This is a genomic window from Micromonospora tulbaghiae (assembly GCF_900091605.1).
Lineage (GTDB): Bacteria > Actinomycetota > Actinomycetes > Mycobacteriales > Micromonosporaceae > Micromonospora > Micromonospora tulbaghiae.
In genome coordinates this window covers 802,012-910,213 of the sequence record NZ_FMCQ01000001.1, presented here as the reverse complement: position 1 = coordinate 910,213, position 108,202 = coordinate 802,012, and the positions used below count along the sequence as shown (strand labels likewise).

The window sequence follows — 108,202 nt, the reverse complement described above, 5'->3', positions numbered from 1 at the left end:
TACCTGAACCGCTACGCCGGCCTGTTCACCGAGGCGAGATAGCGCAGAGTCTCGGCGGCGCGGTGCACGAGTCCCCTCCTGCGGGCTACGAGGGGCCTCCCGTCCCGGGCAGTGAGCGGGCCGACACCTGTCGGGGTGTAGGCAGGCGGGGCGTCGGGTACCTCGCGCCCAACCCCGCACCCCTGCTCAGGAGGACCATATGACCGTCGTACTCGCCGTTGTCTGCAAAGACGGGGTGGTGATCGGCGCCGACTCCCAGATCACCGAGAGCGACCGCGGTCTGAGCTTCCCCGCCCAGAAGCTGCACCCACTGGGCGACTGCGCCGCCTGGGGCGGCAGCGGCGCGCGGGGAGTGCTCAACGACCTGCGCCCCCTTCTCCAGGACTCGGCCACCGCCATCCTCGAAGCACCGGACATCGGCGACGAGCTGCAGGAACGCGTCCTGCCCGTCTTCAAGAAGCACTACGAGAACTACATCCCGGACGTACCGGGCGAGGGCAGCGGCGGCGGGGTGTCGGCTTACCTGCTCGCGGCCGGCTACAGCCAGGGCGGTCCGTGGATCGTGGAGATCAACCCCAACGGGCTCATCGGCCGCTACGAGGACGTGGGTTTCCACGCCATCGGCTCCGGCGCGCCCATGGCCCAGCAGGCCGGCGCGCTGCTGTCCCACTTCCGGATGACCACGCGCACCGTCGAGTTCGGCGTGGTGGGCATGGTACGGGTGCTGGAGGCGCTGGAGCGGACCTCGCCGTCGGTCGGCCGGCCGTTCAGCGTCGCGTGCATCCGGGAGGAGGGCGCGCACCACCTCGACGAGAAGGAGATCGCCAAAGCGCTGAAGGACGCCGAGCGCTGGCGCGACCTTGAACAGAAGGCGCTCGACGGCCTGTTCGACTGACGGCGGCGGGTGATCCGCCGACGACCGGCACGGTGGCGGCCCGTCGGGGTTGTCCACCGTGCCGTAGGGTCGGGTTCGAAAAAGGCCGTCTCCGACTGGCGGAAACGGCCTTTGAACTGGGTGGAGCTGAGGGGATTTGAACCCCTGACCCCCTCGATGCGAACGAGGTGCGCTACCGGTCTGCGCCACAGCCCCTCCGCCGGCGAACCGGCGTCGGTCCCACCCAGCTTTCACCGGGTGGGCCGGCGACAAGGCTAACAGGTCGCGCCCCCACGACGCGAACCGCCCCACCGCCCACGTAGATCTTGGAAGAAAGCGGCCCTCGGAGGGGCCCAATTCTTCCAAGATCGCCGCCGAAAGCGCGCGACGAGCCGGGCGAGGCGGTCAGGCGCCTCGGCCGGACTGGTAGGGGCGTCCGCGCAGGCCGCCCGCACGCCGGTAGGACACCGAGCCGCCGCTCGCCGCCGGCGGCAGGTCCGCGGGACGGTCCAGCCCCATCGCCGTACGCCGGACCGCCTCGCGCTGGGCGGCCAGCCGGCGCTGCGCCTCCCGCCGGGCCGCCGCGCGCCGGGCCTGTTCGCGGCGCACCTCGGCCTGGCGGGCGGCCAGCCAGGCCGCCTCACGGGCGTCCGCGCGCCGCCGCCGGCGCTCGGCCAGGGCGCGCTGCCGCAGGTGTACGACGTACGCCACGAGCAGTGCGCCGGTGACCGAGACGCTGATCCAGAACCCGGGTCCGACGAGCACCACGCCGCCCAGCTCGACGAGGTTGAGCAGCAGCAGCGCGGCCAGTACCCGGCGCCGGCGGTAGATCGCCGGGGTGTGCCGTCGCCGGGGCGGGTGCCGTCGGCGGGACTGGGCCGGCACCGCGGAGACAGGCCGGAGCCGCCCGGAGCGACGCCGCAGCGGTGGCGCGGAGACCGGGCGAGCAAGACTACCCGTGTCGGAGTCTTCACTGAGGGTCACAACGAGGGAGCGCGGGGGGTGCAGTGGTCGCCGCCCGGGCACGGTGCGCCGTCGACGCTGGCGCTGGAGCACCCGCGCCGTCGACTGCGCCCGCTCCGCCACCAGCCGCTCGGTGGCGTCGTACCGGCGGACCAGCGCCGGAGCGAGGGCGAGCAGACCGGCGGCGGCGAGGACGGCGAGGAGCACCGACGTGGGCACCCTCACCCCTCCCGTCACCAAAGTTCGGGGCGAGCGTCACACCGCCGCAACTTCTTCCGTCGACCGTCGTTTACGGCGCACTTCGTGCGGGCGGGCAGCGCTTGCCACAGCTTGCAGTTACTTGAGGTTACGGGCCGCCGACCCGGTTCACAGTGCGCCGCGCCGGGCGTTCGCCTCAGCGGCGGTTGTCACGTACGCGGTGCCAGCGCGCCAGCAGTCCGCCCTCGGCGACCACTTCCTCGCCGGTCATCGCGTATCCGATGTGGTCGCGCCACGCGCCGTCGATGTGCATGTAGCGCACGTGATAGGCCTCCTCGCGGAAGCCGAGCTTCTCCACCACCCGCCGGGACGGCATGTTCTCCGGCCGGATGTTCACCTCGATCCGGTGCAGGCCGCCCGGCCCGAACGCGTGGTCCACGGCGAGCGCGACAGCGGTCGGGATCACGCCGCGACCGGCCACCCTGGAGTCGACCCAGTAGCCCACGTACCCGGAACAGAACGCCCGCCGCACGATGCTGCCGATGTTGACGTGGCCGACCAGCCGCTCCTGCCCGTTCTCGCGCAGGCAGACCGCGAACGGCATGCCCTCACCGGTACGCGCGGACTTGCGCTGGTCGGCGTGCACCAGGCGGAACGCGGCGGGCGAGTTCGTCTCGTACCAGCCGCCGGGCACATGGGACTCCCACGGCGCCAGCCACTCCCGGTTCGCGCGCCGGATCTCCGACCAGGCGGTGGCGTCCGAACGCCGGTACGGCCGCAGCACCACCGGACCGTCCACCAGCACCGCCGGCCACCCCGGCGCCCGCCGGAACCTCACCGAGTCGGCCTTTCGCTCGCGACTGCGGGGCTCGCAAGCTCACTCCTCGCGCTCACCGGCGCCGGTCCAGCAACAACACATCCACGGTAGACCCCGCAGCGGCTGTGGTGACCCGCTCGCCGAGCACCAGCAGGCCGTTCGCCTCGGCCAGGCCGGAGAGCGTGTACGGGCCACCGGCGAGCGGCTGCACCGTGTACCCGCCTCCGCGCCGCTCGGCCACGTGCGCGGGCCGGAACTCGCGCAGCCCCACCGGGGACGAGACCGTCTCCAGCAGGTGCGCGCGGACGCTCGGCCGGAACACCGGCTCGGCCCCGGCCAGCAGCTGGATGGCCGGCCGGGCCAGCACCTCGAAGCCGATCAGCGCCGCACCGGGCTCACCGGGAAGACACACCACCGGCACCTCCTCGGCGCCGACCGTACCGAACCCGAGGGCCGTTCCGGGATAGAGGGCCACCTCTGTGAAGGTGACCGGCCCGGCCCGGCCGCCGTCGCGGCGGGACAGGATGCGGCGGACCATGTCGCCGGGGCCGGTGCCGGTGCCGCCGGTGGTGATGATCAGGTCGGCGCGCAGCGTCTGGTCCTCCAGCAGGCCGCGCAGCGCCTCCGGGTCGTCGTCGCAGATCCCCACCCGGTACGCGAGCGCGCCCGCCTCCGCCGCCGCCGCGGTCAGCGCGTGCGAGTTGGTGTCCACCACCTGCCCCGGCTGGCTCCCCCGGCCCACGTCCACCAGCTCGTCACCGGTGGCCACGATGACCACGCGCGGGCTGGGTCGCACCACCACGTGCCCGATGCCGGTGGCGGCGAACACCGCGACCAGGGCCGGCGACACGTACGCGCCGGCGCGGGCGAGCAGCGTGCCGGCGACCAGTTCGTCCCCGGCGCGGCGCAGGCCGTACCCCCGTTTGGGGGCGCGGAAGATCTCGACGGCGGCCATGCCCTGGTCGGTCCACTCCACCGGGACGACCACGTCCGCGCCGATCGGCAGCGGCGCGCCGGCCGCCACCGAGAAGCAGGAGCCGGGGGTGAGCCGGACCGGTCGCCAGCTCGCCGCGCCGAGGTCACCCACCACGTTGAGGCGGATGCTGCGGCCGCCGGGCATACCGGAGGGGGCCGGGACGTAGCCCGGCCCCCGACTCCCACCGGAGATGTCCTCCCAGCGCGCGGCGTACCCGTCCACCGCCGCCTGGTCGAAGGCGGGGTACGAGTGCGGGGCGACCACGTCCTCGGCGAGCACGTTGCCGTACGCCTGGGTCAGGTCGAGGTCGAGTGGAGGCAGCGCGCGTAACCTGCGCAGCACACTGCCCAGGTAGTCGGCGAGCGGCGTCAACTCGTTCGCGGCCGCCTCGGCGTCGGCCGTCGCGGTCATGTATCGGCACCGCCGGACGCGTCGCGGATGCCGTTGAGGACCGCGGCGGTGACCGTCTCGTCGCCGTTGTTGACGAACTCGGTCAGCCACTTGCGGAACTCGGCGCCCAGGTCCTCCCGCTCGGCGGCGATCTGCACCACGGTCTGGAGGTAGCCGAGCGGCATGCCGGTGTCGTAGCGGGTGCCCCGGTAGACGATGGCGTGCACCGGCACCCCCTCGGTACGCAGCAGCTCCATCGCGTCGGTCAGCTGGATCTCGCCGCCGCTGCCCGGCTGGGTACGACGGATCGCGTCGAAGATCTTCCCGGGGAGCACGTACCGGCCGAGGACGGCGAGGTTGCTGGGGGCGTCCTCCGGGCTGGGCTTCTCCACCATGCCGGTGACCTTGACGACTTCGGCGATGTCGGCGTATTCCGACTCGGCCGGCTCGACCGACGCGATGCCGTAGCGGCTGGTCTCGGCCGGGTCGACCTCGAAGAACGCGAGCACCACACCGCCGGTGCGGGCCTGGAGTTCGAGCATGGCCGGCAGCAGCGGCTCGGAGGGCTTGACGAACTCGTCGCCGAGCAGCACCGCGAAGGGCGCGTCGCCGACGTGCGACTCGGCGTACCCGACGGCGTGACCGAGGCCGAGCTGTTCCGGCTGGCGGACCGTGTAGATCGCGGCCAGTTCCTCGGTGCGCTTGACCTCGGCCAGCAGCTCGGGCTTCTTGGCGAGCCGTTCCTCCAGGTCGGGCCGGCGGTCGAAGTGGTCCACCATCGAGGTCTTGCCGCGACCGGTGATCAGCAGGATGTCGTCGATGCCGGCCTGCGCGGCCTCCTCGACGATGTACTGCAGCACCGGCCGGTCGACGACCGGCAGCAGTTCCTTGGGAACCGCCTTGGTGGCCGGCAGGAACCGGGTGGCCAGGCCGGCGGCCGGGATCACGGCCTTGACCGCGCGGGAGCGACCGTGGGCCGCTGAGGGGTTCGCTGAGTGCTCCGACATGTCGCGAGACTATCGGCCACGGCTCTGCCGCGGCGGGTGAGGACCGGAAGACGCGCCGCCCTGGACGATGCCCGCCGGGTCCGCCGCGCCGGCCCGGGGCAGCCCGTCCGGCGGGCTGACCCCGGCGGCCACCACCGGGATCTCCTGGGTGGGCACCGGATCGGGCGCCGGCGCGAGCCGGTAGCCGTCGCGTCCGGCGGCCTTCGCCGCGTACAACGCGTCGTCGGCGGCGTCGAGCACCTGCTGGCCGTCGGCGGCGTGGTCCGGGTAGACGGCGATGCCGATGGAGACGGTCACCGGCACCCGCACCGGATCGTCGCCGCTCCCCTCCACCGTGACCGGCTGGTCGCGTACCACCGCGCCGAGCCGCTCGGCGACGATCGTGGCGCCCCGGGCGTCGGTCTCCGGCAGCAGCACCACGAACTCCTCGCCGCCCTGCCGGAACGCCAGGTCCACCTCGCGGATCACGCCGCGTACCCGGCGGGCGAACTCGACCAGCACGGCATCCCCGGCGGCGTGCCCCCAGGTGTCGTTGACGTTCTTGAACCGGTCCAGGTCGAGCGCGAGCACGCTGAGCATGCGGCCGAACCGGTTCGCCCGCTCCACCTCGCGGCGGATCGACTCGCGCAGGTAGCGGTAGTTCCACAGGCCGGTGAGCGGGTCGGTGAGGGAGAGCCGCTGCGCCTCCTCGTGCACCCGGACGTTCTCCACCGCGACCGCCGCGTGTCCGGCGAACGTCCGCAGCGTCACCACGTCGTCGTCGTGGAACTCGTGCCCGCCGAGCCGGTCGTAGAGCACGAGCACGCCGAGCGCCGCACAGGCCGAGCCGGGCGGGTCGCCGTCGGCGGGCGGGTGGCCGGGCCGGTCCGGTCCGCGCGGCTCGGCGGCGCCGGGGGTGGCGAACGGCACCGCCACGTACGTCTCGCAGGACGGCTCCCCGGTCGGTGTGTCCGGCGGCGCCCACCGTCCGCGCAGCGGCTCGCCGGTGGCGGCCACCGCGCCGAGCACCCCGGCGCCGACCGGCACCCGCAGCGTCGCCGGGTCGGCCGGGTCGCCCGTCGGCCGGCGCCCGGTCATTCCTTCCACGCACCGCCCGACGAGCACGCCGTCGCCGTCGACGAGCAGCACCGCGCCGGCCCGGGCGCCGGTGGCGGCGATCGCGCTGTCCAGGATCACCCGCAGGATGCGTTGCAGGTCGTGCGTGCTGGCGAGCGTGTCGCCGAGCACCGCCAGGTGGTTGCGGAGCTGGTCGCGGCTGCTGGTCAGCGCCGTCACGTAGGTGCCGGTCTCCCGGGTCATCCGGTTGAACGCGCTGGCCAGCCGCCCGATCTCGTCGCGGCTGCGCACCGGCACCCGGGCGCTCAGGTCACCGCGCGCCACCCGGTCCACCGCGCCGGCAAGCTCACCCAGTGGCCGGGTGGTCACCCGGGCCAGCCGCCAGGCCGCGAGCACTGCGAGCAGGGCGGCGAGCGCGACGGCGGCGATCAGTGCCCCGTACAGGCCGGGCGCGCGTTCCCCCGGTACCGACAGCACAAGCGGCAGCGGCTGACCGGGAGACGGACCGACCCGCCGCACGTACCGGCCGTCGCCGGTGCCGGTCACCCGGTTCCCGTCCGCCTTGCCGGCGGCGGCCAGCACCGCCGCGCGTACCCCCTGGTCCTCGGTCGTGTGGGTGATGCCGCCGGGGTCGTCGAGGAGGGTGACCCCGACGCCGGTCACGGCGGCGAGCCGCGCCACGAAGTCCCGGTCGACGGGCTGGGCGGCGGCGACCGCGCCCAGGTCGGTGCCGGCCGGATCGCGGAGCCCGACCTGGGCGGAGAGCGCCCCGACTCCGGTGGCGGGCGTGCCGGCGCAGTCCTGCCAGCGCCCGGCCGGCCCGCCGGCCGTGGCGTAGGTGGCGCGGCCGGCGGCGTCGGCCAGCCGCACGGCGGCGGCCAGGCCCCGGGCGACCACCTGGTCGGCCGCGCGCGACCGGGCGGCCGGGTCGCCGACCAGCGCGACCGCGTCGGCCGCCGCGCGTAGTTGCTGGCAGAGCGCGTCGATCGAGGTACGGACGCCGGCCGCGGCCAGGCCGAGCCGCTCGGTGGCGCGGCTGTGGTCCACGGCGCTGAGCGTGACCCCGACGAAGAACGCGCCGAGCAGGACGGGGCCGAGGACCACCGCGAGGAAAGCCGCCGTCAACCGCCCGCGTAGCGTCAATCTTCCCCCCGGAAGTTCCGCTCCCTTGGTGCGATGCTGACACAGAGCGACCATTAGGCAAGCGTTGCGTCAGGAGTGTTGCGTGCCGGAATTTTCGGATGAAGCGCACGATGCGAAGCGGGAGATGCGCATCGCGCTACTCGCCGCGCGCCGGTCGCTGTCCGCGGCCGACCGCGCGGTGGCGGCGGCCGCCGTCCAGGCCGAGCTGGTGACGTTGGTACGCCGGCTTCGGCCGGCCAGGATGAGCGCGTACGTGCCGGTCGCCTCCGAGCCCGGCGGGGACGACCTGCCGGACGTGCTGCTCGCCGCGCTGCCGCCCGACGCCGAACTGCTGCTGCCGGTGCTCCGCGACGACCTGGACCTGGACTGGGCCCCGTACACCGGCCCGGGGTCGTTGCGCGCCGCCGGCCGGGGTCTGCGCGAGCCGACCGCGGCGCCCCGGGGGCGTACCGCGGTGGCCGGAGCCGCCCTGGTCGTGGTGCCGGCGGTCGCGGTGGACCGCCGGGGCGTGCGGCTGGGCCGGGGCGGCGGCTCGTACGACCGCGCGCTGGCCCGGGTGCCCGCGACAGTGCCGACCGTGGCGCTGCTGCACGACGGCGAGCTGGTCGAGGCGGTGCCCGCCCTGCCGCACGACCGCCCGGTGCACTGTGTGATCACTCCGGCGGACGGGCTGGTGGCGGTCCCGGGTGTGGGCCCGGGCGCTTCCGCTGGACGAACCCGGGGGTCATGACGCACCATTGGCACTCGGAGACCACGAGTGCCAACAGGCCGTGCCGAAGATCCGGAGGAGAACGTGCCCACGTACCAGTACGCCTGCACCGCGTGCGGCCACCAGCTCGAGGCGGTGCAGTCCTTCTCGGACGACCCGCTGACCGAGTGCCCGGCGTGTGAGGGGCGGCTGCGAAAGCTCTTCAACTCGGTGGGCATCGTGTTCAAGGGCTCCGGCTTCTACCGCACGGACTCCCGTTCGTCCGGCTCCGAGGGCGCCTCGACCACGAGCAAGCCGGCCAAGTCCGAGTCGTCCTCGTCGTCGTCCGACTCGTCGTCCTCTTCGTCCGGGTCGTCCTCTTCCTCCGGGTCGTCTTCTTCGTCCGGGTCCGGGTCGGGGTCGACTGCCGGCAAGGCGCCGGCGGCGTCCAGCACGTCCTGAGGCAGCCTTCTCGCGCGACACGTGGCCGTCCCCGCTCGGGGGCGGCCACGTTTCGCTGCCGCCGCTCGGGCGGCCACTTTCGCTGTCGCCGCCCACTCAAGGACAGCCGCGTTGCTGGTTGCCCGTTGCGGGGCGCAGGTAGCGGGCGGGCGTTCCCGGCTTGCCCGTTCTTCACCGCGACGCCCCCGCACGGATCGGTTGTCCACAGGACGGCGGGTTATCCACAGGCGCGAGCTGCGGGGCGGCGAACGGCGTCAGGGCGGGCCTAGCCTGCGTCGGACGGTCGGCCGGCGGCGGGAGGCAGCGGTGACGGATGGCGAGGCGACGTTGCGTCCGGTCCACTGGCGCGGGCTGCCCCGGCGCCGGACGCTGCTGCGGGTGACGCTCGTCGCGGTGCTGCTGGGCCTGGCCGCGGCGGTGCTCCAGACGCCGCCGTCCTGCCCGCCACCTCGCGCCTTGCCGTCCGCCTCGGCGACGGCGTCGCCGTCCGGCGGCATCCGCGCGCTGCCGGCCGGTGCGGTGGGCGTACCGATCCGGCTGGCCGAGCCGGCCGCCCTCGCGGTGCTGCGCCCGGGTGCCCGCGTCGACCTGCTCGTCGTGCCGGCCGGCGGTTCGCCCGACCCGACGCTGCTGGCTCCGCGAGCGTTGGTGCTCGACGTGGTCGGCGCCACCGGAGCGGTCGACGGTTCCTCGGCGCTCTACCTGGCGCTGCCGCCGGAGCAGGCCCGGCGGGCGGTCGGGTTGCCGGAGGGCAGTCGCTTCGCCGTGGTGGTACGCGGCTGACGTGAGCCCGGCGTCAGCCGCGGGGCGGCGCCGATCAGCCCCAGTGCGGGGGGCGCTCGGCGAGCAGCCAGTCGTCGTTGCCGCCCGGGCGCTCGCCCCAGCCGCGGTCGGTGTCGTCGCTGGTCTGTTCGGGCAGCACCACGAAGTCGTCGCTGAGGTCGACCACGCGGTCGTCGTCGCCGCGCGGTGCCCGGATGGCGGGATCGGTCACGAGCAGCAACGATACCGCCGAACGAGCCACCGGCTGGATCCCCGGGACCGGCCGGATCGTCCCGAGCCCCGGCCGTACCGGGCCGGGAGCCGTCGGAACGCCACCCACCGGGCGCGAGGGCCGGGGTGGCGGTGATCGACGCGTCGGGCGGCCGACCGGCCGGGGCGTTGGTAGCGTCGGACGGCGTGACGACGCCGAGCGGTGGCAGCCCCGACGACGAGACCTGGCGACGCCCGGAGCAACCGGCCACAGCCGGGGAGAACGCCTCCACGGCGGTCCCCAGGGACGGCGCGGGCGCCCGCCCGGCCGGTCCTGGCTTCCGGCTCGGTGCCCCCGGCGGGGGCCATGACCCGGACCGTACCGAGCAGCCGGCCGTGACCGCCGGGCAGCCCGAGCAGAGCATCCCGGCAGCAGACCCAGCCGTCACTGACAGGAGCGACACCGCCGGAGCCGCCGGAACAGCGGAGACGCCGGAGGCGTCCGGAGCGGCGCACACGCCGGAGGCGGCCGGGAACGCCAGCCCGTGGTCACGTGAGGCGGCCACCGAGAGCCCGTGGGCCCGGCCGGAGGCGGCAGGCGGCTGGACGGTGGCCGGTGGCGCGTGGCCGGGCCCGCCCGGAGGTGGGCCGCCCGGAGGTGGCCCACCTCCCTCGGGGTACGCGGGACCGCCGCCGAGCACGCCTCCGCCACCCGGCTGGCGGCCACCGGTACACGTGCAGCCGTCACCGCCCCGCCGGCTGCCGCCGCAGGACATGGCCGCGATGGACCAGGCGGAGCAGCGCGCGCAGCGGCTCACCTACGGCATCGGGGCAGCCGTCGCCGTGGTGCTGGTCCTGCTCACCTGCCTGCTGTGCTCGCGGGTGCTGTTCTGACCCGCGCCGGTCAGACGACGCCGTCCCAGACCATCTTGGCGCCGCTGTCACCGGTCCAGTAGACGTACACGAGCGCGAAGACCGCGAGCACCGCCACCACGACGGTGAGCGCCACGGGGAGCCAGCGGGGCAGGTTCCGGCCGGCGACGAGGCGGCTGGTCGACAGCACGAGCAGCAGCGCGGCGACGCCGAGCCCGAGCGCGAACCAGAACAGCGTGTCGCCGTACTCGGCGTGCTCGCTGATCTGCTGGAGCCGGTCCGGCGGGTAACCCTTCGCGCGCAGGGCCTCCTCCAGCTCCTCGCCTGATTCGGTCGCCACCCAGGCGACGATCGGGGTGACCACGGCGAGCGCCGCGACCGCCCAGTCGAGGCGGTGCCGCCAGCGGGGCAGCAGCCCGTACCCGACGGCGAGCAGTGCCAGCAGCGGTACCAGCACCACCGCCGCGTGGATGACGAGCACATGGACCGGCAGACCGTTGATTTCCCTGAACACCGACACCTCCGGCGAGTGGGTGGTTTGGCGCGCTCAGCGTACGGCGTGACGCCGTCTGTCTCGATACACGCGAGCGCGGCGGCACCGGTTCACCTGTGGCCCCGGCCACGGGTGAACAACGCTCGCTTGTCGGCCCGCCTGCCCCGTGCTGTCATGGATCCATGTCCACAGGTGAGGAGCTGCTCCGGTCGAGGGGCCTACGGGTCACCCGGCCGCGTCTCGCCGTGCTGGACGTGCTCTCCGCCGGCGGTCACCTGGAGGTCGACGAGATCACCCGGCGGGTCCGCCAGCGGATCGACTCGGTCTCCACCCAGGCCGTCTACGACGTGCTCGGCGCCCTGTCCCGGGCCGGGCTGTCCCGCCGGATCGAGCCGGCCGGCAGTCCCGCGCGGTACGAGGCGCGGGTCGGCGACAACCACCACCACGTGGTGTGCCGGGGCTGCGGTGAGATCGCCGACGTGGACTGCGCGGTCGGCAGCGCCCCCTGCCTGGACCCGAACGTGGCGCACGGCTTCGAGCTGGACGAGGCGGAAGTGACCTTCTGGGGCCTCTGCCCGGCCTGCCGGTCCCGGCGCTCCGCCGACGACTGACCGCCGGCCGAGGACGGCCGCACCCACGACTGACGGCCGCACCGAGGACGCCCGGCGACGGCGCGTGGCACTCTTGATCGGTGGACACCGAAGATCTCGGCCTCTTCGGTCCGGGATCGGTCACGTGGAAGGTGCACGAGGAACCGATCCTGATCGTCGCCGGCCTGCGCTCGCTCTACCTCCAGGCGCTGCACCCGCGCGCGATGGCCGGCGTCGCGCAGAACAGCAACTACCGCACCGACGCCTGGGGGCGGCTGGTCCGCACGGCGAACTACGTGGGGACGACGATCTACGGCACCACCGCCGAGGCGGAGGCGGCCGGGCGACGGCTGCGTACGCGGCACGCCCGGATGCGCGCCACCGACCCGTTCACCGGTGAGGAGTTCCGCGTCGACGCTCCGGAGCTGCTGCGCTGGGTGCACGTCACCGAGGTCGAGTCGTTCGTCAGCACCGCCCGGCGTGCCGGTCTGGCGCTCACCGACGACGAGGTGGACGGCTACTACACCGAGCAACGCCGGTCGGCGGCCCTGGTCGGGCTGGACCCGGACGACGTACCGGGCACCGCCGCCGAGGTGGCTGACTACTACCGGGACGTACGCCCGCAGCTGCGGATGACCCGGGAGGCGGCCGAGACCGCGTTGTTCCTGACCGCGCCGCCGATCCCGTGGAAGGTCAGCCTGCCGGCGCGGGTCGGCCTGAACCTGGGGCCGCCGCGCTGGGCGTACCTGGGGATCGCGGCCACCGCGCTGGGGATGCTGCCGCCGTGGGCGTTGCGGCTCTACGGCGGGCTGGGCCTGCCCACCACCGCGCTGTCGGCGGACCTGAGCGCGCGGGCGCTGCGACTGGCGCTGGCGGCGGTGCCCCGGCGCTACCGGGAGGGCCCGTTGCAGCAGGCCGCCAAGGAACGCGCCGCCCGCCTGACCGCGGCGTGACGGCGCCGCGCACTCACTGCGGCTCGGCGAACCGCTCGACGGCGGACCAGGGCTCCTTGCCCGGGGTCTGCGCGCCGGTCGGGCAGGTACGCCGGTAGTCGCACCAGCCGCACCGCGGACCCGGCTCGGTGGGGAACGCCGCGTCGGGGTCGATGCCGTCGGCCACCGCGCGCTCGGCGGCCATGATGTCGCGGGCGGTGTCCTCCGCGCGGGTGAGCTGCCGGTGCAGGGACTCCGGCGTGTGCTCGTGGGCGGCGACAGTGCCGGTGGGCAGGTGGTGCAGCTCGACCCGGCGGCACGGCTTGCGGAACACCCGCTCGGCCGCGTACGCGTAGAGCGCGAGCGCCTGCGAGCCGCGCGCGTCGTCGGCGTCGAGCCCGGTGCGGCCGGTCTTGTAGTCGACGATGACCAGCTCGGGCCGCCCGTCCGGGCCGGGGCGCGAGTCGATCCGGTCGGTGCGGCCGTTGAACGCGAGCACAGCGGTCTTGACCGCGACGACCCGCTCCACGCCGACCGGCTCGTCGGCCGGGTCGAGGCCCGCCACGTAGCTCTCCAGCCAGGTCAGCGCGCGCCGGAACGCGTCACGCTCCTGCTCGTCGTCGCGGTAGCCCTCGCGGACCCAGGTGCCCTTGAGCAGCGTGCCGAGCACCTCGGGGCGGCGGCGGTCGAGGGCCAGCGCGTACCAGTTCTTCAGCGCGGTGTGGACGCTCGCGCCGAGCGAGTTGTGCGCCCACGGCGGGCCCTTCGGCGGCGCGGGCCGGTCCACGTAGGCGTAGCGGTAGCGGCGGGGGCAGTCCGCGTACGCGCCGAGTTTACTCGGGGTGCAGACGAACAGGCGTTCCGGCATGCCCTCGAACCCGAGCTGCTCGGCCTGCTCGGCGCGGGGTCGGGGAGCCCGGGAGCCGGTGGGGCCGGCTGCTGACGGTCGTCGCACCCCTGAGATCCTGCCACCCCGGTACGACAGCGGAGGAAGCGCTCAGGCGTTGTTGAGGTACTGGGTCACGAACGCGGCGATCGCGTCGGCGATGAGCTGCACGGCGATGGCGGCCAGCAGCAGGCCGGCGATCCGGGTCAGCACCTCGATGCCGCCGGGGCGCAGCACCTTGACGATCCCGCCGGAGAAGCGCAGCACCACCCAGACGGTCACCATCACCGCGACGATGGCCAGCCCGATGGCGAGGTAGTCGACGGGACCGCCGGCCTGCTGCACGAACAGCATGGTCGCCACGATGGCGCCCGGCCCGGCCAGCAGCGGGGTGCCGAGCGGCACCAGTGCGATGTTCGAGGTGACCTGCTGGCTCGGGTCGTCCGCCTTGCCGGTCAGCAGCTCCAGCGCGACCAGGATCAGCAGCAGGCCGCCCGCCGCCTGGAGGGCGGGCAGGTCGACGTGCAGGTACGCCAGGATCGTCTGCCCCGCCACCGCGAAGATCACGATGACCCCGAGCGCCAGCGCCACGGCCTGCCAGGCGGCCCGGTTCCGGTCGCGTGCGGGCAGCGGCCCGGTCAGCGCGAGGAAGATGGGCATCATTCCGGGCGGGTCGACGATCACCAGCAGGGTCACGAAGACCTCGCCGAAGAGCTTGAGATCCACGCGCACACGGTAGCCGTGCCGTCGGAGCGCTTCAGCCTGAAGCGACGGGGGTCACCCCGCGGGCCAGCGCGACGATCCGCTCGTACGCCTCGGGCCCGGTGGTGTACGCGCCGAGCCGCACGGTCTTGTGCGTGCCGTGGAAGTCGGACGAGCCGGTGACCAGCAGTCCCAGGTCGGCGGCGAGCCCGCGGACGTGCTCCCGCTCGGCCGGGTCGTGGTCCTCGTGGTCGGCCTCCAGCCCGGCCAGGCCGGCCGCCGCCAGGTCCGCGATCAGCTCGTCCGGCACGATCCGGCCGCGCCGGCTGGCCTTCGGGTGGGCGAAGACGGGCACGCCGCCTGCCGCCCGCACCAGCGCCACCGCCTGGAACACCTCGATGTCGTCCTTCGGCAGCCGGTACCGATCGCCGAGCCAGTCCGGTCCGAACGCCTCGGTGGTGGTGGCGACCAGACCGGCGCGGATCAGCGCCTGCGCGATGTGCGGGCGGCCGACGGTGCCGCCGCCCGCGCCGGTCAGGATCTCCGTCCAGCTCACCGGGATGCCGTCGGCCTGGAGCAGCCGGACGATGCGCTCGCCGCGTTCCTCGCGGGCCCGGCGGACCCGGGCCAGCTCCGCGGCCAGGTGCGGCTCGGCCGGGTCGAACAGGTAGGCGAGCAGGTGCAGCGGGATCGCCGGTTCGGCGCCGAACCAGCGGCACGAGATCTCCGCGCCGCGGATCAGGGTGAGGCCGGGCGGCAGGGCGGCGACGGCCGGCGCCCACCCCGCGGTGGTGTCGTGGTCGGTGAGTGCCACCACGTCGAGCCCCGCGTCGGCGGCGGCCCGGACCAGTTCGGCGGGCGTCAGGGTGCCGTCGCTGGCGGTGGAGTGGGTGTGCAGGTCGATGCGGGCGGGGACGCTCACCCGCCCGACGCTACGCCCCGTCGGGCACCGTGGGGACGTCGGCCACCACCACCGGGTGGTCCTCCGGCGCCAGCCCTTCGACCTTCGAGGCCGTGGGCCGGTCACCGGCCAGCACCCGCTCGGGCTTGACCCGGACCAGCCCGCCGCTCGCGTCCACGTGCAGCGCCACGCCGCCCCGGGTCCAGGCCACGCCGGCGGCCAGCACCGGGCCGGCCGGGTGGGTGACCGGGCTGGCCGGGTCGGCCAGGTCCACCAGGAGGGCGGTGCGCGAGGTGCCGTTCGCGAGCAGCCACCGGCCGTCGGAGGAGACGGCGCCGAGTCCGTCGGTGGCCAGCTTCAGGCCGCACCCGGTACGCACCGGGGCGAGGTCGCGGGCCGGGTCGAGCAGGGCCAGGCAGCGCTGCTGATCCCGGCCGGCGGCGACCAGCGCGACCACCCGGCCGTCGGGGCGGGTGCCGTAGACCGCGCGTACGTCCGGGTTCACCGGGCCCGGCTGCCCGCCCAGCGCGCGGTCCCAGACGCTCATCCCGCCGTCGCCGGAGTGCTGGATCAGCACGGAGTCGCCGGCGAAGCCGACCGGCACGGCGCCGTCCGGCGCGGCGGTCCGGACCGGCGCGATGAGCTGGCCGGCGACCACACCGGCGGCGATCACGTCGGGGCCGTCCCGCCAGGCCACCTGGCGGCCGTCCGCGGAGACCGCGACCGCGTCCGCGGCGGCGAGCATGACCTGCGGCGCGGCGCCACCGACCGGCGCCCACCAGAGGGTACGGCCGGCGACGGTGGCCGCCGAGGTGAGCAGCCAGCCCTCCTGGTCGTGGATCCGCTGGGCCCGTTCGACGCCGCTCACACCGGGCAGCTGTCGCCGTTCGCCGCCGCTGGTGTCCAGCCGGTCACCGACGAGCAGGTCGAGTTCGGTGCGGACCGGCCCGAAACGGGTGATCGAGGACGGCCCGGAGGGCTCCGGGGACGGGAAGAGGACGGGCGGGTCGCCGAGCACCACAGTGGGCGTGCCGCCGTCGACGCCGGACGCGCTGAACTGCGCCACCCCGGTCGTGATGAACACGGTGGCGACCCCGGCCAGGGCCAGGCCGGTGAGCGTACGTCGCCGGCCCCTGCGCCGCGCCCGGCGCAGGATCTCGCCGGCCGGGTCCGCGGGCAGCGGGCGGGACGTCGCGACGCGGCGGGTCAGGGTCTCCCGCAGCGCCCGCTCCAGCTCGTCGTCGCTCACGGGGAATGGACGCTCCGGGCTGCCCGTCCGGTTGTCGCAGTGGTGCCCGGTGCCGCTCATCGGCTCTCCGCCGGGATCGGGACCGCGGGGCGCGCCGGAGTCGTGGGTGGGACCGGTCGGGGCACCCGGGCGGCGGGCCGTCGCACCGGGGTACCCGTCGGCTCGGCGCCCCGGCCCGGCGGGACGGACCGGCGGGCCGCTGCGGGCGCGGTCGGGGCGGACGGGTTCGCCGCGGGCGCGTCGGCCGGCGCGGGCAGGCTCAGGGCCGCTTCGGAGCCGAGCCGGCGGCGCAGCGTGTTCAGCGCCCGGGAGGTCTGGCTCTTGACCGTGCCCGGGGAGATCTCCAGCAGCGCGGCGGTCTGCGCCTCGGACATGTCCTCGTAGAAGCGCAGCACCAGCACCGCCCGCTGCCGGGCCGGCAGCGCCTGGAGGTGCCGCCAGAGCGCGTCCCGGTCGAGTTGCTGCTCGATCTCGTCGACACCGGCGCGCTCCGGCAGCACCTCGGTGGGGCGCTCGCCGTGCCAGCGACGCCGCCACCAGCTGGTGGACGTGTTGACCATGACCCGGCGGGCGTACGGCTCGATGGCGTCGATCCCGCCGAGCCGCTTCCAGGCGAGGTAGGTCTTGGTCAGGGCGGTCTGGAGCAGGTCCTCGGCGGTGGCCCAGTCACCGGCGAGCAGGTACGCGGTGCGCAGCAGTGCGCCGGACCGGGCCGCGACGAATTCGCGGAACTCCTCCTCCAGCGGATCTCTGCTCACCACGCTCATCTCCCCCCGTCCTGCCTGGCAGAATGCCACGGCCGGGCCGGTCGGGTCGATGGCGGAAGGTGTGCAGTTCATCCGATGTTCGGACGAAAAGCTTCAGGCTCCGTCGTCGGCCTTGGCCTCGTCGGCCTCCTTGCCCAGCCGTGCCTCGACCGCCTGCGGCTCGTACATCTCCTCGACCACACGCAGGTAGAGCTCGTTCGGGTTGGGCAGGTTCTTGATCACCCGGAGCGCCTGTTCCTGGCCGGCGGACTCCAGCACGAACGTGCCGTAGTTGAGGGCGCGGCCGGTCGGGCTCTGCTCGTACTTCATGTCGGTGACCCGGGTGAGCGGCATCATCGCGACCTGCCGGGTGATGATGCCGGCGACCACCATCACCCGTTTGTTGGTGAGGATGAACCGGTCGTACCACCAGTCGGCGACCCGCCAGGCGACCCAGCCCATCACGCCGAACCAGAGCAGCACGGCGACAGTGGTCAGCGCGCCGACGTCCCGACCGGCGAGGAAGCCGGAAAGGTAGCCGAGCACGAACGTGGCCGCGACGCCGACGATGATCGGGGTGGTGAGATGGATCCAGTGCCGCTTCCACTCGCCCCGGTAGCGCTCGGTGGGGAATAGGTAGCGCGCGACGAGTGAGCTGGGCTCGTCCTCCAGCGGCAGCACCCGGCGCGGTGCCATGCCGGTGGCGTCGGCCCGCAGCCCGGCCAACTCCTCCTCGGAGATGGGCTGCTCCGGAAAGCCCTCCGGGTCACGCGCCCAGGCGCGGCTGGAGCGCCCCTCGCCGGCGTAGGCGCCGCCGTAGCCGGCGTCGTCCGGATCCCCGCCGTAGGGGCCGGGGCCGTAGGCGCTGGGAGGGTCGTCCGGGTCGATCCGGGGGATCGGCTCGGTGTCGCGCTCCCGGCGGGCCCGGTCGGGGTCGTCCGGGTCGAAGGGTGGACCGGAAGGGCTTCCCATGGGCGGCTAGGCGACGAGGTTGGTGAAGAAGTCGCCGAAGCCCTGCGCGATGTCCATGATGCCGCCGCCGAGAGACTTGAAGACGTCGGCGGCGGAGTTGGGCCGGTACGCAACAAAGAAGATCAAGAATGCGATGCCGGCCCAGGTGAGGACCTTCTTGACCATAGCGGGCCATCCTCTCGCGCGGCGCCGGGTCCGTTTACCGCAGCGGCACCCAGAGTATCAGCATGGTGTCTTACCGTGAATATCTGCGTCCGCTCTCCGACTCGCCGTGGCGAGCCGGTCAGGCCCGCCCGTGCAGGTACGGAGATGGTGCGCCGTACACGAGTTCGGGTGGTGTCCACTCGGTGAGGTCGTGCAGCACGACTTCTTCCGCGAGGAGGTGACCCGCACTCGCCGGCCAGGCTATCGCATGGAGCCACATTCCCCGAGCCTCGCCGGCGTACGCGCTTCGATCTGTTTCGGAGCGGACGAGCCACAGTGGAGTCGGATGACCGTCCACCCGGATCTTCGCGTGCGGCAGCCGCTCGGGATGACCAGGGCCGGGATCGGTCAGCGCCTCCTCCACCTGCGGGCCGGGGTCGGGTCCGGGCAGTCCCGCGTAGCGGGAACCGAGGCCGACGCCGGGTTCCTCGGCGACGAAGATCAGGTCGGCCGGCCCACCGTCCAGGGGGGCCGGTCCGGCGCAGGCGACCAGCGTCGCCCGTACGCCCGCTCGGTCGTCGCCCGCCCACGCCACGCCGGTGAGCGTCCAGCCCGGCGGGAGCGGCCACGGACACCACAGCGGCATCCGGAGCCGGTCGGCCGGGTCGGGGTCGGCGGCCATCCGGTCCACCACGCTGGCCATGATCTCGGCGCTGATGTGCTCCGGCACGTGCAGCGGCGCGACCGGGCCGCAGCGTACGCACCGGTGCTCGGCGTGCATCAGGTCCGGCTCGCGCACCGGGCCCGCACATCTCGGACAACTCACCGCGACAGTCACACCCTCACCGTCGCCCCGGACCCGCGAGGCGTCAAGCGGGGCGGGCCGACGAGCGTGGGATTTCCGTCCGGCGGTGGACCCACGCGGCGTTTCAGTCCGGCGGCGGCCCGGCGTACGACCGGATCCAGGCGTGCATGGCGATGCCGCTGGCCACACCCGCGTTGATGGACCGGGTCGAGCCGTACTGGGCGATGGAGAACAGTGCGTCGCAGGCCGACCGGGCCACCGCCGACAGCCCCGGCCCCTCCTGACCGAACAGGAGCACGCATCGGCGCGGCAGCACGGCCGTCTCCATCGGCCGGGAGCCGGGCAGGTTGTCGATCCCGACCACCGCCAGCCGTTCGTCGCGCGCCCACGCGACGAACTCCTCGATCGTCGGATGGTGCCGGACGTGCTGGTAGCGATCGGTCACCATGGCGCCCCGCCGGTTCCACCGCCGCCGTCCGACGATGTGCACCTCGGCGGCGAGGAAGGCGTTGGCGTTGCGGACCACGGTGCCGATGTTGAAGTCGTGCTGCCAGTTCTCGATCGCCACGTGGAAGTCGTGCCGGCGCCGGTCCAGGTCGGCCACCACGGCCTCGCGCCGCCAGTAGCGGTAGCGGTCCACCACGTTGCGCCGGTCTCCGGCGGCGAGCAGCTCCGGGTCGTAGCGCGGGTCGTCCGGCGGGTCACCGGGCCACGGCCCCACACCCACGTCGAGCTGGTCGTCGGTCACGGTCTGCAGAGGGTACGGCCCGGCGGCGTCCCCGGTCAGCGCAGGTCGAGCGCGCCGCCCAGCCGGTCGAGGAAACGCGTGTCGGCGGGGCTCGGTGTGGTCTCCCCGGCCCGGCACACCCGGGCGGCCACCGACTCCACCCACTGCCGGTACGCCGCCGAGTCGGCCGGGTCGGCCCGGCGGCGCAGCACCCGTACCGCGGCCCGGGCGGCGGCCAGCAGGTCGACCAGGTCGGTCAGGCGCTCGTCCCGCTCGGTGGCGCCGTCGTGGCGGGCGTAGATCGCGGCGACCACGGCGCGGACGAGATCGCTGTCGAAGGCCCGGCCGGCGGCCACCGCGTCCAGGCCGGCCAGACCGGCGGCGACGCCGCGCGGCGGGCGCCCGGGCCCGGGCGAGGCGGCGGCGACGAGGACGCGGCCCGGCAGGTCGGTCAGCAGGTCCCACTCCGCCGCCGAGTAGGCGGCGGTGGTGAGTGGTGCGGCGCGGCGACCGGCGGAAGGCGGCTCTCCGGCTACGGAGTGGCTCATGGGCACCTCCAGCCCGAGCATATGCCCCCGGACGAGGTCCGGGCCCCGTCCCCGCCGAACGGAGAACGAGGCCCGGTGGCCGGAGAGTCTCAGGTCAGCGCGGCTCGGGGAAGCTGGGGCGCTCCGGGTCGACGCCGTCCGGGACGGCGGCGGCCGCGTACTCCTTCTTGGGGACCATGACCTTGCGGCGAAACACGCAGACGAGCGTGCCGTCCTGGTTGTAGCCGCGGGTCTCGACCGCAACCACGCCGCGGTCGGGCTTCGAGGCCGACTCCCGCTTGTCCAGCACCGTCGTCTCGCCGTAGATGGTGTCGCCGTGGAACGTCGGCGCGACGTGCCGCAGCGACTCGATCTCCAGGTTGGCGATCGCCTTGCCGCTGACGTCCGGCACGGACATGCCCAGCAGCAGCGAGTAGATGTAGTTGCCGACCACCACGTTGCGCTTGAACTGCGAGGCGGACTCGGCGTAGTGCGCGTCCATGTGCAGCGGGTGGTGGTTCATGGTGAGCAGGCAGAAGAGGTGGTCGTCGTACTCGGTGACCGTCTTGCCCGGCCAGTGCCGGTAGACCGCGCCGACCTCGAACTCCTCGTAGTAGCGGCCGAACTGCATCCTTGTCCCCTTCACGGGCGGCGATGGAGTTCGGCACAGCATGCCTTATCGCTTGTTAAGGCGAGGGACGGGGCGCTCGCCCGGCGGAAATGTCACACCGGGGGCTACCGAGGTCCGGACGCAATGAGCGGCGGGGCCCTCCCCGGCACCCGCCGCCCACGCTCTGATGCGAAGAATTCTGCCGTACGACCGCCCGGCACCGACAGAGACGGAGGTCACATTTATCTTTTCGTAACACTACTCAAAGTAACCGACACGAGGTCGGTAAGCGATCTCCGCAGGCCGGATAGATGCTCGTCAGGCCCGAAGTTACCGATACGTAGCAGAAACAGAGCGTGATCTCCTTGGAAACGCTCCCATCACATCCCGTCACGCAAGTGCGGCATGCATTTGCGTTCCGCACGGACGGGCCGAACAGATGGTGTTCGATGTGCTCAGGGTCACCGTCCGGGCGCTCAGCGTTTCGTCACCCCCGCGACGGGAATTCGGACGGACTGACCCTGGTTCCACCGGACGTACGACAATCCGCGGTGATCGGAGAGAGCAAATGGCAACGGTTGAGCTGACCACGGCCAACTTTGACGAGGTGACCGGGCGCGACGGGATCGTCCTGCTCGACTTCTGGGCGGACTGGTGCGGCCCGTGCAAGCGCTTCGCCCCGGTCTACGAGCGCTCCTCGGAGAAGCACCCGGAGATCGCCTTCGGCAAGGTCGACACCGAGGCGCAGCAGGAGCTGGCAGCCAAGTTCAACATCAGCTCCATCCCGACGATCATGGCTATCCGTGACGGTGTGATCGTCTTCGCCCAGCCGGGCGCGCTGCCGGAGTCGGCGCTGGAGAACCTCATCGAGCAGGTCGAGGCGCTGGACATGGACGACGTCCGCAAGAAGCTGGCCGAGCACAACCACTGACGCTCCAGACGCCGCCGGCCGGTGCCCCGCTCCGGGCACCGGCCGGCGGCGTTTCTCGTACCGGGCGGCTTGCACTTTGTTCGTACACGTGTTCGAATGAACGCCATGCGCTGGGACAACCTCTCCGCTCCCCCGGACGAGGGGACTCCCGATCGGGCGGCGCCGGCGGCTCCACCCCTGCCGCTGGCGCTGCCCGGCGCCGTCACCCGCACGTTCGACACCCCGGACTTCGCCGGCATGACCTTCTACGAGGTCCAGGCCAAGTCGATCATCAACCGGGTGCCCGGCCAGTCGCGCGTGCCGTTCGAGTGGACGATCAACCCCTACCGGGGCTGCTCGCACGCCTGCGTCTACTGCCTGGGCGGCGACACACCGATCCTGATGGCCGACGGCCGCACCAAGGCGATCAGCGAGCTGGAGCCCGGCGACCGGATCTACGGCACCCGGCGGCGCGGCGCCTACCGCCACTACGTCGTGACGACAGTGCTCGACAAGTGGTCCACTGTGAAGCGCGCCTACCGGGTAACCCTGGCCGACGGCACCACGCTCGTCGCCAGCGGCGACCACCGGTTCCTGACCGAACGCGGCTGGAAGCACGTCACCGGGACCATGCGCGGCGGCGGGCGCCGTCCGCACCTGACCAGCCGCAACCGGCTGCTGGGCACCGGCCGGTTCGCGGTGGCGCCGAAGCGCTCGGCCGACTACCGCCGCGGCTACCTGCACGCCCTGGTTCGTGACGACGACCCCTCCGGTCATCGACGCGACACCCGGTTCCGGCTGGCCACCGCCGAGTCCGAGGCGCTGGACCGGGCAGAGCGTTATCTGACCGACGCGGGGGTCACCGTCGAGCGGGCCACCGTCGCCCGCGTCGGGCGTCGGGCGACGACCACTGTGGTACGCACAGCCGGCCCGGCGGAGGCCGTCACCGGGCTGTGCGAGCCACCCGACGAGCCGACCGACGACTGGGCGCTGGGCTACCTGGCCGGCATGTTCGACGCCGCCGGCACATGCCACCGGGGCGTGTTCCGGATCAGCGTCGCCGACGACGAGAGCCGGGCCCGCGCGGCCGGCGCGCTGAAGCGTTTCGACTTCCGGTGGGCGCTCGACGTGCCGGGCGCCCCGGGTGCGACGCGCCAGCTCCGGCTGACCGGCGGGCTGCCGGAGCGGCTGCGCTTCTTCCACCTCACCGACCCGGCCGTCACCGCCCGGCGCTCGATCGAGGGCATGGCGCTCAAGTGCGCGGCGCGACTCCAGGTGACAGCGGTGGAGGATCTCGGCCTGGAGCTTCCGCTGTGGGACATCACCACCGGCACCGGCGACTTCATCGCCAACGGCGTGGTCAGCCACAACTGCTTCGCCCGCAACACCCACACCTACCTCGACCTGGACGCGGGCGCCGACTTCGACCGCAAGGTGATCGTCAAGGTCAACGCGGGCGAGCTGGTCCGGCGCGAGCTGGCCGCCCCGCGCTGGCGCGGCGCGCACGTCGCCATGGGCACCAACGTGGACTGTTACCAGCGGGCCGAGGGCCGCTACCGCCTGATGCCGCCGATCATCGAGGCGCTGCGGGACTTCGCCAATCCGTTCTCCATCCTGACCAAGGGCACGCTGCTGCTGCGCGACCTGCCCCTGTTGCGACAGGCGGCCGAGGTGACCCGGGTCGGGCTGTCGTACTCGGTGGGGTTCGTCGACGAGGTGCTCTGGCGGGCGGCCGAGCCGGGCACGCCGAGCCCGCGCCGTCGGCTGGACGCGGTCCGCCGGCTCACCGACGCCGGCTTCTCCGTCGGCGTGCTGATGGCGCCGATCCTGCCCGGCCTCAGCGACGACGAGGAGTCGATCGACGCCACCGTCGCGGCCGTCGCCGCCTCCGGCGCGGCGAGCGTGACGCCGCTGCCGCTGCACCTGCGGCCCGGAGCGCGGGAGTGGTACGCCCGCTGGCTGGCCCGGGAGTTCCCCCACCTGGTGCCCCGTTACCGGCAGCTCTACCAGGCCGGCTCGTACGCGCCGCAGGCGTACCAGCGGGAGGTGACCGCCCGGGTGAGGATGGCGGCACGCCGGCACGGGCTGCACCGCGGCGAGACCGGCGACAACAGGCGGCTGCCGGAGACCCCGCCGCCCGCCCCGGCCGCCGAACAGCTCTCCCTGCTCTAGCGACCGGGGGAACCCGCACCGGCGGGGCTAGTCTCGGGGGATGCGTTCCGCTCAGCAGATCCTCGCCGACTCCGCCGTGATCGCCGTCGTGGGCGCCTCCCGTGATCCGGGCAAGGCCGCGCACCGCGTGCCGCTGGAGATGCAGCGGCACGGCTGGCGGATCATCCCGGTCAACCCGACTGTGGACGAGTTGTTCGGCGAGAAGGCGTACCCGACGCTCGCCGACATCCCGCACCCGGTCGACCTGGTCGACGTGTTCCGCCCGGCCCGCGACGCGGTCGACGTGGTCCGGCAGGCGGTCGCGATCGGCGCCCCGGCGGTGTGGTTGCAGCTCGGGATCTTCTCGGACGAGGCGCGCCGGATCGCCGAGGAGGGCGGCCTCGACTACGTCGAGGACCGGTGCCTCATCGTCGAGCGGGCCGCCGCCGGCCTGACCCGTCGCGGCTGACGGCGCCGGGCGGCGGTTCAGGCCCGAAGATCAGGTCGAGGTGGGCGTCGAGCGCGGCCAACGCGGTCTCCGGCGGATAGTGACCGCCGAGCACGTAGATGCCGAGGCCTTCCATCACGGCGAGCAGCCCGACCGCGGCTCGTTCCGGGTCCACCCGGCCGGCCGCGACGAGCGGTGAGCCGGCGGCGATCTGCCCGGCCACGAAGGTCAGCAGCGCGGCCGTCTCGTCGTACAGCGCGGCGGCCACGGCCGGCCGGACGGCGGTGTAGGCGAGGAAGGCCAGAGCCACCCGCCCGTCCGCCCGCCGGTCCTCGTCCAGCGGCAGCAGCTCGGCCAGCATGGCCCGCAGCAGCGCCCGGGGTGCCGGCGTCGCGCCGAGCGCCTCGACCGCCCTCCGGATCCGGGCCTCGTTGCGCTCGCGCACCACGGCGAGCGCGAAGACCATCATCTCGTCCCGGGTGCGGAAGTAGTGCTGCACCATCCCAGGGCTGACCTCGGCCGCCGCGGCCACGTGGCGCAGGCTGACCGCCTCCAGCCCCTGCTCGGCCGCGACCCGCATCAACGCGTCGGCGATCAGCGCGCGACGCTCCCGGTGGTCGACCCGCTTCGGCATACCCCCATGGTTTCACAATACGACTGCATTGACATGTCGCCGGCACGCGTTTTACATTGCAGTTGTATTGGAAAAAGGGGGTGCGCGATGAGGCGAGCCATCCGGCTGGCGCGGCGTGCGGTGGCGTACGAGTGGGGCATGTGGCGCAGCCTCACCCGGTGGATCCTGCGCCGCCCGTATCCGGTCGCCCCGGGCGCGGAGACGTACGCCTACGTCGGCGGCGTGCAGCCGATCCTGCTGGCCTTCATCGCCCTGTCCACGGTCGAGATCCCGGTCCTCGACGTGATCCTGCGGCACACGGTCGACCAGCCGACCGTGCGGCACGCGGCGATCGCGCTCGGCCTCTGGGGTGTGCTGTGGATGATCGGGCTGCTGGCCAGCCTCCGCATCCATCCGCACGTCGTCGACGAGGCCGGCCTGCGAGTGCGCAACGGCGTCTCGGTCGACGTCACGATCCCGTGGCACGCGGTCGCCCGGGTGGCGCTCCGCCGCCGGTCGCTGCCGTCCAGCCGGGCCGTCCAGTACGACGCGGACGACCCGGCGGTGCTCAACCTCGGCGTCGGCAGCCAGACGGCGGTCGACGTGGTGCTGCGCGAGCCGCTGTCGGTGCGGCTGCCGAAGGGGCCGAGCGAGCCGGTGCGGGAGATCCGGCTGTACGCCGACGACCCGACGGCGCTGGTCGAGCACGCGCGGCGGCACCTGCCCGCCGCCGAGCAGGCCGCGCGCCGGCCCGAGCGGTGAGCCGGGCCCTTACTGCTTGTACTGCTTGAGCAGGCCGCGCGAGATGATCGTCTTCTGGATCTCCGAGGTGCCCTCGCCGATCAGCAGGAACGGGGCCTCGCGCATCAGGCGCTCGATCTCGTACTCCTTGGAGTAGCCGTAGCCGCCGTGGATCCGGAACGCCTCCTGGACCACCTCGGCGCAGTACTCGGACGCGAGCAGCTTCGCCATGCCCGCCTCGACGTCGTTGCGCTGGCCGGCGTCCTTGAGCCGGGCCGCGTTGACCATGAGCGCGTGCGCGGCCTCGATCTTCGTACCCATCTCGGCGAGCTTGAACGCGACGGCCTGGTGCTTGGCGAGCGGTTGGCCGAAGGTGTGGCGCTGCTGGGCGTACGCAACCGCCAGCTCGAACGCCCGGATCGAGATGCCGCAGGCGCGGGCCGCGACGTTTACGCGGCCGACCTCGATGCCGTCCATCATCTGGTAGAAGCCGCGGCCGACCTTCTCCTCGCCGCCGAGCACGGCGGAGGCGGGCACCGTGACGCCGTCGAGCACCATCTCGGTGGTCTCGACGCCCTTGTAGCCCATCTTGTCGATCTTGCCGGGGATGGTCAGGCCGGGCGCGGTCTCGCCGAAGCCGGGCTCCTTCTCGAGCAGGAAGGTGCTCATGTTGCCGTAGACCGAGTCGGCCCCGGTGTCGGTCTTGACCAGGGTGGCCACCACCGAGGAGTACGCCCCGTTGGTCAGCCACATCTTCTGGCCGTTGAGGACGTAGTTGTCGCCGTCGCGGACGGCCTTCGACTTGATCGCCGAGACGTCCGAGCCGCACTCGGGCTCCGACATCGAGAACGCGCCGCGCACCTCGCCGGTGGCCATCCGGGGCAGCAGCCGGGCCTTCTGGTCGGCGGAGCCGTGCTGCGAGATCAGGTACGCCACGATGAAGTGGGTGTTGACGATGCCGGAGATCGACATCCAGCCCCGGGACAGCTCCTCGACCACGAGCGCGTAGGTCAGCAGGGACTCGCCCAGGCCGCCGTACTCCTCGTCGATGGTGAGGCCGAACAGCCCCATCTCGCGCATGCCGTCGAGGATGTCGCTCGGGTACTCGTCGGCGTGTTCCAGCCGCTGGGCGTGCGGGATGATCTCCTTGTCGGCGAACTCCCGGACGGTTTCCAGGATCGACCGCTGCACGTCGGTCAGTCCGGGTGTCTGGGCGAGTCGGGCCATCTCAGCCTCCGGGGTCGGCGCCTTACTCATGGGTAACTGAACGCTCGGTCAGTATCGGTCCCGGGACCGGCCGCGCCAAGGTGACCAGTCCACACAACCGCTGTGAAAAGGTTCACCGCTACGGGTAGCGTCCGCAAGAGAGAGGGCCGTTGACCTGGGGGAAGGGGCGCCCGTGAGTGACGAGCAGCCACCGTCGCCGTACGAGCCGCCGTCGCACGGCCAGCCGTACGGGCAACCGCAGTACGGCCAGCAGCACCCGCAGTGGGGCCAGCAGCCCCCGTACGCCCCGCAGCCGCCCTACGGCCAGTACGGGCCGCCCGGCCAGGGGCCGGGACCCCGTGGCACGAACGTGCTCGCCATCTTGTCGCTCGTCTTCGCGTTCGTCTTCGCGCCCGCCGGCATCGTCTGCGGCCACCTGGCGAAGCGGCAGATCCGGCAGACCGGCGAGGACGGCGACCAGCTCGCCAACTGGGGTCTGATCCTCAGCTACATCTTCACCGTGATCGGCATCCTGGTCTGCTGCGGCTGGATCGGGCTGGCCTTCTGGGCCAACTCCGACACCAGCGGCTACTGACGGTCAGCGGAACTGCGCCTCCCGGACGCTGTTGCCGCCGTCGACCACGAGCATCTGCCCGGTGATGTACGACGCGGCCGGCGAGCAGAGGAACGCGATCGCCGCCGCCACCTCGTCCGGCGTGCCGGGGCGCCCGACCGGCGTACCGAGCCCCTGCTTGATCTCGGCCATGGTGGACGCCGCGGTGTGGATGATGCCCGGCGCCACCGCGTTCACGGTCACCCCGTCGGCGATCATCTCCATCGCCAGCGCCCGGGTCAGGCCGACCACACCGGCCTTGGCCGCCGCGTAGGCCGCCTCGGTGGGCAGCGCGTTGACCGGCCCGGCGGTGGCCGCCAGGTTGACGATCCGGCCCCAGCCCCGCTCGGCCATGCCGCCGATGAACGCGCGGCTGCACAGGAACGCGGTGGTCAGGTTGCGGTCGATCTCGCCGCGCCACTCGTCGTACGTCAGCTGCGCCACCGGCCGCAGCACCTCCGGGCTGGCCCGGCTGGCCAGGCCCGCGTTGTTCACCAGCACCTCGACGTCGCCGAGTTGCTCGGCCACCGCGTCGGCGAGCGCGCCCACCTCCGACTCGTCGGTGAGGTCGGCGACGAAACCGGTGACACCCAACTCGCCCGCGCGTTCGTGGATGCGCCGGGTGGTGGACACGATCGCCACCCGGGCCCCCAGGTCGGACAGGCGGCGCGCGGTCGCGTACCCGATGCCGTCGGGGCTGCCCGCGCCGGTCACCAGCGCGACCCGGCCGTCCAGGCGCATGGTGGCCGGTTCCGGCAGCGGCACCGGCTGTTCGGAGTCGGCGGCCCCGACCGGCTCACCGCCGCGCGGGCGCCGCACCGACCCCGGCCGGCTCATGTCCCGTCGCGACCGACCCCCACGCGCGTCAAGTGCCATGCCGAGGATCCTGCCCGGTGCCGACCCCACGGGCAACGCGGTGGCCGGAAAGGGGGCGTCCGTGTCGCGCGCCGGATGGCTACCCTGAGCGCGACCACGTACCTGGAGATGATCAGATGACCTATCCCCCACCGTCCGGTGGCTGGCAGGACCCCTTGGCGGCCGGACAGCAGTCGAGCCCGCCGGCCGACCCGATGACGCCGATGGCCGGCAACCCCATCCCGACCCAGCCCACCTCGGCGGACCCGTACGCGTCCCCCGACCCGTACGCCGGCATGAAGTCCGCCGACCCGTACGCGGCGGCCGGTTACCCGCCGGGCGCCTATCCGCAGCCGGGTGCGTACCCGCCCCCAGGTGGCTATCCCGGATACGGGTACCCCTCCGGACCGAAGCAGAACGGCCTGGCCATCGCCGCGATGATCGTTTCGATCATCGGCGCGCTCGGCCTCTGCGGTTACGGCCTCGGCGGCTACATCGGCGTGGTGGGCGCGATCCTCGGCCACGTGTCCCGTAAGCAGATCAGGGAACGCGGCGAGGGCGGCGAGGGCTTCGCCACCGCAGGCATCATCGTCGGCTGGATCTCCACCGTGCTGGCCGTGCTGGCCACCGCAGCCATCGTGATCCTCATTGTCTGGGCGGCCAACCAGGAATCGTCCGGCTACGGCAGCACGACCTACTGAACCCGGCGGGCCGCCCCACGAACTCGGGGCGGCCCGGCGCGCGGTCAGGACGCGGGCGGGGTGAACGTGGAGGTACGGGACATGCCGGCGGCCCGGCCCTTCGCGGCGATCACCAGCGCCATCTTGCGGGACGCCTCGTCGATCATCTCGTCGCCGAGCATCACCGCGCCGAGCTTCCCGCCCGCCTCCGAGGTGTAGTAGTCGTACGCGTCGAGGATCAGCTCGGCGTGGTCGTAGTCGGCCTGCGCCGGCGAGTAGACCTCGTTCGCCGCGTCGATCTGGCCGGGGTGCAGCACCCACTTGCCGTCGAAGCCCAGCGCCGCCGAGCGCTTCGCCACCTCGCGGAACGCGTCCACGTCCCGGATCTGCAGGAACGGACCGTCGATGGCCTGCTTGTCGTGCATCCGCGCGGCCATCAGGATGCGCATGAGGATGTAGTGGTACGGGTCGCCCGGGTAGTCCGGGATCAGCGCGCCGACCACGAGCGACTTCATGTTGATCGAGGCCATGAAGTCGGCCGGCCCGAAGATGATCGTCTCGACCCGGGGCGAGGCGCCCGCGATGGCGTCCACGTTCACCAGCCCGGCCGCGTTCTCGATCTGCGCCTCGATGCCGATCCGGCCCACCTCCAGGCCGAGCGTCTTCTCGATCTGGGTGAGCAGCAGGTCCAGCCAGTGCACCTGCTCGGCGTTCTGCACCTTCGGCAGCATGATGCAGTCCAGGTTCGCCCCGGCGCCCTCGACCACCTCGATGACGTCCCGGTAGGTCCACGGCGTGGTCAGGTCGTTCACCCGGACCACCCGGGTCTTGCCGGCCCAGTCGCCCTCGTTCAGCGTCGCCACGATGTTCTTGCGCGCGTCCGGCTTGGCCAGCGGCGCGACCGCGTCCTCCAGGTCGAGGAAGACCTGGTCGGCGGGGAGGCCCTGGGCCTTGCCGAGCATTTTGACGCTGGAGCCGGGTACCGCCAGGCAGGATCGGCGGGGGCGACCGACAGCGGTCATGGATGCGCTCCTTCCAGCGTCCGGCGCGGGCGCCGGCGCAGCGGTGGATTTCGAGAACTTAACGATCCCAAAGGGCGTGGTGACGCCACGGTAACCTCGTGCCGTGACCGGGGTGAATGGACCTGTGGAAGATCTCACTGAGCGTCGGATCGTGGTGCTGACCGGGGCGAGCTCCGGCATCGGCCTGGCCGCCGCGGAGGAACTGGCGCGCCGCGGCGACCAGGTGGTGCTCGTCGGCCGCGACCCGGCCCGGCTGCGCGCCGCGGGCGAGCGGGTCCGCGAGTGCTGCGGCGAACAGCCGGAGCTGTTCCGCGCCGACTTCGCGGTGCTCGACGACGTACGCGGGCTCGCCGAACGGCTGCGCGAGCGGTACGACCGGATCGACGTGCTCGCCAACAACGCGGGCGCGATCGTGCTGGAACCGATCACCACGGTCGACGGTTTCGAGCTGAGCATGCAGGCCAACCACCTCGCCCCGTTCCTGCTCAGCAACCTGCTGCGAGACCGGATCCGGCGCATGGTGGTCACCGGCTCGGACGCGCACCGCAGCGGAGTGCTCGACCCGGACGACCTCAATTCCGCGCTGCGCTCGTACCGGCCGTTCCGCGCGTACGGCACCAGCAAGCAGGCCAACATCCTGTTCACCGCCGAGGCGGCCCGGCGCTGGCCGGAGGTGCCGGCGCACGTGTTCCACCCCGGCGTGGTGCGTACCCGCTTCGGCAACGAGAGCCGGATCGTGGCGCTGGGCATGCGGCTGCTGCCGTTCCGCAGCCCGGAGAAGGGCGCGGAGACGCTGGTCTGGCTCGCCTGCCAGGATCCGTCCCGGTTGACCGACGGCGGCTACTACGCCGACCGCAAGCCGCACCGGCCCCGGCCCAAGGCGGCCGACCCGGCGCTGGCCGCCCGGCTCTGGACGGCCAGCGCGAAAGCGGTCGGCGTCGAGGCCTGACGACACCGAGGGGACACATGACCGCGAAGCAAGAAGTCCTGCTGGTCGCGCTCGTCGACCTGAGCGCCGACGTGGACGCCGGCCGGCGGTACGAGGACGCGGTGCTGGCGCTGCTCGGCCGGCACGGCGGCCGGTTGGAACGCCGGTTGCGCACCGGGGACGGGGAGACCGAGGTGCACGTCATCCGGTTCGCCGCCCGCGCCGGGCTCGACGCGTTCCTGGTCGACCCGGACCGCGTCGCGCTGCGCGCCGAGCTGGGCGACGCCGCGCCCGTCACCCGCGTGCTCGAGGTACGCGACGTCTGACTCGTCCCTCTTCCCTCACTTCATCACGAAGGGTCACGAAGAACAAGACTTGATCTTGGAGCTGGTGAGGCGCAGGGTCGGGGCATGGACTTCGATCCCCTGGCCACCGCCCGCCGGGCGCTCTGGATCGGCGGCGCGCAGTGGGCCGGCAAGACGACACTCGCGGTCACGTTGGCACTGCGGTACGGGCTGACCGCGTACCTCTACGACCGCCACGACGCGCGCGGGCACGACGACCGGCGGATCGCCGACCGGATCCGCCGGGGCGAGCCACCGGACGGCCCGGACGCGGAGGCGACCTGGGTGACGACGGACCCCGGGCGGATGGCAGCCGAGACCCTCACCGGGTTTCCGCGCCGCTTCGAGTGGGTGCTGGACGACCTGAGCGCGCTGGTGAGCGGCCGCCGGGTGGTCGCCGAGGGCTGGGGGCTGAGGCCCGAACTGGTCGCCCCGGTCGTCGAGTCGACCCGGCAGATGGTGGTGCTGGTGCCGACGCCGGAGTTCCGCGCGTACCAGTTGGAACGGCTGCCGCGGGCGACGGCCCGCCACCCCGGTGTGAGTGACCCGGAGCGGGCGTGGCGTCATCGGATCGCGCGCGACGAGCTGGTCGCCGCCGACGCGGTCGCCGCCGCCCGGGCGCTCGGGGTACGCGTGATCGAGGTCGACCGCGACCGGGACGCCGAGGCGGTCGCCGCGCTGGTCGCGGACCACTTCGCCGGATACCTCTGAGCGTCACCGCGACACGTGCACCGGGACGCTCGTGACCACCACGCCGGGCAGCGCGCGCAACGCGACCCGTAGCCGCTGCTCGGCGCGGCTGTGCAGCAGCCGGTACCGCCGCCGGCGCAGCACCACCTCCGGCACGATCACGGTGAGCGTCAGGTCCGGGCTCGCGGCGTGCAGCGCCTCCAGGTAGTGCGCCAGCGGCCCGATCACCGACCGGTACGGCGACACGATCGTCTCCAGTCGCAGGTGGTCTCCCCAGGCCCGCCACTGTTCCCGGAACCGGTCCGCCTCGGCTTCCTCGGGAGCGAGGTGCACGGCGAGCGTCGGCCGCCCGAGTGACGTCGCGTACGCCAGCGCGCGCAGCGACGCCCGGTTCAGCCGGGCCACCGGCACGACCACCAGGTGGCGTACCTGCTGGGGCAGTTCGTCGCACTCGGCGGGCGGCGCGGACGGCGGCGGGTGCAGCGCCAGCGCGTGGTGCAGCCGGGCGTAGTGCCCGTGGATCCGGCGGAACAGCAGCACCAGCAGCGGCACGGCGAGCACCACCACCCATGCGCCCTCGGTGAACTTGGCGACCGCCGCGGTCAGCAGCACCAGCCCGGAGAGTGTCGCGCCGACCGCGTTGACCGCGAGCCGGCGGCGCCATCCCGGCCCACCGTGGCGCCGCCAGTGCACCACCATCCCGGTCTGGGACAGCGTGAAGGCGAGGAACACGCCGACCGCATAGAGCGGGATCAGCCGCTCGGTGTGCCCGCCGAACGCCACGAACACCACCGCGGCGGTCAGCGCCAGCGCCACCAGCCCGTTGCTGAACGCCAGCCGGTCGCCCATGTGCAGGAACCGGCGCGGCGCGTGCCCGTCCCGGGCCATGAAGAACAGCAGCCGGGGGAAGTCGTTGAACGCCGTGTTCGCGGCCAGCAGCAGGATCAACGCGGTGGTGGCCTGGAGGATCGCGTACCAGGGCCCGCTCGGGAACGTCATCCGGCCCAGCTGGGACAGCAGCGTCTCGTCGGCCCGGGGCACCAGGCCGTCGAGGTGGATCAGCCCGACCAGGCCGGCGAAGAGCGTGACCAGCATGGCGACCATCCAGCCGAGCGTGGTGCGGGCGTTGCGCCACTCGGTCGGCCGGAACGCGGGCACCGCGTTCGAGACCGCCTCGATGCCGGTCATGGACACCGCGCCGGAGGAGAACGCCCGCAGCACCAGCAGCAGCCCCAGGCCCTCGGCGGCGGGCACCGACGGCGGCGGCACTGGCGCGAAACCCCGCGAGGCGGCCTTGGCGTACCCCACCGCCAGCACCGCGACCAGCACCACCACGAACGCGTACGTGGGCAGCACGAAGATGTTCCCGGCGGTGCGTACGCCGCGCAGGTTGCCGGCGAGCAGCAGGGCGATCACCAGCACCCCGAGCGGCACCGCCCACGAGCTGAGACCTGGTAGCGCCGAGGTGACCGCGTGCACCCCGGCGGCCACCGACACCGACACGGTCAGCACGTAGTCGAGCATCAGCCCGGCCGCGGCGGCGAGTCCCGGCGTACGACCGAGGTTGTCCCCCGCGACGATGTAGGAGCCGGCGCCGTGCGGATAGGCCGGAATGGTCTGCCGGTAGGAGAGGCCGACCGCGACCATCAGCACCACCAGCACCGCTGCGAGCGGCAGGGCCAGCCCGAGCGCGGCGCTCCCGGCCAGCACCAGCACCACGAGCATCGCCTCCGGCCCGTACGCCACGGAGCTGAGCAGGTCCGAGGAGAGCACCGGCAGCGCGACCAGCTTGCGCATCCGCTCGTACAGCACCGATGCGCTGGACAGCGGCGGTCCGAGCAGGGCCCGGCGTAACCGGGTGGCCGCCCGGCCGGCCCGGTCGCCGGGCAGGTCGGCCGCACCGGTGGCGACCAGCTCGTCCGGCTGCGCCACTGTGAACATGTCGATCGGTGCCAGCCGGCCGAATCGGGTGGGCGCCGGGTGGTGGTCGTGCCGCCCCAGCGTCGGGTCGACCGGCAGGTCGTCGGCGCGGCGCGGGCCGCGCCAGCGCTCACCGATCCGGCCGAGCGCCGCCCGTTCCTCGTCGCCGAGCGGCGGGAACTCGGCCGAGGGCGTGACGACGGTCCCCGCCTCCGCCGCTTCGTCCCGGTCCGCCCCCACCCTGAGCACTTTCGTGCAAACCGGACGGCCCGGTGGCCGGAACGGCGCGACTTCGCCCCGACCGGCGCGGCGGCCCGCTCGTGCTCGGTGGCCGCGCTCAGGCGCGAGGGCCGCGTCGTTCAGTCGCCGAGCGGTGTCGGGTCGGCCGGTGCCGCGACCGGCGCGGCCCGACGGCCGGCCCGTGCTCCGCCGAGCACCACCACTGCCACGCCGGCCAGCAGCAGCGCCAGGCCCGGCAGCGCCAGCGGCCGGGGCAACTGCCCCAGCCACACCCAGCCGATCAGCGCCGCGCCCGGCGCCTCCAGCAGGATCAGCACGCTGACCGTGGTCGCGGAGACCCGGTTCAGGGCGTAGTTGAACATCGAGTGGCCGAGCAGTTGGGCGCCCGCCACCAGGCCGAGGATCGCCAGCCAGGTCGCGCCGTCGAAGCCGTGCAGGCGTACCCCGCCGGCCAGGCACACCACGAGCAGGATCGCCGCGCAGACGCCGTAGCAGACGGTGGTGTAGGTGGTGGTGCTGATCGTGGCCCGGGCCCGCTCGCCGAAGGCGGTGTAGACGGCCGCGAACAGGCCGCCGACCACCGCCAGCAGGTCACCGGCGAACGCCCGGCCGGAGACGCCGAAGTCGGCGCCGGTGGCGAGCACCGCGCCGAGCACCGCCACCGTGATGCCCGCCCACACCGCCCCCGGCAGCCGCCGTCCCTGCCCGCGGGCGATCAGCCCCTGCCACACCGGCTGCGTCGCGCCGAGCGCGGTCGCGGCCGCGACCGAGGTGAGCTGCGCGCTCGGCATCCAGGTGGCGAAGTGGGCGGCCAGGGCGACCCCGGAGAGTACGCAGTAGAGCCCCTCCCGCCGGCCCGGCCCGGCCGTGAGCGCGCGGAGTTCGGCGCGCCGGCGGATCAGGGCGACAGGGCCGAGGACCGCCACCGACAACGCGGTACGCCAGAACGCCACCGCCAGCGCCGACGCGGCGGCGAACGCCACGAGCGGCGCCGAGGACGAGACCGAGGCGACGGCCAGGGCGAGCGCGCCCACCGTCAGCGCGTCGAGCGGCGGGCGATGCGGAACGGTCGGCACGAACGGTAATCCTCACACGAACACCCGACCGACACGGAAAGTCAGCACTCCGCTACGATCAGGCGCGTCCCGGCGATCCCCCCTCGACGTCCGGAGGCGTTCCCTCATGCCCAGGTTCCAGGCGGTGCTGTTCGACTTCTTCGGCACCCTCACCCACGGCGTACGGCGCAGCTCCGCCCACCGGATGACCGCCGAGCTGCTCGGCTGCCCGGAGGACATCCTCACCGCGGTCCTCGACCGGACCTTCTACCAGCGGGCCAGCGGCCGGCACGGCACCGCTGAGACGACTCTTCGCTGGGTCTGCGCGCAGGCTGGCGTACATCCCTCGGACGCCGCCGTGCGCGCGGCGGTGGCCGCCCGGCACCGGGCCGTCCGCGCCGACACCCGGTTGCGCGAGGAGGCGGTCCCGGCCCTCGCCGAGTTGCGTCGGCGGGGCGTACGCACCGGGGTGATCAGCGACTGCACCCACGAACTGCCGGCGTTGCTGCCACGGCTGGCGGTCGCCCCGCTGCTCGACGTGAGGGTCTACTCCGTCCAGCTCGGTCGCTGCAAGCCCGACCCGGCGCTCTACCTGGTCGCCTGTCACCGCCTCGACGTCCACCCGCAGAACTGCCTCTACGTCGGTGACGGTGGCAGCCGGGAACTCAGCGGCGCGCAGCGGGCCGGGATGACCGCCGTCCGGCTGGCCGCCCCCGACCTGGCCGATCACCTGGTCTTCGACGCCGAGCGGGACTGGGACGGGCCGGTCGTCGGGTCGCTCAGCGAAGTGGTCGACCTGGTCGACGCCGTGCCGGCGCCCTGCTGAACCGACCGGCCCTCCCGGCGCGCCGCGGCGAGCCGACCCGGCTGCCCTCCCGAGCGTCCCGGCGGACCGGCCCGGCGGCATTCCCGGTGCGGACCGGCCCGGCGGCGTTCCCGGTGCATCTCGGCGGACCGGCCGGCGGTGGGGTCGGCGGGTCAGCGGCGGCGGACCCGGTGCAGGCGGAACGGTTTGCGGGTTGCCCGGACGACGGTGGCGCCGCGCGGCTTCTCGGCGAGCGAGGCGTCCGGCAGCGCGTCGCCGGCGTCCGGCGTGCCGGCCGGAAGGAGGCGGTTCAGCGCGCAGCCGTCGGCGGCCCAGCGGGCGACCAGGTCCGCCGTCGGTCCGGGCGCGTTGAGTCGCTTGGCGGCCACCAGCGGGGCAGAGGTATCCCACTCTTCGGTGCCCGGGGCCAGTCGGACCACCCGCGCCGGCCAGGTCACGATCCGCCCGCCGTGGTCGCCGCGCAGCGTCACCCGGGCCTCGGCGGCGTCGGTCAGCCCCGGCGCGGACTGCTCGCCCGGCCCGCTGACCACGAAGAGCGACCCCTCCAGCGGTACGCACCACAGCGCCACCGCCGGGCCGTCGCCGACGCTCACCCAGCAGACCGCTGCCTTCTTCATCGCCTCGTCGACCAGCGGCGTCGACACGAGGGCGTCCACCTCGTCCGTCACACCACCATCCTCTCGCAGCAGAGTGGCCTGGCGCCCAGGGCCTCTTGCTCCACCGAGGATTGTATGGCGGTTCACCGAGGCTTGGCGCTCGGATGGGCGGGCATCTTGCCAACCGGGAGCCCGACCGAGGATAATTAGCTCGGCTTCGATTGAACAGAAAACCACGTTCAGTCAGGACGAGCTTTTCCACGGGGGTAGTACACATGAGATCGCTTTCCATGAGAAGAGCCTCGCGGTATCGACTGCAACCTCTGCTGCGAGTTCGCGCGCCGATCGCACGGCACGACTCGGATTTGTAGTGAGTTTCGGCCCATCACCTTAATTTTCAGGCACGTTCGGGCGATACGCGTTTCTGCCATCTTGGTGACCACGTTGCCGAGGCAACACGTCGAACGCGTCGTAGCGCATCCTGCGCCTTGGCACGTCATGCCGAGTTACCGCATGGCGTATCCACCGGAGCCCACAGTGAGCGAAACGCAATTGCGCCCACAAGACCTGCGGCAATCCTGCCCCTAGCGATTGGCATGCGACTGGTGAACGGGACCGTCGACATCCGCGCCCTCGGCCATATAGAGGCTTATCAAGCGGGGGCACCTGTGCACATCGGGCCGCCCAAACAACGGTTGATACTGGCACTCCTGCTCAACAAAATGCCTCAAATCGTCACCATGGACAGTCTCATCCACTCCGTGTGGGGGGACACGCCGCCAGCATCCGCGCCGCACAACATCCATCTGTACATCCACCGCATCCGCCGAGCACTCGGCAAGGACCGGGTTTTGACCTGCGTCGGTCTCGGCTACAAGTTGGCGGCCTCGCGTAGCGAGATCGACATCTACCGGTTCACCGACAGGGTCACCTCGGCGCAAAACGCGATGAAGGCGGCCGAGTGGACGAAGGCGGCCAGAGTCATTCGAGAAGCGTTGGCCGAGTGGCGAGGGTCGCCGTTCGCGGAGTTCCACGATCAAGGCGTATTCAGGGACGAAGCGTTCCGACTTTCCGAGATTCGGCTCCAAGCGCTGGAGAACCAGGTTGAGATCGACTTGGCGCTCGGTGACTGCCAACACCTGGTAGGCACACTCCGTCCACTGGTCGCCTCGCATCCCTACCGGGAGAAGTTCCACGAGCAACTCGCCCGCGCCCTCTACCAACTCGGTCGTCCGCTCGAAGCGTTGGACGTGTGCCGGGAGGCGAGCAAGACGTTCGGCGAGGATCTAGGGATCGAGCCCGGATTTCGTATACGCGAGCTGGAACGAGCAATCCTCGGCAACAGACTCGACACCCCCGAGTAAATCGCGCCTCCCTGGTGCCACGATCCAGACAGGCTGCGAAGGCCAGGAACCGTGGCACCAGGGCGGAAGAGTCGCGGTGTGGCCACGAGGCTTCGCGCGATGGAGCGACTAATGCCGCCAATCAGGGGAAGGACACGGCGACCAACCGCGGATACAACTTCCGCACACCGCCGTAAACGCAGTCGAGTAGAGTCTCGTACCGACCTTCAGGGACCGATCGCGTGAGGTCGGCAGGATTCTTCTCGCCGCCCTTGAGCATGATCGCCTTTGCGGTAAGGCATGTTCGCACCTCAGCCATCAGATCCGGCGCCATACGCGATTTGTTTGTAGCATTGAAGCCCTTCTGCACATTGTCCAGATGGGCCTCTCGGCACCTGTGATAAACCTTGCTGCTCGCCTCGCCCGACATACCCGGCGACTTGTAGCGAAGAATCATCCCCTCGTGATCGATGGGGTCCCAACCGTCGTTGATCAGATCGACACCGGACTTGGCCATACAGCTTGCCATTTGGCTCACCGCCGCCTCATACTCCCGTTCGGTGATCTGCGGCGAACCCTGATCCTTTTCGCTGGAAGTACTGACGCTCGGCCTGATCTCGTCGTCATCGACGGCCTGCTGGCCGGTGCCCGGGTTCGAGCAACCGGCCAGCAGGACGAGCAGCATGACGGAGATGGGGCCAACCCGATCGTTAAGCGCCACCATAGCCGCCTTGCGGTTGTCAGTGGGACTGCACGTAGCTCTCGCTGGACTGACTCTTGTGCCACGCGTGCGTCATGCCGTAGTCGACGTCGCTGATGCTGACACCAGGGAGGGCGTGGTTCTCGTAGTAGCTGCCGTCGTCGAACTGCACCTTCAGCCAGGCGTGGCCGGAGCAACTGCCGCTGTCCTTCCGCGTCCACGCGTAGCTGTGGTAGGTAGAGAATCCGCCCGTGTATACACAACCGCTGCGGCTCTTGTAGTAGGAGCCGGAATGGGCCGAGGCCGACTGGGGGGCCGTCACGGCAACCAAACCGGTCACCGCTAGCGCAATCCCCGCACCCTTGACGATTTTCCTGACGCTACCCATAACTCACCCTTCCATTCGCCCTGGAGGTGTGCGGATGGACTGGCCAGCCGCCACCAAAATGCCGCCCGTCCTGTCGAAGTCACCCGGAACGAGCGCGTGCCGAGATCATGGCAGGCGTAGCTATATGCCCTCTATATTCACTCGTATATGGGTAGCCGTAGCCCCAACATCACATGGAACGAGGTCGCTCTCCGGCGCAGCCGTCAGATCGGCGGTTCCTCAAGCTCAACCGATGAACGGGGGGACGGTGATCTCGCCCCGGGCCACCGGCATGACCTGGCCGGACACGGTCGCGCCCACCGCCAGTCCGCCGGACGCGGTCACCGTGCAGTCGAGCGTCGACGGGCGGTTGATCTCGATGCCCTGCCGGACCGTGTACGTGGAGCGTCCGTCGCCGGGGAGCAGGCCGCTCGCGACCAGCCACACGCCCAGCCCCAGGGCGGCCGAACCGGTCGCCGGGTCCTCCGGTACGCCGAGCCCCGGCACGAAGACCCGGGCGTGCGCGGTTTGCGAACCGGGCTCCCAGGAGAAGAGGCTGACGTGCTCCACGCCGTATCGCTCCGCCGCCGTCGTGTTCAACCGAGCCCGGGCCACCGCGTCCGGGCGTACCGGAAGATAGGGGAATTCGAGGCCGCACCCGGCGACCCGCGGTGGCGGGCCGACGTGGTCGGGGCCGGTGAGGCCGACCATCTCCAGCAGCGGCTCCGGGTCGAGTTCGGGGCCCAGCGTGGGCGTGCCGCCGGTGAGCGTCGCGCCGGTGGCGGTCACCTCGATCGGCAGGACGCCGGCGCCGCACTCCTGGGTGACCCGGCCCGCGCCGAAGACGCCGCGCCGGCTCGCGGTCACCGCGGCGCCGACGCTCGGGTGCCCGGCGAAGGGCAGCTCGTCGGCCGGGGTGAAGATCCGGGCCCGGTAGGTGGCGCCCACCTGAGTCGGCGGCAGCACGAAGACCGTCTCGGACAGGTTGAACTCCAGCGCGAGCGCCTGCATCTGCTCGGTGGCCAGCCCTTCCGCGCCGAACACCACGGCCAGCGGGTTGCCGGCGAAGGGGCGGTCGGTGAAGACGTCCACGATCTCGTAGCCCAAGGTCGACATGTTGTTAGAGACTAGGCCCTTAGGCTGGTGGCCGTGAGCACGCCGAACCGGGTCTACCTCGCTCGACTCGCCGGAGTCGCCGTTTTCGACCCGAACGGCGACCAGGTCGGCCGCGTCCGCGACGCGGTGGCCCGGATGCGCGCGACCCAGCGACCGCCGGAGGTGGTCGGCCTGGTCGCCGAGATGCCGATGCGGCGGCGCATCTTCCTGTCCATCAACCGGATCACCTCCATCGATCCGGACGGTGTGGTGCTCGGCAGCGGCACGCTCAATCTGCGCCGGTTCGAGAAGCGCCCGAACGAGCTGCTGGTGCTCCAGGAGCTGCTCGACCGGCGGGTCCAGCTCGACAGCGGGCACGCCGGCTCGGTGGTGGACGTGGCGATGGAGTGCAGCCGCGGCGGCGAGTGGGCGCTGAGCCGGGTCGCCGTCCGCGAACACACCGGCCGGCTCACCCGCCGCGGCCACCTCCACCAGGTCGACTGGGACCGGGTCCACGGTCTGGGCGCGGTCGGCGACAACCGGGGTACGGCGAACCTGCTCGCCGTCCTGGAGGACATGCGCCCGGCCGACCTCGCCAACGCCCTCCAGGATCTGCCCGACGCCCGGCGCAACGAGGTGGCCGCCGCGCTCGACGACGAACGCCTGGCCGACGTGCTCAGCGAGCTGCCCGAGCACGACCAGGTGGAGATCCTGGCCGCGCTGGACCGGCAACGCGCCGCCGACGTGCTGGAGGAGATGGAGCCGGACGACGCGGCCGACCTGCTGAACGAGCTGCCGCCGCCGGAGCAGGACGTGCTGCTGGACCTGATGGAGCCGGACGAGGCCGACCCGGTACGCCAGTTGCTGCGCTACGCCTCCGGCACCGCCGGCAGCGTGATGACCTCGGAGCCGGTGATCCTGCCGCCGGACGCCACGGTGGCCGAGGCGCTGGCCCGGATCCGGGAGCCGCAGCTCTCGCCCGCGGTGGCCGCCCAGGTCTTCGTGACCCGCGCCCCACTGACCACGCCCACCGGCCGCTACCTGGGTATGGTGCATTTCCAGCGGCTGCTCCGGGAACCTCCGGCCGATCTGCTCGGCGGCATCGTGGTCAATGACATCGACCCGTTGCGGACGTCGACGCCGCTGCCCGAGATCACCCGCCGCATGGCGACGTACGACATGGTCAGCATGCCGGTGGTGGACCGGAACAACCGCCTGGTCGGCGCGGTGACCGTGGACGACGTGCTCGACCACTCCCTGCCGCGGGACTGGCGGGACCGGGACGCGGTATCCCCCTCGTCCGCCACCCACGACGGCATCCTGGACGGCGACGATGAGTGATCAGCGACGGGGCGAGCGGTTGGACCAGCCGCGCACCCCGCGGAACCTGCGCCTGCGCCGGGTCGACGCGGAGACGTTCGGCCGCTGGGCCGAGGGCATCGCCCGGGGCATGGGTACGGCGAACTTCCTCGTCTACATGACGCTGATCCTGGTGGCCTGGTTCCTGTGGAACACGCTGGCGCCGGCGAGTCTGCGCTTCGACCCGTACACCTTCACGTTCCTGACCCTGATCCTGTCGTTGCAGGCGTCGTACGCGGCGCCGCTGATCCTGCTCGCGCAGAACCGGCAGGCGGACCGGGACCGGATCGCGCTGGACGAGGACCGGCGACGGGCCACCCTCCAGAAGGCCGACACGGAGTACCTGGCGCGGGAGATCGCCGCGTTGCGGATCGCGATGGGTGAGGTGGCGACGCGGGACTTCCTGCGCTCGGAGCTGACCCGGCTGGGTGAGGAACTGGACGAGGCCGCCGAGCGGCGGCGGAAGCTGGAGCGGCGGCAGCAGGAGCGCGAGGGCCGCCGGACGGGCGGCGGAGAGCGGCTGGACGAGCTGGACGGCGACTACGTGCGGGACGGTCGCTACGAGGGCTGACCCGGCCATCGAATCGCTCACACCGCCCCCGCCAGCGGCGGTGGCCGATGACCCGCGACGTAGCATTGCGGGCATGTCAGCACCCGTCAGCACCGTCTCCGACGCGATCCAGGCCGCCCTGGCCACCGTCAACGACCCGGAGATCCGCCGGCCGATCACCGAACTCGGCATGGTCCAGTCCGCCGAGCGCGACGAGGACGGCGTGGTCCGGGTGGAGCTGCTGCTCACCGTGGCCGGCTGTCCGCTGAAGGACAAGCTGCGCAGTGACATCACCGCCGCCGTGGGCGCGGTACCCGGCGTGAGCGGTGTCGAGATCATCTTCGGTGTGATGAGCCCGGAGCAGCGCCAGGAGCTGCAGTCGAAGCTGCGCGGTGGCGGTGCCACCGCCGAGCCGGTGATCCCGTTCGCCCAGCCGGGCTCGCGGACCCGGGTCTACGCGGTCGCCAGCGGCAAGGGCGGTGTCGGCAAGTCCAGCGTCACCGTCAACCTGGCCGCCGCGCTGGCCTCGCGTGGCCTGTCGGTGGGTGTGGTGGACGCGGACATCTACGGCCACTCGGTGCCCCGGATGCTCGGCGCCGACGGCGCGCCGACCCGCGTCGAAGACATGATCATGCCGCCGCAGTCGCACGGCGTGAAGGTCATCTCGATCGGCATGTTCACCCCCGGCAACGCCGCAGTGGTCTGGCGCGGGCCGATGCTGCACCGGGCGCTTCAGCAGTTCCTCGCCGACGTCTACTGGGGTGACCTGGACGTCCTCCTGCTCGACCTGCCGCCGGGCACCGGCGACATCGCGATCTCGGTGGCCCAGTTGCTGCCGAACGCGGAGATCCTGGTCGTCACCACGCCGCAGGCGGCCGCCGCCGAGGTGGCCGAGCGGGCCGGCGCGATCTCGTTGCAGACCCACCAGCGAGTGGTCGGCGTGATCGAGAACATGTCCTGGCTGGAGATGCCGGACGGCTCCCGGATGGAGGTCTTCGGGGCCGGCGGCGGCGCGGCGGTGGCCGAGTCGCTGACCCGCACGATCGGCGCGCAGGTGCCGGTGCTGGGGCAGATCCCGCTGGACACCCGGGTGCGCGAGGGCGGCGACGCCGGTCAGCCGATCGTGCTGGCGCAGCCGGACGCCCCGGCTGCGAAGGCCCTGTTCCAGGTCGCCGACCGCCTGGCCGTCCGCCGCGAGTCGCTCCTCGGCAAGCCCCTCGGCCTCAAGCCGGCAGGCCGCTAGCGCTCACCCACCGCTCCCCACCGCCCCTCCCGCCCCGCGCGGGCGGGGCGGTCCCCTTTCCAGGCGTCGATCATGAGGTTGACGGTCGCCGGACCGGCGTGTCGCGCCGTCAACTTCATGATCGACGGCGAGACCGGCGGGAGAGGGCGGCGTCAGGTGGCGTCGTCGTAGGACGGGCGGGGGGCCGGCGGGGTCGGGGTGGGGGTGGGGGTGCTGGTGGCCACGCTGGGGGTGCGCAGGTCGGCGGCCCTGGCCACGTCCTTCAGCTCGTCGTGCACGCCTGTGACGTCCGAGCGCAGGTTGTCGTACATGCTCTGGAGCGGCTTGCGGATCGCCTGCTCGTCGTCCTCGCTCAGCAGGTGCTTGCGGATGAACGCCTTGGGGTGCAGATCCTCCAGCTGGATGTCCGTGCCCAGCTCGCGGCTCAGGTCGCCGGTGGCGTTGCGCGCCATGTTGCGCAGGTTGCGGACCATCCGGAGGCCGTCGCTGATCACGTTCGGCAGCCGATCGCCGAAGATCAACAGCGCCAGGAGCAGCAGGACGCCGATCTCCCACCAGTTCAGGTTCTCGAACACTCCGGCCTCCTCGTCCGTGTCAGGGCAAGACTACGCACGTCAGGTGCCCGTCGGGGAGGGGGTGAGCGATGCTTACTTCGCGTCAGCGGCGAGCGTCACCGACGCGTTCTGCCGGGCCGACCCGCGCCGGTACTCGACTGTCACCACCGAACCGGGCGCGTACTTGCGCACCAGGGCCACCAGGTCGGTCGGATCGGTCATCGGACGGCCGTCCAGCCGGAGCACCACGTCCCCGGTACGCAGCCCGGCCGCCGCCGCCGGGCCGGCCGGCTCGACCGCGTTGAGGCGTACCCCGCCGCCGGTGGCGCCGGTGCCGCCCACCTGGGCGCCGATCACCGTACGCCGGGCCTTGCCGGTGCCGATGATGTCCTCGGTGATCCGCTTCGCCTGGTTGATCGGGATGGCGAACGCGAGGCCGATGTTGCCCGCCTCCTGCCCGTCGGCCACCAACGACTTGATCGTGGAGTTCACCCCGACCACCCGCCCGGCGCCGTCCACGAGCGGACCGCCGGAGTTGCCGTGGTTGACAGCGGCGTCGGTCTGGATCGCCGCGTAGTAGCGGGTCGGCCCGCCCGGCTCGCCGGCCTGCATGGTCCGGTCCAGCGCGCTCACGATGCCGGCGGTGACGGTGTTGGCGAGCGACAACGGCGACCCGATGGCGAGCACCGGGTCACCGACGGCGAGCGCGTCGGAGTCGCCGAACTGCACCGGGGTCAGCCCGCTGCGCGAGACTTTGATCACGGCGAGGTCCGACTCCGGATCCTGCCCGACCACGGTGCCGGCGGCGGTGCTGCCGTCGTTGAACACGACAGTGGCCTTGCCGGGCCCGTCGGCGACCACGTGGTCGTTGGTGACGATGTGGCCCTCGCTCGTCACCACGAAGCCGGAGCCCTCGCTGGTGCCGCCGAGGCTGACCACCCGGATCGTGACCACGCTGGGCAGGACCCGCTCGGCCACCCCGGCCAGCGACTCGGGCTTGCGCTGGGCCAGCGCCGGGGCCTGCCCGGTCTGCGCGCCGATCGTCGGCACGTCGTCGCCGCGCAGGAAGGCGTACGTCAGGGCGCTGCCCAGGGAACCGGCCAGCAGCGCCGTGACCAGGGAGATCAGCACCACCTGGCGCAGCCCCGGCCGGGTCGGCAGGTCCGGGTCGGTGACCGGTTCCGGCTCCCCCGCCCCGGGCGTCGGCGCCGCCGGGACCACCACGGCGGCGGGCGCGTACGGGTCGCGCCACGGGTCGGCCAGCGCGTCTGACCACCACGGCGACGTCGCCTGACCGGGGGCGTCCTGCGGCGGTCGTCCCGGCCCACCCGGTGCCGGCGATCCGCCGGGCCGCCGCCAGTCCCAGCCGTCGGTCACGTCGGTGCCTCCCACTCAGTCCCGCTGGCCCCGCGCCGGCGGCCGGCGGAGCCGGACGACAGTGACGCGCGGGACACATCCAGGATTACACGGATGGCGCGAACGGGGTCAGGGGTTGCCGTCCGTGAGCACTCGACGGCGGACTCGCGGCTGCGCCGGTACCGGCCCGCCTCTACGCTCACAGTGCATACCGCCCCTCGCACCAGTCCGCCCCTCGGAGGTGTCCCATCGCCACGGTCGCCGGTCACGGCAGTTCGACGGCCCAGGCGCTCCACTTCGCCGAGTCTTTCGTCACCGAGGATCTCGTGCTGCGCACGGCCCGCGCCCTCGCCCACGAGGTGGGGGTGGAGGCGGTCACGCCCGGGTCGGGTGCCGCGCTGCGGCTGCTCGCCGCCGCCGGCAACGCCCGGGCGGTGGTGGAGATCGGCACCGGCACCGGGGTGAGCGGCGTGTGGCTGCTGCGCGGCATGCGCCCCGACGGTGTGCTCACCACGATCGACGTCGAGGTCGAATACCAGCGCATCGCCCGGCGGCTGTTCCAGGAGGCGGGCTTTCCGTCGGGGCGTACCCGGATCATCACCGGCCGGGCCCTCGACGTGCTGCCCCGGCTCGCGGACGGCGCCTACGACCTGGTCTTCGTGGACGCGGTGTCGACCGGCTTCGCCGCGTACGTGGACGCGGCGCTGCGGCTGCTGCGCCCCGGCGGCGTGCTCGCGCTCAACGGCGCGCTCGCGGCCGGCCGGATCGGCGACCCGTCCGCACGGGACGTCGAGACGGTCACCGTGCGGGAGACGATCAAGGCGATCCGCGAGTCGGAGCACTGGGTGCCCGCGCTGCTGCCGGTCGGCCACGGCCTGCTCGCCGCCGTGAAGGCCTGACAGTCAGCCCGGCGTGCGGCGCACGCCGGAACGTCAGCCCAGCGTCGCCAGCCAGCGCAGCAGCCCGCGCACGCCCCAGCCGGTCGCGCCCTTGACCAGCTCGCCGTGCGTGTCGTCGGACCACGACGGCGCGGACATGTCCAGGTGTGCCCACCGGTCCCGCAGGTCGCCGGTGAACTCCCGCAGGAACAGCGCGGCGACCACCGAGCCGGCGCCCTGCGCCGGGGAGCTGTGCAGGTCGGCGATCTCGCTGGCCAGGTATTCGACGTAGTCGTCGGCGAGCGGCATCCGCCAGGCCCGCTCGCCGGCCGCGGTGATCGCGTCGAGCAGACCGGCGGCGAGCGTGTCGTTCTCGCTGTAGAGCGCGGCGTGCCGCTTGCCCAGGGCGACGGCGTTCGCGCCGGTGAGCGTCGCCAGGTCGATCAGCAGGTCGGGCTTCAGCTCGCGGGCCGCGTACGCCAGCGCGTCGGCGAGCACGAGCCGGCCCTCGGCGTCGGAGTTGGTGCTCTCGCTCGTCAGCCCGCCGTAGTGCCGGATCACGTCGCCGGGGCGGAACGCCGAACCGCTGACCATGTTCTCGGCGAGCGGGGCGAGGGTGGTGACCCGTACCGGCAGGCGCAGTTCGGCGGCGCCGAGCGTCGCGGCGATCACCGCGGCGGCCCCGGCCATGTCCTTGCGCATCAGCTTCATGGCCGGCACCGGCTTGATCGAGATGCCGCCGGTGTCGAACGTGATGCCCTTGCCGACGAGCACCACGTGGGTACGTGCGCCCTCCGGCCGCCAGTCCAGCTCCACCAGACGCGGGCCGGCCGCGGAGCCGCCTCCGACGGCCAGCAGACCGCCGAAGCCCTCGGCCGCCAGCTCCTCCGGGCCGCGTACCCGCAGGTGCAGGTCGGGACGCCCGGACGCGGCCTCGGCCACCTGCGCGGCGAACCACTCCGGGTTCTTGGTGGACGAGGGCATGTTGGTCAGGTCCCGGGCGAGCCGGGTCGTCTCGGCGGTGGCCCGGGCGGCGTCGAGCGTGCCGGCAAGCGCGTCCGGGTCGTCGACGAGCACCGCCACGGCAGCCAGGGAGGACCGCTTGCCGGCCTCGGTGAGGCGGAAGCGGTACGAACCGAGCAGCAGCCCTTCGGCGAGGCCACGTAGCGCCGCCGTCGCCTCGGCGGGAAGCGCGATGGTGATCTGCGTCTCATCCTTCGCCGCGCGGGCCAGCGCCGCTCCGGCGGTGCGCCAGTCGCGCTCGTCGCCGTCGCCGACGCCCAGCAGCCACAGCCGCGCCGGTGAGCCACCGGGGCGCAGGTGCTCGCGTACCTCGCCGGCCGCGCCCGTGAGCCGGGTGGCCGGCAGGACGGCGGCAGCCTCGGTCCGGACGTCGTCGCCGGTCGGCACGGCAGTGGGGACCAGTACCGCCGTGGAGGTCGAGGAGTCCGGCGAGTCCGGCCCTCCGGGACGGACGGGCAGGACGAGAGCGTCGGGCCCCGCGGGCCCACTCACCAGACGAATGACCAGCACGCTGGACCGTACCTCCGAAATGGGTTGAACGGGCACATTTCACCACGCACCCGTCGAGGAAAGACCCTGAGCCACCGGGCATGCCGGTGGCTCAGGGTAGGACGAACCGCCCGCGCGGCGGACGCCGCGCGGGACCCTCCTCGAATCAGCCCGCAGCCGCCTTCAGCGCGTCACCGAGCGCGGTGGCCTCGTCGGGAGTCATCTCGACGACGAGCCGGCCACCACCCTCCAGCGGGACTCGCATGACGATGCCCCGGCCCTCCTTGGTGACTTCCAGCGGACCGTCGCCCGTCCGCGGCTTCATCGCCGCCATGTTGTCTCCCCTCAGACCTACACCAGGGTCGGTGAGTTGCCCCACAGCCACTTCGCCATCGCCATCCGCAACCGTCGCGGAAGGCTCGACCAACGATTTTCCCTGATGAACACCGCCGGACCCAAACCGAAGCAGCATTGATGTAACAGCATCTAGCTTATCTTGGATAGGCCTGTCACAATGTGCGGTCATGCAGGCACGGTCGGCACTCTTCGACCTGTACGGCGACCACCTCCGGGCCCGGGGTGGCCGCGCACCGGTCGCCGCCCTGGTCAAGCTGCTCGCCCCGCTCGGGATCGCCCCACCGGCGGTACGCACCGCGGTCTCCCGGATGGTCCGCCAGGGCTGGCTGGAACCACTCCGGCTCGCGTCCGGACCGGGATATTCGATCACCCCGAAGGCGGCTCGTCGACTCGACGAGGCAGCGTCCCGGATCTACCGGACCGGGCGGCACAGCTGGGACGGGCGGTTCGATCTCCTGGTGCTCACCGCGCCCTCCTCCCGCCGGGACCGGCAGCGGCTCGCCGCGAACCTCGCCTTCCTCGGCTACGGCACGCTCGACGACTGCACCTGGGTGGCGACCCGCCCGGGTGAGGACGTCGACCTGCTGCTCGACGAGGCGGGCGTGCGCTACGAGCGGTTCACCGCCGCGCACGCGGCCGGCACACCGGGCGCGATGGGCGTGGTCCGCCGCGCCTGGGACCTGGCCGAGATCGGCCGGGCGTACGAGCGCTTCGTCGCCGAGCAGAAGCCGCTGCTCTCCGGCGTCACGGTGCGCAGCAGCGACGAGGACGCGTACGCGGCCCGGTTCCGGCTCGTGCACGCATGGCGTACGTTCCTGTTCCGGGATCCGCAACTGCCCCCGGCACTGCTGCCCGAGCGCTGGCCGGGCACCAGCGCGGCCAGTTTCTTCGACCGGCACGCGGCCCGGCTCCGGCCCGCCGCCGACCGGTACGTCGAGCAGTGCCTCGACTCCGGCAACCGCCTCGCCCGACAGAAGGGTCGTTAGAACGTGACCGAGCCGCTGCTCGTCGACCGCACCGACGCCGTCGTCACCCTGACGCTGAACCGCCCGACGGCGATGAACTCGCTCGACGTGGCGCTCAAGGAGGCGCTCCGGGACACGCTGGCCGAGCTGGAGACCGACCGGTCCTGCCGGGCGGTCGTGCTCGCGGGCGCGGGCGGCTCGTTCAGCGCCGGTCAGGACCTGCGCGAGCACGTGCGGACGCTGGAGACCTCGGACGCCGACCCGCTGGGCACGGTGCGGGCGCACTACAACCCGATCGCCGCCCGGCTGGCCAACCTGCCCAAGCCGGTGATCGCCGCGGTGCGCGGGATGGCCGCCGGGGCCGGCGCCTCGCTGGCGTTCCTGGCCGACTTCCGCATCGGCGGCCCGAAGACCCGGTTCCTGATGGCGTTCGCCGGGGTGGGTCTCGCCGCCGACACCGGCGCCTCCTGGACGCTGCCCCGGCTGGTCGGTCACGCCAAGGCCGTCGAGCTGCTGATGCTCGCCGAGCCGGTCGGCGCCGAGGAGGCCTGCCGGCTGGGCCTGCTGACCAAGCTGGTGGGCGACGACGAGCAGGTGCTCCCCACCGCGCAGGAACTGGCCGCCCGGCTCGCCGCCGGCCCTACCGTCGCGTACGGGGCGATCAAGCGGCAGCTGTCCATCGCCGACGCGGGCACGCTCGCCGACGCGCTGGCCGCCGAGGCTCAGGCCCAGGCGATCTGCGGCGCCACCGCCGACCACCGGGCCGCCACGAAGGCGTTCGTCGACAAGCAGAAGCCGGTCTTCGAGGGCCGCTGACCGCGCCGGTCGGGCCCGGAGGTCAGTCGTCCTCCTCCGGGTCCTGGTTGGCCTCGACGCCGAGCACGAACGCCTGCATGGCCAGTTCGTCGCCGTACGGCGAGACGAACGCCGGAAGCTCCCGCGGGCCCAGCTCCTGCACGTAGGACCAGAAGATCCGTACCGCCTCGGCGCGCGACGCGGCCTCGATCGGCAGGTCCAGGCTGACCAGCCAGGTGCTGCGGGCGGGCGGCGGGCCGAGCCGGTCGGCCAACGACCGCCAGCGGGCCGGGTCGAGCGCCACGACCGGGCCGTCCGGCGCCGGGCCGTCGACCGGCACCGGCTCGTCGAGCACCCGCCGGGTGTACGCGACCACGAGCGACCCGGCCACCGCGTCGGACTGCGGATCGTCCGGGTCCTCCCGGGTCTCGGACGACGCGAGCGCGACCCGGCCGAGGGCGACCAGGCGCAGCGGCTCGTCGACGAGCACCGCGACCCGGTCACCGGGCCGAGGGCCGGCCGCCTCGGACAGCCCGGTCAGCTCCAGCGTGTCGTGGTGCACCAGCCGCTCGGCCTCGAAGCGCTCGGCGGGCAGCAGCACCGCCCAGGCGCCGGTCGTGGTCGCACCGTCTGTCGTCCCGCTCGTACGCGGCTCGGTGTCGGTCATGCCCCAATCCCATCACGCCGGAGGTGGCGCGCTCCGTCACACCCCGGCCCGGTCACCGCTCACGTGGCAGTCGGCCAGGTGGTCGTCGACCATGCCGGTGGCCTGCATCAGCGCGTAGGCGGTGGTGGGGCCCACGAACCGGAAGCCGCGCTTCTTGAGCGCCTTGGCCATCGCCACCGACTCGGGGCTGGTGGCCGGCACCTCGGCGAAGGACCGGGGACGCGCCGTCCGGGGCGGGGGCGCGAAGGACCAGAGCAGCGCGGAGAGGCCCTCGGGCAGCTCCGACGCGGCCCGGGCGTTCGCGATCGCCGCCTCGATCTTGGCCCGGTTGCGGACGATCCCGGCGTCGGCCATCAGCCGGGTCACGTCGGCCTCGCCGTAGCGGGCCACCGAGTCGATCCGGAAGCGGGCGAAGGCGTCCCGGAACGCCTGCCGCTTGCGCAGGATGGTCAGCCAGGACAGGCCGGACTGGAACGCCTCCAGCGTCAGCCGCTCGTAGAGCGCGTCGTCGCCGCGCAGCGGCCGGCCCCACTCCTCGTCGTGGTAGACGGCGTAGTCGGGGGTGCTCGCCCCCCACGCGCAGCGCGGCAGCCCGTCGGCGCCGGTCACCAGGTCAGTCACGGCGTCCACGGTAGGTCAGCCCACCGACAACCCCGGTCAGGGCAGGCGGCCCTGCTCGACCAGCCGGGCGAACTTCTTCAGCGCCTGCGTGAGGCTGAACTTCGAACCGGGCCAGAGCACCGGCCACGCGACCCGGCCGGCCTTCCCGCCCGGCAGGTGGAACCACTCGTGCCAGACCACCTGCGTGCGGTCGCGGTCCATCGGGGTGCAGCGCAGCACGCCGGGGCCGCGCAGCAGCTTGCCGCAGTGCACCACGCCGACCTCGTACGGGGCGTCGACCCGGACCACCCGCATCTCGTCGCGGAGCACGGCCGGACCGAGCGCGGTGACCGCCTCGACCAGGCTGCCCTCGCCGCCGTCGCCCTCGACCACCCGGACCCGGGTCAGCGGGATCCAGTCCGACTGCCGCTCCCACGCGGTGAGCGCGGCGAACACCCGGTCGGCCGGGGCGGCGACGATCACCGTGGCGGTGACCTCGGCGGCGCCACGGCGGGACGCCTCGGTGAAGTCGTCGGCCGGCCGGTCGGCGCCGGTCACGCCGACTCCGAGCGGACCACCGAACCGCGCTCCCGGTCGTCGTCGGCCGGCCCGCCCGCGATCCCGTCCGCCGGGGAGACGGTGTCCTCGGTCGCCGCGGCGGCGGGGGCCTCCGCCACGCCTGCCTCGGCCGGTGCGCCCGGCTGCCCGTCGGCGTCGGTGCGGGCCGGCGGCTCCGGCGCGGACAGGTCGATCATCACCGGCTCCGGGGTGGACGGGTCGGGCGCCTGCTCGGTCTCGGAGCGGGTCGCGGCGGCCTCCTCGCGCGCCCTGCGCAGCGCGTCGGCGTCCTCGGTACGCCCGTCCCGCAGGGCCTCGTTCTCGGCCTCCAGGACGCCGATCAACTCGGTCTTGTAGCCGATGTCGTACGCCGCCCGGCGCAACGCCGCGTCGACCTGGCTCATCCGGTAGCCGCGCAGCGCCGTGTCGAAGCGGACGTCGGACACGTCCGACTCGTCGAGCGGACGGCTGCCGGGCAGGGGCACGGCCCGCCCGTCCGGCTCGGCCGGCGTGAGGCCCGGATCCTTGCCGGAGACGAGCACCGTCACCCCGAACACCACAGCCGCGACGGTCAGCGCGACGACCAAGAGGAGCAGAACCTCACCCATGCACAGATCGTGGCATGCGGGCCGGGATCGGGCGAGCCCTCCGGGACGTCCGGTCCGTAAATGCGTCCGGCGCACGGGACCGGCACGGGCGGCGCGGGCGGGACCGGATAGCGTCGGACCGGCCGGTGCGGTCCGGCGGCGAGGAGGCGGGCATGACCGGGGCGTTGCGGCTGGGCGGACGGACGTTCGGCCCCGGTGAGCTGGTGGTGATGGCGATCGTCAACCGCACCCCGGATTCGTTCTTCGACCGGGGCGCCACGTTCGCCCAGGACAGCGCGCTGCGCGCGGTGGAGCGCGCAGTCGACGAGGGCGCCGAGATCATCGACATCGGCGGGGTGAAGGCCGGGCCGGGCGACGAGGTGGACGTGGCCGAGGAGATCCGGCGGACGGTGGACACCATCGCGGCGGTCCGGTCCGCCTTCCCCGGCGTGGTCCTCTCCATCGACACCTGGCGTGCCGAGGTGGCCGTGGAGGCGGTCGCCGCCGGCGCGGACCTGCTCAACGACACCTGGTCGGGGGCGGACCCGGCGCTGGCCCGGGTCGCCGCGGCGACCGGCGCCGGGCTGGTCTGCTCGCACGCGGGCGGGCTCGCCCCGCGTACCCGGCCCCACCGGGCCGCCTTCGACGACGTGGTGGCCGACGTGGTCGGCACGGTGACCGGGCTGGCCGAACGCGCGGTCGGGCTGGGTGTGCGCCGGGACGGCATCCTGATCGACCCGGCGCACGACTTCGGCAAGAACACCCGGCACTCGCTGGAGATCACCCGGCGGCTGGCGGAGCTGACCGGCACCGGTTGGCCGCTGCTGGTGGCGCTGTCGAACAAGGACTTCATCGGCGAGACGCTCGACCTGCCGGTGCCCGAGCGGCTGGAGGGGACGCTCGCCGCCACAGCGGTCTCGGCCTGGCTCGGCGCCCGGGTGTTCCGCGCCCACCAGGTCCGCGAGACCCGCCGGGTGCTGGACATGGTGGCGTCGATCCGGGGCGACCGACCGCCGGCGGTGACCCGGCGCGGGCTGGCCTAGCGGTCAGGTCCAGCGCAGGACGCCGCGCCGCCAGGCGTAGAGGATGCCGAGCGCGACGATCGCCACGAAGACGCCCATCTCCACGACGGTGGTGGCACCGAAGCCGGGCCGGTCGAAGACCAACGCCCACGGGAACAGGAAGACCGCCTCGACCGCGAAGAGCACGTAGAGATACGCGTAGACGTAGTAGCGGATCTGCATCTGGGCCCAGTCGCCGCCGACCGGGTCGATGCCGCACTCGTACGTGGCCCGCTTGCCCCACGGCTCGGCCGGCCGGCTCGGACGTAACACCCGGTTCGCGGAGAACGCCGTCACGAAGAAGAGCACGGCGGCGAGCAGCAGCAGACCGAGCGTGGCGTACGAGCCGAGATATCCGGTCACGACCGGAGCGTACCGGTCCCGTCCAGATGTCCCGGACACGTTACGAATTCGTTTCCTGCCAGGACTAGTGCTTGATGGCAAGTATCACCGAATAATGGGATCTCATTGATCGTCCCGGAGGACAGATGGCCCGCGCCCGCGTTGCACCCGTTCGGCGGGTCGCGCTCCGCCGTACCCTCGCGCTGCTGGCGCCCGCGCTCGTCGCGGCGCTGGTGGCGGTGGCGCCGGCCGGGGCCGTCGCACACCCGGGGCCGGCCGCCGCGCTCCGGGTGATCGAGCCCGCGGAGCCGGGCGGCGACCCCGGCGGCGAGCCGACCGAGCCCGCGCCCACAGGTGAGCCGACGACCACGGTGACGGCCCCGCCGCCCACCGAGCCGCCGCCGCCTCCGACCACGCCTCCGGCTCCGGTCACCACCTCGCCGGCCCCGCCGCCGACGAGCGCGCCCGCCGAACCGGCGCCGACCACCGCCGCGCCGGCCACCACGGCACCGGCGCCCCCGCCGGTCGTGCCGCCGGTCAAGACCCCGCCGCCACCGCCGGCGCAGCCGGCCGGCGGGCCCCTGGGGGTACGCGTGAACACCGAGGACGTGGTCCTCACGCCGGCCTACTGGAACGCCGACGCCACGGTGGCCACGCTGCGGGTGACTGTGACCAACACCGGCGGGCGGGCCGAGCGGATCAGCCTGGGCTACACGCTGCCGCCCGGGCTGACCGACGCGGGCACCCCGGGCTGCGAGCCTTCCGGCGGCGGCAACCACAGCTGTGCCGGGTGGGACGCGGAGCCGGGCGCCCGGTTCAGCGCGACCATCCGCGTCCGGGTCGACGGCGACGCCTGGCGGACCATGCCGCTGGCCGGATCGGTCCAGGTCACCGCCGTCGCGCCCGGTGTGACCGGCGCGGCGTACGACGACGAGGGCTTCGCGGTGCTGTTCCCGCCCGGGCCGCCGGTGGCCGGCATATCGCTGCGCGCCGACGAGGTGCTGTTCGACATCAGCGGCGCGCCCAGCACGCTCACCGTCCGGCTCGGCAACACCGGCAAGGTCGACGCGGCCGGCCGGATCGAGGTGCTCCTGCCCGCCGGGGTGACTGTGGCCGGCACCGAGGGCGACTGTGCCCCGGTCTCCCCCGACCGGACCCGCTGTGAACTGGGCACGCTGGCGGCCGGGCGGACCGCTACCGTACGGCTGACGCTCGCCGCCTCGGCGGAGGCCCAGCGGCGTGCTCCCCTGTCCGGCGCGGTGATCGGCCGGCTGGATCCGCGTAGCGGGCGGGACCGGCAGGTGCAGATGAGCTTCCGGATCAGCGCCGCGGCGGCGGACGCCACCCCGCCCGTGGGGGTGCCCGCTCCGACCGGCTCGCAGGGCGTGCTCGTGGCAGCCGGCGAGCGGGACCGCGACGACACCTCGACCCGGCGGACCGCCATCGCGCTGATCGCCGTGTCCGGTCTCCTGGTCGTGCTCGCGCTGACGCTGGCGACCCGTTCGCTGCGCCGCCGTAGCGACATCACGGTGCCGGAGCGCCCGATCACCGACCGGTGATCATGGATATGTGGTGATCTGGGTTACGGGCCCAGGTACTAAATGCTGCAAAGCAGGGCATACAGCGGCCCGATCCAGTCCCATACGTCGGACCTCGACCAAGGTGGCCCTAACGTGGCGACGTAGGCTCTGACGTGAGAATCCGAGCGGGCCGGGCCGGCGAGGGCGACGGCGCTCAGTTAAGCGAGGTGCGGGTGTGACCAAGCAGATCCGTCAGCTGGACCGGGTGGTCATCCGGTTCGCCGGTGACTCCGGCGACGGCATGCAGCTCACCGGCGACCGGTTCACCTCGGAGACGGCGCAACTGGGCAACGACATCTCGACGTTGCCCAACTTTCCCGCCGAGATCCGCGCTCCCGCCGGCACCCTGCCCGGCGTGTCGAGCTTCCAGGTGCACTTCGCCGACTACGACATCCTGACCCCGGGTGACGCGCCGAACGTGCTGGTGGCGATGAACCCGGCCGCGTTGAAGGCCAACCTGGCCGACCTGCCGCGCGGGGCGGACATCATCGTCAACACCGACGAGTTCACGCGGCGCAACCTGGCCAAGGTCGGCTACGCGACCAGCCCGCTCGACGACGACTCGCTCGCCGGGTACGCGGTGCACCCGGTGGCGCTCACCTCGATGACGATCGGCGCGCTGGCCGAGCTCGACGTGTCCAAGAAGGACGCCGAGCGGGCCAAGAACATGTTCGCGCTCGGGCTGCTGAGCTGGATGTACTCCCGCCCGTACGAGTCCACGCTGCGCTTCCTGGAGCGCAAGTTCGCGGCCCGCCCCGAGCTGGTGGCGGCGAACGTGGCCGCGTTCCGGGCCGGCTGGAACTTCGGCGAGACCACCGAGGACTTCTCGGTCCGGTACGAGGTCAAGCCGGCCAAGATGCTGCCGGGCACCTACCGGAACATCACCGGCAACGCGGCGCTGTCGCTGGGCCTGGTGGCCGCCGGGGTGCGCTCCGGGCTGCCGGTGTTCCTCGGCGCGTACCCGATCACGCCGGCCTCGGACATCCTGCACGAGCTGAGCAAGCACAAGAAGTTCGGCGTGGTCACCATGCAGGCCGAGGACGAGATCGCAGCGGTCGGCGCGGCGCTGGGCGCCTCGTACGGCGGCGCGCTCGGCATCACCACCACCAGCGGTCCGGGCGTGGCGCTCAAGAGCGAGACGATCTCCCTGGCGGTGGCGCTGGAGCTGCCGCTGGTCATCGTCGACGTGCAGCGGGCCGGGCCGTCCACCGGCATGCCCACCAAGACCGAGCAGGCCGACCTGAACATGGCCCTGTACGGCCGGCACGGCGAGGCGCCGGTGGCGGTGATCGCGCCGAAGTCCCCGTCGGACTGCTTCCACGCGGCGCTGGAGGCGGCCCGGATCGCGCTCACCTACCGCACCCCGGTGATCCTGCTGTCGGACAACTACGTCGCCAACGGCTCCGAGCCGTGGCTCCTGCCGGACGTGGAGTCGCTGCCCGACCTGCGGGTCGAGTTCGCCACGCAGCCCAACGGCGAGGACGGCACCACGTTCCTTCCCTACCTGCGGGATCCGCAGACGCTGGCCCGCCCGTGGGCGGTGCCCGGCACGCCGGGCCTGGAGCACCGGATCGGCGGCCTGGAGAAGGCCGACAAGACCGGCGACATCTCGTACGACCCGGCGAACCACGACTTCATGGTGCGGACCCGGGCGGCCCGCATCGAGACGATCCCGGTGCCGGACGTCGAGGTGGAGGACCCGGACGGCGACGCCCGGGTGCTGGTGCTGGGCTGGGGCTCGACGTACGGGCCGATCGGCGCCGCCTGCCGTGGCCTGCGCCACCGCGGGCTCTCGGTGGCCCAGGCCCACCTGCGGCACCTGGCCCCGATGCCGGCGAACCTCGGCGAGGTGCTGAGCCGCTACGACAAGGTGGTCGTGCCGGAGATGAACCTCGGCCAGCTCGCCCACGTGGTCCGGGCGAAGTACCTGGTCGACGCGATCGGCTACAACCAGGTCCGCGGCCTGCCGTTCACCGCCGCCGAGCTGGAGACGATGCTGGAAGAGGTCCTGAAGAATGTCTGAGCCCGTCGCCCTCAAGCTCACCGCCAAGGACTTCAAGTCCGACCAGGAGGTGCGCTGGTGCCCCGGTTGCGGCGACTACGCCATCCTGGCGGCCGTGCAGGGCTTCATGCCGGAGCTGAACATCCCCCGGGAGAACATCGTCTTCGTCTCGGGCATCGGCTGCTCGTCGCGCTTCCCGTACTACATGAACACGTACGGCATGCACTCGATCCACGGCCGCGCCCCGGCGATCGCCACCGGCCTGTCGGTGTCCCGGCCGGACCTGTCGGTCTGGGTGGTCACCGGTGACGGCGACGCGCTCTCCATCGGCGGCAACCACCTGATCCACGCGCTGCGCCGCAACGTGAACCTGAAGATCCTGCTGTTCAACAACCGGATCTACGGGCTGACCAAGGGCCAGTACTCGCCGACCTCCGAGGTCGGCAAGATCACCAAGTCGACTCCGGTCGGCTCGGCGGACGCCCCGTTCAACCCGCTGTCGCTGGCGCTCGGCGCCGAGGCCACGTTCGTGGCCCGGACGATCGACTCGGACCGCAAGCACCTCCAGTCGGTGCTGCGGGCCGCCGCCCAGCACGAGGGTTCCGCGTTCGTGGAGATCTACCAGAACTGCAACATCTTCAACGACGGCGCGTTCGACCCGCTGAAGGAGCCGGCCACCCGGGACGACTTCCTGATCCGGCTGGAGCACGGGCAGCCGATCACGTTCGGCAAGGACGGGCAGTTCTGCGTCGTCCACCCGCCCGGTGGCTTCGGGCTGGAGGTCCGGGAGACCGCGAACACGCCGGCCGAGGAGATCGTCGTGCACGACGCGGGCGTGGCCGACCCGGCGTACGCGTTCGCGCTGTCCCGGCTGCCCGGCCTGGACCTGAGCAACACCCCGATCGGAGTGTTCCGGTCGGTGGACCGCCCCTCGTACGACAGCGTGGTGCAGGAGCAGGTCGCGGCGGCCAGGGCCACCGTCGACAAGACCCCGGAGCAGCAGCTCGCGGCGCTGCTCGGCAGCGGCGACACCTGGACGATCCTCTGATCCACCGCTGATCAGCCAAGCCGAAGGGCGGGCCGTTCCCCCGCGGAACGGCCCGCCCTTCGCGTGTGACGCGGGCCGGTCAGGCGGCCGCCGAGGCGGGCACCCACAGCTCGTCGACGGCCCGCTCGGCCGCGGCGAGGCTCTGCTCGAACAGCGGGATCAGCTCGGCCATGGCCGGGTTGACCGGGGCCAGGGTCAGCTCGGCGCAGATGAACCGCGGGTCCAGCCCGGTCAGGGACAGGCCGTGCGGCAGCCACGGCTCGGCGTGGTCCCAGCCCTCCCGCGGGGTGCCCGGGCCGTACCCGCCGCCGCGGCTGACCAGGACGACGAACTGACGGTCGCCGAGCAGCCCGGCGTTCGTCACCGGGTCGTACGCGATGCCGGGGGCGATCAGGTGGTCGACCCAGGACTTCACGCTGCTGGGCGCGCCGTAGTTGTAGAGCGGGAGCCCGAGCAGGACGGTGTCGGCCTGCTTCACCTCGGCCACCACCTCCTGGGTGAGCTGCCAGGACGCCTGCTGCTCGGGGGTGTGCTGATCGGGCGGCACCATGCGCGCGAGGCCGCTCGCGGTGTTCAGGTGCGGCAAGGGGTTCTGACCCAGGTCGCGGTAGGTGACGGTGCCGTCCGGGTGGGCGGCGCGCCAGGCGGCGGCGGCGCGCGCGGTGAGCCGACGGCTGACCGACCGTTCCCCGGTGATGCTGGAGTCGATGTGCAGTAGGTGTGCCATTGGTGATTCCTCCTCCGACGATCGTTCGTGCAGGACCAACTATTTATAGCAGGTCGATGTTCCTCGGAGCGCGTAAACTGGGTCACATGTCCGCCGCACCGGTCGAGGAGTCCGAGCGCCGCTCCGGGCCCCTGCTCGACCACCTGGCCCGGCGGATGCGGCTGCGCTCGGAGTCGGTACTGGCCCCGCTGGGCCTGCGCCCCCGCCACCTGGTGGCGCTCACAGTGCTGCGCGACGCCGGCGGAATCAGCCAGCAGGCGCTCGCCGGCACACTCCAGATCGACAGCACGAACGTGGTCGGGCTGCTCAACGACCTGGAAGCGGACGGCCTGGCCGAGCGCCGCCGCTCCCCGGAGGACCGCCGCCGGCACGAGGTACGCCTCACCGACGCGGGCACGAAGCGACTACGCGAGGCCGAGTGTGCGCTCGCCGGCGCCGAGGAGGAGGTCCTCGGCGCGCTGGCTCCCGGCGAGCGGGCCCTGCTCTACGACCTGCTGCGACGGGCCACCCAGGGCCGGTCGTCGACCTGCGGCGAAGTGATCGCGGAGGGCGGCCCCGGCGCCTGCTGACCGTGGGCGGCCCGGCGGGGCCGGGTCAGATCGAGGTGGTGGCCTGCGGCCGGTCGTCCCGGACGTGGACGAGCATGTCGCCGGTCTCGATCACGGCGGCGGCACGATCGTTGAGCGTGACCACCTTGCCCCGGCGGACCAGCGCGATGACGAGCGATTCCAGCTCACGCGGCGAACGCCCCACCTCGGCGCGCTCGGCCGACCGCATCGCCAGCGCCATGCCCTGACCCGGGGTGAGCAGGTCCTCCACCACGTCGATCAAAGGCGGGGCCGAGGTGGAGAGGCCGAGCAGCCGCCCGGCCGTGGCCGACGAGACGATCACGTGGTGCGCGCCGCTCTGCTTGAGCAGCGGCGCGTTCTCCGCCTCGCGTACCGCCGCGATGATCCGCACCTGGCCGGCGGTGAGCTGCCGGGCCGTGAGCGCCACCAGCACCGAGGCGTCGTCGCTGTCGGTCGCGATGATGACCGCCTTGGCGGTACGCACGTGCGCCTGCTCCAGCACCGACGAGCGGGTCGCCGAGCCCTCGATCGTCACCAGCCCGTTGGAGGTGGCCTGCCGCAGCGCCGGCCCGCTCCGCTCGACCACCACGATCTTGGACTTGTCCGTGCCGTTCTCCAGCAGGGCGGAGACCGCGCTGCGGCCCTTGGTGCCGTAGCCGCAGATGATGACGTGGTCCTTCACGGTTCTCCTCCACCGCGACAGGCGACGGCCGGTGCGGTACTGCTCGGTCAGGACTTCCAGGGTGGTGCCGACCAGGATGATCAGGAACAGCACCCGGGCGGGGGTGATGAACAGGACGTTCGCCAGCCGCGCCGACGGACTGACCGGGGTGATGTCGCCGTACCCGGTGGTGGAGAGCGAGACCACCACGTAGTAGAAGCAGTCGAGCAGGGTCAGGCCGCTATCGTCCACGTCGCGGTAGCCGTCGCGGTCCAGCCAGACCACCGCCACGGTGGCGAAGACCAGGCCGAGGGCGGCGAGCAGGCGCAGGCTCAGCGCGCTCAGCGGCCCCCGCCGTTGCGCGGGAAAATGGATCACCGTCGGTCCTGCTCCGCCACCTGCACGCCCACAAGATAACGGGTACGCGGGAATCCGGCCCGCCGGGTGACGATCCGAACCCGGCGGGGCCGCTGCCGGAGGCGTGGACGGGGCATGATGGGGACGTCCGGGACGGTGACCGCGAGGAGGCCGGCATGTCGTTGCTGCGACGCGTGATCGGCGGGGTGCTCCGGCGCATCCGCCTGCGCCAGGGCCGCACGCTGCGCGAGGTGGCCCAGGCCGCCGGCGTCTCCCTGCCCTATCTCTCCGAGGTCGAACGCGGGCGCAAGGAGGCTTCCTCCGAGGTGCTGGCCGCGATCTGCCGCGCGCTCGGGATCCACCTCGCCGACCTGCTCGAGGAGGCCCGCGACGAACTGCGCCGGGAGCGGCCGACGCCGGTCGGCCCCGGCATCTCGGCGGCCCGGTTCGACCGGGTTCCGACCGCGCGCACCGGGCCGCACCTGCGGGTCGGGCCGCCGCGGCTGTCCGTCACGCGCCGCCCGGCCGTGTCACCCCGACCGCCCCTGACCCGCCGGCCCGCTGTCTCGCTCCGGCCGCACGTCGCCCGCCGCCCGGTCACCGCCACGCCGCTGCTGGGCGGCGTGCTGCGGCCGGTGGACCTCGGGCCGGCGCCGCTCGGGCCGGCCCTCGACGCCGCCACGCCGATCGGGTTCGCCGGCGGCATCCGGATCTGGCCGGCTCCCTCTGTCCCGGCCGTCCGCCCCCGTCCGCGTACCTCCGTCACGCTGGCCCGGCGGCGGGCCCGTGTCGGCCGGCGGCGGGCGGTCGCCGCGTAGCTTCTGCCCAGGGCGAATCTGCCCCCGGCAGAAAGCCTGGGCCGCGTGGGTGCGCCCGGCGGACGCTGGAGACCGCCGGGTTCCCGGGCGGTCCCCCGCCCACCGGCGGCACGGAGGTGGGCGGCGATGGGTGGCATCTGGATGCTCGACGAGGGGCAGCCGGCGTTCGGCGACCGGGTCTTCGAACGGCTGCTGAAGGAGCGGATCATCTTCCTGGGCACCGAGGTCACCGACGCGTCGGCGAACCAGATCTGCGCGCAGATCCTGCTCCTCGCGGCCGAGGACGCGGAGCGCGACATCTTCCTCTACATCAACTCGCCCGGCGGCTCGGTGAGTGCCGGGATGGCCGTCTACGACACCATGCGGTACGTCAAGAACGACGTGGCGACGCTGGCGCTCGGGATGGCCGGGTCGATGGGGCAGTTCCTGCTCTGCGCCGGGGCGGCGGGCAAGCGGTTCGCGCTGCCGCACTCGCGGATCATGATGCACCAGCCGTCCGGCGGGATGGGCGGCACGGCCGCGGACATCACCATCCAGGCCGAGAACATGCTGCACGTGAAGCGCACCATGCAGGAGCTGATCGCCCGGCACAGCGGGCGCACGCTGGAGGAGATCCAGCGCGACTGGGACCGGGACCGCTGGTTCACCGCCGAGCAGGCCCGCGAGTACGGCCTCGTCGACCAGGTGCTCACCCGCGTCGACCAGCTCGCGGCGTGAGCGGGCGCGGCCCGGCCGGTCCCGCACCGGCCGGGCCGCCCTCGCGGTCAGGGGTAGGCGATCACCGGGCTGGTGCCGTACGAGCCGACGACCGGGGTGCCGACCTCGTTGATCGTGCGCTCGATGCCGCCGCTGCCGTCCAGGAACACGGTGATCGCGTCGTGGAACCGCACCCCGGCCCGGCGCGGCGCCTCGATCGCTCGGTCGCAGCGGATGTCCACGCCCTGGTTGAAGTACGAGTACACGCCGAGTCCCCACGCCTCGTGCGTGCGGACGTGGTCGGCCACCTTGTACGAGGCCCAGCCGTTGCCGGTCGGGCTGCGCCAGGCCGCCTGGCTCGGCGGGTCGTAGGGCAGTTCGCTCTGATAGAACACGGTCCGGCCGCGCTCGCCGTTCCAGATCGTCTGCCAGCGCTGGTAGTGCTCGACGAACAGCCCGTACGCGGTCACGTCGTCGCCGTTGACGATCACGCCGGTGGCGGCGGTGTTCACGGTCCAGCCGATCGTGCCGGCCCGGCCGTGGTCGCCGCGCCAGGCCCAGATGTTGTCGATGAGCGTGTGCCGGCTGTTGACCACCAGGCTCGTCACCGCCCGCCCGGCGTACGGGCCGCCGATGCGGAAGAAGACGTCCTGGAGCGAGATCGGGTTCGTGGCGTGCGGCCGGTGGCAGTGCCGGGTGCCGACCTCGACCAGCACCGGCGACTCGACCGGCCCGGCGTCCACGAGCACCCCGGCGACGCGTACCCCGTCCACGTCCTCGATCCGCAGTGCCGCGTCCCCACGGTCCGGCACCAGGCTGGGCATGCCGAGGCCGAGCACGACGGTGTCCGGGCGGCGTACCCGCAGGGCCCGGTCCAGGTGGTAGACGCCGGGGGTCAGCAGCAGGTGCCGGCCCCGGGCCAGTTCCGCGTTGATCCGCTTCGCCGAGTCGGTGGGCCGGGCCAGGAAGAACGCGGACAGCGGCAGCGACGGCACCGGCGCGCCGCCGGTGGCCCAGGTGGTGCCGGCGGTGTCGCGGCGCAGGCGCGGTACGGCGACCCGCCAGGCCCCACGGGCGTCGACGAACAGGTACGGCTTCTCCCGGGTGACCGGGCTGGTCGGCAGCGTGGTGTACGGCGGGTCGGGGAAGCCCTGCGCGGGAGCGCCGATCACGCCGGAGAAGACCTGGTTCCACACGCCGTTGGTCCACTCGCCGCCGAGTTCGCTGTCGCGGGTGAGCCACTGCTGCTGGGAGCCGTTGATGGTGATGCCGTCCACCTTGGAGTCGGCGATGTAGCCGCCACTGGAGTAGCCGCCGTTGCCGGGTTCCAGCCACAGCACGCCCTTGACGTGCACCCGGCGCATCGGTGACGCCTGCGAGACGGCCCATTGGTTCGACCAGTCCGTCGGGGTGACGGCGAGGTTCTCCGCCGAGCGCCAGAAGTTGGTGAGCGCGGAGATGCCGGCGGGCGAGTTCGGGTCCGGCTGGCCGACCACCCGGACCGCGCCGTGGATCTCCACGTCGTCCGGGTGGACGCCGAGACCGGCCACCGTCGTGTAGTAGCCGAGCCGGGCGTCCACCTCGTAGCGGCCGGGCTTGAACAGCACGGCATACCTGTCGAAGCCCATCTCGTTGCGTTCCTGCGCGGTGAACAACCGGTCCAGCGTGGACTGGATCTCCTCGACCGGCGTGCTGGGGTCGTACACGAAGACGTTCGGGCCGAAGTCGGGCTCACGGGCGGGGCGCGCGGCCGGGGACGCGGCCGCGGCGCCGGCCGGGAGGCCGAGGGCGGTGAGCGAGGCCGCGGAGGCGGTGAGCGTGAGGAAACGGCGGCGGGAGGGGTCGGGTGATCGCATCTGCCTGCCTGTTCGGTGATGGGACGGGAGAGCGCTCTCTCGGCTGTTCCTACCTCATCACCGTCGATACCGCCAGAGCCCGCCGGTTCCGGAACCGGCGGGCTCTGGGTCGGGCTGTGCTCAGGCGCGCTCGGCGCGCTGCTTCACCAGGTCGTCGACGAGCTTCTCGACGTAGTCGGCGGTCTCCTCCCAGCGGGTGACCGCGACGGAGCGGATGCCCATCGCCTTGACCGGGTAGTCGTTGCCGCCCACGTCCAGGCGGTCACCCACGAAGAGCACGTTGTCGGTCTTCAGGTCCAGGTGTTCCAGCAGCTTCCGCATGCCGTACGCCTTGTCCACGCCCTTGCGGGTGACGTCGATCGAGGTCGAACCGCCGCCGCGGACCTCCAGGTCGGGCAGCTTCGCCGCGACCGCGTCCCGCAGTCGCCGCTTCTTGTCGCCGTCCGGGTCCCAGCCGTACTTCTCGGCCGGCGGGGCGGACTGCCCGAGCGCGGAGAACGTGATCTGGCTGCCCCGGTCCTCGATGATGTCGCCCCAGGTCTTCGCCTCCCACAGACCCAGCGCCTGTGCCGACTCGGTCAGCGCGGCGACGACACGGGCCTTGTCGGCCTCGGTCAGATCCTCGGCGTAGACCTGCCGCCAGTCCCCGTCGGACCAGCGGTAGTAGCGGGTGCCGCAGGTCGGCATCAGGTGCAGCCGGTCGCGCTGCTCCTCGGTGAGGTCGAGGTGGGCGAGCACCTGCGACTGGAACTGCTCGAACCGGCCACCGGAGATGACCAGTACGTCCACCTCGGTGAGCAGGTGGCCGAGCAACTCCGCCATCCGACGATCGATCTGGGACTTGGAAATCGCCAGGGTGTCGTCGAGATCGAACGCCACCACTCGAAGATCGTTCACGAATACCTCATGTCGTCGCGGACAGGCCAGGACCTGCCAGGGTACCGACGAGTTCTGGCACCGGCCTGAGGGCCCGGCGGGTGACACGTTCCCTCGACGGAGCGTAACGCGGCAGGTCTCCGGGCGGCCCCGCTTCCCGCTCTCGGCGTCACCGCTCCCCCCGTTGACGGGATTGTCGACCGTCGATAGCCTTCGGCCGACAATTACTTTCATCGATGAAGGAGCGCCGGTGAGATTCTTACGCATGCGCGGAGGGCTCGTCACTCTCGCCGCCACCGCCCTGGTAGCGACCGCGACGGCGGTGGCGCCCGCCGGGGCCGCACCCGCCGGTGACCTGTCCACGCTGGCCAGCTCGTCCACCTTCCCGCTCGCCGACCCGGACACCCTGCTGGCGAAGGACGGCTCGTACGTCACCTACGGCACCACGGTCGGCGCCGGGACCGGCGCGCGCTGCGGCGCCACCGGCAGGCTGTACGTACCGGTCCTCGTCCACGGCTCCGGCAACAGCGTCGGCATGGCCGACTGCGCCTCGCACGACGCCCTGCCGTCCGGCCCGGGCGCCTGGGCCGAGCCGGGCGGCGCGATCTGGGCACCGGGCGTCGCGCGCTTCGGCAGCCGGTTCTTCATGTTCTACACCGCCTCCCGCAAGGGCACCGGCCAGAAGTGCATCGGCCGCGCCATCTCCGACAGCGCCCGCGGCCCCTTCCAGAACCAGGGCGAATGGGCCTGCCCGGACGCCGGCCGGTGGGCGCTCGACGCCAACCCCTTCGTGGCCGGCGGGAACCTGTACGTCACCTACCGGGACGACGCCATCGCCTCCGGCGCCGAGACCGGCATCTCCACCGTCCGCACCGACGGCGAGGGCCGCGCGATCTGGGACACCCGCCGGGACATGCTCAAGAGCACCGACATCACCTGGGACACCGCCAAGACCAGCGGCGGTACGCACGTGGTCGAGAACCCGTCGATGTGGAAGGCCGCCGACGGCGACTGGTATCTGATGTACTCGGGCAACAACTGGGACAGCGCGCGCTACGCCACCGGCATCGCCCGCTGCGGCGCCACTCCCCTGCCCGGCTCCCGCTGCACCCCCATCCGCGAGGGCGTGTCCCGGCCCTTCTTCGGATTCACCGGCAGCGCCGGACTCAACCCGATCCGCGGCCTGCCCGGCAACCACCAGGGCCCCGGCGGGATGGACGTCTTCGCCGCCGCCGACGGCAGCGAGCGCGTGGTGTGGCACTGGTGGAACGGCTCCACCCGCTTCCCGATGACCGGCGTCCTGACCCGCCCGTCCACCGGCTTCCTCGTCTCGTAGCCGGCGCGCCTGACGACACGCCTGCTCACCATGCGCTTCGACGTGGTCACGCTCGGTTGAACTGCTTCACGGAAAATTGCATTTGGCAAGAGATGGCACCGAAATTTTCTCGATGCGATGCATCTGCTTGTCAGGTACCCGACAGTGAAATGCCCACTCTTGTGCTAGCTGTCCGCCGGGAGGATGCTCGAACCGTCGAACGGTAACGCGCCGCCTCACACAGAGGGCGGCGCCCGGCTGCCACCGGACGCCGCATTCGACTCCACCGCTGCAACGGAAGGAGTCACGTTGACTGTAATCCCTCACGGGTCAGACTTCGAGACACCAGAGGACGAGGACGAAACCGTTGCCGAGCCGACCGACCGGCACCGGCTCATCCTGGCGTACATCAAGACGCTCAGTCCGATCATCGCCGCCGTCGTCGCCTGCATCGGGACGCTGGTGGCAGCGCTGGTCCGCTGACCCGCCGGCCCCGCGCTCCGGCTCCGGCCGGACGCGGGGCCGTCCCGTCCGGAAAGGCCTGGCCAGACGCGGGGCCGTCCCGCGCTGAAAGGTCTGGCACACTGCGGCGATGCCGACGTTTGAACGACTCTTCGCCGAACATGTCGGCACCGGCCTGGCCCGCCAACTGGCGCTGGCCGACCTGCTCGGCGAACGTGACTGGCAACTCGACCTGCCCGACGGCACAGCGACGTTCGGGAACGACCTGCGGTACCGCATCCAGCTCCTCGGCACCGAGAGCCACGACGACGGCACCTGGCTGTGGGCCTGGGCCAACGAGGCCAGCAACCTCCCGCCGGCGCTGCTCCATCTCGCCGGCTGGGTCCGCGAGTACGGACACCGCCAGGGCGTCGCCGAACTCACCGCGCCCACGTTCCCGCTCCAGCGCGCCGACGGACACCGCCTCGCCCTGCTGGCGTCCGGCCTGACCGGCCGCTGCTACTACCGCGGACCGTACGACGGCGGCGCGGTCTTCTTCCACCTCGACGACGCCCCGCCACAGATCACCGCGCCGGTCCGGCCGGAGCGGGTGCTGACCGTACTGACGCAGGTGCTTCAGTCCTTCCCGGTGGAGCACCGCGTCGCCGTCGAGTCGTTCCTGCACCAGCAGGGGTGGCGGTTGGATCGGGCGCCCATGTCGGTGACGGCACAGGATCGTGGCGGCTCGGTCTTGCGTGTCGACTTCGACGCGATGGGCCGGGTCAGCAACCTGTCGGGAACGGTCAGCCCGTAGGCGGGATCTGGTGCCAGCTACAAGCCAAGCGCTTCCGCGGTTCCACCGGACGTGAGCCGCGCGGGCTTGAGGTTCGTTCGCCCGCTGCATCCGCCAGATCTTGCACGCGAGGGGCACGAGCTGGATGGCGGACGTAGAGCGGGGTCAGGCGCTCAATCGGAAGCTCTGCCACCCCTTCACCGGGCTGATAGCGGGCCCGTTCTACATTCCGTGGCAGAGGGAACATCACGTCCTTCAGTTGTGGACGCGCCATCGCGTCCCGGGTATGGAGGAGCGATGCCGCCGCAAGAGGTGCAGCCGCCGTTTGTCGCGCTGGGAGCGATGCCGATGAGGGTGTTGCTACAGGCGTATTCAGCGGCGGTCCGGCGTGGGGCGAGCAGCGTCGGCACCCTCGACCTGCTGTGTCGGGTGGCGCTGTACGCCAAGTCGGTCCCGCCGTGGCTGCTTGCGGGTTCAAACGGTGCGAACCTCACGCGGATGGTTGCCGATCCGCGCCGCATTCCAGCCAGGCGAACAGTCAGAGAGCTGGTGTCCGAGCCGGTCAGCGAGTTCGACCAGGAAGTGCGAGCGACTCTGCGCGAGGTCGAGTGGAGAATTCACCGCCAGCCGGACAGGAGGCTCAGAAAGTCTGACGTGCAGGACGCGGGCCCTCGCCCACGATGGACGCCAGGCGTTCGTATGGCCCTGGCCGGCGCGCTGTACGTCGCGCGCGACAACCGTGTACCGTTCGCCGGCCTGTCCCATCTCGTGCTCGGCATGCTGCAGCTGCCTGACTGCGACGGGACCCAATACGTTTTCCCCTATGAGTACGCGCGGCTGTCGGCCATTGACCGGTTGCGCACCGAGCCGACGCTGCGCAGGACAGACGAGTCCTATCCGGACCTCGACGACGAGAGGTCGGCGATCCGGCCGGGTTCTGGGTCGCTACTCGGCCGAGTCGCGGGACGGATTCTCGCGCGCGCGTCTCGACTCAGCCGCCTCGGCCCGATCCTCGTGGGGGTCGACGTCGAGGCGAGACGCCAAGCAGTCCGGCTCGGCCATGACGTGATCGGCCCACTGCACATCCTGCTCGCGATGCTCACCCATGACGCCACGCTCGCAGCGGCCCGACTCCGGGTGCCGGCCACTCACTCCAGCCGAAACCGAGGTGCGGGCGTCCTACGCACCCACGGTGTCGATGCCGACCGCCTCCGTGCGCTGGCCGCATCCGGAGGCGGGCCCGAGGAGCCACCGGCCGAGGTGCTCACCAAGCAACTGAGCAGTCAGCGCCCAGGCGACCCGTTCACGGGCACCGACGTCGTCACCGCGATGGCACGGGCCATGGAGATCTCGCTTGCCTACCGGCACCCCGACACGGGTACCAGTCACCTCTTGCTTGCGCTGATCGAGGACGATGCCGGCGACGGCGCCGCCATTCTGCGCGACCTCAACGTCAACCCGGAGGCGGTACGAGCGCGGGTCGAGCAAGACCTTCGTGCTGCACCTGCGGCTTGGCAGTCACCGGCCGGCCAGTGACACCAGCGTCGGCTGGTCGACGTGACGCCTCGCGATTGCGGGCCACGTACGCGAGACGGGTCGCGGACTCGCATGGCGTCCTGGTGGCTGCCCGCCGGCTCGGGCACGCCAACGCCAGCGTGACGACTCGCCACTACGCCCGCGCCGTCGACGGTCGGGACGCTGAGGTCGCCCAGCACCTGGACGCGAGCCGAGCGAAGGTGGCGAGGCGATCGGGCACGCGGCGGGCACGCAAGCTCGGAAAGGCGGAACAGCGGTGATCAAGGCTCTGACCTGGTGCCCCCGGCAGGATTCGAACCTGCGACACACGGTTTAGGAAACCGATGCTCTATCCCCTGAGCTACGAGGGCGCGAGGGCACAGTCTAGCGACCTGGGGGGTCGCCTGAGGTGGCAGGGAGTGGCCCACGTTCACCGGACCGCCGTTCTCCCAGCCCAGGAACACAGCCCGAGCACACGAAACCCGGTTTGCGACCCGCGATCCCCGCAGTGACCCGCGTTGGCGCCGGTTGACCTGGGTTGGCCGTGACCGTACGTGCCCCGACCGTCAGGGCGGCGGCGGTGCGGCACTCGGCTCGTGCTGGGCCGGCTCCACACCGAGATGGCCGGCCTTTTGCCGATCATAGATTTTCGCGATGGCGTGGTGAGCGCATGAAACGCCGAACGGCGGCCCACTGAACCAGTTGGGCCGCCGTTCAGAAAATCTGGATCAGAGCGGGCGGATGTTCTCCGCCTGCGGGCCCTTCTGGCCCTGGGTGACGTCGAACTCCACCTTCTGGTTCTCGTCGAGGCTGCGGAAGCCGCTCGCCGAGATCGCGGAGAAGTGGGCGAAGACGTCGGCGCCGCCGTCGTCCGGGCTGATGAAGCCGAAGCCCTTGTCGGCGTTGAACCACTTCACGGTACCTGTAGTCATGTCTGCTCCTTCGCAGGCTGTTAGAGACCGCACTGTGCGGACCCTTACGCCGCCGCGTTGATCACCCGCGTCGAAACGACACGAAAACGAAAAGCGCCTGAATGGGTTTCAGATGTCCCACCAGGCGCCGGAAAACGTCTACGGAAATCAAAACTGCAACTCGGCTACCGTAGCACATGATCCGCCGCCGATCCGATGGCGGTGGGTGGACCTGGCCATTGAGCTCGACTTCCTCACCGTCCTCGACGGGCTGCCCGGACCGAGGCGGGAACCCAGACGTTCGCCTGAGGGACCGGCCCGCTCCTCGCTCACCGGCGACCTCGGACGAAAAGTGGGGCTGATCAGTCCTGTCGCCGCGGCCCCGGCTACTCCTTCTCGTTCTGCCGGAGCGCTTCCTCGAGTTGGTCTTCGAGAATGATGATCCGGCAGGCGGCCTCCAGGGCGGTGCCGCCGTCGACCATCTCGCGGGCCCGGGCGGCCAGGCGCAGCTGGTAGCGGGAGTAGCGGCGGTGCCCGCCGCTGGAGCGGTGCGGGTTGATCAATTTCGCCTCGTCCAGGCGACGCAGAAAGTCCTGCGTGGTGCCGAGCATCTCCGCGGCCTGCCCGATGGTGTAGGCCGGGTAGTTCTCATCGCCGAACATGTCTTCGGGGTTTAGCCCCATGTCACCTCCACGTCGAGGGCCCCGGCGCACAAGCGCCGGGGCCCAGGGTTACGGGTCAGAACACCATCTACCGACCGGAACGTCGGCTTGTCGTATCCGCACCAGCCGTCATTGACGGCTTCGGGCGCGAGGATCGCATATGCGTGACCGGAGACCACCTCTCGTTCGATGGAAACTGCGGTGTCCGCCCGGCCTGACATGACGGCCGACGGCGGGCGATCCAACGGTGTATGGCCCTCCCTTTCCTCTGCTACTTCTTTCCCTTGCTGTCGTACGGTCTGCCGGCGCCGGAGCCCACGCGACTTCACAGCCCCGACACGTGCGGCGAACATCAGCTGGAGCCCTGAAAGAGCCTTGGCCCCACCTGCACCCCGGCGTATGTCACGCCGGGACTGACGTGCTCTTACTGCTCTCGGGAGGAACGGTGAAGCATGTTCCTCTCCTAGCCGCCCGTCGTGTCCTCACGGCCGGACGGTCCGTCTGCGTCTTGACGGATCTTTCCTCTCGACTCGAAGAAGAGTATGCCACAGCCCGGAAGATGTCTAGTCGTTCCAACCTAGATTTCTTGGCCGACGGTCATCAGGATGACTGGTCCGCCGAGTCGCAGGGCGCGAGCCGTGGCGACGACGACCCGATGCGATGCCACCTACCGGCCCATGAAGGCCGCCGCACGGTCGACGACGTACCCGGGCCCGCGTTGGTCGCGTCCACCGCCCACGACGCAGCTCTCCGGAGGCCCTCGCCGGCGGGTACGGCCCCACGCACTCGCTCCCGGACACGTGGTGGTGCCGGCCACGGTGGTTCTCGGCTTCTCGATCTCGCAGAACTGATCTGCCTCCGGGTCAGCCACTGGCTGCGCCGGACCGTGAGCGCGAGCGAGCGCAGGTGGCGGGGCCGCTCCGCGGCTAGGCTTGGCCGTCATGACGACTCTCGGTGTGGTGTTCCGGCCCCAGAATCCACCCGAACGCCTCCGCTCGGTCGCACGCGCCGCCGACGAAGCCGGCCTCGACCAGTTGTGGCTCTGGGAGGACTGTTTCCTCGAAAGCGGCATCGCCACCGCCGCCGCGGCCCTGGCCTGGACCGACCGGCTGGCGGTGGGCATCGGGCTGATGCCGGTGCCGTTCCGCAACGTCGCGGCACTCGCCATGGAGGCCGCCACGCTGCACCGGCTCTTCCCCGACCGGGTGCTGCTCACCGTGGGCCACGGCGTCCAGGACTGGATGGAGCAGGTCGGCGCGCGGGTGGGTTCGCCGCTGACGCTGCTGCGCGAGCACGTCGAGGCGTTGAAGGCGCTGCTGGCCGGCGAGACGGTCACGACGTCGGGTCGGTACGTCAAGCTCGACAAGGTCAAGCTGGACTACCCGCCGCTGGGCCCGGCCCGGATCTACGCCGGCGCGACCGGGCCGAAGACGCGTGCTCTCGCCTGCGAGGTCGCCGACGGGATCCTGCTGACCGCCGGCACGCCTCCGCAGGAGGTGGCCGCCGTCAGGTCGACGGCCAAGGCCGTCACCGTGTACGTCCATGCGGCGACCGGCCCCGACGCCGAGGCACGCATGGCACGCGAGCTGGAGTCCTGGGACGAGTCGGACGGCTGGGACGCCACAGCGGCCGGCGACGCAGCCGCCGTCGCCGCTGTCGTGAACCGCTACCGGGACGCCGGAGCCGACGCCGTGATCCTGCAGCCCACCGCTGACGAACCCGACCTCGAGGGCTTCGTCCGGTTCACCGCACAGCAGGTCGGTCCACTGGTGCGGTAGCCGGCCGATGTCGCTCCGGGCAAGGCCTGCCCGCAGCGTCCGGCGGGGCAGGCCTTGCGGGCGGCGGTGGTCAGCTCACCGCGCTCGGGCTGCCGTCGAGCGTGGGGTAGTCGATGTAGCCGCGGGCGTCGCCGCCGTAGAAGGTGGCCGGATCGGGTGTGTTGTAGGGCCCGGCGGCGGCGAGCCGGGCGGGCAGGTCCGGGTTGGCGAGGAACAGGCCGCCGAAGCTGATCAGGTCGGCGGTGCCCTCCTCGATCAGCGCGAGCTGCTCGGGGCCGGTGACCGTTCCGGGCGTGAACGGGTTGAGGATCAGCGGGCCGTCCCACCGGCGGCGCAGCTCACGGGTGAGGTCGCGGTCGTCGGCCTCGGCGATGTGCAGGTAGGCCGGGCCGAGCGGGTCGAGAGTGTCGGCCAGCGCGGTGTAGGTGTGCCGGTGTTCGTCCTCGGTGATGTCGTTGAACGGGTTGGCGGGAGAGATCCTCAGTCCGGTCCGGTGGGCGCCGATCACGTCGGCGACCGCGCGGACGACTTCGACGGTCAGCCGGATTCGGCCGGTGACCGTGCCGCCCCAGCGGTCGCTGCGCTGGTTGGCGTTGGTGGAGAGGAACTGGTGCAGCAGGTAGCCGTTGGCGCCGTGCACCTCCACGCCGTCGAACCCGGCGGCAACGGCGTTGCGGGCAGCGGCGGCGAAATCGCCGATGGTCGTGAGGATCTCCGCGTCGGTCAGCTCGCGGGGGGTGACGAAGTCCTGTGGACCCTGCGCGGTGAACACCTTTCCGGCGGCGGCGACCGGTGACGCACCGACCGGGACGAGGCCCTCGGGCAGCAGGCTGGGGTGACCGATCCGGCCGGTGTGCATGAGCTGGGCGAAGATGACCCCGCCCTGGGCGTGGACGGCGCCGGTGACCTGACGCCACGCCGCGACCTGTTCGGCACTGTGCAGGCCCGGCGTACTGGGGTAGCCCTGGCCGATCACCGAGGGCTGGATGCCCTCGGTGATGATCAGGCCGGCGGAGGCGCGCTGGGCGTAGTAGGTGGCGGTGTCGGCGGTCGGCGCGGCGCCCGGGCCGTAGGCGCGGCTGCGGGTCATCGGCGCCATCGCGATCCGGTTGCTCAGCTTGGTGCCGGCGAGGCTGACGGGTTCGAATGCCGTCGTCATCGTGATCTGTCCTCCGTACAGGGGGTGGGTTGTGGCAGACGCCCCGCGAAGGGGGCGGGTGACTCAGGGAATGAGGACGGTCTTGCCGGCCAGCCGACCGGCCTCGGACTCGTCGTGCACGGCGGCCAGCTCGCGCAGGGCCCGCCGCTGGCCGACGTCGATGCGCAGGTCACCGGCGTCGACGCGGGCCACCAGCTGGGCGAGTTGGGCGGCGTCGCTGCGGACGAACACCCGTACCGTGCGGATGCCGCGTCCGGGCTGCTCCGGGCCCGGAGCGGTGGTGCTCACGAAGGCGCCGCCGTCGGCGACCAGATCCACGAGCTCGACGCCCTGTTCGGGAGTGACGGGCGCCAGGTTCAGCACCACGTCGAACCGTTCGCCCGCCACGACGTCGGTGAGCGCGGTGGTGGTGTGGTCGACGATCCGGTCGGCACCGTAGGAGAGCAGCCGGTCGCGGCTGCGCGCGCTGGCGGTTGCGGTCACCTCGGCACCGGCCTGCTTGGCCAACTGGACGGCGTATCCGCCGACCGCGCCACCCGCACCGTTGACGACGATGCGCTGCCCGCTGGTCAGGCCGGCGTGTTCGAACAGCGACTGCCAGGCCGTCAGGCCGGCGGAGGGCAGGGCCGCGGCGTCGGCCAGTTCGCCGGTACGCGGCGCGGCGGCAAGCGCATCGGCGGGGACGACCGCGTACTCGGCGGCCGCTCCCGGAGCGGCCATCGGCAGAAACGCCAGGACCGCGTCACCGACGTTCCAGTTGCCGGCGCCCTTGCCTACCTCGGTGATGGTTCCGGCGACGTCGAAGTTCGGCGTGTGGGGGAAGGTCAGCGGGAAGACGTCCCGCAGGTAGCCGGCGCGGATCGCCACGTCCACCGGGTTGAACGAGGTGCCGGCCACCTGGACGACCACCTCTCCGGCTCCCGCCACCGGCCGTTCGGTGTCCTCATAGGTGAGCACGTCGCTGCCGCCGTGGGAGTGGTAGCGCACTGCCTTCATGATGTCCTCCTCGGGTGATCGCTTCGAACTCGAAGCATGACTCGACTCTAGGTCGCTTCGAGTTCGAAGCAAAGCCGGACGAGGCGTGACACCACTCACAATGCTGCGAGTTCGAAGCAGGTAAGGTGCGCACATGACATCCACCCGCACGGCGGGGGACGGCAGCGACGACGGGGTGCCGCCGCTGCACCCCGAACAGCTGCAGACCTACTTCGCGCTCCTGGAGGCCGTCAGCCTGCTGCAACACCACGTCGAGCAGCAGCTACGCACCGAGGGCGGCATCAGCTACGTGCAGTTCCAACTGCTGGCCAACCTCGCGCGGTCCGAGACGCCGCTGACCATGACCCAGCTCGCCGACGGCGTGGTCTACAGCCGCAGCGGGCTGACATATCAGGCCGGACTGCTGGAGAAGGCCGGCCTGATCACTCGCAGCAGCTCTCCCGGCGACGAACGAGCCACCCTCGTCGCCCTGACCGACGCGGGCGCCGCCCTGTTCCGCCGGATCCTGCCCGGCCACATCGAGGTGTCGCGGCTGCTGCTGTTCAACCCGCTCTCCGACGACGACGTGCGCCACCTCGGCGACATCATGACCCGGGTACGCGACCACATGCGCGCGCTGCCGCCCCGCTCGGCCGCACCACGCAAGCGCCGCCCCAGGTCCACGCCGGACACACCGGCCCAGGCCGACTGACCCGCTCCGCCGTCAGCCCGCAAAGGCAGTGCAGTCCCCGCCGCTTCCCTCGGCGCTACGCCGACGTCGCTGACCCGGGCACGGACCCGAACCTCCGGGTCAGGTGGCGCTGGTGCGGGCGGGCTGCCGATCGATGTCGGGTTCGAGGTAGATGGCCGTGGCGGTGGGCAGCGCCCGGCGGATCCGCGCCTCGGCGTCGTCGATGGTGGCGGCGACGTCGGCTCCCCGGTCGGAGGTGCTGATGGCGATCTTCGCCGCGACCAGGAGTTCCTCCGGCCCGAGGTGCAGGGTGCGCAGGTGGATGACCCGGTCGACGCCGGGGGTGGAGACCAGTTCGGTGTGGATCGCGGTGACCTCTTCGGGCAGGGCCGCCTCGCCGATGAGCAGGCTCTTGGTCTCGACGGCGAGGACGACGGCGATGACGACCAGCAGGACGCCGATGCACAGGGTGCCGATGCCGTCGAAGAGGGCGTTCCCGGTGAGCACGCTCAGGCCCACGCCGGACAGGGCGAACAGCAGGCCGAGCAGGGCGCCGGCGTCCTCCAGCAGGATCACCGGCAGTTCCGGGGCGCGGGCGTGGCGGACGAAGGAGACCCAGCTGCGCTTGCCGCGTACCTTGTTCGCCTCCTTCACCGCGGTCCGCAGGGCGAAGCCCTCCAGGGCGATCGCGATCAGCAGGACGGCGACGGCGATCAGCGGCGAGGACAGCTCGTGCGGGTCGCTGATCTTGTGGTAGCCCTCGTAGAGGGCGTACAACCCGCCGAGGGTGAACAGGATGATCGCGACGATGAACGAGTAGACGTAGCGCTCGCGGGCGTAGCCGAACGGGTGCAGCGCGGTCGGGGCGCGGCGGGCGCGCTTGCCGCCGACCAGCAGCAGGGCCTGGTTCGTGGAGTCCGCCACCGAGTGCACGCCCTCGGCAAGCATCGACGCCGACCCGGTGATGCCGGCGGCCACGAACTTGCTCACCGCGATACCCAGGTTCGCGACCAGCGCCGTCACCACGGCCTTGGTGCTGCCCTCCGCCGCCATCGGCTGTTTCCCCTCGTCGTACGTCGCGGTGTGGGTGGTTCGTGTGCCAGCGTCCCGGCGGGCCGCCGACACAGGTGCCGACGAGCCCTTGCCCGGAAGCGTCCGGAACCAACCACACCGGCTGGAGCCGACGTCCGGCGGCCCGGAGGAGTCTCCCGGGCCGCCGGCGGTGGTGCTACTTGGTGCCGGTCTGGGCGACCAGGGCGTTGGCGGTGCGGAAGTACGGGTCACGGGCGGGCACCGCTCACGCCTCCTCGTCGCCGCCCTCGTCGTCGCCGAAGTGGTCGAAGACCTCGTCGGCGACCATGCCCCCGGCGAAGCCCAGGGCGGCACCACCGACCACGCCCGCGGCGACCGCACCCATGCCCGGGCCGCCGTGATGCTCCCGGTGGTGCTCCTTGTGGTGCCCGCCGAGGTGGCCGTACGCGGCGTTCCCGTATCCGGGGTAGCCGTCGAGGGCCTGGCGGACCCAGTTGTCGACCTGCGCGGCCCAGTCGACGCGATCGGCGTGGTAGCGGCCGTACGAGTCGTGGCCTCCGGCGAACAGGCCGCCGCGCTTGTCGAACTCCAGCACCACGTCGACGCCGTGCTCGTTCGCGACGAATGTCAGCTCGACCTCGTTGACGCCGTGGGCGTACTGCGGGGCGGCGTAGTACTCGACCTCCTGGTAGAACGGCAGGCTCTGATGCAGCCCGGAGATGTGCCCGCGTTCCAGGTCCGCGCCCTTGAACCCGAAGCCGAGCCGGCCGAACGCCTCGAGGATGCGCTCCTGCACCGGCAGCGGGTGCACGTACACCGGGTCCAGGTCGCCCTTGTCGACCGCGCCGCGGATCGCCACCTCGGTGCGCAGGCCCGTCGTCATGCCGTGCAGATGCTGCCCGTCACGCGAATCCCTTGTGTCGCAACGGGATCAACGACGTCCATAATGGAGGCCGTCAACCCGGGAAGCTACCAACACCACCTGGGAAGTAGCTGAGTGCGTTCACGGGGTGACTCTCAGGCACGAGTGTTGAGGAAGGTCCTCATTCACCCGGCCGTTTGCCGAATCGCCACCAGCGCCGGCCACTGGCCGTCGAGGCGATCGGCTCGTGTCCGTCGCGCTCAGACGTGTCGCGCGGAGCCGCCTGAGTGGGTAGCCGTTGCGCATACCGGTACATGACTCCGGACTGCTCCTTGATCACCGCCAGTACGTCCTCCTTGTCGGTCAGCACATGCAGGCCGAACGGCGACGGCGGCATCGGGTGCAGCGCCTGACGTCCTCCGGTCGGGCTGAAGTCGACCCATGTGACTCGGCCGTGGTCGAGCAGTCTGACCCAGTCGTCCTCGGTCGCCTCGTCGGCCGGGAACCTCATCGCAGCCAGGAAGACGAAGTGTTGGCTGACGACCTGCACTCCGCGGGCGTGTAGTGCACGTGAGGTTCGGCCCGCCGCGTCGAGCAGCGGCTCGACGATGTCGGCCATCGAGAAGTACTCGATCTTCACCTTTGGCAGCGCGACTTCGGTGATGGTGCCCGCAACGCGCAGTACGCCGTGTTTCTGCAACGGATTGGTCGCCGAGAGGACTTCGACTGCTATGCGGCTCGGCTGGCCGCTCGCCACGTCGAGCTCGACGGAATCCAACAGCTGATCGAGCTCCAGAGCAACCTCGTTGCGCCGCTTCGTCACCCGCCTGGGCACGACACCGTCGTCCGGAACGAAGACGAGATGGACGAGCCCGACCGCCGTTCCGCCCCGATGAAGCTCGTCCATGCAGGCGGCATCCGTCTGCTGCCGACCGGTCAGGCGTTGGATCGGTGTGCGCTGGTCCACGGCCACGATCTCGGAGCCGTCGTACATCACCGCTTCCAGCATGGGCTTCTTCGCCGCCCCCGCATTCCGGGCGGCTGGGGTTCGCACATCCGCCGGCACCGGGTCGGGAGCCGGTACGACACTTGGCCGCCGTTCGACTACGGGTACCGACGCGGTGGCGCGCGGCGACTCGACGACCGGCCCCGGTCGCTCTCGAGCCGACGCCGGCCCCGCAGCCGAAGCCGAGGCCGGGGACGGCTCGGGACCGAGCGCCGAAGGGGTCAGGTAACCCTCTTCGATCAGAGCGCCGACCCGATCGAGGAACGTTGACTCGTTCAGGGCGATCTGCGGCTGCTCGTCGTACATCTCGATGAGTGTGTTGACAGTGCTCGCGACTCTTCCGGCGGCGGTCGGCGAGCTGCCGTTGCGGGAGTCCCGTACGCCGGTGCCGAAGATCCGCGCCCACAGACGTCTGCTGGGTGGCAGATCACGCAGGCTGTCGAAGACGTTGCGGAGCTTCTCCCGGTCGTCGGACACCACAACCAACCCGATGACGCCCCGCGGCGCGAAGAAGTGGCCTGCCGGCATCGCTGCCTCGACCACAGTCCTCACGAAGGCGCGGTCCCACTCCGGTGTGAGCTTGAAACGGGGAGCGAGCCGCACCGTGACCAGGTCGTAGAGTACGGGGTCGGCATCGATCTGCGCCTGCACCTGCCGGCACAGTTCGTCGGCGGGCAGCGGCAGCGGACCGACGGGAACGATCACCACCAGGAAGCCGGCCCAGTCCTCCTCCGCGGGCCAGTACGGGGTCATGCCGACGGAGCTCATGACGGGCGCTTGGCCGACGGGGGCAGGTTCAGCGCGGCAGCGACCCTCGCTGCCGCCGAACGTCGACCCGTGACGGTGGCCCGGGCCGACGGCGCGCCCGATCCGGTGGCCTGTGCAGGCTGGCCGTTGCCGGGCCAGAGGAGGCCACTGCCCTTGCCGGTGCTCCGGGGCGGCTGGACAGACATCTGTCTCACCTTCTGCTTCCACGCTTCGACCTGGTCAGTGGCGAGTTCGAGCATCACCGCTTCGACCTCGTCATGGACCGCCTCAGCAATCCGCTTCTTGCGCTTCTCCAGATCCTTGTCGATGTACTCCTGCCGTCCTGCTGCCTTGACGACCTCCTTGGTGTCGAGTTCGTCGATCTGGTCATAGGCACTGGGTGGACCGAGAATGGACAGCGACTTGATCGCGACAGGCAGTAGCTCGATCATGAAGAACAGTGCGGCTACCAGCAGATGAGCCAGCTTTGCCCAGCCGTTCTCGTCCCCCAGGTGAGCCAACGCGACCAGGCGTGCCAGCAGCCCGGTGTTGTCGGCGGCTTCCTTGTTGCTCGTGTCCAAGTCACTCTGGATCGCAGCTTGAAGGATGTCGCGCTGCTGGCGCAGGCCCGGAAGCACTCGTTTGGCCTCGTCCTGCGCCTCGGAGACCGTCCGACTGCTGTCCTGGCGCAACTCCGCCCGGGCCTTCTCCAGGGCTGCGAGCTTCGTCTGGACGAGCTTCCGGGCCGCTGTCGCGTCCTTCTCCTTGCGGTCGTACTCCCGCCGCAGCGCACTGGCGCGCGGGCCGTCGCCCCGTTTGCCGCTGCCGGCTTCACAGAGCTCGCCGTCGAGTTCGCACCGCCAGGCAGCCCACGCCTTCTCTGCGCTCGCCTGTTTCGTCTGGTAGTCGGTCGTAGCCTGCTTGTGCTCCGCCTCGGCGGCGGCCAGGACGGGTGAGCTGACTGCGACCTCGCCGGCGAGGTATCGCTCGTACTTCGTGATCTCCCCTTTGAGATCCGCCAGTTCCTTCTGGCGGTTTCCCTCGGCCAGTACGATCGACGCACCCTCCGCCTTCCTGATGTTGTCGAGGGTCATCTGCTGTTCGATCTCGTCGGCGAAGATGCGCAGCGTCAGCGGAGTCGAGATGACCAGGCCGAGCAGAGCCGCCATGAGAATCCGCGGCAGGACCATCCAGAAAAGCAACCACTTGCTGCCGGTCGGCTTCAGACTGAGGATCAGCGCACGGTCGACGACCAGGATGATCACGCCCCAGAAGATGCCGATGAGCACCGCGCCGGCCACACCGACGCGCAGCCCGTCGGTCATCGCGAAGGCCATCGACACCACGGCCAGGCCGGCAGTGGCGAGCAGCACGAGTCCCAGCGCCACGAAGCGGGCCTGGTCCTTGGCCACGCCGCCTCGGCTGATCTGCTTGGCGCGGGCGAGCACGCCCGGGTCGGCACCGCCGAGGCGAGCCAGAAATGTGCTGGATCTCTGCATCTGTATCAGTCCTTCAAGGTCTTCACGGGGGAGGGAAAGCGTTGGCAGAGGCCTTCTGCTTGGAATCCGCACGAAGCTTCTGTGCTGTGCGCCGCAGCATTTCGCGGATCGCGGCGTCGACCCCGACGTCGGCGGCGCGGTAGGCGCTCCCGATCACGTCCCGTAGCTGCTTCGATGTATGCGCCTCAGGCACAGCCGGCGCGAGGTCAACCGGCGGCACCTGCGGCCAGTGCAACGGTGGCAGCGGAACGACGTCCGCCGCGGGCAGTGGATACGGCGGAAGCTCTGCGTGTGTACGAGGCAGCCGCATCACGGGCAGGTCCGGCAGCACGACTGCCGGCGGGTTGACCGAGACCTGCACCGGTGGCATCTCGTAGTAGTGCAGCCGGCCCGCCGGTCCTTCGTCCTCGCCGTGGTCGTTGACGACTGCGACCCGGATCTCGCACGCCGTAGGAGGCTTGATCGGATAGCCGTTCGGGTAGCCGTCGGGGTCGAGATCCCCGACGGAGAAGTTGTTGACATCGCTGAATATGCGGACCGATTTCCCGCCCTTGTGCTGCCAGCGGACGAAGACCTCGGAACCACGCAGCGTCACGTCGGTGCTGAGCGCCGCGGACAGCAGTGTCGGTGGGTCAGCGAGATCGAGCACCCGGCCGACGAGGTATTCCTTGATCTCCTGCGCGGTCGGCCGCTGGGCACGGTCTTCGCTGAGCGCGCGGTTGAGCAGGTCGATGCCGATCTGGTCGAGCAGGCCCGCGGGCACGAGCGGGCTGGCCGGGTCGTCCAGCTGGGTTGAGCCGCGCCCGGTGGCGAGGCCCCGGATCACGCACAGTGCGAGTTTGTAGACGTCGGTGAGCTGGTCCTGCAGCTTCTGCTGCTTCTTCCGCACCTCCGGTGGCACGAAGAACGGTGTGTGCGGCTGGATCCGGTTGGCGTCGGCGGCGTCGGCCACCCCGTCGCAGTCCATCAGCAGGATGCGTGGCGGATCGGTGGCCACGGCGGCGTTGCGCAGGTTCATGTCGCCGTAGACGAGATGCCGGCCACCGCGTGGCCGGTGAATCACTTCGATCGCGTACGCGAGGCGGGCCATCAACGCCAGGCGGACCAGGTCCTTGTCGGCCGGCGCGCGGCTCTTGTCGAAGCCGTTTGCCTTGGCCTGGCTCGGGTCGGCGCCGAGCAACTGGAACTCGAAGACCCGGCGTCCGCCATTGGCGTCGATGAAGAAGTCGTCGGGGAGGCACCGCATGAGCATGCCCACGTCGGTGCCCCTCTCATGAACCATGGCCAGCGGCCACACGGTGAGGAGGTCGAGTTCGGCCTGCTCCGCCGGGCTCATCGCGTCACGCAGCGCAACAGCCTGCCGCATCGTGCTGAGCATCGGTCCACGGTTCTTCGCGTCGACGGACGGCAACAGCTCCTTGAACGCGAGCCTGCCCGGCACCTCAGGAATGTGGTCACCGACGAGATACACCTGTGCCATCCCGCCCTGGCCGAGCGGCTTGAGTGTGCCCAACCGGCGTTTGTCGATGCGGATCACGGCCGGCTCGCCTCGAACCAGACACCGACGACGGTGCGGTCGTCCATGTGGCCTTTCCGCGCGAAGCCGACCTGCTGAGCGAAGGTGAAGACGTCGGGGGCGGTGGCCCACCAGCCGGCGAGGGTCTCACGCACCTGCACGGAGCCCTCGAGCGGGACGCCGACGCCATCGGTCATGAGGAAGATCGGTCCGTCGCCGAGGAGGTGCTCGGCCGTCCTGAGCCGGGGATCCGCGTGCGGCAGTGCCCTGACCCGGCCGGAGTGCAAGCCGTTGTCGTCATCGCCGGCGGCCGGATCGTGCGTCAGATTCCGCCACCGGCCGTCGGCCAGTAACCAGGCCGACGAGTCGTCGGTCCAGGCGACGGAGACGTGCCGTGCGTCCGGATCGAGACATATCGCCGCAGCCACGAGGGTTGTCGCCATCCGGACGCCATCAGGGACGTGATCGAGGTGCGGACGGCTCCCTGCCGTCGCCACGAAGTCCTTGAGACGCTCGTTGACCTCGGTCACGGCGATCTGCCAGTCACCGTGACGGAGGTAGGCGCGAGGTACGTCGGCCGCCGCGAACCCGGCCGCCTCCTGCGACAGGGGGAACTGCCCGACGCCGTCGCAGACGGTAACGACCAGCGTCATCGTGGGCGGGTCGAAGACCACGGAGAAGCGGTCCTGCCGCGGCTGATTGCGATAGCGGTGCAGGATTCCTCGTACGCTGGCGGCACGGACCTGTGCGCCTGGCACTCGACACTCGCTCAGCTCATGATCGGCCGAGTCCGGGAAGCGTGTGGGCGGGCCGGGTTCCAGCTGGGTGGCGGCACGGCCCGGATCGCCGATCACGTACGGCTTCGCCCCGGGCGTCTCGGTGCGCCGCCACACGTCAGTCGACAAAGCTGCCCTCCAGTTCCGGCGACGCGTCGGTGGCCGGCGGGGTGTACTGGAACGTCCCGACAGTGCCGCTCAGGCTGGAGGAGAGCACCGAGGTGCCGATCATTCCGGAGATGGCCTTGAGCAGGCTCGGGACCGATGCGCCCTGCTTCGCCAGGAAGTAGCGTCCCTTCTTCTCACCGAAGTTGGGGTAGGCGAGGGCCTTCATCGACTCCTCCGTCGCGCTTCGGAATCCGAACGGCGTGACGTACGGGTAGCGGGGGTTCCCCTGCTTCGTGACCGGGTCGTACCCGAGCAGCTGCTGAAAGACCTGCAGGTGGTCCCTGCTCGTCGGCTCGCCGTCGGTGAGGAAGAAGATGCACGGACGGAAGACCCTCTTGCCTTCGCTCTTCAGCCGGACCCGATCGGCCTCGAATGCCCGGTGGAACTCCTGAAAGGCAGCTGTGTAGTTGGTCAGGCCACCACAGTTCAGGGTCTGCAGTTCCATCGCGCTCGGGAAGTTGAGGGGCATCACGGTGCGGGCGGCGTCGTCGAACGCGATGACACTGAGCATCGCCAGGTCGTCGGCGACGGGGTCCTTCATGATCTCCTGGCGCAGACCGGTGACTCCTGCGTTCAGATCGGCCATGTCGCCGCACATGGATCCGGACACGTCACAGACGATGTAGAAGGGCATCACTACCTGCCCCTCGGTGGCCCGCTCGGACATGGCTTCTCCTCCGATGGTCTTGGGGGACGGCGGAATCCCGCCTGCTCCTCCCTGACGGACAGCCCGCCCCTCAGCGGATGAGGCTGCCCTTCATGCCGCCGACAGAGTCCTTCGCGGGCGGCATGTACTGGGGTTTGCCACTGCCGGTACTCAGCGCTGAGCCGACGATCGAGGTGGCGATCGCGCCGGCGATCGCGCTCAGGATCTCCGAGACCACGGCGCCCTCCCGGGCCAGGAAGTAGCGGCCACGCTTCTCGCCGAAGTCCGGATACGTCAGGGTCTGCATGGTCTCCGCCGTTGCCTCGCGGAAGCCGAAGGCGGTCACATACGGATACCGCGGGTTGCCCTGCTTGGTGACCACGTCATAGCGCAGCAGCGACGCGAAGACCTGCGCGTAATCGCCGTCGGTCGGCTCACCGTCGGTGAGGAAGAACACGCACGGACGGAAGATCCGTTTCCCTTCGCTCTTCAAGCGGATCCGATCCGCTTCGAAGGCCCGGTGAAACTCGCGGAAGGCCGGTCCGAAGTTGGTGAGACCCCCGGATACGAGGGTCGGCGGCTCCACCTGGCTGGGGAAGCTCAGCGGTACGACTGTATGAGCCGTGTCAGCGAAGGCGATGACGCTCATCATCGCCAGGTCGTCGACCACCGGGTCGCGCATGATGGCCTGACGCAGTTGGGCAAGGCCCGCGTTCAGTGCCGGCATGTCGGCCCACATCGAACCCGACACGTCGCAGAGGACGTAGAAGGGCATCACGACCTGCCCTTCGACCGCCTGAGACATCTCCCTCCTCCCCACCGCCGCATCAGCTCCTGAAGTCGCGACGAAACTCGTTGACCTGAACACCGAGCGATCGGCCGACCTGCTCAACACTGGAACCCTCGGTGAGGCCGATCTGTTTGAGCACCAGCAACTGGAGGATGCGCTGTTCCTCGACCGACTGCTGGGACCGGTTGTGGAAGCAGGTGTAGAAGATCGTCCCGCGACCACAGCGAACCGAAACCATGATCGGGAGATCGGCGTACTCGCCCGGGTTGGCCGACCGGATGATGGCGTGGCCCTGGCAGTGGCGCAGGACCTTCCAGCTGCCCATGTCGAACCTGATCCTGATCATGCGACCGGATATCTCGCGCAGTTCCCGATCGACAACGAGGGCGTCTATCTCGCCAGTCCTACCGCCGCGTCCGGCGAAGACGAAGAGCTCCGGGAACGCGAGCCCCAACAAGTCGCCGGCGAGGTCGGACGCGTAAAGACAGCCACCGGCGTCGACGAATTCGGCCAGCTTGCGGGGATCCACCGCGTCGGGGGTGCCGCAGTTGACGAACAAGAGTGAACAGTCGTACGAGCCCGAAAAGCTCTGGTATCCGACGCCCATCGACTTCAACACCCGCCCGATGTCGTCGTAGCCGGGGGAGGTCACGTAGATCCTGCGGCGCACTTCAGCCATGGCATAGCTCCAAATGAGGGCCGGCAGGCGGCGTCGGCGTCGGACCTGACAGGCATCGCACGGCTACTACTGACGGACGGCTGTCCGTCAGTAGTAGGCGTAGGGACAGCCAGGGCGGTGGGCTGCCTACAGCCGCCGACGGCACGTCGCCGTCATCCGACGTCGACAGATCATGATGGAGTGGCAGCGCATGAGGGACGCGAAGAAGTCGGTCGCCGGCACCGGCTGGCACCAGCACGTCAGCACCAACAGCGGTTCCGTCTATGCCACGCAGACCGGCGACGTCAACATTCACGAAACGGCGTCTCCCGACGACCGGATCCGGATCCTCATGCTCGCCGCGAATCCCCTGGCCACCGCCCGGCTGGCCATCGACGAGGAGGCGCGGCAGATCACGGAGCGCCTACGCCTCTCCCGTGACCGGGAGGTGTTCGAACTCATCACCTGCTGGGCGGTCCGTCCGATGGATCTCCTTCAGTACCTCAATCAGCACCGCCCGCACATCGTCCACTTCAGCGGTCACGGTGACCGCAGCGGGGAGATCCTGCTGTCTGCAGACGACGGCATCGCCCGATCGGTCAGCCTCGCCTCTCTCGCGGAGCTCTTCCACGCCACGAGCGACAACCTTCGGGTCGTCGTCGTCAACGCCTGTCACTCCGCCACCGCAGTACAGGCCATCAGTCGATACGTCGACTACGTCGTCGGCATGAACGCGGCCGTCCCCGACGACGATGCCATCGCATTCGCCGCTTCCTTCTATTCCGCTCTGGGGTTCGGCCGAACCGTTCCGCACGCGTTCAAGCAGGCGGTCGCCATGCTGGGCGTGAACGGCGCCGCCGATCCGCGCATCGCCGAACTGGCGGCACGACCGGGCGCCGCACCGCACCTGATGGTGAGGTCGCAATGAGTTCCGGTCAGCAGGGAACCCCGGGCCAGAACATCAACACCAACTCGGGCAACGTCTACGCCACGCAGACCGGAAACATCAACATCAACAACAACCTTGCGCAGAAGCGCGGGCCGCACCTCGACACCAAGGCGCTACTGGTCGTCCTGCCGGCCAACGTGATCTTTTTCTTCTACGGGATGTCGGCTTACACCGGGCGGAACACCAGCGGCGACAACTGGCGCGCAGGCATATTCCTGTTCATGCTGCTGTTCACGCTAGGAATGATCGGCAGATGGGTCCGCCGTCGCTTCTGAGTCCACCCAGAACTTAGGCCGACATCGACTACGCGGACGCCGCCGGCGCGGAACCGGGGTGGAGTGCCGCGACGGCCCGCATGGCGACGTCGACGGAGGCTTGAAGGTCCTCGCGGCTCGCGCCGGCCGCGGCGTGGACGGCGTGCCCCTCGCTGAGCGCCATCACGAAACGGGCGAGCGCCCGGCTGTCCAGGCCGTCCGGGAGATCCCCCTCCTTCGCCGCGCGGGACAGCCGCGCTTCGAGCGCGGCCTCGGTGGCCGCGCGGCCGGCGGCGAGGATCTCGGAGATGCGGGCGTTCTCCGGGGAGCAGGCCAGGCCGCCCTGGATGGAGAGGCAGCCGGCGGGGTGGCCGCCCGCGGTCAGGTTGTCGGCGCTGGCGCGCAGGAAGGCTTCGATCGCGGCGTACGCGGTCGGTTGTTCGAGGGCGGCGCGCGCGTTCGCGAGGTTGGTTTCGTGGTAGCGGTCGAAGGCCCGCTTGAACAGCTCTTCCTTGCTGCCGAACGCGGCGTACAGGCTCGGCCGGTTGATGCCCATCGCCTTGGTGAGTGAGCTCAGCGACGCGCCCTCGTAGCCCTGCTGCCAGAAGACCTCGGCGGCCCGGTCGAGGACCGTCTGCTCGTCGAAGGTCCGCGGCCGTCCCGGGGTCGGAGTCTCAGCGCCCATGCCTCGACTATACCGCTCGGTACAGAAGTGACCCAAGCCACGAACCGATCGGTACAGAAAGCTGCTACCGTGATCCACGAACCGATCAGTACAAAACTGCGACACGAGGGAAGACCATGACCGTCACGTTGATCACCGGCGCGAACAAGGGCATCGGTTTCGCGACCGCCAGACAGCTTCTCGACCTGGGGCACGTCGTCTACGTCGGAGCGCGCGACACCGGGCGAGGCGAGGAGGCCGCCTCGGCCCTGGGAGCACGATTCGTGCCGCTCGACGTGACCGACGACGCCTCGGTGGCCAAGGCGCTGGCCACAGTCGACGCCGACGAGGGGCGGCTGGACGTCCTCGTCCACAACGCGGGCATCGCCGAGAACGGCGTCGTCGACGGGCCGACCGCCCTGCGCGTCTTCGACACCAACGTGGTCGGGATCGTCCGCGTCACGGAGGCGGCGCTGCCGTTGCTGCGCAGGTCGTCCAATCCGACCGTGGTCACGGTGTCGAGCAGCGCCGGCTCCTTCTGGGCGGTCAACAACCCCGACCGGCCGGAGTTCACCCTGACGTCGCCGCTCTACTCGGCGTCGAAGTCCGCCGCCACGATGATCACCGTCCAGTACGCCAAGTCCCAGCCGGGGATCAAGTTCAACGCGGTCGAGCCGGGTTACACGGCCACCGACCTGACCGCCGCGATCGGCGGCGGCAGGACCCCGGCGGAGAGCGCCAGGACTGTCGTACGCCTGGCGACGCTTCCCCCCGACGGCCCGACCGGAACCCTCCAGGACGACTCCGGGCCCCTGAGCTGGTAGCCGTCCGCCGCGACCTCGGCCGAGGTCCGCACATCATCCGCACATCAGAGGACAGTGACATGACTCAGAACGATCTCCGCAACTGGTACCTGCGCTACGTCGCCGCGCTCAACGCCCACGAGTTCGACGGCATGGACGAGTTCATCAACGACAAGGTGATGCTGAACGGCGAGCCGGGCACCCGGGACGACGTGATCGCGGTGCAGAAGCATGACGTGGACGCCGTTCCGGACCTCCGCTGGGAGGTCGAGGAACTGCTGTTCGACCGCGACCGCATCGCCGTCCGCGCGATCAACTACGGCACGCCGGTCAAGGAGTGGCTGGGCGTACCGCCCTCCGGCGCCTCGTTCGAGATCGTCGAGTACGCCATCTACAAGGTCAGCGACGGGCGGTTCGTGCAGATGACCGCCCTGCACGACTCGGCCGAGATGCTCCGGCAGCTCACCGCCGCCCGCTGACGGACACCGACGATGACAACCATCGGCATCATCGGCGCGGGTGAGGTCGGCAGCCAGCTCGCCCGCGCGGCGGTAGCGGCCGGATACGCGGTCGTGATCGCGAACTCCCGGGGGCCGCACACGCTGACCGACCTCGTGGCCGAACTCGGGCCGTCGGCGCGGGCGGCGTACGCCGCGGAGGCGGCGGCAGCGGGCGACTTCGCGATCGTCGCCGTGCCGCTCAAGGTCGTGAACGACATGCCGGTCGAGGAGCTGGCCGGCAAGGTCGTGCTGGACACGAACAACTACATGGTCTGGCGGGACGGGAACATCCCGGTCCTCGACTCGGGTGAGAAGACGGTCCACGAGCTGCGCCAGGAACAGCTCCCCACGTCGAAGGTCGCCAAGGCGTTCACCCACATCCAGGCACCCCGGCTGCTCACCTCGGCCCGGCCCGCCGGCGCGCCCGACCGGCTGGCGCTGTCCGTCTCCAGCGACCACCCGGAGGCGGTCGAACTGGTGACGCGGCTGTACGACCGGCTCGGCTTCGACACTGTGGACAACAGTCCGCTGAGCGAGTCCTGGCGCACCGGCCCGGGCCAGCCGGCGTGGATCCGCCACGCGCACCAGAACCGCGAGGAGCTGGCGCTCAACCTGAGGAGGGCGCGGCGGTCCGTGACTCCGTTGCGGACAGCAGCGGGGAAGTGAGGGGCCCGGCGCGGAGGGCGTTCCTCCGCGCCGGGCCCCGGCGTCGGGTCCGGTCAGGCGGCGCAGGTCACGGTCGCGCCCTGGCCGGTGCCGGTGCCCTGGAAGCCGAAGTTGGTCGTCTGGCCGGCGCCGACCTGCCCGTTGTAGCCCACGTTCGTGAACCGGACGGTGCCGCTGGTGCCGCTGGCCTGGGCGTTCCAGGTGCTGGTGATCGCGGCGCCGCCGGGCAGCGCGACGGTCACGGTCCAGCCGTTGATGGCCGCGGAGCCCGCGGTGACGTTCACGCTCGCGGTGAAGCCGCCGTTCCACTGGTTGATCGCGACCGACGCGGAGCAGCCGTTACCGGTCGGCGGCGGCGTGGTCGGCGGGGCCGTGGTGGGCGGCGCAGTCGTCGGCGGCGCGGTGGTGGGCGGCGCGGTCGTCGGCGGGTTGGTCGTCGGCGGCGCGGTGGTGGGCGGGTTGGGCGCGCCGTTCGCGAGGCTGAAGGCCAGGTCCGGCTGGAACGAACCGGCCGTGTAGCGGCAGCCGTCCGCCTCACCCGGCGGCTTCACCCAGAGGTACGCGTCGATGTTGGCGTCGCCGGTGTTCGTCGTCGGGTACTGCCCGATGCGCCGGTCGGTGTTGTCGTCGGCGCACCAGTCCCCGGCGGCTCCCCCGTTGCGGCTGGTGTCGATGACCTGGCGCTTGCCGGAGATACCCATGCCGTTGAGCGCGGAGATGACCGCGCGGCCGAAGTTCGCCTCACTGGAGGTGGGGTTGAAGTTCGACACGTTGGTGAAGAAGCCGTCGGCGTACTGCACGCCGGCCGCCCGGAGCCGGTTGGCCGTGTCGTTGGCGCTGTTCCAGGTCGAGTGGCCGCCGTCGAGGTACACCTTGGCGTTGGGGTTCGCCGACTTGATGGTCTGGGTCGCCGTCGTGAGCGCCTGGTTGCGGGCGTTCAGCTCACCGGTGCTCAGGCAGGTCTGGAGCGCGAGCGAGTCGGTCTCCAGGATGATCAGGACGGTCTGGTTGCCGAGCCCCCGGGCGAAGTTGGACACCCAGGTCTGGTACTGGTTGAGGTCCGGCGCCCCACCGGCGCTGGCACCGCCGCAGTCCCGGTTGGTGATCTCGTACACCGACAGCACCGGGATCTGCTGCGCCGAGTTGGCGGCGCCGATGAAGCTGGAGACCTCGGACTGGATGGTCGACGGGTTGAAGTTGGCGTACCAGCGGGCCTGCGGCTGGCTCGCGATCTTGTCGCGGATGACGGCGGCGCGCGAGTCGCCGGGGTTGGCTGCGACCCAGCGGACGACCGCCGAACTCGGGTCGCGGTAGAGCGATCCGGACACGGTGCCGGCGGACGCGCCGCCGACGGCGAGACCGACGCCGGCCGCGGCGAGCCCCGCGACCGCGGCCACGCTGATGGCCGCTGAACTGCGGCGGGACGAGAGGATAGCCACGTCGTGTTTCCTCCTGATCACATAGACGTATCTAAGTTCATGGGAGCGTTCCCACGACGGTAGCGGAGGCAGGCGTCGATGCCAAGATGTGAACGTCGGCCACTGCCCCGTAATCTGCAACGGTCGACGAAGCAGGCGTGGGAGGAAGACCAGGCATGACGGTGCTACCGGGCCAGCAGGCGAGCTCGTCGGTCGCCGGGCGGCCCGCCGACGAGGATCTACGGACGCTGTTCGGGCAGTCCATCGCCGTGTTCGCGGCGCTCGCCGGGCCGACGCACGTGGTGGAGGCGGCGAACCCGGCGTTCTTCGCCGCCATCGGCAGGGAACGCGCACGCACCGGAGTCCCGCTCGCCGAGTTGATGCCGGAACTGGACGGCCAGGGCTTCATCGCCCTGCTGGACGAGGTCTACCGCACGGGCGAGCCCTACACCGGCCATGACGCCCGGATCATGCTGGGCACCGGATCGCAGGCGCGGGAGGCGTTCTTCGACTTCACCTACGAGGCACGCCGCGACGCCGCCGGCACGGTGACCGGGATCCGGGTGATCGGGGTGGAGACCACGCAGGTCAAGCAGGCGCAACGGCTGATGGCCGAACACCGCGCGATGCTGGAGCAGATCGCCCGGCAGGCGCCCCTGACCGAGGTGCTCGACGGGATGGCCCGCTGCATCGAGAACCTCGCGCCGCAGGAGGTCCTCGTCTCCGTCCTGCTCGCCGACGCGGACGGCCGGCACCTGCGCCACGGCGCCGCGCCCAGCCTGCCCGACTTCTACAACGAGGCCATCGACGGGATCGCCACCGGGGAAGGTGTCGGCTCGTGCGGCACCGCCGCGCACCGGCGGGAACCGGTCGTCGTCACCGACATCGCCACCGACCCGTTCTGGGCCGACTTCCGCGATCTGGCCGAGCGGGCGGGGCTCGCCGCCTGCTGGTCCACGCCGATCCTGGCCCGTGACGGCAGCCTGCTCGGCACCTTCGCCATGTACCACCGCTCGCCGCGCGTCCCGCGGGACACCGACCTGGCCCTCGCCCGGGTCTTCACCGGCACCGCCGCCCTGGCCATCGAACGCCACCACATCGAGGAGGCGAAGGCCGCCGCGGACGCCCGCGCGCGAGCCGCCCACGACGAGCTGGCCCGGGTGGTGCGGGCGGAGCGGGAGCTACGGGCCGAGGCCGAACAGCGCGCCGCCGCAGCCGCGGAACTCACCGCCCGGCTGCGCACCGCGGCCGCCGCGCAGGCCGCCTCTCCCCGCCCCGAGCGGTGTCAGCTCGGCGGCAGCGACGACTGCACGGCACCCGCCGAGATCAAGATCGCCGACTCGTGGGGCGACTCGGCGTGGGGGTGCCCCGTCCACGTCGAGGAAGCCATCATCAACGTCCGTTCGGTCTTCATCGCCAACGAGGAACTCGGCGGCCTGGCCGCCTACCTCAAGCGCTGACCACTGACCGAGCACGCCCGGCGGTGGCGTCACCCGACCGGTGCGCGCGGCCTCGGCCGTCGCGCCCGGGTGCCGGCCTAACGTCGGGCGGTCGCGCCGGCCGACTCGCGAGCGGGGTGCGCCGCAGTGAACGGGCTCCGCAGGCGGGTCATGGATTCGGCGCTGACGTCCGCGATCGGATTGCGCTCGTCGTCGGTGGCCCCGAGCCCTTCCACGCGGAAGGGATTCAGGGCGAACGTGTTGTCGGGCACGTGGTGCTCCAAGGGAATCTGCACGGCAGCGCTCGACTCAGTCATCGCGGCTGGGAAACCGTGGGAGAAGCAAGGGGTGGCGATCAGTCATCGGTACCCCGCGTCGTCAGCCTAGCGCGCATCGGGCGAGCGGGCGCGCCACGGCCGGAATCGGCGACGTCTCAGAGCTGGACGACGTGGCCCACCCGGGGCGGCGTACGCCCGGCGAGGACCTCGAGCCACGCGTCCCGCAGCGCCTCCGGGCCGGCGCCGGCCCGCACGTCGAGCCATCCGCTCACCACCTGGGAGAACCGCTGCCAGGCGTCGGCGAACCGTTCGTCGAGGCCGGCCCGGCCCCAGTCCTGGCTCCGCTTGCGGATGCGCACCGGCGCGAAGAAGACCTCCCCGGCGGCGGCGGCGTTGGGCGTCTGCTGGGTGAGGCCGACGGCGATGTCCCGGACGAGCAGGTCGCCGAGGTGCGCCCGCAGGGCGGTGCGGGTCGCGGGTGAGCCGGACAGGTCGAGGTAGACGGTCGGAACGGCGTCGAGCGCGCCGATGTCGTCGTAGGAGAGGACCTCGTCGTAGCAGCCCAGCGATTGGGTGAAGGCGAGGTTGCCGGGCGAGGTGAGCCCGATCAGGCGTGGGCCGCGGCCGTGCAGCTCGAACGCGGCGGCGTACGCCGTCTTGCTCGACGCGGACGACAGCACCAGCGCCCGCGCGCCGTAGCCGTCCTCGTCGACGACCTGGTCGGCGAGCATGAACGAGGTGAAGAACAGCGGCCGGAACAGGATCAGCAGGTCCTCCTGGTCCGCCCGGTAGGCGGGGTCGCCGTCGGTCGACCGGTAGGCGTTGTACGGCGAGGGCAGGCCGGCCCGGTGCGCGCTGGCGTCGCGGAACCCGGACGCGTCCACCCGGTCCGGGCGTACCACCAGGTGGCCGGCGGACGGCAGGTAGCCGTAGACCCGGCTCCCCGGCTCGACGCCCGCCACTGTGGACGCCATCACGTCGGCGAAGCCCCACAGTGGCGGCAGCCCCCACCCACCGTCGAGCCCACGGGGCTGCGGCGGGAAGAACTCCCAGTAGCGCATCGCCTCGCCGAGCACCGCATAGGTGACGTTGTTGGCGGTCAGGCCGACGCGGTCCACACGCAGCAGCGCCTCCCCGTCGGCGAGGCCGGGCACGGCACCGTCGACGAGTGTGGTGCGAGCGAGGTCGTCACGGGCCACAGCGAACGTCCACGAGTCAGCCATGGCCTGACGCTAGGCAGCCGCGAAACCGGAGACAAGTGCACTGGGAGTGCAAAATCCCACTCGGCGGCATCGCCGCGCGCCGCCGGCTCAGAGGTAACCGACGCCCGTCAGCTCCGCCGCCGCAGCCCAGAGGCATTCCCCGACGGCCGGGTCGGCGGCCTGCCGGCTCAACCGAGCCTCGGTCACCGGACCCCAGGTCTCGAAGAACCGGGACGGACCGAAGAACTGCCCGCCGCGGACGTCCGGGTCGGTCGCGGCCCGCAACTGCGGCAGGACGCCCCGCTCGACCGGCTGGGTGGCGAGCAGGCCGAGCCGCCCGATCACCCGTCCGAGCCGGCCCCGGTGCTCCCAGGCACGCGGCGTGAGGTTGCTGCGGGTGAGACCGGGATGAGCCAGCGCGCTGACGACCGGCGACCCCGCCGCGCGCAGGCGGCGGTCCAGCTCGACCCCGAAGACGGTGGTGGCGAGCTTCGAGCGGCCGTACGCGGCAGAGGCCCGGTAGTCGCGCTCGGACATCAGGTCGTCGAAGTCGAGGCGCGCGTTGCGGTGGGTGAGGGAGCTGAGGCTCACCACCCGCGCCGCCCGCGCCCCGGCGAGGGCGTCCAGCAGCAGGCCGGTCAGCGCATAGGGCCCCAGCGTGTTGGTGGCGAACTGCAGTTCGAAGCCGTCGGCGGAGACACGGCGCGGGCCGAGCAGCACCACACCGGCGTTGTTGACCAGCAGGTCGATCGTCGGGTGGTCGGCGGTCAGCTTCGCGGCGAACGCGCGTACCGAGTCGAGGCTCGCCAGGTCCAGCTCGCGTACCTCGGTGTCGCCGCCGATGCGGCGGGCGGCCTGCCGGCCGGCGGCGGTGTTCCGCACGGCCAGCACGACGTGGGCGCCGCGGCGGGCCAGCTCGGTGGCGGTGACCAGGCCGAGGCCCGAGTTCGCGCCGGTCACGACTGCGACCCGGCCGCGCTGGCCGGGGATGCGGTCGGCGGTCCATGCGGTCATCTGCAGCTCCTCGGGTGCGGGGTTCGCGTTCGGCGATGACGCTAGGAGCGGTCCGGCGGGTCTCGGTCGTTCGCGGTTGCCTAGGTCCGCCGGGCCTACCCTGGGCGCGCGGCGTCGCGGCAGACTGGCGGCATGAGCAGCCCGCATCCGTACGCACGCGAGCTGGGCGCCTTCCTCCGCGCCCGGCGCGGCCGACTGCGCCCCCGCGACGTGGGCCTGGAGCCGGGCGGCCGGCGCAAGGTGACCGGCCTGCGGCGGGAGGAACTGGCCCTGCTGGCCGGGCTGAGCACCGACTACTACCAGCGGATGGAACAGGGCCGGGAGGTACGCCCCTCGGACGACGTCCTGGACGCGATCGCCGGCGCCCTCGGTCTCGACGACACCGAACGCCGGCACCTGTTCACGCTGGCCCGGGCCGCCCGGCGACCGATGCCCGCCCGCGTCGACACCGGGCCGGAGCGGGTGCCGGCCAGCACCCGGCGGCTGCTGCGGGTGACGGACACCCCGGCGGTCGTCCTCGGCCGGCATCTGGACCTGCTCGACTGGAACCCGATGGCACAGGCGCTGCTCGGTGACCCGGCGGACCTCCCGCCCCGCCGGCTCAACATGCTCCTGCTGCTGTTCGACGACGCGCTGACCGGGGCACGAAGCTGCCCGGACTGGGAGCGGCAGGCGCTGGACTACATCGGCATGCTGCGCGCCGCCGTCGCCGACGACCCGACCCATCCCCGTGCCACCGCGATCGTCGGCGAGTTGAGCATCCGCAGCGCGGAGTTCCGGCGGCTGTGGGCACGGCACGACGTCCGTGCCTCGGTCAGCGGCACCAAGACGTTCCGGGTGCCCGGACTGGGGGACATCGTCCTGGACTGGGACACCTATCCGCTACCGGGCAGTCCCGGCCCGGTCATGCTCGTCTTCACCGCCGAGCCCGGCAGCCCGGACGCTGATCGGCTGCGACTCCTGGCGTCGTGGCGCGCGACCGGCCCGGCGTCCGCTTGATCACGCGGACGTCGGTCACCGTCCCCGGTTGAGGCCGACGATCGCGCCGTTGAGGGCGGTGGCGAAGAGGGTCCAGGCGACGTACGGGGCGAGTGCCGCCCCGGCGGGGCGGTCGGTGCGCGCCGCGCGGCCCAGCAGCACGAGGTTGGACACGTTGAGCGCGGCGATCTCGGCCAGCGCGGCTCCGGGCCTGCGGGCGCCGAAGAACAGGGCGCTCCAGCCGGCGTTGAGCGCCAGGTTGAGCGCGTAGCCGCGCGCGAAGGCGGCGCGCTCGGGCCCCTCGGAGCGGTCCAGCGTCCGGGCGCCGGCCACCGCGATCAGCCCGTACAGCGGGGTCCAGACCAGGGGGAACGCGGTGGACGGCGGCTGCCAGGCGGGCTTGCGCAGGCGGCGGTACCAGCGCGAGGAGGTGCCGGTGGAGGTGGCGGCGGCGCCCGCGGCGGCGGTCGCGGCGACTGCTGCCGCGGTCTTGACCAGGGTCGGTACTCGCATACCAGGTCAGCTACCCGCCCAGCGGCGGATAAACCCGCACCACCGGAAGATCCACTTCCGGACACCCCCGGCGCACAGATCCTTCATCGAAGGGTGCAGAACTCGTAGACAATTTTCATGCCCTTCGATAGCCTCGCCATTCAGTGATGCTTGTCGATAGGAGGCTCCATGCGACGGCTCGTGCTCTCCTTCACGCTGGCGACGGTCGGTGCCTGGGCCGTGGTGCCGGCACCGGCCTCGGCCGCACCCCGCCCGGCACCGGCGCCCGTCACCGACGCGGTGACCGCGAAACTCCTCGGCCAGGCCGACGCCGCAACCCGGACCGCCAAGCCGCAGCGGACCCGGGTCACAGTCACCCGCGCCGACGGCCGGTGGGCCTTCGGCACCGCGGTGCTGCTGGCCGACCGGTCCGAGGACGCGCACCCCACCGGATCGGTCTTCCTCGCCCGGTCCGACACCAAGGGCTGGACCGTCGCCTTCGACGGCGAGGCGTCGTTCGGCGACCTGGCCGCCGCGTCACCGCTGGTGAGCGAGAACGAGAAGGCCGTCTTCACCACGCCGGTCGCACCGCTGCTCGCGGGCGGGGACTTCCGCACCGGAATGGCGCTGCCGTTCGCGGTCGGGCAGACGTGGACGCTGACCTCCGGGCCGCACGGCTGGGGCGGGGCCGCCGCGCCGTGGAGTTCGGTCGACCTCGCCGGTGGCGACCAGGTCGTCCGCGCCGCCCGGGCCGGCACCGCGTACACCATGTGCACGGGGTGGATCCGGGTCATCCACGACCGGGGCTACTCGACCGACTACTACCACCTGTGGAACAGCATCTCCGTCAACGGCGCGGGCGTCGCCCAGGGCGCGGTCCTGGGCAACACCGGCACCGACGTCACCTGCGGCGGCTCCGCCACCGGCCGGCACGTGCACTTCGGACTGCGGCAGAACTCGGCGTACGTGCCGATCGCCGGGCACGGCATCGGCAAGTGGGACTTCGTCAGCGGTGCTGCGGCGTACCAGGGCGGCGCCCGGCACGGGTCCGCCTACGTCGGCGGCGGTGGCGGCGTCTACAACTACGGCGCGCTCGGCTTCAACCAGGGAGTCGTCGACGCCAACGGCGGTGGCACGCTGACCCGCCGCTCCGGCCCCGGCACGGGATACGGCGCGGTCGGGTCGATAGCCGACGGCGCCACCGTCACCGTCTCCTGCTCCGCCAACGGCACCTCGCACACCGGCCGGTACGGCACCACGGCGCTGTGGGACCGGCTCAGCGACGGCAGCTGGGTGTCCGACGCCTACCTCTCCACCGGAGTCAACGGGCCGATCAACGGCTGGTGCTGACCACGCCGAGCGACACGTGCCGGCGCCGGACACGGCGTCGGCACGCGCGGCGTATGACGCAGACGGGATGCCCGCCTCCATTGCCGTTCATCGATGTCTACCCATAGGCTCCCTGCCACCGCGAGTGCGGCCCGGCGGGGCGGCACAGCGTCGATGTCTGGAGGGAACCATGGTCCGTTGGCGCAGATTCCTCGGCCGGATGGCGGCCGTTCTGGCAGTGGTCACCGCGGGAGCGGTCACCGCGGTGGCGCCCGCCGCAGCGGCACCGGCCGGGGACATGACGCCGTACGTCGTCGGCGGCACCCGGGCCACGCAGGGCGAGTTCCCGTTCATGGTCCGGCTCTCGATGGGCTGCGGCGGAGCGCTCTACAGCCCGCGACTGGTCCTCACCGCCGCCCACTGCGTCGGCCGTACCGGCGCCAACACCAGTATCACCGCGACGCTGGGCGTGGTGGACCTCCAGTCCTCCAGCCGGATCCAGGTCCGCTCCAACTACGTCTACCGGGCCCCCGGCTACAACGGCAACGGTGACGACTGGGCGCTGATCCGGCTCGCCACCCCGGTCACCTCGCTCGCCACGCTCAACATCGCCACCAGCACCGCGTACGACAACGGCACGTTCACGGTGGCGGGCTGGGGCGCCGCGCGGGAGGGCGGCGCGCAGCAGCGCTACCTGCTCAAGGCCACGGTGCCGTTCGTCGACGACACCACCTGCAACCGCTACTACGGCGGCGACGTGATCCCCAGCGAGGAGATCTGCGCCGGTTACGCCAGCGGCGGTGTCGACACCTGCCAGGGTGACTCGGGTGGCCCGATGTTCCGCCGGGACGCCGCAGGCGCCTGGATCCAGGTGGGCATCGTGAGCTGGGGCAACGGCTGCGCCCGCCCCAACTATCCCGGCGTCTACACCCAGGTCAGCACGTTCGCCTCGGCGATCCGGTCCGCCGCCGCGAGCCTCGGCGGCTGACAACGCACGCGCGGTGGCCCGGTCGCGGCGAAGCGGCCGGGCCACCGTCACGTCCGCGCGGATCCGCCGCCCGCTCACGACGGTGACGGCGACTGCTAACTTCCGGACGCATGGACGACTCCCCTCGCTGGTACCGCCCGGCCCCCGACGTGCCTCTCCTGGTCGGCAGCGCCACCGCGCTGCTCGGCTACCTGGTCCCGTGGTTCCGCGCCAGCCGCCTCCACCAGTGGTCGTACTCGGGCTGGACCTACCTGGAGGCCGAGGGCGGCTGGACCTGGCTGGTCGTGGTGTCCCTGGGGATCGCCGTCCTCGCCGGTCTCTGGGCCGGGCGGAGCCTGGCGTGCGCCAAGCTCGCGGTCGGCGCGGCGGTGGCCGGGATGTTCCTCGCCAGTGCGGTGGTCGCGGTGAGCCTGGGCGCGCTGCCGGAGCGCGACAGCATCAACTGGGTCGGCGAGCTGCCCTTCGAGATGGGGATGCCGCTCATGGCGGTCGGATTCGGGACCGTCGTCGCCCGGGCGCTGGGCACCGTACGCCGCCCGGTCGAGGCGTGACACGACGTCACGCCGTCGGCAGGTCCACCACCCGGGTGGCCCAGCGGGCCATCAGCGCCGGGTCGTGGGTGATGACCAGGACCCCGGCGCCCTGCCGGCGCTGGTAGTCGCCGATGACGGCGGCGACGTGCGCCTGGGTGGAGGCGTCGAGCATGGCTGTCGCCTCGTCGCAGAGCAGGTAGTCCGGCCGGTGGACCAGGGCGCGGGCGAGGCAGGCGCGTTGCAGTTGCCCGTCGCTGACCGCGTGCGGACGGCGGGTCAGCAGGTCGGGAGTCAGTCCGGCCAGGTCGGCCAGCTCCGCCGCGCGGGCGGCGGCCTGCTCGCGCGGTGTACCGGTGGCGCGCAGCGGCTCGGCGACGATGTCGGCGAGGCTGAGCCGCGGGTCGGTGGCGGCGCGCGGGCTCTGGAACAGGACCGCGACGCGGGTGCGCAGTGCCGCCGGCAGGCGGTGGCGGACGCCGCCGAGCGGTTGCCCGTCGATCGTGACGTGCCCGCTGTCCGGGGCGTGCAGCAGGGCCAGGACGCGGGCGAGCGTGGACTTGCCGCTGCCCGAAGGGCCGCGCAGCCCGACCGTCTCGCCCGGCGCGATGTGCAGGTCGACCCGGTCGAGGACGCGCTGCCCGCCGTACGCGACGGAGACCTGGTGCGCGGCGAGCCCGCCGGCCGGCGCGCCGCCCGGGGCGGCGGTGTCGGTGGCGCCGGGAACCGTGATCGTCATGCCGGTACCTCCTCGCGCAGCGGGTGGTGACAGGCGACCCGGCCCGCGCCGTCGGCGGCGAGTCGGGGCAGCCTGTCGCAGGTGTCGGTGGCGCGGGCGCAGCGCGGGGCGAAGGCGCAGCCACCGGGCAGGTCGGTGAGCGAGGGCGGGTGGCCGGGCACGGGGGTGAAGGCGCGGTCGGGCAGCGCGTCGAGCAGCCCGGCGGTGTACGGGTGGGCCGGGCCGTCGAACAGTGCCTCGGCCGGGCGGTGTTCGACGATCCGGCTGGCGTACATCACGGCGACGGTGTCCGCGACGCGGCGTGCGGCGGCGAGGTCGTGCGTGATGAGCAGGACGGCGGCGCCGGTGTCACAGCGGCGGCGCAGCAGGTCGAGCGTGTGGTCGACGAGCGGCCGGTCGAGGCCGGTGGTGGGTTCGTCGGCGAGCAGTACCGGCGGGTCGGGCGCGAGGGCGAGCGCGGTGGCGAGCCGCTGGGCCATGCCGCCGGACAGCTCGTGCGGGTACCGGTTCAGGTCGGCCGCGTCGAGACCGACGTCGGCGGCGATCCGGTCGGCGGCGGCGGGCGCGTCGCGGCGGGTGTGCCCGTGGGCCCGCAGCGTCTCCTCCAGCAGCTTCCGTCCGGTGCGCACAGGGGTGAGCGCGGTGGCGGGGCTCTGCGGGACGAGGCCGACGCCCCGGCCGCGTACGTGCCGGGCGAGGTGCCGCTCCCCTGCGCCGATCAGGTCGACCTCGTCGCGTCCCGGCGCGTGCAGGCGGGCCTGCCCGGTGACAGTGGCGTTGCGCGGCAGCAGACCGAGCAGGGCGTGCGCGAGGACCGACTTGCCGCACCCGGACTCACCGACCACCGCCAGCAGCTCGCCGGACCGCAGCGTGAGGCTCAGGTCGGTCACGGCGTGCACGACGGCGTCGCGCAGCCGGAAGCGGACGGTCAGCCCGTCGACGGTCAGCAGCGCCGGGGCGGTCACAGGTGCAGCTCCGCTCGTACGCGCGGGTCGAGGCGGTCGCGCCACCGCCCGGTGAGCACGGCGAGCGCCAGCGTGGCCGCCACGAGCAGGAGACCGGGGACGATGCTGGCCCACCAGGCGCCGGTGAGCAGCGACCGCTGCCCGTCGTTGATCATGTTGCCGATCGAGGCGAGGTGCGGCGGCAGGCCGAGGCCGAGGAACGACAGCGCGGTCTCGTGCCAGACGGCGTGCGGCACCATGAGCGTGGTCGCCAGCGCCAGGCGCGGCAGCACGTGCGGCAACAGGTGCCGGGTGAGCACCCGGACGCGCCCGGCGCCGCCGGAGATCGCGGCGTCGACGAACGGCCGGTTGCGCAGGCTGAGCAGCTCGGAGCGGACGATCCGGGCGGTGGACAGCCAGTGCGTCAGCGCGATGGAGGCGATCACCGCGCCCAGGCTGGGGCGCAGCATCGCCACGATGAAGATGCCCAGCAGCAGGTGCGGCAGCGCGGCGACGGTGTCCACGACGCGCATGAGCGCCCGGTCCACCCAGCCGCCGACGCTGCCGGCGACGGCGCCGACCAGGCCGCCGATGACCGCCGCGACGAGCGCGGCGACCGCGCCGACGAGCAGCGAGACGCGCAGGCCGTAGAGGCTGCGCACGGCGACGTCGCGGCCGAGGTCGTCGGTGCCGGCCAGGTGTTCGGGCGAGGGCGCGAGCCGGGTACGGGAGAGGTCGACGGCGCTCTGGTCCAGCGGCCACAGGATCGGGGCGAGCAGCGCGGCGGCGACGACACCGGCGAGCACGACGACGGCGACTGTCGTGCCCACGCTGCCGGGGCGGCGCAGGCGCCGTACGCGCGCGGGAAGGGCGAGGTCAGTCATCGAGGCGTACCCGGGGGTCGGCGGCGGCGTAGGCGAGGTCGGTGAGCAGGTTCGCGGTCAGCACCACGACGGTGGTGGCCAGGGTCGTGGCCGCGAGCAGCGGGAAGTCGGCGCCCAGCGCGGCCTCGACGGTGACCGCGCCGAGGCCGGGCAGGGAGAAGACGGTCTCCACCAGGACCGCGCCGCCGACGAGTTCGGGCAGGTGCGTGCCGACCAGGGTGAGGAACGGCAGCAACGCGGTACGCAGCGCGTGTCCGAACAGGACGACCCGGCCGGGAAGCCCTCGGGCGCGGGCGGCCAGGACATGGTCGTCGCGCAGACTCTCGGCGACCGCGTCGCGGACGAACAGGACGAACCAGGGCGCCTGGGAGATCGCCAGCACCGTTACCGGAAGCACCAGGTGCCGGGCCACGTCGGCCGGGTCGGTGCCGGTGGCGGTGATGTCGGTGAGCCCGCCGGCGGGCAGCCAGCCGAGGCTGAGGGCGAACACGGCGATCGCCGCGAGGCCGATCCAGAACACCGGCATGGACTGCACGGCGTACGCGACGGCCCGCAGCGCCCGGTCGAACCACCCACCACGCCGGTACGCGGCCAGCGTGCCCAGCAGCACGCTCGCCACCAGCACCAGGGCGAGCGCGGTGCCGACGAGCAGCAGCGTCCAGCCGGCGCGGGCGGCGAGCACTGAGGTCACCGGCTCGTGCCGGCTCGTCGACCAGCCCAGGTCGCCGCGCAGCAGGTTGCCGATCCAGCGGGCGTACTGCACCGGCAGCGGGTCGTCGACGCCCCAGTTGGCGCGGATCTGCGCGAGGTTCTCCTCGCTGGTGGTGAACGCCGCCGCGCCCGCGTACTGCTGGGCCGGGTCGATCGGGGAGGCGGCGCCGAGGGCGAACATGCCCATGCTGGTCGCCGCCAGCACCGGTACGGCGACCAGCAGCCGCCGCCGGACCACGACGCCCGCCCCGGCCAGTCGCCGCCGGCCGGTCACGGGCGCCGTCACGGCTTCTTCGTCCAGGTGTGCACGTTCCACCAGATGCTGTTGGCGACGTCGTGCTCGTGCGGCTCGACCCGCGGCGTCACCCCGGTCACGGCCTCCTTCAGCACGTAGGTGTGCTGGAGGTAGGTGAGGAACACCCACGGCACGTCGGCGGCGAGCTGCTTCTGGAACGTGGCGTACGCGGCCTTGCGGGCGGCCGGGTCGGCGTTGTCGCGCCCGTCCTGCAACGCGGCGTCGGTGACCCCCGAGCGGTACGAACCGGGGTTGAAGAAGCCCTGCCCGGCGAAGGCCGAGCTGAACAGCTTGTAGGAGACGAAGTCCGGGTCGTACGGCGTGCCGTAGCCCATGATCAGCGCGTCGCGCTTCATTCGCGGCGTGATCGCGTCCCAGGTCAGGCCCTCCGGCGTGACCTTGATGCCGACCTTCTTCGCATCGGCGGTGACGGCCAGGGCCAGTTCCTTGCGCAGGCTGTCGGTGGCCGGGTACATGAGCGCGAACGCGGCGGGCCGCCCGTCCTTGACCCGGATGCCGTCCGGGCCGGGCTTCCACCCGGCGGCGTCGAGTGCGGCGGTCGCCGCGGCGATGTCGGCGGCGGGCTTGCCGGCGATCGACGGCTCGGCGTACGGCGACGTGGGCGGCACCGGTCCGAACGCGGGCTCGCCCGCACCGCCGAGCACGCCGGTCACCATGGCCTGCCGGTCCACCGCGACGTTCAGCGCCTTCCGGATCGCGAGGTCGGCGGTGACCGGGTTGCCCATCGGCAGCATGACGCCCCGGTAGTCGGCGGTCGGCACCTTGTGCACCCGGTAGCCGTTCCGGCCCTCGAACCCGGACGCGAGCTTCGGCGCCAGCTCCGCCGCGTCGAACTCGCCGGCCCGCATCCGCTGGGCCCGGACGTTGTCGTCGGCGACGAACGCCACCACCACGCCCGAGTTCGCCGGCTTGCCACCCCAGTACGTCTCGTTGGCCGCGAGCACGAGCCGGTCACCCGGGGTCCAGGACGTGAACCGGTACGGGCCGGTGCCGACCGGCTTGCGGTTGAAGGCGGCCTTGTTGACGTCCTGCCCGGCGAACGCCTTCGCCGGAACGATCCCCAGCGCGAGCCGTTGCAGGAACGGCGCGTACGCGTACTTCAGCGTGAACACCACTGTCGCCGGGTCGGGCGCGGTGACGGAGGCGAGCATGTCCAGATCGGACCGCAGCGTGGAGTCGACTCTCGGGTCGAGCACCGCCTGGTAGGTGAACACCACGTCCTGGGCGGTCAGCGGAGTGCCGTCGTGGAACAGCACTCCCTCGCGCAGCTTCGCGGTGACCGTCTTCCCGTCCGCCGAGACGGTGGGCAGTTCGCGGGCCAGGGCGGGCACCAGCTCGTTGCGGGCGTCCCGGGCGACCAGCCCGTCGAAGATCAGCGACGCGCCGTCGACGCCGTAGTTGAGCACCGGGTTGAGCGTGTCCGGCTCGCCCGCGGTGGCGACCACGAGCGTGCCCGCGCCCTTCGGGCCGCCTGTCGACGCCGTGGGCGACGAGCAGCCGGCGGCGGCGAGCAGGGCGGCGGCGAGCATCGCGGCCACGCGTACGGGCTTGGGCTTGATCGCCACCGGCAACCCCTCGAACTCGTCCTCGGTAGCGGCCGGGCGGGCGCTCCGGCGACGATCAGATCAGCGCGTGCCCGAGCACCCGCCCGCTTCTGCCACTATTCGGTAGTTGCCAAGCATATGCAATAGGGAGCCATCGACGGCGGACGGCCCTCCCGACGCGCGGCCGTCCGCTCGTGAGGCGCCCGCGCGCCGCGCTGAATATGCTCAGGGGGTGAAGGACAGCGAGCAGGCGGTGCTGGCCGGGATGTTGCAGTCGGCCGAGGACGCCGCCCCGGTGGATGCGGTCGAGGCCGTCACCGGCGTCATCGCCACGGCGCTGAACGCGCTCGGCGTCTCGCTGCTGATCGCCGACCTCAGCGGCCGGGCGCTGGTCCGGCTGACCCACCAGCCGGCCGGCGGTGGCGCCGGCCGGCGCCACGGCGAGGAGGAAGCCGAGGTCCTCCCCTTCGACGGCGGGCCCTACGAGGAGGTACTACGTCAGCAGACTCCCCGGGTCGTTCCCGGCGACGGCACGTGGAGCGTGCTGGCACCGGTCACCGACCGCGGAGAGGCAATCGGCCTGCTGGAGATCGACCTGCCCGACGAGCCGGACGGCGACGTGGTGAAGCGGATCGCCCACGCCGCGCACGCGCTGGCGTTCGTGGTCATCGCCAACCGCAGGCACACCGACCTGTTCGAGTGGGGGCAGCGGACCACCCCGTTCAGCCTCTCCGCCGAGATCCAGCGCCGTCTGCTGCCCGCCTCGTTCACCTGCGAGGGCGGCGCCTTCACCCTCTCCGGCTGGCTGGAACCCGCCGCGAGCGTCGGCGGCGACACGTTCGACTACAGCCTCGCGCGGAACGTGCTGCACCTCAGCGTCACCGACGCGATGGGCCACGGCGTGGCGAGCGCGCTCACCGCCACCTCGGCGTGGGCAGCCTGCGCAACACCCGCCGGCGCGGCGCCGCCCTGGTCGCCCAGGCCGAGGAGGCCAACCGGGCCGTCGCGGAGCACGCCAACGTACGCGGCGCGTACGTCACCGCCGTGCTGGGCCGCATAGACCTGACCACCGGCCGCTGTGAGCTGCTGAACGCGGGACACGTCCCACCGCTGCTGGTCCGGGACGGCCGGGTCGTACCCGTGGAGTTGCCCGGCAACTTCCCGCTCGGCATGTTCCCCGGCGAGAGCTACCGCAGCGGAGATCTGGCCCTGCTGCCCGGCGACCGGCTGGTGGTGGTCACCGACGGCATGCGCGAACGCAACGCCGCCGACCTCGACCTGCCCGGGGAGCTGCTCCGCCTCGCCCATCTGCACCCCCGCGAGGCGGTGCGGGCGCTGTCCGACGCGGTGCTGGCCGCCGCCGGGCCGGTTCTGGACGACGACGCCACGCTGCTCGTCGTCGACTGGTACGACGGTCACGGGCCGCGGTGCAGCACCGCAGGCGCCGATGCCGCGCGCGTCAGGCCGGACGAGGAGCGCTCAGCGCGCCGCCGCGGGTGAGCCGTCCTCGGCCTCCCGCACCGTGCCGAAGAGCGGGATGACGCGGTCCACCGAGGTGATCGAGAAGACGTTGCGGATCGACTGGCGGACGACGGCCAGACCGAGCCAGCCGTCGCGCTCCCGCAGGTTCTTGTAGACGAGCACCAGTGCGCCCAGGCCGCTGGAGTCCACGAACCCGACCTGGGTCAGGTCGACGACCACCGTCCGCGCACCGGTCTCCAGCACCTTGAGCAGCGAGTCACGTAGCTGCGGCGCGGTGGCCATGTCCAGATCACCAGCGACCTCGATCACCGGGCCGACACGCCCCTGCCTGGTCGTCACCGAGAACTCCACCACTCCCCCTCAACCGCGCACCCGTCGCTACCCGACACCGTGCCAGAAATCCGCCCTGGTCGCCTCCCGTAGGTGCGCGGCGGCTCAGCGGCCTCGCGGCGACGTGGTGGAGGACACCTCAGTGCCGGTCGAGCCAGGCGGAGCGGGGATCCGCAACTCGGCGGCGGTCCGGCGACGCCCGGCGAGGCGTACCGCCGGCCGCATGGCCAGGCCCGCGATCACGAACAGCCCGCCGAGCACCAGCCAGCCGGGCGTGCCCCAGCCGAGCAGCAGCGAGGTCAGCAGCGCCGGGCCGAGCATCCGGGCCAACTGCGGCGCCATGGCGAAGAAGCCCTGGTACTGCCCCTGCCGGTCGGGGCGGGCCAGGGTGAAGCCGACCTCCCAGCCGCTGGCCGCCTGCACCATCTCGCCGAACACCTGCACCAGGGCCGCGGCGAGCAGCACCGCCGAGGCCACCCACGCGCCGCCGACCATCCCGGAAACCGCGTAGGCGCCACAGGCGACGAGCAGCACCCAGCCGGCGTGCCCGCTGGCCCGGGCCGCCGTGCCCGGATCGGTCACCCGGCGGGCCACCCGGACCTGCCACAGCACCACGCACAGCATGTTGACGGTGAGCACGACCGCGCCCATCGGCGCCGGGGCGTCGGTCCGCTCCGCGATCCACAGCGGCAGCGCCAGGCTGAGCAGCGGCATGTTCAGGCACATGACCGCGTTCAGCAACGTGATCAGCGCGTACGGGCGGTCGCGCAGCACGGTCAGCCGTCCCGGCTCGGGTCCGGACGGAACCGGCGCCGCCGCCTCGGGCAGCCGGCGTACCAGCAGGGCGGCGGCCAGGAAGCTCACCGCGTCGAGCGCGAAGGCCGACAGGTACGCGGGGCGGGTGTCCGCCCAGAGCACGAGCGCGCCCAGCCCGGCCCCGGCGGCCAGGCCGGCGTTCGAGACCGACTGCAACCGCGCGCGTACCGCAGTGCGCCGCGCGGGCTCGATCAGCCCGACCAGCAGCGCCTGCCGGCTGGCGGTGAGCCCGGCCTGGCAGGCGGCGTAGCAACAGGCGAGCAGCACGAACAGCGGGAGGGAGCGGATCACGAGGAAGCCGCTGAGCGCGGCGGCGGTGGCGACGGCGAAGACGCCGGTCATCCGTCGTGCGCCGTAGCGGTCGGCCATCTGGCCGGCGGGCACCCCGGCGAGGATGCCCGTCGACCAGCCCACGGTGAGGGCGATCCCGACCTGCGTCGGGGACAGCCCCACCACCCGGATGAAGAACAGCGCCGAGCACGCGTAGAACGCGCCGTCACCGACCGAGTTCGCGAGCTGGGCCAGGGCCAGCACCCGGACCCGGCGGCCGGTGTCGACATCGGTCATTGCCCGTCCCCCGTTCGCCGTGCTCCTTCCTCCATCCAAGACCCGCGGATTGGCCTGGAGAAGCGCCGATTCCAGGCGATCTGATTGGGCCAATGTAGTGTCGCCGCCGTGGACGTACACGTCAGCCTGGCCGGCCCCGGCGACCGCGCCACCCGGATCCACAGGCAGTTGCTGGAGGCGATCCTGGACGGCCGGCTGCGGCCCGGCGAACGGCTGCCACCCACCCGCGAACTGGCCCGGCGGCTCGACGTCTCCCGCAACACGGTCGCCGTCGCCTACGAGCGGCTGACCGCCGAGGGCCTGCTGACCGCCCGGGTCGGCGCGGGGACGTTCGTCGCCGACGAGCCGGTCGCCCGCGCCCGGCCCCGTCCGGCGCCGGCCGGCGGGGTACGCCCCCGCGCGTTCTGGACGTCCGCCGAGGCCGCGCCCACCGCCGAGCCCCGCCCGGGTCACGACTTCCGGGCCGGCACCCCGGACACCGGGCTGTTCCCGCTGGCCACCTGGCGCCGGCTGGTCGCCGGTGAGCTGCGCACGGCGACGATCCGGGGCGGGTACGCCGGCCCGGCCGGGCACCCGGGCCTGCGTGCCGCCGTCGCCCGGTACGTGGGGCTCGCACGCGCGGTACGGGCCGGGCCGGAGGACGTCGTCGTCACCCAGGGCGCGCAGCAGGCGCTGGACCTGATCGCCCGGGTCGTGCTCGAACCGGGCGACCGGGTGGCCGTCGAGGATCCCGGCTATCCCCCGGCCCGGCGGCTGTTCGCCGGTCACGGCGCGCGGGTCGTGCCGGTGCCGGTCGACGACCAGGGGATCGACGTAAGCGCGCTGCCCGGCGACGCGCGGCTGGTCTACGTCACCCCGTCCCACCAGTTCCCGCTGGGCGTCCGGATGTCCCCGGCCCGCCGGGCGGCGCTGCTCGACTGGGCCGCGGCCCGGGACGCGGTGGTCGTCGAGGACGACTACGACACCGAGTTCCGTTTCTCCGCGCGTCCGCTGGACCCGTTGCAGACGCTGGACCGGGCCGGGAAGGTGGTCTACGTCGGCACGTTCTCCAAGACCCTGCTGCCCATGCTGCGCCTCGGGTTCCTGGTCGCCCCGGCCTCGCTGCGCCCCGCGCTGCTGGCCGCGCGGCAGCTCACCGACTGGCACGGCGACCACACCACGCAGGCCGCGCTGGCCCGGTTCATCGACTCCGGCGAGCTGCCCCGGCACATCCGCAAGGCGACCCGGGTCTACGCCGAACGGCGCGAGCTGGTCGAGGCCGCGTTGCGCTCCGACCTCGCCGGCTGGCTCGACCCGGTGCCGTCCACAGCGGGCCTGCACCTGTGCGCGCGGCTGCGCCCGGAGGCCGGCGTCGACCTGCCGGCGGTCGTCGCGCGGGCGGCCGAAGTCGGCGTCACGGTACGGGAGATCGCCGGCTACCACGCGGGCCCGCCCGGCCCGGCCGGTCTGGTGCTCGGCTACGGCGCCGTCGCCACCGCCGACGTACCCGAGGGGCTCCGGTTGCTCGCCCGCAGCTTCCGCGGCTGACCCGCCGGCGCAAATTCACTCCGCCCGCCGAGCAACCCCGGGAGCCACACCTGGCGTGACTATCCCGTATCCGATCGGAGGTCCGAATGAGTGATCGCGACACGGCGTTCGCGGAGTACTTCTCCGCGAGGCACCACGCCATGCGCGCCACCGCGTATCTGCTCTGCGGTGACTGGCACCGCGCGGAGGATCTGGTCCAGACCGGGTTCACCAAGCTGTACCTGGTCTGGAACCGGGTCGCCCGGCACGACGCGCTCGACTCCTACCTGCGCCAGATC

Annotated in this window: 118 protein-coding genes, 2 tRNA genes and 2 pseudogenes (2 of these 122 running past the window's edge); 52 read left to right on the top strand and 70 right to left on the bottom strand. The window is 72.1% G+C overall.

Annotation, left to right across the window (positions count from 1 at the left end):
• Both GA0070562_RS04460 and GA0070562_RS04455 read left to right on the top strand, forming a co-directional pair.
• Positions 1 to 42, top strand: the end of a protein-coding gene (locus GA0070562_RS04460; protein WP_091415186.1) for an SRPBCC family protein. Its footprint begins 438 nt before the window's first position; 42 of the gene's 480 nt are visible here — the last part of the coding sequence; the start codon falls outside the window, past its left edge; its stop codon occupies positions 40 to 42.
• Positions 43 to 199: 157 nt separating this feature from the next.
• The gene (locus GA0070562_RS04455; RefSeq protein WP_091415182.1) at positions 200 to 895 is read left to right on the top strand and encodes an Ntn hydrolase family protein; all 696 of its coding nucleotides are present in this window, start codon (positions 200 to 202) and stop codon (positions 893 to 895) included.
• 121 nt (positions 896 to 1,016) lie between these two features.
• On the opposite strand, the gene GA0070562_RS04450 is transcribed toward GA0070562_RS04455, so the two are convergent.
• The 6 genes from GA0070562_RS04450 to GA0070562_RS04425 all read right to left on the bottom strand — a co-directional run bounded on the left by GA0070562_RS04450 (position 1,017) and on the right by GA0070562_RS04425 (position 7,424).
• Positions 1,017 to 1,090 (bottom strand) — tRNA-Ala (locus GA0070562_RS04450).
• A gap of 189 nt (positions 1,091 to 1,279) precedes the next feature.
• Complete coding sequence (gene sepX, locus GA0070562_RS04445) at positions 1,280 to 2,062, bottom strand: divisome protein SepX/GlpR (RefSeq protein WP_175438611.1); 783 nt, start codon at positions 2,060 to 2,062, stop codon at positions 1,280 to 1,282.
• Between the two features lie 169 nt (positions 2,063 to 2,231).
• Entirely contained in the window at positions 2,232 to 2,873 is a 642-nt protein-coding gene (locus tag GA0070562_RS04440) for a GNAT family N-acetyltransferase (RefSeq protein WP_091415176.1), read from the bottom strand.
• 52 nt (positions 2,874 to 2,925) lie between these two features.
• Positions 2,926 to 4,239: a molybdopterin molybdotransferase MoeA gene (locus GA0070562_RS04435; RefSeq protein WP_091415172.1), complete on the bottom strand. Its 1,314-nt coding sequence runs from the start codon at positions 4,237 to 4,239 to the stop codon at positions 2,926 to 2,928.
• Positions 4,236 to 5,225, bottom strand: a complete 990-nt coding sequence (locus GA0070562_RS04430) for a UTP--glucose-1-phosphate uridylyltransferase (protein WP_091415168.1) — start codon at positions 5,223 to 5,225, stop codon at positions 4,236 to 4,238. The genes GA0070562_RS04435 and GA0070562_RS04430 overlap by 4 nt, the downstream gene beginning before the upstream one ends.
• A 9-nt stretch (positions 5,226 to 5,234) precedes the next feature.
• Positions 5,235 to 7,424: a GGDEF domain-containing protein gene (locus tag GA0070562_RS04425; protein WP_175438610.1), complete on the bottom strand. Its 2,190-nt coding sequence runs from the start codon at positions 7,422 to 7,424 to the stop codon at positions 5,235 to 5,237.
• 82 nt (positions 7,425 to 7,506) lie between these two features.
• Here GA0070562_RS04425 and GA0070562_RS04420 point away from each other — a divergent pair, with 82 nt between their 5' ends.
• Together GA0070562_RS04420 and GA0070562_RS30865 are read left to right on the top strand one after the other, a co-directional pair.
• A complete protein-coding gene (locus GA0070562_RS04420; RefSeq protein WP_091415161.1) occupies positions 7,507 to 8,154 on the top strand; it encodes a 5-formyltetrahydrofolate cyclo-ligase in 648 nt (215 codons plus the stop codon).
• A 27-nt stretch (positions 8,155 to 8,181) separates the two neighbouring features.
• Positions 8,182 to 8,310: pseudogene (locus GA0070562_RS30865) on the top strand (FmdB family zinc ribbon protein); the annotation flags it as partial.
• Between the two features lie 62 nt (positions 8,311 to 8,372).
• Here GA0070562_RS30865 and GA0070562_RS30590 read toward each other — a convergent pair.
• Positions 8,373 to 8,567, bottom strand: a complete 195-nt coding sequence (locus GA0070562_RS30590) for a hypothetical protein (protein WP_254663722.1) — start codon at positions 8,565 to 8,567, stop codon at positions 8,373 to 8,375.
• Between the two features lie 313 nt (positions 8,568 to 8,880).
• On the opposite strand from GA0070562_RS30590, the gene GA0070562_RS04410 reads away from it, so the two are divergent.
• Positions 8,881 to 9,357, top strand: a complete 477-nt coding sequence (locus GA0070562_RS04410; RefSeq protein ID WP_091415154.1) for a flagellar biosynthesis protein FlgA — start codon at positions 8,881 to 8,883, stop codon at positions 9,355 to 9,357.
• A gap of 34 nt (positions 9,358 to 9,391) precedes the next feature.
• Here the strand turns inward: GA0070562_RS04410 and GA0070562_RS30190 are convergent, their stop codons facing one another.
• Positions 9,392 to 9,568, bottom strand: coding sequence for a hypothetical protein (locus tag GA0070562_RS30190; RefSeq protein WP_175438574.1), 177 nt, complete (start codon positions 9,566 to 9,568; stop codon positions 9,392 to 9,394).
• 185 nt (positions 9,569 to 9,753) lie between these two features.
• Here GA0070562_RS30190 and GA0070562_RS29895 point away from each other — a divergent pair, with 185 nt between their 5' ends.
• Positions 9,754 to 10,440, top strand: a complete 687-nt coding sequence (locus tag GA0070562_RS29895) for a hypothetical protein (protein ID WP_139135426.1) — start codon at positions 9,754 to 9,756, stop codon at positions 10,438 to 10,440.
• Between the two features lie 10 nt (positions 10,441 to 10,450).
• On the opposite strand, the gene GA0070562_RS04400 is transcribed toward GA0070562_RS29895, so the two are convergent.
• Entirely contained in the window at positions 10,451 to 10,933 is a 483-nt protein-coding gene (locus GA0070562_RS04400) for a DUF2231 domain-containing protein (RefSeq protein ID WP_091416193.1), read from the bottom strand.
• Positions 10,934 to 11,094: 161 nt separating this feature from the next.
• On the opposite strand from GA0070562_RS04400, the gene GA0070562_RS04395 reads away from it, so the two are divergent.
• Both GA0070562_RS04395 and GA0070562_RS04390 read left to right on the top strand, forming a co-directional pair.
• Positions 11,095 to 11,523, top strand: coding sequence for a Fur family transcriptional regulator (locus GA0070562_RS04395; RefSeq protein ID WP_091415147.1), 429 nt, complete (start codon positions 11,095 to 11,097; stop codon positions 11,521 to 11,523).
• Between the two features lie 80 nt (positions 11,524 to 11,603).
• Positions 11,604 to 12,455, top strand: a complete 852-nt coding sequence (locus GA0070562_RS04390; protein ID WP_091415144.1) for an oxygenase MpaB family protein — start codon at positions 11,604 to 11,606, stop codon at positions 12,453 to 12,455.
• Positions 12,456 to 12,468: 13 nt separating this feature from the next.
• On the opposite strand, the gene GA0070562_RS04385 is transcribed toward GA0070562_RS04390, so the two are convergent.
• From GA0070562_RS04385 to GA0070562_RS04340, 11 genes are all read right to left on the bottom strand, one after another.
• Entirely contained in the window at positions 12,469 to 13,302 is an 834-nt protein-coding gene (locus GA0070562_RS04385; protein WP_225853266.1) for a RecB family exonuclease, read from the bottom strand.
• A 129-nt stretch (positions 13,303 to 13,431) separates the two neighbouring features.
• Entirely contained in the window at positions 13,432 to 14,046 is a 615-nt protein-coding gene (locus GA0070562_RS04380) for a MarC family protein (protein WP_091416190.1), read from the bottom strand.
• A 31-nt stretch (positions 14,047 to 14,077) separates the two neighbouring features.
• Positions 14,078 to 14,944, bottom strand: coding sequence for a PHP domain-containing protein (locus GA0070562_RS04375; RefSeq protein ID WP_091415138.1), 867 nt, complete (start codon positions 14,942 to 14,944; stop codon positions 14,078 to 14,080).
• A 10-nt stretch (positions 14,945 to 14,954) separates the two neighbouring features.
• Positions 14,955 to 16,172, bottom strand: a complete 1,218-nt coding sequence (locus tag GA0070562_RS04370; RefSeq protein ID WP_254663721.1) for a WD40 repeat domain-containing protein — start codon at positions 16,170 to 16,172, stop codon at positions 14,955 to 14,957.
• Between the two features lie 56 nt (positions 16,173 to 16,228).
• Positions 16,229 to 16,939 (bottom strand): SigE family RNA polymerase sigma factor, encoded by a 711-nt coding sequence (locus tag GA0070562_RS04365; protein ID WP_091415130.1) that lies wholly within the window; start codon positions 16,937 to 16,939, stop codon positions 16,229 to 16,231.
• A gap of 93 nt (positions 16,940 to 17,032) precedes the next feature.
• The gene (locus tag GA0070562_RS04360) at positions 17,033 to 17,890 is read right to left on the bottom strand and encodes a PH domain-containing protein (RefSeq protein WP_091415127.1); all 858 of its coding nucleotides are present in this window, start codon (positions 17,888 to 17,890) and stop codon (positions 17,033 to 17,035) included.
• Positions 17,891 to 17,896: 6 nt separating this feature from the next.
• A complete protein-coding gene (locus GA0070562_RS30185; protein WP_013283898.1) occupies positions 17,897 to 18,055 on the bottom strand; it encodes a hypothetical protein in 159 nt (52 codons plus the stop codon).
• 118 nt (positions 18,056 to 18,173) lie between these two features.
• Entirely contained in the window at positions 18,174 to 18,860 is a 687-nt protein-coding gene (locus GA0070562_RS04355; protein WP_338060906.1) for a DUF6758 family protein, read from the bottom strand.
• Positions 18,861 to 18,963: 103 nt separating this feature from the next.
• A complete protein-coding gene (locus tag GA0070562_RS04350; RefSeq protein ID WP_091415122.1) occupies positions 18,964 to 19,587 on the bottom strand; it encodes a TrmH family RNA methyltransferase in 624 nt (207 codons plus the stop codon).
• A 35-nt stretch (positions 19,588 to 19,622) separates the two neighbouring features.
• On the bottom strand, positions 19,623 to 20,114 hold the full coding sequence (locus GA0070562_RS04345) for a hypothetical protein (protein ID WP_091416184.1): 492 nt from the start codon (positions 20,112 to 20,114) through the stop codon (positions 19,623 to 19,625).
• A 94-nt stretch (positions 20,115 to 20,208) separates the two neighbouring features.
• On the bottom strand, positions 20,209 to 20,724 hold the full coding sequence (locus tag GA0070562_RS04340; protein ID WP_013283894.1) for a MaoC family dehydratase: 516 nt from the start codon (positions 20,722 to 20,724) through the stop codon (positions 20,209 to 20,211).
• Between the two features lie 547 nt (positions 20,725 to 21,271).
• On the opposite strand from GA0070562_RS04340, the gene trxA reads away from it, so the two are divergent.
• The 3 genes from trxA to GA0070562_RS04325 all read left to right on the top strand — a co-directional run bounded on the left by trxA (position 21,272) and on the right by GA0070562_RS04325 (position 24,233).
• Positions 21,272 to 21,634 carry a thioredoxin gene (gene trxA, locus GA0070562_RS04335; protein WP_091415120.1) on the top strand — a complete coding sequence of 121 codons (363 nt, stop codon included), beginning with the start codon at positions 21,272 to 21,274 and terminating at the stop codon, positions 21,632 to 21,634.
• A 96-nt stretch (positions 21,635 to 21,730) separates the two neighbouring features.
• Positions 21,731 to 23,785, top strand: coding sequence for an intein-containing Rv2578c family radical SAM protein (locus tag GA0070562_RS04330; protein ID WP_338060905.1), 2,055 nt, complete (start codon positions 21,731 to 21,733; stop codon positions 23,783 to 23,785).
• 40 nt (positions 23,786 to 23,825) lie between these two features.
• Positions 23,826 to 24,233, top strand: a complete 408-nt coding sequence (locus GA0070562_RS04325; protein WP_091415115.1) for a CoA-binding protein — start codon at positions 23,826 to 23,828, stop codon at positions 24,231 to 24,233.
• Here GA0070562_RS04325 and GA0070562_RS04320 read toward each other — a convergent pair.
• Positions 24,190 to 24,846, bottom strand: a complete 657-nt coding sequence (locus GA0070562_RS04320; protein ID WP_091415112.1) for a TetR/AcrR family transcriptional regulator — start codon at positions 24,844 to 24,846, stop codon at positions 24,190 to 24,192. The two genes, GA0070562_RS04325 and GA0070562_RS04320, sit on opposite strands and share 44 nt — an antisense overlap.
• A gap of 87 nt (positions 24,847 to 24,933) precedes the next feature.
• Here GA0070562_RS04320 and GA0070562_RS04315 point away from each other — a divergent pair, with 87 nt between their 5' ends.
• Positions 24,934 to 25,587: a hypothetical protein gene (locus tag GA0070562_RS04315; protein WP_091415108.1), complete on the top strand. Its 654-nt coding sequence runs from the start codon at positions 24,934 to 24,936 to the stop codon at positions 25,585 to 25,587.
• Between the two features lie 9 nt (positions 25,588 to 25,596).
• Here GA0070562_RS04315 and GA0070562_RS04310 read toward each other — a convergent pair whose 3' ends face one another.
• Positions 25,597 to 26,793, bottom strand: coding sequence for an acyl-CoA dehydrogenase family protein (locus GA0070562_RS04310; protein WP_073825580.1), 1,197 nt, complete (start codon positions 26,791 to 26,793; stop codon positions 25,597 to 25,599).
• A 172-nt stretch (positions 26,794 to 26,965) separates the two neighbouring features.
• Here GA0070562_RS04310 and GA0070562_RS04305 point away from each other — a divergent pair, with 172 nt between their 5' ends.
• The gene (locus GA0070562_RS04305) at positions 26,966 to 27,367 is read left to right on the top strand and encodes a DUF4190 domain-containing protein (RefSeq protein WP_091415105.1); all 402 of its coding nucleotides are present in this window, start codon (positions 26,966 to 26,968) and stop codon (positions 27,365 to 27,367) included.
• 3 nt (positions 27,368 to 27,370) lie between these two features.
• Here the strand turns inward: GA0070562_RS04305 and GA0070562_RS04300 are convergent, their stop codons facing one another.
• The gene (locus tag GA0070562_RS04300; RefSeq protein ID WP_091415102.1) at positions 27,371 to 28,261 is read right to left on the bottom strand and encodes an SDR family NAD(P)-dependent oxidoreductase; all 891 of its coding nucleotides are present in this window, start codon (positions 28,259 to 28,261) and stop codon (positions 27,371 to 27,373) included.
• 116 nt (positions 28,262 to 28,377) lie between these two features.
• Here GA0070562_RS04300 and GA0070562_RS04295 point away from each other — a divergent pair, with 116 nt between their 5' ends.
• Positions 28,378 to 28,941, top strand: coding sequence for a DUF4190 domain-containing protein (locus GA0070562_RS04295; protein WP_091415098.1), 564 nt, complete (start codon positions 28,378 to 28,380; stop codon positions 28,939 to 28,941).
• Between the two features lie 44 nt (positions 28,942 to 28,985).
• On the opposite strand, the gene GA0070562_RS04290 is transcribed toward GA0070562_RS04295, so the two are convergent.
• Positions 28,986 to 29,942 carry an HpcH/HpaI aldolase/citrate lyase family protein gene (locus GA0070562_RS04290; protein WP_091415094.1) on the bottom strand — a complete coding sequence of 319 codons (957 nt, stop codon included), beginning with the start codon at positions 29,940 to 29,942 and terminating at the stop codon, positions 28,986 to 28,988.
• A gap of 124 nt (positions 29,943 to 30,066) precedes the next feature.
• On the opposite strand from GA0070562_RS04290, the gene GA0070562_RS04285 reads away from it, so the two are divergent.
• The 3 genes from GA0070562_RS04285 (at position 30,067) to GA0070562_RS30585 (ending at position 31,925) form a co-directional block, all read left to right on the top strand.
• Positions 30,067 to 30,891: an SDR family NAD(P)-dependent oxidoreductase gene (locus tag GA0070562_RS04285; protein ID WP_175438608.1), complete on the top strand. Its 825-nt coding sequence runs from the start codon at positions 30,067 to 30,069 to the stop codon at positions 30,889 to 30,891.
• Between the two features lie 17 nt (positions 30,892 to 30,908).
• The gene (locus tag GA0070562_RS04280; RefSeq protein WP_091415088.1) at positions 30,909 to 31,196 is read left to right on the top strand and encodes a hypothetical protein; all 288 of its coding nucleotides are present in this window, start codon (positions 30,909 to 30,911) and stop codon (positions 31,194 to 31,196) included.
• Positions 31,197 to 31,280: 84 nt separating this feature from the next.
• Complete coding sequence (locus GA0070562_RS30585; protein WP_091415084.1) at positions 31,281 to 31,925, top strand: hypothetical protein; 645 nt, start codon at positions 31,281 to 31,283, stop codon at positions 31,923 to 31,925.
• Positions 31,926 to 31,928: 3 nt separating this feature from the next.
• Here GA0070562_RS30585 and GA0070562_RS30860 read toward each other — a convergent pair whose 3' ends face one another.
• Both GA0070562_RS30860 and GA0070562_RS04265 read right to left on the bottom strand, forming a co-directional pair.
• A complete protein-coding gene (locus GA0070562_RS30860; RefSeq protein ID WP_276526472.1) occupies positions 31,929 to 34,064 on the bottom strand; it encodes an APC family permease in 2,136 nt (711 codons plus the stop codon).
• Between the two features lie 119 nt (positions 34,065 to 34,183).
• Complete coding sequence (locus GA0070562_RS04265; protein ID WP_091415078.1) at positions 34,184 to 35,140, bottom strand: DMT family transporter; 957 nt, start codon at positions 35,138 to 35,140, stop codon at positions 34,184 to 34,186.
• Between the two features lie 106 nt (positions 35,141 to 35,246).
• On the opposite strand from GA0070562_RS04265, the gene GA0070562_RS04260 reads away from it, so the two are divergent.
• Positions 35,247 to 35,945 (top strand): HAD family hydrolase, encoded by a 699-nt coding sequence (locus GA0070562_RS04260; protein ID WP_091415075.1) that lies wholly within the window; start codon positions 35,247 to 35,249, stop codon positions 35,943 to 35,945.
• Positions 35,946 to 36,097: 152 nt separating this feature from the next.
• Here the strand turns inward: GA0070562_RS04260 and GA0070562_RS04255 are convergent, their stop codons facing one another.
• Positions 36,098 to 36,562, bottom strand: coding sequence for a hypothetical protein (locus GA0070562_RS04255; RefSeq protein ID WP_175438642.1), 465 nt, complete (start codon positions 36,560 to 36,562; stop codon positions 36,098 to 36,100).
• Between the two features lie 584 nt (positions 36,563 to 37,146).
• Here GA0070562_RS04255 and GA0070562_RS04250 point away from each other — a divergent pair.
• The gene (locus GA0070562_RS04250) at positions 37,147 to 37,905 is read left to right on the top strand and encodes an AfsR/SARP family transcriptional regulator (protein ID WP_175438607.1); all 759 of its coding nucleotides are present in this window, start codon (positions 37,147 to 37,149) and stop codon (positions 37,903 to 37,905) included.
• 121 nt (positions 37,906 to 38,026) lie between these two features.
• On the opposite strand, the gene GA0070562_RS04245 is transcribed toward GA0070562_RS04250, so the two are convergent.
• The 3 genes from GA0070562_RS04245 to GA0070562_RS04235 form a co-directional block, all read right to left on the bottom strand.
• Positions 38,027 to 38,569, bottom strand: coding sequence for a hypothetical protein (locus GA0070562_RS04245; RefSeq protein ID WP_139135425.1), 543 nt, complete (start codon positions 38,567 to 38,569; stop codon positions 38,027 to 38,029).
• A 55-nt stretch (positions 38,570 to 38,624) separates the two neighbouring features.
• Positions 38,625 to 38,972: a hypothetical protein gene (locus GA0070562_RS04240; protein WP_091415062.1), complete on the bottom strand. Its 348-nt coding sequence runs from the start codon at positions 38,970 to 38,972 to the stop codon at positions 38,625 to 38,627.
• Positions 38,973 to 39,197: 225 nt separating this feature from the next.
• Positions 39,198 to 40,067, bottom strand: a complete 870-nt coding sequence (locus GA0070562_RS04235) for a PhzF family phenazine biosynthesis protein (RefSeq protein ID WP_091415058.1) — start codon at positions 40,065 to 40,067, stop codon at positions 39,198 to 39,200.
• Between the two features lie 33 nt (positions 40,068 to 40,100).
• On the opposite strand from GA0070562_RS04235, the gene GA0070562_RS04230 reads away from it, so the two are divergent.
• The 3 genes from GA0070562_RS04230 to GA0070562_RS04220 all read left to right on the top strand — a co-directional run bounded on the left by GA0070562_RS04230 (position 40,101) and on the right by GA0070562_RS04220 (position 43,198).
• The gene (locus GA0070562_RS04230) at positions 40,101 to 41,387 is read left to right on the top strand and encodes a magnesium transporter MgtE N-terminal domain-containing protein (protein WP_091416178.1); all 1,287 of its coding nucleotides are present in this window, start codon (positions 40,101 to 40,103) and stop codon (positions 41,385 to 41,387) included.
• Positions 41,380 to 41,976 carry a DUF1003 domain-containing protein gene (locus GA0070562_RS04225; RefSeq protein WP_091415055.1) on the top strand — a complete coding sequence of 199 codons (597 nt, stop codon included), beginning with the start codon at positions 41,380 to 41,382 and terminating at the stop codon, positions 41,974 to 41,976. The genes GA0070562_RS04230 and GA0070562_RS04225 overlap by 8 nt, the downstream gene beginning before the upstream one ends.
• A 73-nt stretch (positions 41,977 to 42,049) precedes the next feature.
• On the top strand, positions 42,050 to 43,198 hold the full coding sequence (locus tag GA0070562_RS04220) for an Mrp/NBP35 family ATP-binding protein (protein ID WP_091415052.1): 1,149 nt from the start codon (positions 42,050 to 42,052) through the stop codon (positions 43,196 to 43,198).
• A 152-nt stretch (positions 43,199 to 43,350) separates the two neighbouring features.
• Here the strand turns inward: GA0070562_RS04220 and GA0070562_RS04215 are convergent, their stop codons facing one another.
• Together GA0070562_RS04215 and GA0070562_RS04210 are read right to left on the bottom strand one after the other, a co-directional pair.
• Positions 43,351 to 43,773, bottom strand: coding sequence for a twin-arginine translocase TatA/TatE family subunit (locus tag GA0070562_RS04215; RefSeq protein ID WP_091415048.1), 423 nt, complete (start codon positions 43,771 to 43,773; stop codon positions 43,351 to 43,353).
• A gap of 72 nt (positions 43,774 to 43,845) precedes the next feature.
• Entirely contained in the window at positions 43,846 to 45,144 is a 1,299-nt protein-coding gene (locus GA0070562_RS04210) for a S1C family serine protease (protein WP_175438606.1), read from the bottom strand.
• Between the two features lie 212 nt (positions 45,145 to 45,356).
• Between GA0070562_RS04210 and GA0070562_RS04205 the strand changes: the two genes are divergently transcribed.
• Positions 45,357 to 46,007 (top strand): O-methyltransferase, encoded by a 651-nt coding sequence (locus tag GA0070562_RS04205; RefSeq protein ID WP_091415042.1) that lies wholly within the window; start codon positions 45,357 to 45,359, stop codon positions 46,005 to 46,007.
• A 33-nt stretch (positions 46,008 to 46,040) separates the two neighbouring features.
• Here the strand turns inward: GA0070562_RS04205 and GA0070562_RS04200 are convergent, their stop codons facing one another.
• Both GA0070562_RS04200 and GA0070562_RS04195 read right to left on the bottom strand, forming a co-directional pair.
• Entirely contained in the window at positions 46,041 to 47,519 is a 1,479-nt protein-coding gene (locus tag GA0070562_RS04200; protein ID WP_091415039.1) for a leucyl aminopeptidase family protein, read from the bottom strand.
• 145 nt (positions 47,520 to 47,664) lie between these two features.
• Positions 47,665 to 47,832 (bottom strand): DUF3117 domain-containing protein, encoded by a 168-nt coding sequence (locus tag GA0070562_RS04195; protein WP_013283866.1) that lies wholly within the window; start codon positions 47,830 to 47,832, stop codon positions 47,665 to 47,667.
• Between the two features lie 190 nt (positions 47,833 to 48,022).
• Between GA0070562_RS04195 and GA0070562_RS04190 the strand changes: the two genes are divergently transcribed.
• Together GA0070562_RS04190 and GA0070562_RS04185 are read left to right on the top strand one after the other, a co-directional pair.
• Positions 48,023 to 48,841 (top strand): PaaX family transcriptional regulator, encoded by an 819-nt coding sequence (locus GA0070562_RS04190; protein WP_091415036.1) that lies wholly within the window; start codon positions 48,023 to 48,025, stop codon positions 48,839 to 48,841.
• Between the two features lie 3 nt (positions 48,842 to 48,844).
• Positions 48,845 to 49,636, top strand: coding sequence for an enoyl-CoA hydratase/isomerase family protein (locus GA0070562_RS04185; protein ID WP_091415031.1), 792 nt, complete (start codon positions 48,845 to 48,847; stop codon positions 49,634 to 49,636).
• Positions 49,637 to 49,658: 22 nt separating this feature from the next.
• Here the strand turns inward: GA0070562_RS04185 and GA0070562_RS04180 are convergent, their stop codons facing one another.
• Genes GA0070562_RS04180 through GA0070562_RS04165 form a run of 4 tightly spaced genes read right to left on the bottom strand, consistent with a single transcriptional unit; the run spans position 49,659 to position 52,048 of the window.
• Complete coding sequence (locus tag GA0070562_RS04180) at positions 49,659 to 50,282, bottom strand: hypothetical protein (protein WP_091415027.1); 624 nt, start codon at positions 50,280 to 50,282, stop codon at positions 49,659 to 49,661.
• A 36-nt stretch (positions 50,283 to 50,318) separates the two neighbouring features.
• Complete coding sequence (locus tag GA0070562_RS04175) at positions 50,319 to 50,903, bottom strand: DNA-3-methyladenine glycosylase I (RefSeq protein ID WP_091416175.1); 585 nt, start codon at positions 50,901 to 50,903, stop codon at positions 50,319 to 50,321.
• A gap of 36 nt (positions 50,904 to 50,939) precedes the next feature.
• Positions 50,940 to 51,440 carry an SRPBCC family protein gene (locus GA0070562_RS04170; RefSeq protein ID WP_091415024.1) on the bottom strand — a complete coding sequence of 167 codons (501 nt, stop codon included), beginning with the start codon at positions 51,438 to 51,440 and terminating at the stop codon, positions 50,940 to 50,942.
• The gene (locus GA0070562_RS04165) at positions 51,437 to 52,048 is read right to left on the bottom strand and encodes a DivIVA domain-containing protein (protein WP_091415020.1); all 612 of its coding nucleotides are present in this window, start codon (positions 52,046 to 52,048) and stop codon (positions 51,437 to 51,439) included. Before GA0070562_RS04165 ends, GA0070562_RS04170 begins: the two co-directional genes overlap by 4 nt.
• Before the next feature lie 152 nt (positions 52,049 to 52,200).
• Here GA0070562_RS04165 and folP point away from each other — a divergent pair, with 152 nt between their 5' ends.
• Positions 52,201 to 53,070, top strand: coding sequence for a dihydropteroate synthase (folP, locus tag GA0070562_RS04160; RefSeq protein WP_091416172.1), 870 nt, complete (start codon positions 52,201 to 52,203; stop codon positions 53,068 to 53,070).
• A 3-nt stretch (positions 53,071 to 53,073) separates the two neighbouring features.
• Here the strand turns inward: folP and GA0070562_RS04155 are convergent, their stop codons facing one another.
• Positions 53,074 to 53,451, bottom strand: a complete 378-nt coding sequence (locus GA0070562_RS04155) for an NADH-quinone oxidoreductase subunit A (protein ID WP_030501070.1) — start codon at positions 53,449 to 53,451, stop codon at positions 53,074 to 53,076.
• A 125-nt stretch (positions 53,452 to 53,576) separates the two neighbouring features.
• Here GA0070562_RS04155 and GA0070562_RS04150 point away from each other — a divergent pair, with 125 nt between their 5' ends.
• The 3 genes from GA0070562_RS04150 (at position 53,577) to GA0070562_RS04140 (ending at position 58,060) form a co-directional block, all read left to right on the top strand.
• Positions 53,577 to 54,989 (top strand): hypothetical protein, encoded by a 1,413-nt coding sequence (locus GA0070562_RS04150; RefSeq protein WP_091415017.1) that lies wholly within the window; start codon positions 53,577 to 53,579, stop codon positions 54,987 to 54,989.
• A 196-nt stretch (positions 54,990 to 55,185) separates the two neighbouring features.
• Positions 55,186 to 57,033 carry a 2-oxoacid:acceptor oxidoreductase subunit alpha gene (locus GA0070562_RS04145; protein WP_091415014.1) on the top strand — a complete coding sequence of 616 codons (1,848 nt, stop codon included), beginning with the start codon at positions 55,186 to 55,188 and terminating at the stop codon, positions 57,031 to 57,033.
• Positions 57,026 to 58,060, top strand: a complete 1,035-nt coding sequence (locus GA0070562_RS04140) for a 2-oxoacid:ferredoxin oxidoreductase subunit beta (protein WP_091415011.1) — start codon at positions 57,026 to 57,028, stop codon at positions 58,058 to 58,060. The genes GA0070562_RS04145 and GA0070562_RS04140 overlap by 8 nt, the downstream gene beginning before the upstream one ends.
• Positions 58,061 to 58,139: 79 nt before the next feature.
• Here GA0070562_RS04140 and GA0070562_RS04135 read toward each other — a convergent pair whose 3' ends face one another.
• Positions 58,140 to 58,787 (bottom strand): FMN-dependent NADH-azoreductase, encoded by a 648-nt coding sequence (locus GA0070562_RS04135; protein ID WP_091415008.1) that lies wholly within the window; start codon positions 58,785 to 58,787, stop codon positions 58,140 to 58,142.
• An 86-nt stretch (positions 58,788 to 58,873) separates the two neighbouring features.
• Here GA0070562_RS04135 and GA0070562_RS04130 point away from each other — a divergent pair, with 86 nt between their 5' ends.
• A complete protein-coding gene (locus GA0070562_RS04130) occupies positions 58,874 to 59,356 on the top strand; it encodes a MarR family winged helix-turn-helix transcriptional regulator (protein WP_175438605.1) in 483 nt (160 codons plus the stop codon).
• A 25-nt stretch (positions 59,357 to 59,381) separates the two neighbouring features.
• Here the strand turns inward: GA0070562_RS04130 and GA0070562_RS04125 are convergent, their stop codons facing one another.
• The gene (locus GA0070562_RS04125) at positions 59,382 to 60,395 is read right to left on the bottom strand and encodes a potassium channel family protein (protein WP_091415002.1); all 1,014 of its coding nucleotides are present in this window, start codon (positions 60,393 to 60,395) and stop codon (positions 59,382 to 59,384) included.
• A gap of 155 nt (positions 60,396 to 60,550) precedes the next feature.
• Between GA0070562_RS04125 and GA0070562_RS04120 the strand changes: the two genes are divergently transcribed.
• Entirely contained in the window at positions 60,551 to 61,192 is a 642-nt protein-coding gene (locus GA0070562_RS04120) for a helix-turn-helix domain-containing protein (RefSeq protein WP_091414998.1), read from the top strand.
• Between the two features lie 126 nt (positions 61,193 to 61,318).
• Positions 61,319 to 61,909, top strand: a complete 591-nt coding sequence (locus GA0070562_RS04115; RefSeq protein WP_018788935.1) for an ATP-dependent Clp protease proteolytic subunit — start codon at positions 61,319 to 61,321, stop codon at positions 61,907 to 61,909.
• 47 nt (positions 61,910 to 61,956) lie between these two features.
• Here GA0070562_RS04115 and GA0070562_RS04110 read toward each other — a convergent pair whose 3' ends face one another.
• Positions 61,957 to 63,744 (bottom strand): adenylyl cyclase, encoded by a 1,788-nt coding sequence (locus GA0070562_RS04110; RefSeq protein WP_091414995.1) that lies wholly within the window; start codon positions 63,742 to 63,744, stop codon positions 61,957 to 61,959.
• Positions 63,745 to 63,864: 120 nt separating this feature from the next.
• Positions 63,865 to 64,641, bottom strand: coding sequence for an HAD-IIB family hydrolase (locus GA0070562_RS04105; RefSeq protein WP_091414991.1), 777 nt, complete (start codon positions 64,639 to 64,641; stop codon positions 63,865 to 63,867).
• A gap of 229 nt (positions 64,642 to 64,870) precedes the next feature.
• Here GA0070562_RS04105 and GA0070562_RS04100 point away from each other — a divergent pair, with 229 nt between their 5' ends.
• From GA0070562_RS04100 to GA0070562_RS04090, 4 genes are all read left to right on the top strand, one after another.
• Positions 64,871 to 65,956: a family 43 glycosylhydrolase gene (locus tag GA0070562_RS04100; protein WP_254663719.1), complete on the top strand. Its 1,086-nt coding sequence runs from the start codon at positions 64,871 to 64,873 to the stop codon at positions 65,954 to 65,956.
• A gap of 288 nt (positions 65,957 to 66,244) precedes the next feature.
• Positions 66,245 to 66,418 carry a hypothetical protein gene (locus GA0070562_RS30180; protein WP_013283846.1) on the top strand — a complete coding sequence of 58 codons (174 nt, stop codon included), beginning with the start codon at positions 66,245 to 66,247 and terminating at the stop codon, positions 66,416 to 66,418.
• A gap of 109 nt (positions 66,419 to 66,527) precedes the next feature.
• Positions 66,528 to 67,190, top strand: a complete 663-nt coding sequence (locus GA0070562_RS04095; protein WP_091414982.1) for a DUF6882 domain-containing protein — start codon at positions 66,528 to 66,530, stop codon at positions 67,188 to 67,190.
• A gap of 276 nt (positions 67,191 to 67,466) precedes the next feature.
• Positions 67,467 to 68,705: a Clp protease N-terminal domain-containing protein gene (locus GA0070562_RS04090; RefSeq protein ID WP_091414979.1), complete on the top strand. Its 1,239-nt coding sequence runs from the start codon at positions 67,467 to 67,469 to the stop codon at positions 68,703 to 68,705.
• A gap of 274 nt (positions 68,706 to 68,979) precedes the next feature.
• Here GA0070562_RS04090 and GA0070562_RS04085 read toward each other — a convergent pair.
• The 3 genes from GA0070562_RS04085 to GA0070562_RS04075 form a co-directional block, all read right to left on the bottom strand.
• Positions 68,980 to 69,055, bottom strand: a tRNA-Arg gene (locus GA0070562_RS04085).
• A 357-nt stretch (positions 69,056 to 69,412) separates the two neighbouring features.
• Positions 69,413 to 69,616, bottom strand: coding sequence for a transcription antiterminator/RNA stability regulator CspE (cspE, locus tag GA0070562_RS04080; protein ID WP_043326981.1), 204 nt, complete (start codon positions 69,614 to 69,616; stop codon positions 69,413 to 69,415).
• Between the two features lie 365 nt (positions 69,617 to 69,981).
• Positions 69,982 to 70,278 carry a helix-turn-helix domain-containing protein gene (locus GA0070562_RS04075; RefSeq protein ID WP_091414976.1) on the bottom strand — a complete coding sequence of 99 codons (297 nt, stop codon included), beginning with the start codon at positions 70,276 to 70,278 and terminating at the stop codon, positions 69,982 to 69,984.
• Between the two features lie 920 nt (positions 70,279 to 71,198).
• On the opposite strand from GA0070562_RS04075, the gene GA0070562_RS04070 reads away from it, so the two are divergent.
• A complete protein-coding gene (locus GA0070562_RS04070) occupies positions 71,199 to 72,035 on the top strand; it encodes an LLM class flavin-dependent oxidoreductase (protein WP_091414972.1) in 837 nt (278 codons plus the stop codon).
• 70 nt (positions 72,036 to 72,105) lie between these two features.
• On the opposite strand, the gene GA0070562_RS04065 is transcribed toward GA0070562_RS04070, so the two are convergent.
• Positions 72,106 to 73,194, bottom strand: a complete 1,089-nt coding sequence (locus GA0070562_RS04065) for an alkene reductase (protein ID WP_091414969.1) — start codon at positions 73,192 to 73,194, stop codon at positions 72,106 to 72,108.
• A 63-nt stretch (positions 73,195 to 73,257) separates the two neighbouring features.
• A complete protein-coding gene (locus GA0070562_RS04060; RefSeq protein WP_091414965.1) occupies positions 73,258 to 74,190 on the bottom strand; it encodes an NADP-dependent oxidoreductase in 933 nt (310 codons plus the stop codon).
• Between the two features lie 133 nt (positions 74,191 to 74,323).
• On the opposite strand from GA0070562_RS04060, the gene GA0070562_RS04055 reads away from it, so the two are divergent.
• Entirely contained in the window at positions 74,324 to 74,881 is a 558-nt protein-coding gene (locus tag GA0070562_RS04055) for a MarR family winged helix-turn-helix transcriptional regulator (RefSeq protein ID WP_091414961.1), read from the top strand.
• A 99-nt stretch (positions 74,882 to 74,980) separates the two neighbouring features.
• Here the strand turns inward: GA0070562_RS04055 and GA0070562_RS04050 are convergent, their stop codons facing one another.
• The 9 genes and pseudogenes from GA0070562_RS04050 to GA0070562_RS04010 form a co-directional block, all read right to left on the bottom strand.
• Complete coding sequence (locus GA0070562_RS04050; protein ID WP_091414957.1) at positions 74,981 to 75,913, bottom strand: cation diffusion facilitator family transporter; 933 nt, start codon at positions 75,911 to 75,913, stop codon at positions 74,981 to 74,983.
• A 244-nt stretch (positions 75,914 to 76,157) separates the two neighbouring features.
• Positions 76,158 to 76,793: pseudogene (locus GA0070562_RS04045) on the bottom strand (sporulation protein); the annotation flags it as partial.
• A gap of 142 nt (positions 76,794 to 76,935) precedes the next feature.
• A complete protein-coding gene (locus GA0070562_RS04040; protein WP_139135424.1) occupies positions 76,936 to 78,513 on the bottom strand; it encodes a hypothetical protein in 1,578 nt (525 codons plus the stop codon).
• Between the two features lie 11 nt (positions 78,514 to 78,524).
• Positions 78,525 to 80,006 (bottom strand): DUF4407 domain-containing protein, encoded by a 1,482-nt coding sequence (locus tag GA0070562_RS04035; protein WP_091414950.1) that lies wholly within the window; start codon positions 80,004 to 80,006, stop codon positions 78,525 to 78,527.
• Between the two features lie 22 nt (positions 80,007 to 80,028).
• Entirely contained in the window at positions 80,029 to 81,543 is a 1,515-nt protein-coding gene (locus tag GA0070562_RS04030) for a protein kinase family protein (protein WP_091414947.1), read from the bottom strand.
• On the bottom strand, positions 81,540 to 82,427 hold the full coding sequence (locus GA0070562_RS04025; RefSeq protein ID WP_175438604.1) for a protein phosphatase 2C domain-containing protein: 888 nt from the start codon (positions 82,425 to 82,427) through the stop codon (positions 81,540 to 81,542). The genes GA0070562_RS04030 and GA0070562_RS04025 overlap by 4 nt, the downstream gene beginning before the upstream one ends.
• Positions 82,417 to 83,133: a vWA domain-containing protein gene (locus GA0070562_RS04020; RefSeq protein ID WP_091414941.1), complete on the bottom strand. Its 717-nt coding sequence runs from the start codon at positions 83,131 to 83,133 to the stop codon at positions 82,417 to 82,419. The genes GA0070562_RS04025 and GA0070562_RS04020 overlap by 11 nt, the downstream gene beginning before the upstream one ends.
• Before the next feature lie 70 nt (positions 83,134 to 83,203).
• Positions 83,204 to 83,917, bottom strand: a complete 714-nt coding sequence (locus tag GA0070562_RS04015) for a vWA domain-containing protein (protein WP_139135423.1) — start codon at positions 83,915 to 83,917, stop codon at positions 83,204 to 83,206.
• A gap of 22 nt (positions 83,918 to 83,939) precedes the next feature.
• Positions 83,940 to 84,581 (bottom strand): hypothetical protein, encoded by a 642-nt coding sequence (locus tag GA0070562_RS04010; protein WP_091414937.1) that lies wholly within the window; start codon positions 84,579 to 84,581, stop codon positions 83,940 to 83,942.
• Between the two features lie 190 nt (positions 84,582 to 84,771).
• Between GA0070562_RS04010 and GA0070562_RS04005 the strand changes: the two genes are divergently transcribed.
• Both GA0070562_RS04005 and GA0070562_RS04000 read left to right on the top strand, forming a co-directional pair.
• The gene (locus GA0070562_RS04005; RefSeq protein ID WP_175438603.1) at positions 84,772 to 85,488 is read left to right on the top strand and encodes a CHAT domain-containing protein; all 717 of its coding nucleotides are present in this window, start codon (positions 84,772 to 84,774) and stop codon (positions 85,486 to 85,488) included.
• On the top strand, positions 85,485 to 85,784 hold the full coding sequence (locus GA0070562_RS04000) for a hypothetical protein (protein WP_091414932.1): 300 nt from the start codon (positions 85,485 to 85,487) through the stop codon (positions 85,782 to 85,784). Before GA0070562_RS04005 ends, GA0070562_RS04000 begins: the two co-directional genes overlap by 4 nt.
• Before the next feature lie 28 nt (positions 85,785 to 85,812).
• On the opposite strand, the gene GA0070562_RS03995 is transcribed toward GA0070562_RS04000, so the two are convergent.
• Entirely contained in the window at positions 85,813 to 86,448 is a 636-nt protein-coding gene (locus GA0070562_RS03995) for a TetR/AcrR family transcriptional regulator (RefSeq protein ID WP_091414929.1), read from the bottom strand.
• 116 nt (positions 86,449 to 86,564) lie between these two features.
• Here GA0070562_RS03995 and GA0070562_RS03990 point away from each other — a divergent pair, with 116 nt between their 5' ends.
• The 3 genes from GA0070562_RS03990 to GA0070562_RS03980 are packed head-to-tail and all read left to right on the top strand — an operon-like array spanning position 86,565 to position 88,396.
• On the top strand, positions 86,565 to 87,251 hold the full coding sequence (locus tag GA0070562_RS03990; RefSeq protein ID WP_091414927.1) for an SDR family NAD(P)-dependent oxidoreductase: 687 nt from the start codon (positions 86,565 to 86,567) through the stop codon (positions 87,249 to 87,251).
• Positions 87,252 to 87,310: 59 nt separating this feature from the next.
• Positions 87,311 to 87,709: an ester cyclase gene (locus tag GA0070562_RS03985; RefSeq protein WP_091414925.1), complete on the top strand. Its 399-nt coding sequence runs from the start codon at positions 87,311 to 87,313 to the stop codon at positions 87,707 to 87,709.
• 12 nt (positions 87,710 to 87,721) lie between these two features.
• Complete coding sequence (locus tag GA0070562_RS03980; protein ID WP_091414924.1) at positions 87,722 to 88,396, top strand: NADPH-dependent F420 reductase; 675 nt, start codon at positions 87,722 to 87,724, stop codon at positions 88,394 to 88,396.
• A 53-nt stretch (positions 88,397 to 88,449) separates the two neighbouring features.
• Here GA0070562_RS03980 and GA0070562_RS03975 read toward each other — a convergent pair whose 3' ends face one another.
• Entirely contained in the window at positions 88,450 to 89,835 is a 1,386-nt protein-coding gene (locus GA0070562_RS03975) for a glycoside hydrolase family 6 protein (RefSeq protein WP_091414922.1), read from the bottom strand.
• 155 nt (positions 89,836 to 89,990) lie between these two features.
• Here GA0070562_RS03975 and GA0070562_RS03970 point away from each other — a divergent pair, with 155 nt between their 5' ends.
• Positions 89,991 to 91,274 carry a GAF domain-containing protein gene (locus GA0070562_RS03970; protein WP_091414920.1) on the top strand — a complete coding sequence of 428 codons (1,284 nt, stop codon included), beginning with the start codon at positions 89,991 to 89,993 and terminating at the stop codon, positions 91,272 to 91,274.
• Positions 91,275 to 91,351: 77 nt separating this feature from the next.
• On the opposite strand, the gene GA0070562_RS03965 is transcribed toward GA0070562_RS03970, so the two are convergent.
• From GA0070562_RS03965 to GA0070562_RS03955, 3 genes are all read right to left on the bottom strand, one after another.
• Positions 91,352 to 91,570 carry a hypothetical protein gene (locus GA0070562_RS03965; protein WP_225853153.1) on the bottom strand — a complete coding sequence of 73 codons (219 nt, stop codon included), beginning with the start codon at positions 91,568 to 91,570 and terminating at the stop codon, positions 91,352 to 91,354.
• Between the two features lie 116 nt (positions 91,571 to 91,686).
• Complete coding sequence (locus tag GA0070562_RS03960; protein WP_091414918.1) at positions 91,687 to 92,754, bottom strand: DUF2855 family protein; 1,068 nt, start codon at positions 92,752 to 92,754, stop codon at positions 91,687 to 91,689.
• A gap of 87 nt (positions 92,755 to 92,841) precedes the next feature.
• Positions 92,842 to 93,747: an oxidoreductase gene (locus GA0070562_RS03955; RefSeq protein ID WP_091414916.1), complete on the bottom strand. Its 906-nt coding sequence runs from the start codon at positions 93,745 to 93,747 to the stop codon at positions 92,842 to 92,844.
• 132 nt (positions 93,748 to 93,879) lie between these two features.
• On the opposite strand from GA0070562_RS03955, the gene GA0070562_RS03950 reads away from it, so the two are divergent.
• On the top strand, positions 93,880 to 94,746 hold the full coding sequence (locus GA0070562_RS03950; protein ID WP_091414914.1) for a helix-turn-helix transcriptional regulator: 867 nt from the start codon (positions 93,880 to 93,882) through the stop codon (positions 94,744 to 94,746).
• Between the two features lie 15 nt (positions 94,747 to 94,761).
• Here the strand turns inward: GA0070562_RS03950 and GA0070562_RS03945 are convergent, their stop codons facing one another.
• Positions 94,762 to 95,238 (bottom strand): TspO/MBR family protein, encoded by a 477-nt coding sequence (locus GA0070562_RS03945; protein ID WP_091414912.1) that lies wholly within the window; start codon positions 95,236 to 95,238, stop codon positions 94,762 to 94,764.
• A 168-nt stretch (positions 95,239 to 95,406) separates the two neighbouring features.
• Here GA0070562_RS03945 and GA0070562_RS03940 point away from each other — a divergent pair, with 168 nt between their 5' ends.
• The 3 genes from GA0070562_RS03940 (at position 95,407) to GA0070562_RS03930 (ending at position 98,085) form a co-directional block, all read left to right on the top strand.
• A complete protein-coding gene (locus tag GA0070562_RS03940) occupies positions 95,407 to 96,567 on the top strand; it encodes a peptidoglycan DD-metalloendopeptidase family protein (protein WP_091414910.1) in 1,161 nt (386 codons plus the stop codon).
• A 169-nt stretch (positions 96,568 to 96,736) separates the two neighbouring features.
• A complete protein-coding gene (locus GA0070562_RS03935; protein ID WP_091414907.1) occupies positions 96,737 to 97,534 on the top strand; it encodes a S1 family peptidase in 798 nt (265 codons plus the stop codon).
• 110 nt (positions 97,535 to 97,644) lie between these two features.
• The gene (locus GA0070562_RS03930; protein WP_091414905.1) at positions 97,645 to 98,085 is read left to right on the top strand and encodes a hypothetical protein; all 441 of its coding nucleotides are present in this window, start codon (positions 97,645 to 97,647) and stop codon (positions 98,083 to 98,085) included.
• Between the two features lie 7 nt (positions 98,086 to 98,092).
• Here the strand turns inward: GA0070562_RS03930 and GA0070562_RS03925 are convergent, their stop codons facing one another.
• Genes GA0070562_RS03925 through GA0070562_RS03905 form a run of 5 tightly spaced genes read right to left on the bottom strand, consistent with a single transcriptional unit; the run spans position 98,093 to position 103,223 of the window.
• Positions 98,093 to 98,803, bottom strand: coding sequence for an ABC transporter ATP-binding protein (locus GA0070562_RS03925; RefSeq protein WP_091414902.1), 711 nt, complete (start codon positions 98,801 to 98,803; stop codon positions 98,093 to 98,095).
• Positions 98,800 to 99,768, bottom strand: a complete 969-nt coding sequence (locus tag GA0070562_RS03920; protein WP_091414900.1) for an ABC transporter ATP-binding protein — start codon at positions 99,766 to 99,768, stop codon at positions 98,800 to 98,802. The genes GA0070562_RS03925 and GA0070562_RS03920 overlap by 4 nt, the downstream gene beginning before the upstream one ends.
• The gene (locus GA0070562_RS03915) at positions 99,765 to 100,631 is read right to left on the bottom strand and encodes an ABC transporter permease (protein ID WP_091414897.1); all 867 of its coding nucleotides are present in this window, start codon (positions 100,629 to 100,631) and stop codon (positions 99,765 to 99,767) included. Before GA0070562_RS03915 ends, GA0070562_RS03920 begins: the two co-directional genes overlap by 4 nt.
• Positions 100,624 to 101,628, bottom strand: a complete 1,005-nt coding sequence (locus GA0070562_RS03910; RefSeq protein ID WP_091414895.1) for an ABC transporter permease — start codon at positions 101,626 to 101,628, stop codon at positions 100,624 to 100,626. Before GA0070562_RS03910 ends, GA0070562_RS03915 begins: the two co-directional genes overlap by 8 nt.
• Positions 101,625 to 103,223 carry an ABC transporter substrate-binding protein gene (locus GA0070562_RS03905; protein WP_091414893.1) on the bottom strand — a complete coding sequence of 533 codons (1,599 nt, stop codon included), beginning with the start codon at positions 103,221 to 103,223 and terminating at the stop codon, positions 101,625 to 101,627. The genes GA0070562_RS03910 and GA0070562_RS03905 overlap by 4 nt, the downstream gene beginning before the upstream one ends.
• 211 nt (positions 103,224 to 103,434) lie before the next feature.
• Between GA0070562_RS03905 and GA0070562_RS03900 the strand changes: the two genes are divergently transcribed.
• Both GA0070562_RS03900 and GA0070562_RS30575 read left to right on the top strand, forming a co-directional pair.
• A complete protein-coding gene (locus tag GA0070562_RS03900) occupies positions 103,435 to 104,262 on the top strand; it encodes a PP2C family protein-serine/threonine phosphatase (RefSeq protein WP_254663718.1) in 828 nt (275 codons plus the stop codon).
• Positions 104,172 to 104,702, top strand: coding sequence for a PP2C family protein-serine/threonine phosphatase (locus GA0070562_RS30575; RefSeq protein WP_254663734.1), 531 nt, complete (start codon positions 104,172 to 104,174; stop codon positions 104,700 to 104,702). The genes GA0070562_RS03900 and GA0070562_RS30575 overlap by 91 nt, the downstream gene beginning before the upstream one ends.
• Here the strand turns inward: GA0070562_RS30575 and GA0070562_RS03895 are convergent.
• Complete coding sequence (locus GA0070562_RS03895; RefSeq protein ID WP_254663717.1) at positions 104,682 to 105,023, bottom strand: STAS domain-containing protein; 342 nt, start codon at positions 105,021 to 105,023, stop codon at positions 104,682 to 104,684. The genes GA0070562_RS30575 and GA0070562_RS03895 overlap by 21 nt on opposite strands.
• 96 nt (positions 105,024 to 105,119) lie before the next feature.
• Complete coding sequence (locus GA0070562_RS03890; RefSeq protein ID WP_091414889.1) at positions 105,120 to 106,397, bottom strand: MFS transporter; 1,278 nt, start codon at positions 106,395 to 106,397, stop codon at positions 105,120 to 105,122.
• Positions 106,398 to 106,505: 108 nt separating this feature from the next.
• Here GA0070562_RS03890 and pdxR point away from each other — a divergent pair, with 108 nt between their 5' ends.
• The gene (gene pdxR, locus GA0070562_RS03885; protein WP_091414887.1) at positions 106,506 to 107,924 is read left to right on the top strand and encodes a MocR-like pyridoxine biosynthesis transcription factor PdxR; all 1,419 of its coding nucleotides are present in this window, start codon (positions 106,506 to 106,508) and stop codon (positions 107,922 to 107,924) included.
• A gap of 86 nt (positions 107,925 to 108,010) precedes the next feature.
• A protein-coding gene (locus tag GA0070562_RS03880; protein WP_091414885.1) for a SigE family RNA polymerase sigma factor crosses the window boundary here: on the top strand, positions 108,011 to 108,202 show its 5' portion. Its footprint extends 318 nt past the window's final position; only the first 192 of its 510 coding nucleotides appear in the window; the start codon lies at positions 108,011 to 108,013; its stop codon lies beyond the right edge, outside the window.

Excerpts from the sequence above, each read along its gene's own strand:
- GA0070562_RS04455 (WP_091415182.1), top strand. The coding sequence starts at position 200 with ATGACCGTCGTACTCGCCGTTGTCTGCAAAGACGGGGTGGTGATCGGC.
- GA0070562_RS04435 (WP_091415172.1), bottom strand. The coding sequence starts at position 4,239 with ATGACCGCGACGGCCGACGCCGAGGCGGCCGCGAACGAGTTGACGCCG.
- GA0070562_RS04430 (WP_091415168.1), bottom strand. The coding sequence starts at position 5,225 with ATGTCGGAGCACTCAGCGAACCCCTCAGCGGCCCACGGTCGCTCCCGC.
- GA0070562_RS04395 (WP_091415147.1), top strand. The coding sequence starts at position 11,095 with ATGTCCACAGGTGAGGAGCTGCTCCGGTCGAGGGGCCTACGGGTCACC.
- GA0070562_RS04385 (WP_225853266.1), bottom strand. The coding sequence starts at position 13,302 with ATGCCGGAACGCCTGTTCGTCTGCACCCCGAGTAAACTCGGCGCGTAC.
- GA0070562_RS04365 (WP_091415130.1), bottom strand. The coding sequence starts at position 16,939 with ATGAGCGTGGTGAGCAGAGATCCGCTGGAGGAGGAGTTCCGCGAATTC.
- GA0070562_RS04360 (WP_091415127.1), bottom strand. The coding sequence starts at position 17,890 with ATGGGAAGCCCTTCCGGTCCACCCTTCGACCCGGACGACCCCGACCGG.
- GA0070562_RS30185 (WP_013283898.1), bottom strand. The coding sequence starts at position 18,055 with ATGGTCAAGAAGGTCCTCACCTGGGCCGGCATCGCATTCTTGATCTTC.
- GA0070562_RS04345 (WP_091416184.1), bottom strand. The coding sequence starts at position 20,114 with ATGAGCCACTCCGTAGCCGGAGAGCCGCCTTCCGCCGGTCGCCGCGCC.
- GA0070562_RS04340 (WP_013283894.1), bottom strand. The coding sequence starts at position 20,724 with ATGCAGTTCGGCCGCTACTACGAGGAGTTCGAGGTCGGCGCGGTCTAC.
- trxA (WP_091415120.1), top strand. The coding sequence starts at position 21,272 with ATGGCAACGGTTGAGCTGACCACGGCCAACTTTGACGAGGTGACCGGG.
- GA0070562_RS04330 (WP_338060905.1), top strand. The coding sequence starts at position 21,731 with ATGAACGCCATGCGCTGGGACAACCTCTCCGCTCCCCCGGACGAGGGG.
- GA0070562_RS04325 (WP_091415115.1), top strand. The coding sequence starts at position 23,826 with ATGCGTTCCGCTCAGCAGATCCTCGCCGACTCCGCCGTGATCGCCGTC.
- GA0070562_RS04320 (WP_091415112.1), bottom strand. The coding sequence starts at position 24,846 with ATGCCGAAGCGGGTCGACCACCGGGAGCGTCGCGCGCTGATCGCCGAC.
- GA0070562_RS04315 (WP_091415108.1), top strand. The coding sequence starts at position 24,934 with ATGAGGCGAGCCATCCGGCTGGCGCGGCGTGCGGTGGCGTACGAGTGG.
- GA0070562_RS04310 (WP_073825580.1), bottom strand. The coding sequence starts at position 26,793 with ATGGCCCGACTCGCCCAGACACCCGGACTGACCGACGTGCAGCGGTCG.
- GA0070562_RS04300 (WP_091415102.1), bottom strand. The coding sequence starts at position 28,261 with ATGGCACTTGACGCGCGTGGGGGTCGGTCGCGACGGGACATGAGCCGG.
- GA0070562_RS04295 (WP_091415098.1), top strand. The coding sequence starts at position 28,378 with ATGACCTATCCCCCACCGTCCGGTGGCTGGCAGGACCCCTTGGCGGCC.
- GA0070562_RS04290 (WP_091415094.1), bottom strand. The coding sequence starts at position 29,942 with ATGACCGCTGTCGGTCGCCCCCGCCGATCCTGCCTGGCGGTACCCGGC.
- GA0070562_RS04280 (WP_091415088.1), top strand. The coding sequence starts at position 30,909 with ATGACCGCGAAGCAAGAAGTCCTGCTGGTCGCGCTCGTCGACCTGAGC.
- GA0070562_RS30585 (WP_091415084.1), top strand. The coding sequence starts at position 31,281 with ATGGACTTCGATCCCCTGGCCACCGCCCGCCGGGCGCTCTGGATCGGC.
- GA0070562_RS04260 (WP_091415075.1), top strand. The coding sequence starts at position 35,247 with ATGCCCAGGTTCCAGGCGGTGCTGTTCGACTTCTTCGGCACCCTCACC.
- GA0070562_RS04255 (WP_175438642.1), bottom strand. The coding sequence starts at position 36,562 with ATGAAGAAGGCAGCGGTCTGCTGGGTGAGCGTCGGCGACGGCCCGGCG.
- GA0070562_RS04245 (WP_139135425.1), bottom strand. The coding sequence starts at position 38,569 with ATGCTGCTCGTCCTGCTGGCCGGTTGCTCGAACCCGGGCACCGGCCAG.
- GA0070562_RS04240 (WP_091415062.1), bottom strand. The coding sequence starts at position 38,972 with ATGGGTAGCGTCAGGAAAATCGTCAAGGGTGCGGGGATTGCGCTAGCG.
- GA0070562_RS04235 (WP_091415058.1), bottom strand. The coding sequence starts at position 40,067 with ATGTCGACCTTGGGCTACGAGATCGTGGACGTCTTCACCGACCGCCCC.
- GA0070562_RS04225 (WP_091415055.1), top strand. The coding sequence starts at position 41,380 with ATGAGTGATCAGCGACGGGGCGAGCGGTTGGACCAGCCGCGCACCCCG.
- GA0070562_RS04220 (WP_091415052.1), top strand. The coding sequence starts at position 42,050 with ATGTCAGCACCCGTCAGCACCGTCTCCGACGCGATCCAGGCCGCCCTG.
- GA0070562_RS04195 (WP_013283866.1), bottom strand. The coding sequence starts at position 47,832 with ATGGCGGCGATGAAGCCGCGGACGGGCGACGGTCCGCTGGAAGTCACC.
- GA0070562_RS04190 (WP_091415036.1), top strand. The coding sequence starts at position 48,023 with ATGCAGGCACGGTCGGCACTCTTCGACCTGTACGGCGACCACCTCCGG.
- GA0070562_RS04180 (WP_091415027.1), bottom strand. The coding sequence starts at position 50,282 with ATGACCGACACCGAGCCGCGTACGAGCGGGACGACAGACGGTGCGACC.
- GA0070562_RS04165 (WP_091415020.1), bottom strand. The coding sequence starts at position 52,048 with ATGGGTGAGGTTCTGCTCCTCTTGGTCGTCGCGCTGACCGTCGCGGCT.
- folP (WP_091416172.1), top strand. The coding sequence starts at position 52,201 with ATGACCGGGGCGTTGCGGCTGGGCGGACGGACGTTCGGCCCCGGTGAG.
- GA0070562_RS04150 (WP_091415017.1), top strand. The coding sequence starts at position 53,577 with ATGGCCCGCGCCCGCGTTGCACCCGTTCGGCGGGTCGCGCTCCGCCGT.
- GA0070562_RS04140 (WP_091415011.1), top strand. The coding sequence starts at position 57,026 with ATGTCTGAGCCCGTCGCCCTCAAGCTCACCGCCAAGGACTTCAAGTCC.
- GA0070562_RS04135 (WP_091415008.1), bottom strand. The coding sequence starts at position 58,787 with ATGGCACACCTACTGCACATCGACTCCAGCATCACCGGGGAACGGTCG.
- GA0070562_RS04130 (WP_175438605.1), top strand. The coding sequence starts at position 58,874 with ATGTCCGCCGCACCGGTCGAGGAGTCCGAGCGCCGCTCCGGGCCCCTG.
- GA0070562_RS04120 (WP_091414998.1), top strand. The coding sequence starts at position 60,551 with ATGTCGTTGCTGCGACGCGTGATCGGCGGGGTGCTCCGGCGCATCCGC.
- GA0070562_RS04115 (WP_018788935.1), top strand. The coding sequence starts at position 61,319 with ATGGGTGGCATCTGGATGCTCGACGAGGGGCAGCCGGCGTTCGGCGAC.
- GA0070562_RS04110 (WP_091414995.1), bottom strand. The coding sequence starts at position 63,744 with ATGCGATCACCCGACCCCTCCCGCCGCCGTTTCCTCACGCTCACCGCC.
- GA0070562_RS04095 (WP_091414982.1), top strand. The coding sequence starts at position 66,528 with ATGCCGACGTTTGAACGACTCTTCGCCGAACATGTCGGCACCGGCCTG.
- GA0070562_RS04090 (WP_091414979.1), top strand. The coding sequence starts at position 67,467 with ATGCCGCCGCAAGAGGTGCAGCCGCCGTTTGTCGCGCTGGGAGCGATG.
- cspE (WP_043326981.1), bottom strand. The coding sequence starts at position 69,616 with ATGACTACAGGTACCGTGAAGTGGTTCAACGCCGACAAGGGCTTCGGC.
- GA0070562_RS04075 (WP_091414976.1), bottom strand. The coding sequence starts at position 70,278 with ATGGGGCTAAACCCCGAAGACATGTTCGGCGATGAGAACTACCCGGCC.
- GA0070562_RS04070 (WP_091414972.1), top strand. The coding sequence starts at position 71,199 with ATGACGACTCTCGGTGTGGTGTTCCGGCCCCAGAATCCACCCGAACGC.
- GA0070562_RS04065 (WP_091414969.1), bottom strand. The coding sequence starts at position 73,194 with ATGACGACGGCATTCGAACCCGTCAGCCTCGCCGGCACCAAGCTGAGC.
- GA0070562_RS04060 (WP_091414965.1), bottom strand. The coding sequence starts at position 74,190 with ATGAAGGCAGTGCGCTACCACTCCCACGGCGGCAGCGACGTGCTCACC.
- GA0070562_RS04055 (WP_091414961.1), top strand. The coding sequence starts at position 74,324 with ATGACATCCACCCGCACGGCGGGGGACGGCAGCGACGACGGGGTGCCG.
- GA0070562_RS04050 (WP_091414957.1), bottom strand. The coding sequence starts at position 75,913 with ATGGCGGCGGAGGGCAGCACCAAGGCCGTGGTGACGGCGCTGGTCGCG.
- GA0070562_RS04040 (WP_139135424.1), bottom strand. The coding sequence starts at position 78,513 with ATGACCCCGTACTGGCCCGCGGAGGAGGACTGGGCCGGCTTCCTGGTG.
- GA0070562_RS04035 (WP_091414950.1), bottom strand. The coding sequence starts at position 80,006 with ATGCAGAGATCCAGCACATTTCTGGCTCGCCTCGGCGGTGCCGACCCG.
- GA0070562_RS04020 (WP_091414941.1), bottom strand. The coding sequence starts at position 83,133 with ATGTCCGAGCGGGCCACCGAGGGGCAGGTAGTGATGCCCTTCTACATC.
- GA0070562_RS04015 (WP_139135423.1), bottom strand. The coding sequence starts at position 83,917 with ATGTCTCAGGCGGTCGAAGGGCAGGTCGTGATGCCCTTCTACGTCCTC.
- GA0070562_RS04010 (WP_091414937.1), bottom strand. The coding sequence starts at position 84,581 with ATGGCTGAAGTGCGCCGCAGGATCTACGTGACCTCCCCCGGCTACGAC.
- GA0070562_RS04005 (WP_175438603.1), top strand. The coding sequence starts at position 84,772 with ATGAGGGACGCGAAGAAGTCGGTCGCCGGCACCGGCTGGCACCAGCAC.
- GA0070562_RS04000 (WP_091414932.1), top strand. The coding sequence starts at position 85,485 with ATGAGTTCCGGTCAGCAGGGAACCCCGGGCCAGAACATCAACACCAAC.
- GA0070562_RS03995 (WP_091414929.1), bottom strand. The coding sequence starts at position 86,448 with ATGGGCGCTGAGACTCCGACCCCGGGACGGCCGCGGACCTTCGACGAG.
- GA0070562_RS03990 (WP_091414927.1), top strand. The coding sequence starts at position 86,565 with ATGACCGTCACGTTGATCACCGGCGCGAACAAGGGCATCGGTTTCGCG.
- GA0070562_RS03985 (WP_091414925.1), top strand. The coding sequence starts at position 87,311 with ATGACTCAGAACGATCTCCGCAACTGGTACCTGCGCTACGTCGCCGCG.
- GA0070562_RS03980 (WP_091414924.1), top strand. The coding sequence starts at position 87,722 with ATGACAACCATCGGCATCATCGGCGCGGGTGAGGTCGGCAGCCAGCTC.
- GA0070562_RS03970 (WP_091414920.1), top strand. The coding sequence starts at position 89,991 with ATGACGGTGCTACCGGGCCAGCAGGCGAGCTCGTCGGTCGCCGGGCGG.
- GA0070562_RS03965 (WP_225853153.1), bottom strand. The coding sequence starts at position 91,570 with ATGACTGAGTCGAGCGCTGCCGTGCAGATTCCCTTGGAGCACCACGTG.
- GA0070562_RS03960 (WP_091414918.1), bottom strand. The coding sequence starts at position 92,754 with ATGGCTGACTCGTGGACGTTCGCTGTGGCCCGTGACGACCTCGCTCGC.
- GA0070562_RS03955 (WP_091414916.1), bottom strand. The coding sequence starts at position 93,747 with ATGACCGCATGGACCGCCGACCGCATCCCCGGCCAGCGCGGCCGGGTC.
- GA0070562_RS03950 (WP_091414914.1), top strand. The coding sequence starts at position 93,880 with ATGAGCAGCCCGCATCCGTACGCACGCGAGCTGGGCGCCTTCCTCCGC.
- GA0070562_RS03945 (WP_091414912.1), bottom strand. The coding sequence starts at position 95,238 with ATGCGAGTACCGACCCTGGTCAAGACCGCGGCAGCAGTCGCCGCGACC.
- GA0070562_RS03940 (WP_091414910.1), top strand. The coding sequence starts at position 95,407 with ATGCGACGGCTCGTGCTCTCCTTCACGCTGGCGACGGTCGGTGCCTGG.
- GA0070562_RS03935 (WP_091414907.1), top strand. The coding sequence starts at position 96,737 with ATGGTCCGTTGGCGCAGATTCCTCGGCCGGATGGCGGCCGTTCTGGCA.
- GA0070562_RS03930 (WP_091414905.1), top strand. The coding sequence starts at position 97,645 with ATGGACGACTCCCCTCGCTGGTACCGCCCGGCCCCCGACGTGCCTCTC.
- GA0070562_RS03925 (WP_091414902.1), bottom strand. The coding sequence starts at position 98,803 with ATGACGATCACGGTTCCCGGCGCCACCGACACCGCCGCCCCGGGCGGC.
- GA0070562_RS03915 (WP_091414897.1), bottom strand. The coding sequence starts at position 100,631 with ATGACTGACCTCGCCCTTCCCGCGCGCGTACGGCGCCTGCGCCGCCCC.
- GA0070562_RS03890 (WP_091414889.1), bottom strand. The coding sequence starts at position 106,397 with ATGACCGATGTCGACACCGGCCGCCGGGTCCGGGTGCTGGCCCTGGCC.